Annotated in this window: 106 protein-coding genes and 1 tRNA gene (1 of these 107 running past the window's edge); 64 read left to right on the forward strand and 43 right to left on the reverse strand. The window is 64.1% G+C overall.

Translation table 11 applies throughout. From position 1 onward, the window contains the following. The 9 genes from A6V37_RS12315 to A6V37_RS12360 form a co-directional block, all read right to left on the reverse strand. Positions 1 to 1907: tetratricopeptide repeat protein (locus tag A6V37_RS12315; RefSeq protein WP_167361437.1), on the reverse strand; the 1907-nt coding region annotated here is incomplete at its 3' end. Beyond that, positions 1904 to 4066: a glycosyl transferase family protein gene (locus A6V37_RS12320; RefSeq protein WP_064286023.1), complete on the reverse strand. Its 2163-nt coding sequence runs from the start codon at positions 4064 to 4066 to the stop codon at positions 1904 to 1906. The genes A6V37_RS12320 and A6V37_RS12315, both read right to left, overlap by 4 nt. After that, positions 4063 to 6270 carry a cellulose biosynthesis cyclic di-GMP-binding regulatory protein BcsB gene (locus A6V37_RS12325; protein ID WP_082904854.1) on the reverse strand — a complete coding sequence of 736 codons (2208 nt, stop codon included), beginning with the start codon at positions 6268 to 6270 and terminating at the stop codon, positions 4063 to 4065. Before A6V37_RS12325 ends, A6V37_RS12320 begins: the two co-directional genes overlap by 4 nt. 276 nt (positions 6271 to 6546) lie before the next feature. Then, positions 6547 to 7770: a non-hydrolyzing UDP-N-acetylglucosamine 2-epimerase gene (wecB, locus tag A6V37_RS12330; RefSeq protein ID WP_082902617.1), complete on the reverse strand. Its 1224-nt coding sequence runs from the start codon at positions 7768 to 7770 to the stop codon at positions 6547 to 6549. A gap of 750 nt (positions 7771 to 8520) precedes the next feature. Beyond that, a complete protein-coding gene (locus A6V37_RS12340; protein WP_064266257.1) occupies positions 8521 to 9372 on the reverse strand; it encodes an ABC transporter ATP-binding protein in 852 nt (283 codons plus the stop codon). Next, entirely contained in the window at positions 9372 to 10115 is a 744-nt protein-coding gene (locus A6V37_RS12345; RefSeq protein ID WP_064286024.1) for an ABC transporter permease, read from the reverse strand. Before A6V37_RS12345 ends, A6V37_RS12340 begins: the two co-directional genes overlap by 1 nt. 12 nt (positions 10116 to 10127) lie before the next feature. Next, a complete protein-coding gene (locus A6V37_RS12350; RefSeq protein WP_064266259.1) occupies positions 10128 to 10724 on the reverse strand; it encodes a VOC family protein in 597 nt (198 codons plus the stop codon). Between the two features lie 130 nt (positions 10725 to 10854). Continuing rightward, positions 10855 to 11898 (reverse strand): ABC transporter substrate-binding protein, encoded by a 1044-nt coding sequence (locus A6V37_RS12355; RefSeq protein WP_064266260.1) that lies wholly within the window; start codon positions 11896 to 11898, stop codon positions 10855 to 10857. 56 nt (positions 11899 to 11954) lie between these two features. Then, on the reverse strand, positions 11955 to 12875 hold the full coding sequence (locus tag A6V37_RS12360; protein ID WP_064266261.1) for a fumarylacetoacetate hydrolase family protein: 921 nt from the start codon (positions 12873 to 12875) through the stop codon (positions 11955 to 11957). A 266-nt stretch (positions 12876 to 13141) separates the two neighbouring features. Here A6V37_RS12360 and A6V37_RS12365 point away from each other — a divergent pair, with 266 nt between their 5' ends. Beyond that, a complete protein-coding gene (locus A6V37_RS12365) occupies positions 13142 to 13801 on the forward strand; it encodes a GntR family transcriptional regulator (protein ID WP_064266262.1) in 660 nt (219 codons plus the stop codon). Positions 13802 to 13920: 119 nt separating this feature from the next. On the opposite strand, the gene A6V37_RS12370 is transcribed toward A6V37_RS12365, so the two are convergent. Then, positions 13921 to 14868, reverse strand: a complete 948-nt coding sequence (locus tag A6V37_RS12370) for a dihydrodipicolinate synthase family protein (RefSeq protein ID WP_064286025.1) — start codon at positions 14866 to 14868, stop codon at positions 13921 to 13923. A gap of 60 nt (positions 14869 to 14928) precedes the next feature. After that, positions 14929 to 15912 (reverse strand): alpha/beta hydrolase, encoded by a 984-nt coding sequence (locus tag A6V37_RS12375; RefSeq protein ID WP_082902618.1) that lies wholly within the window; start codon positions 15910 to 15912, stop codon positions 14929 to 14931. Between the two features lie 243 nt (positions 15913 to 16155). On the opposite strand from A6V37_RS12375, the gene A6V37_RS12380 reads away from it, so the two are divergent. From A6V37_RS12380 to A6V37_RS12400, 5 genes are all read left to right on the forward strand, one after another. Continuing rightward, positions 16156 to 16620 carry a VOC family protein gene (locus tag A6V37_RS12380; protein ID WP_064266264.1) on the forward strand — a complete coding sequence of 155 codons (465 nt, stop codon included), beginning with the start codon at positions 16156 to 16158 and terminating at the stop codon, positions 16618 to 16620. A gap of 8 nt (positions 16621 to 16628) precedes the next feature. Then, a complete protein-coding gene (locus tag A6V37_RS12385; protein WP_064286026.1) occupies positions 16629 to 17573 on the forward strand; it encodes a 2-hydroxyacid dehydrogenase in 945 nt (314 codons plus the stop codon). 82 nt (positions 17574 to 17655) lie between these two features. Further along, positions 17656 to 18681: a porin gene (locus tag A6V37_RS12390; protein WP_064286027.1), complete on the forward strand. Its 1026-nt coding sequence runs from the start codon at positions 17656 to 17658 to the stop codon at positions 18679 to 18681. A gap of 200 nt (positions 18682 to 18881) precedes the next feature. Beyond that, positions 18882 to 19922, forward strand: coding sequence for a porin (locus A6V37_RS12395; protein ID WP_064266267.1), 1041 nt, complete (start codon positions 18882 to 18884; stop codon positions 19920 to 19922). Positions 19923 to 19959: 37 nt separating this feature from the next. Next, positions 19960 to 21741, forward strand: a complete 1782-nt coding sequence (locus A6V37_RS12400; protein WP_242665753.1) for a beta-propeller domain-containing protein — start codon at positions 19960 to 19962, stop codon at positions 21739 to 21741. Positions 21742 to 21884: 143 nt separating this feature from the next. Here the strand turns inward: A6V37_RS12400 and A6V37_RS12405 are convergent, their stop codons facing one another. Together A6V37_RS12405 and A6V37_RS12410 are read right to left on the reverse strand one after the other, a co-directional pair. After that, complete coding sequence (locus A6V37_RS12405) at positions 21885 to 23000, reverse strand: asparaginase (RefSeq protein WP_064266269.1); 1116 nt, start codon at positions 22998 to 23000, stop codon at positions 21885 to 21887. A 79-nt stretch (positions 23001 to 23079) separates the two neighbouring features. Further along, positions 23080 to 23487, reverse strand: coding sequence for an HrpB1 family type III secretion system apparatus protein (locus tag A6V37_RS12410; protein ID WP_064266270.1), 408 nt, complete (start codon positions 23485 to 23487; stop codon positions 23080 to 23082). Positions 23488 to 23802: 315 nt separating this feature from the next. On the opposite strand from A6V37_RS12410, the gene A6V37_RS12415 reads away from it, so the two are divergent. Beyond that, the gene (locus A6V37_RS12415; protein WP_064266271.1) at positions 23803 to 24387 is read left to right on the forward strand and encodes a hypothetical protein; all 585 of its coding nucleotides are present in this window, start codon (positions 23803 to 23805) and stop codon (positions 24385 to 24387) included. A gap of 129 nt (positions 24388 to 24516) precedes the next feature. Continuing rightward, positions 24517 to 25722 carry a cytochrome P450 gene (locus A6V37_RS12420; protein WP_064286028.1) on the forward strand — a complete coding sequence of 402 codons (1206 nt, stop codon included), beginning with the start codon at positions 24517 to 24519 and terminating at the stop codon, positions 25720 to 25722. Here A6V37_RS12420 and A6V37_RS12425 read toward each other — a convergent pair. The 5 genes from A6V37_RS12425 to A6V37_RS12445 form a co-directional block, all read right to left on the reverse strand. Then, positions 25695 to 27953, reverse strand: coding sequence for a hypothetical protein (locus A6V37_RS12425; protein ID WP_064266273.1), 2259 nt, complete (start codon positions 27951 to 27953; stop codon positions 25695 to 25697). The genes A6V37_RS12420 and A6V37_RS12425 overlap by 28 nt on opposite strands. A 4-nt stretch (positions 27954 to 27957) precedes the next feature. Continuing rightward, positions 27958 to 28353, reverse strand: a complete 396-nt coding sequence (locus tag A6V37_RS12430) for a type III secretion system chaperone family protein (RefSeq protein WP_064266274.1) — start codon at positions 28351 to 28353, stop codon at positions 27958 to 27960. Between the two features lie 64 nt (positions 28354 to 28417). Beyond that, complete coding sequence (locus tag A6V37_RS12435; RefSeq protein WP_082902619.1) at positions 28418 to 30637, reverse strand: glutamate cyclase domain-containing protein; 2220 nt, start codon at positions 30635 to 30637, stop codon at positions 28418 to 28420. Between the two features lie 197 nt (positions 30638 to 30834). Continuing rightward, complete coding sequence (locus A6V37_RS12440; protein WP_064266276.1) at positions 30835 to 31647, reverse strand: hypothetical protein; 813 nt, start codon at positions 31645 to 31647, stop codon at positions 30835 to 30837. A gap of 180 nt (positions 31648 to 31827) precedes the next feature. Further along, positions 31828 to 32967, reverse strand: coding sequence for a cupin-like domain-containing protein (locus A6V37_RS12445; RefSeq protein ID WP_165614408.1), 1140 nt, complete (start codon positions 32965 to 32967; stop codon positions 31828 to 31830). Between the two features lie 371 nt (positions 32968 to 33338). On the opposite strand from A6V37_RS12445, the gene A6V37_RS12450 reads away from it, so the two are divergent. From A6V37_RS12450 to A6V37_RS12465, 4 genes are read left to right on the forward strand one after another with little or no spacing between them, the layout of a single operon-like run. Next, complete coding sequence (locus A6V37_RS12450) at positions 33339 to 34049, forward strand: DUF3455 domain-containing protein (RefSeq protein ID WP_244174033.1); 711 nt, start codon at positions 33339 to 33341, stop codon at positions 34047 to 34049. 31 nt (positions 34050 to 34080) lie between these two features. Beyond that, entirely contained in the window at positions 34081 to 37617 is a 3537-nt protein-coding gene (locus tag A6V37_RS12455) for a hypothetical protein (protein WP_064266278.1), read from the forward strand. A gap of 10 nt (positions 37618 to 37627) precedes the next feature. Further along, positions 37628 to 38527 carry a phosphotransferase family protein gene (locus A6V37_RS12460; protein WP_064266279.1) on the forward strand — a complete coding sequence of 300 codons (900 nt, stop codon included), beginning with the start codon at positions 37628 to 37630 and terminating at the stop codon, positions 38525 to 38527. 3 nt (positions 38528 to 38530) lie between these two features. Further along, on the forward strand, positions 38531 to 39310 hold the full coding sequence (locus A6V37_RS12465) for a class I SAM-dependent methyltransferase (RefSeq protein WP_064266280.1): 780 nt from the start codon (positions 38531 to 38533) through the stop codon (positions 39308 to 39310). Here the strand turns inward: A6V37_RS12465 and A6V37_RS12470 are convergent. Next, entirely contained in the window at positions 39286 to 40359 is a 1074-nt protein-coding gene (locus tag A6V37_RS12470) for an aromatic ring-hydroxylating dioxygenase subunit alpha (protein ID WP_064266281.1), read from the reverse strand. The genes A6V37_RS12465 and A6V37_RS12470 overlap by 25 nt on opposite strands. A gap of 638 nt (positions 40360 to 40997) precedes the next feature. Between A6V37_RS12470 and A6V37_RS12475 the strand changes: the two genes are divergently transcribed. After that, positions 40998 to 42035, forward strand: a complete 1038-nt coding sequence (locus A6V37_RS12475) for a response regulator transcription factor (protein WP_064286031.1) — start codon at positions 40998 to 41000, stop codon at positions 42033 to 42035. A gap of 106 nt (positions 42036 to 42141) precedes the next feature. On the opposite strand, the gene sctC is transcribed toward A6V37_RS12475, so the two are convergent. The 10 genes from sctC to A6V37_RS12525 form a co-directional block, all read right to left on the reverse strand. Further along, positions 42142 to 43989 (reverse strand): type III secretion system outer membrane ring subunit SctC, encoded by a 1848-nt coding sequence (gene sctC / locus A6V37_RS12480; protein WP_064266283.1) that lies wholly within the window; start codon positions 43987 to 43989, stop codon positions 42142 to 42144. A 126-nt stretch (positions 43990 to 44115) separates the two neighbouring features. Continuing rightward, positions 44116 to 45570: a helix-turn-helix transcriptional regulator gene (locus A6V37_RS12485; protein ID WP_064266284.1), complete on the reverse strand. Its 1455-nt coding sequence runs from the start codon at positions 45568 to 45570 to the stop codon at positions 44116 to 44118. Positions 45571 to 45859: 289 nt separating this feature from the next. Next, positions 45860 to 46675 carry a type III secretion system export apparatus subunit SctT gene (gene sctT / locus A6V37_RS12490; RefSeq protein ID WP_064266285.1) on the reverse strand — a complete coding sequence of 272 codons (816 nt, stop codon included), beginning with the start codon at positions 46673 to 46675 and terminating at the stop codon, positions 45860 to 45862. A 43-nt stretch (positions 46676 to 46718) separates the two neighbouring features. Then, positions 46719 to 47231 (reverse strand): hypothetical protein, encoded by a 513-nt coding sequence (locus A6V37_RS12495; protein ID WP_075643474.1) that lies wholly within the window; start codon positions 47229 to 47231, stop codon positions 46719 to 46721. Positions 47232 to 47256: 25 nt separating this feature from the next. Then, positions 47257 to 48636, reverse strand: a complete 1380-nt coding sequence (gene sctN / locus A6V37_RS12500) for a type III secretion system ATPase SctN (RefSeq protein ID WP_082902620.1) — start codon at positions 48634 to 48636, stop codon at positions 47257 to 47259. A 30-nt stretch (positions 48637 to 48666) separates the two neighbouring features. Next, positions 48667 to 49446, reverse strand: a complete 780-nt coding sequence (gene sctL, locus A6V37_RS12505) for a type III secretion system stator protein SctL (protein ID WP_082902621.1) — start codon at positions 49444 to 49446, stop codon at positions 48667 to 48669. Further along, positions 49431 to 50171, reverse strand: a complete 741-nt coding sequence (locus A6V37_RS12510; protein ID WP_064266287.1) for a type III secretion protein HrpB4 — start codon at positions 50169 to 50171, stop codon at positions 49431 to 49433. Before A6V37_RS12510 ends, sctL begins: the two co-directional genes overlap by 16 nt. Further along, positions 50171 to 50977: a type III secretion system inner membrane ring lipoprotein SctJ gene (sctJ, locus tag A6V37_RS12515; RefSeq protein WP_064266369.1), complete on the reverse strand. Its 807-nt coding sequence runs from the start codon at positions 50975 to 50977 to the stop codon at positions 50171 to 50173. Before sctJ ends, A6V37_RS12510 begins: the two co-directional genes overlap by 1 nt. Positions 50978 to 51013: 36 nt before the next feature. Beyond that, positions 51014 to 51403 carry a type III secretion protein HrpB2 gene (locus A6V37_RS12520; protein ID WP_064266288.1) on the reverse strand — a complete coding sequence of 130 codons (390 nt, stop codon included), beginning with the start codon at positions 51401 to 51403 and terminating at the stop codon, positions 51014 to 51016. Between the two features lie 33 nt (positions 51404 to 51436). Beyond that, positions 51437 to 52006: an HrpB1 family type III secretion system apparatus protein gene (locus A6V37_RS12525; protein ID WP_064266289.1), complete on the reverse strand. Its 570-nt coding sequence runs from the start codon at positions 52004 to 52006 to the stop codon at positions 51437 to 51439. A gap of 428 nt (positions 52007 to 52434) precedes the next feature. Between A6V37_RS12525 and sctU the strand changes: the two genes are divergently transcribed. The 11 genes from sctU to A6V37_RS12575 all read left to right on the forward strand — a co-directional run bounded on the left by sctU (position 52435) and on the right by A6V37_RS12575 (position 62131). Beyond that, complete coding sequence (sctU, locus tag A6V37_RS12530) at positions 52435 to 53523, forward strand: type III secretion system export apparatus subunit SctU (RefSeq protein WP_064286032.1); 1089 nt, start codon at positions 52435 to 52437, stop codon at positions 53521 to 53523. A gap of 26 nt (positions 53524 to 53549) precedes the next feature. Next, positions 53550 to 55634, forward strand: coding sequence for a type III secretion system export apparatus subunit SctV (sctV, locus tag A6V37_RS12535; RefSeq protein ID WP_064286033.1), 2085 nt, complete (start codon positions 53550 to 53552; stop codon positions 55632 to 55634). Between the two features lie 31 nt (positions 55635 to 55665). Then, positions 55666 to 56298, forward strand: coding sequence for a type III secretion system protein SctP (sctP, locus tag A6V37_RS12540; RefSeq protein WP_064266292.1), 633 nt, complete (start codon positions 55666 to 55668; stop codon positions 56296 to 56298). Between the two features lie 58 nt (positions 56299 to 56356). Next, on the forward strand, positions 56357 to 57652 hold the full coding sequence (gene sctQ, locus A6V37_RS12545) for a type III secretion system cytoplasmic ring protein SctQ (RefSeq protein WP_064266293.1): 1296 nt from the start codon (positions 56357 to 56359) through the stop codon (positions 57650 to 57652). Then, a complete protein-coding gene (sctR, locus tag A6V37_RS12550) occupies positions 57636 to 58286 on the forward strand; it encodes a type III secretion system export apparatus subunit SctR (RefSeq protein ID WP_064266294.1) in 651 nt (216 codons plus the stop codon). The genes sctQ and sctR overlap by 17 nt, the downstream gene beginning before the upstream one ends. 30 nt (positions 58287 to 58316) lie before the next feature. Then, the gene (gene sctS / locus A6V37_RS12555; protein ID WP_064286034.1) at positions 58317 to 58580 is read left to right on the forward strand and encodes a type III secretion system export apparatus subunit SctS; all 264 of its coding nucleotides are present in this window, start codon (positions 58317 to 58319) and stop codon (positions 58578 to 58580) included. Next, positions 58577 to 59512 carry a hypothetical protein gene (locus A6V37_RS12560; protein ID WP_064286035.1) on the forward strand — a complete coding sequence of 312 codons (936 nt, stop codon included), beginning with the start codon at positions 58577 to 58579 and terminating at the stop codon, positions 59510 to 59512. The genes sctS and A6V37_RS12560 overlap by 4 nt, the downstream gene beginning before the upstream one ends. Positions 59513 to 59716: 204 nt before the next feature. Further along, positions 59717 to 60958 (forward strand): hypothetical protein, encoded by a 1242-nt coding sequence (locus A6V37_RS12565; RefSeq protein WP_064266297.1) that lies wholly within the window; start codon positions 59717 to 59719, stop codon positions 60956 to 60958. A 19-nt stretch (positions 60959 to 60977) separates the two neighbouring features. Further along, entirely contained in the window at positions 60978 to 61220 is a 243-nt protein-coding gene (locus A6V37_RS12570; protein WP_064266298.1) for a hypothetical protein, read from the forward strand. 110 nt (positions 61221 to 61330) lie between these two features. Next, on the forward strand, positions 61331 to 61504 hold the full coding sequence (locus A6V37_RS41320) for a hypothetical protein (protein ID WP_165614409.1): 174 nt from the start codon (positions 61331 to 61333) through the stop codon (positions 61502 to 61504). A gap of 159 nt (positions 61505 to 61663) precedes the next feature. Continuing rightward, positions 61664 to 62131 (forward strand): CesT family type III secretion system chaperone, encoded by a 468-nt coding sequence (locus A6V37_RS12575; protein ID WP_064266299.1) that lies wholly within the window; start codon positions 61664 to 61666, stop codon positions 62129 to 62131. Positions 62132 to 62220: 89 nt separating this feature from the next. Here the strand turns inward: A6V37_RS12575 and A6V37_RS12580 are convergent, their stop codons facing one another. Beyond that, a complete protein-coding gene (locus A6V37_RS12580; protein WP_064266300.1) occupies positions 62221 to 62673 on the reverse strand; it encodes a hypothetical protein in 453 nt (150 codons plus the stop codon). A 310-nt stretch (positions 62674 to 62983) separates the two neighbouring features. Between A6V37_RS12580 and A6V37_RS12585 the strand changes: the two genes are divergently transcribed. The 4 genes from A6V37_RS12585 (at position 62984) to A6V37_RS12600 (ending at position 69881) form a co-directional block, all read left to right on the forward strand. Then, a complete protein-coding gene (locus A6V37_RS12585; protein ID WP_064266301.1) occupies positions 62984 to 63598 on the forward strand; it encodes a GNAT family N-acetyltransferase in 615 nt (204 codons plus the stop codon). A 223-nt stretch (positions 63599 to 63821) separates the two neighbouring features. Then, positions 63822 to 65936, forward strand: coding sequence for a winged helix-turn-helix domain-containing protein (locus A6V37_RS12590; protein WP_064286036.1), 2115 nt, complete (start codon positions 63822 to 63824; stop codon positions 65934 to 65936). Positions 65937 to 66046: 110 nt separating this feature from the next. Then, positions 66047 to 69361: a hypothetical protein gene (locus A6V37_RS12595; RefSeq protein WP_064286037.1), complete on the forward strand. Its 3315-nt coding sequence runs from the start codon at positions 66047 to 66049 to the stop codon at positions 69359 to 69361. Beyond that, positions 69345 to 69881 carry a hypothetical protein gene (locus A6V37_RS12600; RefSeq protein WP_064266304.1) on the forward strand — a complete coding sequence of 179 codons (537 nt, stop codon included), beginning with the start codon at positions 69345 to 69347 and terminating at the stop codon, positions 69879 to 69881. The genes A6V37_RS12595 and A6V37_RS12600 overlap by 17 nt, the downstream gene beginning before the upstream one ends. A 13-nt stretch (positions 69882 to 69894) precedes the next feature. Here the strand turns inward: A6V37_RS12600 and A6V37_RS12605 are convergent, their stop codons facing one another. Then, positions 69895 to 72273, reverse strand: a complete 2379-nt coding sequence (locus A6V37_RS12605; RefSeq protein WP_064286038.1) for a hypothetical protein — start codon at positions 72271 to 72273, stop codon at positions 69895 to 69897. Between the two features lie 815 nt (positions 72274 to 73088). Here A6V37_RS12605 and A6V37_RS12610 point away from each other — a divergent pair. The 9 genes from A6V37_RS12610 (at position 73089) to A6V37_RS12650 (ending at position 82710) form a co-directional block, all read left to right on the forward strand. Next, a complete protein-coding gene (locus A6V37_RS12610) occupies positions 73089 to 73547 on the forward strand; it encodes a YMGG-like glycine zipper-containing protein (protein WP_064266306.1) in 459 nt (152 codons plus the stop codon). A gap of 99 nt (positions 73548 to 73646) precedes the next feature. Continuing rightward, on the forward strand, positions 73647 to 76028 hold the full coding sequence (locus A6V37_RS12615; protein ID WP_064266307.1) for a hypothetical protein: 2382 nt from the start codon (positions 73647 to 73649) through the stop codon (positions 76026 to 76028). A 111-nt stretch (positions 76029 to 76139) separates the two neighbouring features. Beyond that, positions 76140 to 76958, forward strand: coding sequence for a DUF1295 domain-containing protein (locus A6V37_RS12620; RefSeq protein WP_064266308.1), 819 nt, complete (start codon positions 76140 to 76142; stop codon positions 76956 to 76958). Further along, complete coding sequence (locus A6V37_RS12625) at positions 76955 to 78055, forward strand: SAM-dependent methyltransferase (protein ID WP_064266309.1); 1101 nt, start codon at positions 76955 to 76957, stop codon at positions 78053 to 78055. The genes A6V37_RS12620 and A6V37_RS12625 overlap by 4 nt, the downstream gene beginning before the upstream one ends. Then, the gene (locus tag A6V37_RS12630) at positions 78052 to 78666 is read left to right on the forward strand and encodes a lipocalin family protein (protein WP_064266310.1); all 615 of its coding nucleotides are present in this window, start codon (positions 78052 to 78054) and stop codon (positions 78664 to 78666) included. Before A6V37_RS12625 ends, A6V37_RS12630 begins: the two co-directional genes overlap by 4 nt. A 109-nt stretch (positions 78667 to 78775) precedes the next feature. Further along, positions 78776 to 80083 carry an NAD(P)/FAD-dependent oxidoreductase gene (locus A6V37_RS12635; RefSeq protein WP_064266311.1) on the forward strand — a complete coding sequence of 436 codons (1308 nt, stop codon included), beginning with the start codon at positions 78776 to 78778 and terminating at the stop codon, positions 80081 to 80083. Continuing rightward, entirely contained in the window at positions 80080 to 80973 is an 894-nt protein-coding gene (locus A6V37_RS12640) for a DUF1365 domain-containing protein (RefSeq protein WP_082902623.1), read from the forward strand. The genes A6V37_RS12635 and A6V37_RS12640 overlap by 4 nt, the downstream gene beginning before the upstream one ends. Next, a complete protein-coding gene (locus A6V37_RS12645) occupies positions 80970 to 82184 on the forward strand; it encodes an SAM-dependent methyltransferase (protein ID WP_064266312.1) in 1215 nt (404 codons plus the stop codon). Before A6V37_RS12640 ends, A6V37_RS12645 begins: the two co-directional genes overlap by 4 nt. Next, entirely contained in the window at positions 82177 to 82710 is a 534-nt protein-coding gene (locus tag A6V37_RS12650) for a chalcone isomerase family protein (protein WP_064266313.1), read from the forward strand. The genes A6V37_RS12645 and A6V37_RS12650 overlap by 8 nt, the downstream gene beginning before the upstream one ends. Before the next feature lie 14 nt (positions 82711 to 82724). On the opposite strand, the gene A6V37_RS12655 is transcribed toward A6V37_RS12650, so the two are convergent. Continuing rightward, the gene (locus tag A6V37_RS12655) at positions 82725 to 84509 is read right to left on the reverse strand and encodes a hypothetical protein (protein ID WP_131799829.1); all 1785 of its coding nucleotides are present in this window, start codon (positions 84507 to 84509) and stop codon (positions 82725 to 82727) included. 199 nt (positions 84510 to 84708) lie between these two features. On the opposite strand from A6V37_RS12655, the gene A6V37_RS12660 reads away from it, so the two are divergent. From A6V37_RS12660 to A6V37_RS40655, 3 genes are all read left to right on the forward strand, one after another. Beyond that, on the forward strand, positions 84709 to 85062 hold the full coding sequence (locus A6V37_RS12660) for a helix-turn-helix domain-containing protein (RefSeq protein WP_064266315.1): 354 nt from the start codon (positions 84709 to 84711) through the stop codon (positions 85060 to 85062). Between the two features lie 95 nt (positions 85063 to 85157). Next, positions 85158 to 85391: a SymE family type I addiction module toxin gene (locus tag A6V37_RS12665; RefSeq protein WP_064266316.1), complete on the forward strand. Its 234-nt coding sequence runs from the start codon at positions 85158 to 85160 to the stop codon at positions 85389 to 85391. A gap of 205 nt (positions 85392 to 85596) precedes the next feature. After that, positions 85597 to 85923, forward strand: a complete 327-nt coding sequence (locus A6V37_RS40655) for an SOS response-associated peptidase family protein (RefSeq protein WP_075643475.1) — start codon at positions 85597 to 85599, stop codon at positions 85921 to 85923. Here A6V37_RS40655 and A6V37_RS12670 read toward each other — a convergent pair. Beyond that, positions 85907 to 86716, reverse strand: a complete 810-nt coding sequence (locus A6V37_RS12670) for an AbiJ-NTD4 domain-containing protein (RefSeq protein WP_064266317.1) — start codon at positions 86714 to 86716, stop codon at positions 85907 to 85909. The genes A6V37_RS40655 and A6V37_RS12670 overlap by 17 nt on opposite strands. Positions 86717 to 87004: 288 nt before the next feature. On the opposite strand from A6V37_RS12670, the gene A6V37_RS12675 reads away from it, so the two are divergent. The 10 genes from A6V37_RS12675 to A6V37_RS12715 all read left to right on the forward strand — a co-directional run bounded on the left by A6V37_RS12675 (position 87005) and on the right by A6V37_RS12715 (position 95431). Beyond that, positions 87005 to 88291, forward strand: a complete 1287-nt coding sequence (locus tag A6V37_RS12675; protein WP_064266370.1) for a tyrosine-type recombinase/integrase — start codon at positions 87005 to 87007, stop codon at positions 88289 to 88291. 3 nt (positions 88292 to 88294) lie between these two features. Then, positions 88295 to 88471 carry a hypothetical protein gene (locus A6V37_RS40660; RefSeq protein WP_157447870.1) on the forward strand — a complete coding sequence of 59 codons (177 nt, stop codon included), beginning with the start codon at positions 88295 to 88297 and terminating at the stop codon, positions 88469 to 88471. Between the two features lie 121 nt (positions 88472 to 88592). Beyond that, positions 88593 to 89237, forward strand: coding sequence for a hypothetical protein (locus A6V37_RS12680; protein ID WP_064266318.1), 645 nt, complete (start codon positions 88593 to 88595; stop codon positions 89235 to 89237). A gap of 76 nt (positions 89238 to 89313) precedes the next feature. Then, positions 89314 to 89523, forward strand: coding sequence for a helix-turn-helix transcriptional regulator (locus A6V37_RS12685; RefSeq protein ID WP_064266319.1), 210 nt, complete (start codon positions 89314 to 89316; stop codon positions 89521 to 89523). Between the two features lie 12 nt (positions 89524 to 89535). Beyond that, positions 89536 to 89865, forward strand: a complete 330-nt coding sequence (locus A6V37_RS12690) for a helix-turn-helix domain-containing protein (protein WP_082902624.1) — start codon at positions 89536 to 89538, stop codon at positions 89863 to 89865. A 3-nt stretch (positions 89866 to 89868) separates the two neighbouring features. Continuing rightward, a complete protein-coding gene (locus A6V37_RS12695) occupies positions 89869 to 90288 on the forward strand; it encodes a helix-turn-helix domain-containing protein (protein ID WP_064266320.1) in 420 nt (139 codons plus the stop codon). Positions 90289 to 90511: 223 nt separating this feature from the next. Beyond that, positions 90512 to 90802: a hypothetical protein gene (locus A6V37_RS12700; RefSeq protein WP_131799830.1), complete on the forward strand. Its 291-nt coding sequence runs from the start codon at positions 90512 to 90514 to the stop codon at positions 90800 to 90802. 55 nt (positions 90803 to 90857) lie between these two features. Continuing rightward, positions 90858 to 91637 carry a hypothetical protein gene (locus tag A6V37_RS12705; RefSeq protein ID WP_064266322.1) on the forward strand — a complete coding sequence of 260 codons (780 nt, stop codon included), beginning with the start codon at positions 90858 to 90860 and terminating at the stop codon, positions 91635 to 91637. A 117-nt stretch (positions 91638 to 91754) separates the two neighbouring features. Then, a complete protein-coding gene (locus tag A6V37_RS12710) occupies positions 91755 to 92435 on the forward strand; it encodes a hypothetical protein (protein WP_075643476.1) in 681 nt (226 codons plus the stop codon). A 1292-nt stretch (positions 92436 to 93727) separates the two neighbouring features. After that, entirely contained in the window at positions 93728 to 95431 is a 1704-nt protein-coding gene (locus tag A6V37_RS12715; protein ID WP_131799831.1) for a hypothetical protein, read from the forward strand. A gap of 511 nt (positions 95432 to 95942) precedes the next feature. Here A6V37_RS12715 and A6V37_RS12720 read toward each other — a convergent pair. Together A6V37_RS12720 and A6V37_RS12725 are read right to left on the reverse strand one after the other, a co-directional pair. Next, a complete protein-coding gene (locus A6V37_RS12720; protein WP_064266324.1) occupies positions 95943 to 96923 on the reverse strand; it encodes a hypothetical protein in 981 nt (326 codons plus the stop codon). 144 nt (positions 96924 to 97067) lie between these two features. Then, the gene (locus A6V37_RS12725; RefSeq protein ID WP_064266325.1) at positions 97068 to 97298 is read right to left on the reverse strand and encodes an Arc family DNA-binding protein; all 231 of its coding nucleotides are present in this window, start codon (positions 97296 to 97298) and stop codon (positions 97068 to 97070) included. Positions 97299 to 97398: 100 nt separating this feature from the next. On the opposite strand from A6V37_RS12725, the gene A6V37_RS41325 reads away from it, so the two are divergent. From A6V37_RS41325 to A6V37_RS12750, 5 genes are all read left to right on the forward strand, one after another. Further along, positions 97399 to 97722, forward strand: coding sequence for a hypothetical protein (locus A6V37_RS41325; RefSeq protein WP_064266326.1), 324 nt, complete (start codon positions 97399 to 97401; stop codon positions 97720 to 97722). Between the two features lie 98 nt (positions 97723 to 97820). Continuing rightward, positions 97821 to 98039 (forward strand): hypothetical protein, encoded by a 219-nt coding sequence (locus A6V37_RS12735; RefSeq protein WP_064266327.1) that lies wholly within the window; start codon positions 97821 to 97823, stop codon positions 98037 to 98039. After that, on the forward strand, positions 98032 to 98256 hold the full coding sequence (locus tag A6V37_RS12740; protein WP_064266328.1) for a hypothetical protein: 225 nt from the start codon (positions 98032 to 98034) through the stop codon (positions 98254 to 98256). The genes A6V37_RS12735 and A6V37_RS12740 overlap by 8 nt, the downstream gene beginning before the upstream one ends. Next, a complete protein-coding gene (locus A6V37_RS12745) occupies positions 98249 to 98686 on the forward strand; it encodes a hypothetical protein (RefSeq protein WP_064266329.1) in 438 nt (145 codons plus the stop codon). Before A6V37_RS12740 ends, A6V37_RS12745 begins: the two co-directional genes overlap by 8 nt. Before the next feature lie 11 nt (positions 98687 to 98697). Continuing rightward, positions 98698 to 99165 (forward strand): hypothetical protein, encoded by a 468-nt coding sequence (locus A6V37_RS12750; RefSeq protein WP_064266330.1) that lies wholly within the window; start codon positions 98698 to 98700, stop codon positions 99163 to 99165. A gap of 1510 nt (positions 99166 to 100675) precedes the next feature. Here A6V37_RS12750 and A6V37_RS12755 read toward each other — a convergent pair. From A6V37_RS12755 to A6V37_RS12780, 6 genes are all read right to left on the reverse strand, one after another. Beyond that, positions 100676 to 101029: a hypothetical protein gene (locus A6V37_RS12755; protein ID WP_064266331.1), complete on the reverse strand. Its 354-nt coding sequence runs from the start codon at positions 101027 to 101029 to the stop codon at positions 100676 to 100678. Between the two features lie 102 nt (positions 101030 to 101131). Next, positions 101132 to 101222 (reverse strand) — tRNA-Ser (locus A6V37_RS12760). 59 nt (positions 101223 to 101281) lie between these two features. Then, on the reverse strand, positions 101282 to 103300 hold the full coding sequence (locus tag A6V37_RS12765; RefSeq protein ID WP_064266332.1) for a sodium:solute symporter family protein: 2019 nt from the start codon (positions 103298 to 103300) through the stop codon (positions 101282 to 101284). Between the two features lie 4 nt (positions 103301 to 103304). Then, complete coding sequence (locus A6V37_RS12770) at positions 103305 to 103697, reverse strand: DUF4212 domain-containing protein (protein WP_064266333.1); 393 nt, start codon at positions 103695 to 103697, stop codon at positions 103305 to 103307. Positions 103698 to 103846: 149 nt separating this feature from the next. Then, a complete protein-coding gene (gene acs / locus A6V37_RS12775; RefSeq protein ID WP_064286043.1) occupies positions 103847 to 105829 on the reverse strand; it encodes an acetate--CoA ligase in 1983 nt (660 codons plus the stop codon). A gap of 331 nt (positions 105830 to 106160) precedes the next feature. Beyond that, positions 106161 to 106418, reverse strand: coding sequence for a hypothetical protein (locus A6V37_RS12780; protein ID WP_064266334.1), 258 nt, complete (start codon positions 106416 to 106418; stop codon positions 106161 to 106163). 68 nt (positions 106419 to 106486) lie between these two features. Here A6V37_RS12780 and A6V37_RS12785 point away from each other — a divergent pair, with 68 nt between their 5' ends. The 5 genes from A6V37_RS12785 to A6V37_RS12805 all read left to right on the forward strand — a co-directional run bounded on the left by A6V37_RS12785 (position 106487) and on the right by A6V37_RS12805 (position 110862). Continuing rightward, on the forward strand, positions 106487 to 107098 hold the full coding sequence (locus tag A6V37_RS12785) for a TIGR00645 family protein (RefSeq protein WP_075643479.1): 612 nt from the start codon (positions 106487 to 106489) through the stop codon (positions 107096 to 107098). Positions 107099 to 107152: 54 nt separating this feature from the next. After that, complete coding sequence (locus A6V37_RS12790; protein ID WP_064266336.1) at positions 107153 to 108676, forward strand: fumarate hydratase; 1524 nt, start codon at positions 107153 to 107155, stop codon at positions 108674 to 108676. A gap of 196 nt (positions 108677 to 108872) precedes the next feature. Further along, positions 108873 to 109352: a bacterioferritin gene (gene bfr, locus A6V37_RS12795; RefSeq protein WP_064266337.1), complete on the forward strand. Its 480-nt coding sequence runs from the start codon at positions 108873 to 108875 to the stop codon at positions 109350 to 109352. A gap of 133 nt (positions 109353 to 109485) precedes the next feature. Then, positions 109486 to 110382 (forward strand): glutamate racemase, encoded by an 897-nt coding sequence (gene murI / locus A6V37_RS12800; protein ID WP_064286039.1) that lies wholly within the window; start codon positions 109486 to 109488, stop codon positions 110380 to 110382. 243 nt (positions 110383 to 110625) lie between these two features. Then, the gene (locus tag A6V37_RS12805) at positions 110626 to 110862 is read left to right on the forward strand and encodes a (2Fe-2S)-binding protein (protein WP_064266338.1); all 237 of its coding nucleotides are present in this window, start codon (positions 110626 to 110628) and stop codon (positions 110860 to 110862) included. A 38-nt stretch (positions 110863 to 110900) separates the two neighbouring features. Here the strand turns inward: A6V37_RS12805 and A6V37_RS41330 are convergent, their stop codons facing one another. Beyond that, positions 110901 to 111224 (reverse strand): hypothetical protein, encoded by a 324-nt coding sequence (locus A6V37_RS41330; protein ID WP_165614407.1) that lies wholly within the window; start codon positions 111222 to 111224, stop codon positions 110901 to 110903. Here A6V37_RS41330 and A6V37_RS12810 point away from each other — a divergent pair. The 3 genes from A6V37_RS12810 to A6V37_RS12820 are packed head-to-tail and all read left to right on the forward strand — an operon-like array spanning position 111123 to position 113054. Next, on the forward strand, positions 111123 to 111863 hold the full coding sequence (locus A6V37_RS12810; protein WP_064286040.1) for an energy transducer TonB: 741 nt from the start codon (positions 111123 to 111125) through the stop codon (positions 111861 to 111863). The two genes, A6V37_RS41330 and A6V37_RS12810, sit on opposite strands and share 102 nt — an antisense overlap. Before the next feature lie 26 nt (positions 111864 to 111889). Then, entirely contained in the window at positions 111890 to 112618 is a 729-nt protein-coding gene (locus A6V37_RS12815; protein WP_064266340.1) for a MotA/TolQ/ExbB proton channel family protein, read from the forward strand. A gap of 16 nt (positions 112619 to 112634) precedes the next feature. Continuing rightward, entirely contained in the window at positions 112635 to 113054 is a 420-nt protein-coding gene (locus A6V37_RS12820; protein ID WP_064266341.1) for an ExbD/TolR family protein, read from the forward strand. A gap of 394 nt (positions 113055 to 113448) precedes the next feature. On the opposite strand, the gene A6V37_RS12830 is transcribed toward A6V37_RS12820, so the two are convergent. Next, positions 113449 to 114435 carry a LysR family transcriptional regulator gene (locus A6V37_RS12830; RefSeq protein ID WP_064266343.1) on the reverse strand — a complete coding sequence of 329 codons (987 nt, stop codon included), beginning with the start codon at positions 114433 to 114435 and terminating at the stop codon, positions 113449 to 113451. Between the two features lie 122 nt (positions 114436 to 114557). Between A6V37_RS12830 and A6V37_RS12835 the strand changes: the two genes are divergently transcribed. Then, a protein-coding gene (locus tag A6V37_RS12835; protein ID WP_064266344.1) for a pirin family protein crosses the window boundary here: on the forward strand, positions 114558 to 115343 show its 5' portion. The gene runs 93 nt beyond the window's last position; only the first 786 of its 879 coding nucleotides appear in the window; it begins with the start codon at positions 114558 to 114560; its stop codon lies beyond the right edge, outside the window.

The raw sequence follows: 115343 nt of genomic DNA on the forward strand, positions 1-115343 counted from the left end.
GCGGGCGGCGTGTCGTCGGCTGGCCTGGCGCTCGCGTCGATCGCGCGTTCGAAGTACTGCGCGGCTTCGCGATTGCGATGCGCGTCGACCGCCGCATAGCCCGCGTCGGCCAGCGCGCTCGACGGCATCGTGCCGGCCTTGTCGGCCATGCTGAAGCGCTGATAGGCGACGCGATTGTTGCCGGCGCGCTGCGCGATGTAGGCGGCTGTCATGTCCGGCATCGCATCGAGCATGCCGGCATCGATCAGGTTCTGCGCCTCGCGCGCCGCCGCGCGGTCGTCGCCCGCCGTGCTGAGCGCGTTGATCAGTTCCACGCGATGCTGCGGATCGTCCGGCGCGGCCTTCACCGCTTCACGCGCGAAGCCGACCGCGGCGGTTTTGTCGTTGGCGGCTGCGGCGGCCGCTGCCGCGCGCGCCGCCGCGAAACCTGCGTCGGCGGCGTACACGTCGCAGCTCGCGCCGAACTGGTCGACCACGCAGTCGATCACGGGGCGGCGCGACGGATCGAGCGGCGTCGAGGTGGTGCGTGATACGGCCGAGGCGGTGGTTGTCGCCACCGAGGTTCGAGCAGCCGGTCCATCGGTTGCAGCCGCTGCATGGGCCGCCGCATTGGCCGCAGCATCAGCCCCGTTCGCAGCATTCGCACCACCGGCCCCCTGCGCCAGCAACCGTCGCGCCTCCGCGCGGCGCAGCGCGATCGGCGGATCGGTGTCATCGCCAAGGGTCTTCAGCGGCGCGAGCAGATCGAGCGCGCGTTGCGGCTGGCCCCCGGCAATCCACACGTCCGCGATGATCACGCGGGAAATACGCTTGTTGCGCTCGGTGGCATCGTTCGCCTGCTGGGCTTTGGCGAAGTCCGCGTCGGCTTCGTCAGGCTTGCCTTGCGCGGCAAGCGTGTAGCCACGCAGCGCGAGCGGCATGATTTCGCTGTCGTCCACGGCGATGGCGTCGCTCGCGGCCGCTTGCACGCCGGGCAGATCGTTGGCGGCGAACAGCACGTCCATCAGCTGTATGCGGTACCCGACCTGATCCGGCGCATAGGCGACAGCCAGCCGCGCGAGCGTCGCAGCCTGCGCATAGTCACCCTGCTTGCGCGCCGCATACGACGCGCCGGACGCCTGCGGCGCCAGACGGCTGCCGATGAAGCTGCGGCGCAAACGCAGATCGTCGTTATCGCCGAAGCGTTTGACGGCGTCGAGATCGGCGTTCCACGCATCGGCGTCCTGACCCGCGGCGCTCGCCGCATCGATCAGCAACAGCCGCAAACGCAGCAGATCGGGACGCAGCGCAATCGCTTCATTCGCATACCTGACGGTGCCCGCGAATTCCTTCGCGGCATAAGCCTTATAGGCCTGCTGACCGGCGATCAGCGCGGGGCCGCTCACCGCATCGGGATCGCCCGGCTGCTGGCGGCCGGCGCGCGCGACTGCGCGCGTGGACCCGTTCAGCGCGTCGATCTGTTGGCGGCGCGCGACCAACGCGGAATCCCGGCCGACCTGCGCGATCGCGTCGGACAGCGAGCGGCTCGCTTCGCTATAGCGGCGTTGCGCGGCCAGCGAGTTCGCGAGCAGCACACGCAAGGACACCAAGTCGGGCCGCTGGCGAATCGCTTCACGCGCCCGCGAGACGGCTTCGGCATAATCGCCACGACCATACGCGGCATACGCTTGCTGCGCCACGCGATAAGCCGCGCCGCTCAATGGCAGCGAATTCACCGCAGGCGCGGCAGGCGCAGACACGCTTCCTGCGCCTGGCACGCTCTGCGCGTGCGCGGCGCCGCCCAGACACACCGCGCCGGCTATCAACGCCGCAGCAACGGTGCGCAACGCGAACGCCGGTGCAGGCGCCAATTCCCCCGAGGCAGCGCGCATCGTCCCCGCGCGCCATGTAAATACTGATTCGATCATTCGGATGCCGCCAGAGCGCCTTGCAGGCGGCGCTGTTGCTGGATTACGTTATCGAGCGCGGCGCGTGAGATCACGTCGCGCGCCACCATGTAGTCGCCAATCAGGCCATGGCGATCCGGACGGTAGTGCTGCATCGCCGCTTCGAAGTCCTCGCGCCGCACGTGGCCGTGCTCGATAAGCAGATCGCCGATCAACGGCACGCCGCGCGCCGGCACGGACTCGCCTCCGGCGCCGGCCGCGGGCGTCGCTATCGCGACGCCACGCAGCACGCGCAGCCCTTCCGCTATCTCGCCCTCGCGGACGATCTCCTGCGCAAGCGGCCCCGCAATCAGCGTGCTCAGCTCCGCGAGCACGGTCTCGGCAAGCGGACTGGCCGCCAGCAGAATCGTCCGGCCCTTTGCCGGATCGGCCTGCGGCAGCACGCGATGCCGCACGATCGCTTCGAGCGGCAGGCGCGCCGCGTCCTCACGCAGCCGTTCGGCATGCAGACGGCCGCGCGGCAGATCGGCCTGGAATGCGATCGCTTCGGCAAGCGTTTCCTCGTCGAGCCAGCCCTTCGCCATCAGCACCCGGCCAAGCGGCGCCTCGCGCGCATGACTCTCGCCGAGCGCCTGTTCGAGCTTGTCCGGATCGATGGCCTGCCAGGAGAGCAGCAGTTCGCCCAGACGCTGGCGTCGATTGTTGAAACCGTCCGCCGAGGGGAAATCGTGCATGGTCTTGTCCCATGCAAGCCGCTTGCCCGTCACGAGATGCGTGATGAACATCTTCCAGGCGCGCGACACCGCCATGAAGTTGATGAAGTTCCCCACCACCATGCGCGGCACGGACAGCACGCCGTGCTCCCAGCCGTACAGACGGGTCACGAAATAGATCCGCTGCACCACGCGCAGCAGCAGCGCGCAGCCGTTGGCCCACAGGAGCGCCTGCAGCCAGCCTGAATCGGCAAACGGCGAAGCGATCAGATCCGGCATCCAGCCGAGCAGGCCGGCGCCCGCGAACAGCAGGAACTGGATCACCAGCACGTAGGCAATAATGCCGACGAACGCGGTCACGATCCCCTTGCGGTCGCGAAACAACAGGTAGCGGTTCGCGAGCGAGCCGACCCAGCCGGTCTGCTTCCAGCCTTGCAGGCCGATGCCGAGCGTCCAGCGCGCGCGCTGACGGTAAGCGGTGCGAAACGTATCGGGAAAGAACTCGCGCACGCACAGCGGCATCGTCACGGTGATGTCGCGTTCCTTGCCGAGACCAAACCACGCCTTGCGGCGCGTGGCGAACTGCACCGGAAAGCGCGCGAAAATGGACTGCATGCCCATCTTGCCCAGGCGCGCCCCGACGTCGTAGTCCTCGGTGAGGCTCTCGGTATTGAACGGCTGATTGTCGGTTTCAGCGACGAGCGCGAGCAGCGCGCGCCGCGAAAAGCACGTGCCCACACCTGCTGAAGGCACCGAGCCCACCAGGCTCTCGCGCACCACCAGATCCTTCGCGTGCCATTCCGCGAATTCGTCCATGTACGTGCCGGCCACGAGTTCGAACCAGTTGCGTTCGAGCGAGGCCACCGGCAACTGGATCATGTCCTTGCGCGGCAGCAGGTAGTTGAAAAAGCGCAGCTCCACCGGATGCAGCACGTCTTCGCTATCGTGCAGCACCACGCCCGCGAATTCGATGCCGGATTCACGCTCGTGCCTGAAAATCGCCGCGATCACCCAGTTCAGGCAATCGGCCTTGCAGGTCGGGCCGTCGTGCGGCACTTCCACGCGGCGCAGCTGCTTGTAGCGGCGGCGCATGCGCTCCACTTCGGCGATGGTCTGCGGATCGTTCTGGTAAGTGCCGACGAACACCACATAGTTGCGGTAGTCCATCACCCGCACCAGGTCCTCGATCATCGCCGCGACCACGTCGTACTCGTGCCAGGCGGGCACCATGATCGCGATGGGCTGCTCCTCGCGCTGATAGAGCTGCGCGCTGGTGAGCGGCTTGTAGGTGCGCTGCACCGTCAAGCGGCGATAGATCGTGCGGGTCCAGTACCAGAGATCGATGAACAGGTCGTCGATACTGGAGAGCAGAATGACGAACGCCACCGCCGCCGCGACGTATTCGAGCCCGTGATAGTAGTGGGCCACGGCGTAGCCCGCGTACCACTTGATCAGCGCGAGGTTCACAGCTCGTCCCGCGGCTTGTCCTGATTCCTGCGGCGCGCCACATTGGCGACCAGCAGCAGCACGATCAGCAAGCTGACGAGACCGGCAGGTATCGCCCAACGCACCCAGCTCTGCATGAACCACGGGCCTTCGTCGCCGGCGTCGACCACTTCACCCGGATTACGGGTGTCGAACAGCCGCAGCGTGCCGCTGCCGTCCACGAGCGCCACGTTGCCGCGCGACAGTTGCAGCGTGGCCGGCAAAATCGCCGCGGTGTCGCCCACCGTGCGATACGCGATACCGGCCACCGTGCCCGCCTTGACCGCCTCGATCACGCCGACGCGGTTCAGACCGGACACGTCCGCGAGCATCTTGCCCGACGCGTCGGTGAGCGAGAGGCGGTCTTTCGACAGGCGCGCGAGATTCTGTTCATCGGCAAGCGTGACATCGGCGGCGAGGAACGCGCCCTTCGGACTCACGGCTTCGCCGTCGCGCGCCACACTGAAGGTCGCGCGCGTCGGCGCAATGCCGCTCGCGTTCGCGAGGCGCGCGACGCGCGGCAGCACCTGGGTGGCGTCGTTCAGATACGCGGCCGGCACGATCACGTTCGCGTCCGTTGCGAAGCGCGCCACCATGCCGGTGAAATCGTCGTCGATCTTCCCGCTGGTCAGCGTCAGATGGCTGCTCGGCAACACCGCCACCGGATGACCCTGGCCGCGCGGCTGGCAGCCGCCTTCCGGCTGACGCTGAAACACCACGCGAAGCAGGTTGTGCGCCGCCAGCGCGTAGTGCGGCACGCGCGCCGTGATGCGCTGCGGCTTGCCGTTGGCGGACAGCAGTTGCGAGCCGATCAGCACGTCGTTGAAATAGATCGAGGCGGTCTGCGCGGTATTGTTCAGCGTCGGCGCGGCGGCCACGTCGAGCACTACGGCGCCCGGCAGCTTGCCATTGCCCGATGCCGCACCGAGGTCGAAATTCGCGTCCCAGATGGCGCGGCCTTGCACGTCGAGCGTGCGCGGCTCGCCGCCGAGCAGCGACAGCGCGATTTCGTCGGCGCGGGTGTTCGGCGCGTCGTCGATCTGATGGACCACGAGGCGGCTCGTCACGTCGATCGGCCGCCACGTGCGTGCGAGCACCGCGACGCCGTCGTTGTCGCCCACCACGATGGCGGTCTGGCCGCCGAGGTGCGCGAGACGCACTTCGCCCGGGGCCAGCGGTTTCGCGATCGGATCGATGGCGCGGGCACGCCACGCGTCGAAAGCGTCGGCCGCGCCCGGCTGCACGCCGGCCACCTGCTCGCGCAGCGCGTCGAGCGAACTCTTCAGCGTGTTGCGCAACGTGTCGTCGGCGACGATCACATCGGGTGCGAAATCCGCAGGCGGCGTCAGCGCGATCAGTGCGCCCGCCTCCGCCGGATTCGCGAGCTTGTGCGAACCGCCCGCGGCCAGCGCAGCAAAGGCAGGGATCGCGCGCAGCGGCGCCGGTACGTCAATCGTGCTCAGATCCACGGTGTCGCCCGCCACCGGCCAGGCGCGCGTGGCCGGCGCGCGGCCCTCACGCTGCAGCAGCGCTTCGATGCGCCAGCCGGCGTCGAACGCGGGCGCGCCCAGCGTGCGCGCGCCGAGCATGACCACCGGCTTGTGCGGCAGCGCGCTCCATGCGCTGCGCAGATCGCCGATCGCGTCCGGGTCGTAGCGATAGGTCAGGCGCGAAGTCGGCGCGACGCGCCACACGTTGCCGATCGCGGTCTGATCGGCACAGATGTTCTCGTTGATCACCGACGACCAGTCGAGCCCCACGCGTACGAAGCCGCCCGGCCGCGCCGCGCCGTCCACGCCGAGCGTCGCCGATGCATCGCCCTGATCCTGCGTGGGGCTGCGCGAGAGCGCCGGCGAACCGTCGAGCGACACCAGCATGGTCGTGCGTCCGCCGTTGCCGCGCAGATAGCTGCCGTCGATCTGCAGCGTGGCGTCGGCGAGCGGCACCCCTGCCGGCACCGGCAGATACAGTTCCTGACGGCCGTCCGGCGCGTGCAGCACGAGCGGATCGCGGATGCCCAGTTCGGTCAGCGTGACCGTGCGCGTCGCCAGACGCCCGCTGCCGAGCTGCGCGAAGCTGCCGGCGAGGTCGGCAGCGAGTTTGGCCGGTTCCTGGGAATAGGCACTGCCCGCCAGCAGCAGCAGCGTGGCAAGCACGTTCAGGCGAGGGCGCGCAAGGCGGCGCATTGACGTATTGGGGATCACTTTTTTGTCTCTCAATTAGCGCGCAAGCGGCAAGACCGGATTGCACGGCATGAATCATCTGGAGCGGCCAGTCCGGCACCACGCCGGGTTCGATCGGATTGGCCAGTCGTCCAACCTGTGTGATCGGCGCGACGGGCAGTCACTAAGCCGGCTGCTCGCGCGGCACGGGGTGCGTCGGAAGTCGCGGCATGTGCCGGCAAAAGCAGGTGCAGTCGGAACTGCATAACGGCCCTGCCCTGCCGGACGGCGATGAACGCGCTAGTGGACGGTCGCGGCGAACCGCACGCGCGCAACGTCTGCTGCGTGCGGATGCCCGGCACCACTCGCGCCGCCGGTCGAGCCGCCACTCGCGAATTCCTCGACCGCGCGCCCGGTGAGCGCCGCGACGATCCGCCGTGACGCGTGGCCGTCGCCATAGGGGTTGACGCGATGCGCGAACTCGTCGCGCTGGCGCGCGTCCTCGATGAGCCCCAGCACCGCGCTCACGATCGAGTCGCACTGCGTGCCGACCAGACGCACCGTGCCCGCCGCGACCGCTTCCGGACGCTCGGTCACGTCGCGCATGACGAGCACTGGCTTGCCGAGCGCGGGGGCTTCTTCCTGAACGCCGCCGGAGTCAGTGAGGATGATCGACGCGCGCTGCATGAGACGCACGAAGCTGAGATAGTCGAGTGGATCGATCAGATGAACATTGCGCGCGTGACCGAGAGACTCCCGCACCGGGCCGCGCACATTCGGATTCAGGTGCACCGGATAGACAATCTGCACGGTGTTGGTGCTGGCCAGCTCGGCGAGCGCCGCGCAGATATTCGCGAAGCCCTCACCGAAGCTTTCGCGGCGGTGGCCCGTAACGAGCAGCACCGGCAGCGCGCCGTCGAGGAACGGGAGACGTGCATCGAGTTCGGCGCACAACGCCGCGTCGTTGTCGATACGCGCGGTGGTCAGGTTCAGCGCGTCGATCACCGTATTGCCGGTGACGATGATCTTGCCGTGCAGCGTTTCCTGCTCGAGGTTGGCACGCGAACTCGCGGTGGGCGCGAACATCAGGTCGCTCATCACGTCGACCACGCGGCGGTTCATTTCTTCCGGCCACGGCTGCATCAGATTGCCGGTGCGCAGGCCCGCTTCGACGTGGCCAATCGGAATACGGCGGTGGAACGCAGCGAGCGCGGCCGCCGACGCGGTGGTGGTGTCGCCGTGCACCAGCACGCGGTCGGGTTGAACCGTGGCGAGCACCTCGTCGAGCGAGGCGATGAGACGCGCGGCGAGCCCGTTGAGCGTCTGGTTGCCGGTCATCAGCGCGAGATTGTGGTGCGGTTTGATCTCGAACAGATCGAGCACCTGATCGAGCATCTGCTGATGCTGCCCCGTGACGCACACGACCGACTCGATCCCGCTGCTGGCTTCAAGCTGTTTGACAAGCGGTGCCATTTTGATGGCTTCCGGCCGCGTGCCGAAAATCGACAAAATCCTCGATGGCATAATTTCTGGTCTTTTTTTGATGTTTTATTGTCGGCGTGCAACGCAAAACGCGAATAAATACCGCGCCCCCGCATTTACCGATTCGAGTTGCCGCCGCCGATTTCGCCGAGTGTTCCCGTACACCATGAGCGATGGATCGGATGCAATATTTGCCGTTTGGATTGAAGCAGGCCGTGCTCAAACGGGCGGACTATCGTGCGTGAATCGCTGCGCATTCTAGCGCGATTTTCCGCCACTGCCGTGATGATTTCTGGCTATATAACGCTAATTGACAATTGGGTTCGGTGCTTTTCCGTGTCCACTATCCAGGCACACTGCGACAAAATCCCAATTGCAAACGTTTTACATCGAATTAATGAGGCAGGTAAATTTAACCTGATAACGGCAAAATCGCGGATTTCCGGGAGACGATTTAACACTTCAGGGGCGTCAATCAATTAACTGAATATAGCCGCTGAATAAGGCGCGCAAACGTTAAAGACGGTTTTAGTTTGCAACGCACAAATTACCGTTTCATCACCGATTGATATCGATGTTATCTGGCCGGATCGCATTCGATCGCGGCGGTCAAATCAGCGATTGGCGGCTCGGCGAAAATACAGACGCCGTGCTGTTGCGGCAGTGCGACAGTGGCGCCGGTTGCCGCGTGAGTTTGGCGGCTAAAGATAAGGTCGTGGATAAACGTGCCGCCGCGAGACAGGTGCCGGCGATGAAAGGCGCGGTGAGGACCGCGCCGCCGGCTGCATGGACCTAAAACACCCCCATCAGTCTGGACAGCTCCGCCACATAGTGCCCGTACAACGGGTCGCTCTTGACCTGATCGGGTTGCCGCGGCCGTGGCAGATCGATCCTGACGTCGTGAATCACGCGCCCCGGCCGCTCCGACATCACCAGCACCCGGTCCGACAAAAACACCGCCTCGTGGATGCTATGCGTGACCAGCAGCACGGTGAGCGTGCTCTGCTGCCAGATTCTCAGCAGCTCGACATTCAGGCGGTCGCGCGTGAGCGCATCCAGCGCGCCGAACGGTTCGTCCATCAGCATCACACGCGGCTCGAGCAACAGGATCTGTCCGATCGCGGCGCGCTGCCGCATGCCGCCCGACAATTCATGCGGATAGCGGTCGGCGAACGCCGTCAGGCCCAACGTGTCCAGCAAGGCGGGCAGCCGCTTCTCCACGTGTGCCCGCGGCAGGTTCCGCAACTTCGCGCCGAGGCGAATGTTGTCGCCGACAGTCAGCCACGGCAGCATATTGCTGGTCTGAAACACGACGCCGATATCCGGCACCGGCGCGGTAATTGGCTCCGCGCCGAGCAGAATGCGCCCGTCGTCGCACGGCACGAGACCCGCGACCATGCGCAGCAAGGTGCTCTTGCCGCAACCGCTTGGGCCCAGGATCGACACGAATTCGCCCTGGCGGATCTGCATCGAGACATCGTCCAGCGCGCTGAACGCCTCTGCCCCGCCGCGCGCGGCGAAACGCTTGCCCACCCGTTCGACGGCAATCAGCGCGGGCGCCGTATCGCCGCGCCGCATGGGCTGAACATTCTCGCCGGTTGCCGCGGCGCGCTGCACGATACGCAATTTGTCGACCAGTGCCATCAGACCGTTACTCCTCTCCACCACACGCCGCGCGAAACCAGCTCGACGGCCCAGTAAAACAGCATGGCCAGCACGGTCACCATCAGGATCGCCGCGAACGAGAGCGCCGTTTGCGCGTTCGACGTCGCGAATACGATCAGATGTCCGAGCCCCGCTTCCGCCCCGATAAACTCGCCGACGATCGCGCCGATCACCGCCGGCGGCATGGCGATCTTCAGGCCGTCGATCAGCGCGGGCAATGCGGCGGGCAAGCGCAGATGCCAGAACGTCTTCGCGGGCGATGCGCCGAGCGCGCGGAAATGTTCGTCCAGATTGCGCGGCACGCCGGCGAGGCCGCCCATGGTCGCGATCACGATCGGGAAGAAGGCAAACAGCACCGCCGCCGCCAGCTTCGACGCAAAGCCATAGCCGAACCACACGCTCAGCAACGGCGCGAGCGCGATTTTCGGCATGCTCTGCAATGCGGTAACGAGCGGCAGCAAGGTGCGCCGCGCGATGCTCGACATGCTGGCGAGCAGACCCACGGCCAAGCCGCCGGCAAGCGCCAGCGCGAACCCGGCGAACACCTCCCAGGCCGTGGCGAGCGTATCCGAGAACAATTGCCCGCGCATTTCCCAACCGGCGGCAAAGACCTGCGAGAGCGCCGGCAACACGTAGTCGCGCGTGCCTGTCCAGCGCACTCCGAATTCCCAGATCAGGCCGATCACGGCCCAGAACGAGACGGTTTCGATCAATCGCTTCATGAGGGTTCCGAATTATTTGCGCGCGGATGGATCGGTTTTCGTGGTTTCTTCAGGGGTGGCGGACTTATCGGCCTGCGCCGACTTCTGCGCGACCAGATGCGGTGGCGGCGGAACCACGAACCGTTCGAAGCGGTACTGATCGAATGACTCGATCGTGCGCTCCCACACCTGCGGCTCGTGCGGGTCGCGCTCGCCGATCTGCGTCATCTCGCAGTAGACCTCGACGTTGTTGCCGTCCGGGTCCTTGAACACCAGAAACAGATTGTTACCCGGACCATGCCGGCCGATGCCGCGCACAATCTCGACGCCGTGCTCCTGCAGGACCTTCACTGAGCGCTCCATCTCTTCGTAGCTGTCGATCAGATACGAGAAGTGCTCCAGACCTGGCCGCGAGTAGCGCGGCAGATCGTCGAAGTCGGCGGAATCTTTCGGCAGTTGCGCGAGCGCGAGATCGTGATGATCGGTGCCGGCGCGCAGAAACACCATCTGGTCGCCGATCCAGTCGGATACCTTCAGGCCCAGCACCTCGGTGTAAAACTTCGCGGACTTGTGGATGTCGCGCACCATCAGCACCATGTGCCCAAGCCGTTTCGGACGCAAACTATTCATTACTTGTCTCCTGTCGGCCGGAGTTGGCGCTTTAGCGCTTACTCCGGCCCCATGCAAAGCTGTCGACCCGAGTTAGCGCTTTAGCGCTTACTCGGGTCCCATGCGACGCATTACCCTATCCAATCGTCGCTTACTCGACAAACCGGTTCGTATATACATCCACCGCCTTCACCTTCGCCCCGGTGCCAAAGGCACGCGACACGAAAGCCGCGGTGGCATCCATCCGCGCCGGACGCAGCCACCCAATCCTGTGCCCCGCCGGATCATCCACAATCAGCCCGTTAGTCTCGACGATCTGTTGCAGCAGGATCGCCTTGTCGAGCACCGGATACTGCGCCGCGATCACATCCGCGGCTTGCTGGGGATGCTCCCGCATCAGCGCATAACCACGATACGTGGCGTCCAGAAAGCGCTTCACCACATCGGGGTGCTGGGCCACGAAGGTATCGGTGGTCACGATGCCGTTGCCCATCATGTCCAGGCCAAAATCGCGGTAGTACACGTGGCCCAGCTGCTGCCCCGCGCGTTTGGCGAGCGCGGCCTGCACCGGCAGACTCGCGCCCTCCCAGCACTCCGACAGGTCGATGCGCTTTTGCAGCAGCGCGGTATTGATCACGGCCGGATCGAGCCGCACGGTGCGGATCGCGTCGGGCGCCATGCCGTTCTGTTTCAGCCAGGCGGGCATGATGTTCTGCACCGGCGAAGCGCCGCCGCCGCCGAGCGTGAGACCCGCCAGATCTTTCAGCGAGTTCACCTTGAAGCCGGGCCGCTCGAGGTAGCACATCGCGCCCGGCCAGCGCGTGTTGATCGCGCCGACCATCACGGCGTGGCCGCCATGCGCGCGATTGAGCATCACGCTGAGCGGATCGCCGTAGCCGAACTCGAACAGCCCGCCATCCACTTCATTGACGGTGCGCTGGCCGCCGTAACCGCGCATCACGCTGACGTCGAGCCCGGCGTCACGGTAGTAACCTTTCGCCTGAGCGAGCAGAATGCCGCCCGTACTGCCCTGCGGCAGCCACGCCAGATTGACGCGCACGGTATCGGCCGCATGAACGCTCGTGAAAAGCGCCATGGCGGCCAGCGCGGCCGCGCCCAGCGCCGTCCCCCGCACCGTACCGCGCATCAGTCGCGACGCTTGCCGTGAAAGCGCGCGCCGTATCCGCTGCAACATATCGTGTCCCCGTTCATGAGTGGCGTGAGTGGATGGCGCGGCGAGCATGTTGACGCTCAGCCCGCGACCAGCGGATTCTCGATCGTGCCGATGCCGTCGATCGAGGCGACCATCACGTCGCCCGCTTTCAGATAAATGCCACGCCCCATGCCGACGCCGGTCGGCGTGCCCGTCGCGATCAGATCGCCGGGCTGCAGCGTGAGGATCGTCGACAGATATTCGATCTGCTCGGCAATGTTGAAAATCATCTCGGACGTGTTGCCGTCCTGCATCATCTCGCCGTTCACCGCGAGGCGCATGCGCAGATTCTGCGGCTCGGCGATGCAGGCGCGCGGCACGAACCACGGCCCAAGCGGACCAAAGGTATCGAAACTCTTGCCGCGAAACCAGTCGTGTTTGAACGGATAGTCGGTGCGGCGATTCAGATCGCGCGCGCTGACGTCGTTGAGAATCGTGTAGCCGGCCACGTAGTCGTAGGCATCGCGCTGGGCGATGTGGCGCCCCTGCCTGCCGATCACCACGGCCAGTTCCACTTCCCAGTCGACCCGCTCGGCGTGCGGCGGAATCACCACATTGGCGAGCGTCGGCACCACGCTCGTTTCGGCCTTGATGAACATGTACGGGGTGCTTTCTTCGCGCGGCGCAAGCTCCGTGCCCATCTCGCGTGCATGTTCGTAGTAGTTCGAGGCTGCCGCGAAGATGCGCCGCGGCTGGAACGGCACGCACAGCCGGTGTCCTTCCAGCGGCGCGAGGTCGAACGTGCCCGCCTCGATTGCGCGTGCCGCGCGTTCGAACTGGTCGACCGCGGCCGCGCCGTGCGTCGCCCAGCCGGCGATCAGCGCGCCGAGATCGGCAAGCGGCGCGTCGCCCGCGACACGCTTTAACGCCGCTTGCGCGTCGTACAGCCTGTCGCCGACCGCCAGTCCAGCGGCACGGCGGCCGTTCAATTCGTAGGTTGCGATACCAAACCAGGTCACGTGTTGCCTCGCTTTTCTTGTTTGCAGGGATGAGTTGACAGCTGTCGAGGGTTCAATCATTGGGGTTCATCTTTCGTATACATTCAGTCATTTGTGTATTTTTATTAAAATCCTCGTATACACTTATCGGGGCGTGAACACGATCGCGCGTACACTGCATGGGCCTGCAAAGGCCGGATATGCGCGGTGGCGATTGAGGCAGTCGGGCCGCTGGCGCATAATGAGGGCCGCTTGCCCACGGTTTCGCTCAACCCACGACCATCACGATGACCACGCTCTCTTCCAAGATTTACCGCCTGCTGTGCGACGAGATCATCGACGGCACGCTCGAACCGGGCCAGAAGCTCGAAGAAGCCGCGCTCGCCGAACGCTTCAACGCGTCGCGCACGCCGATCCGCGAAGCGCTGCGCGAACTCGCCGCGCGCGGCATGGTCGAGCTGACGCCGCGCAAGGGCGTGGTGGTCGCGCAGTTCAGCATCGACGAACTGGCCGACATGCTCGAGGCGATGTGCGAACTCGAAGCGCTGTGCTGCCGTTTGAGCGCGCAGCGCATGAGCCTCGTCGAGAAGAAACAGCTCGAGGAGCTCGAAACCGAAATGAACGCCGCGATCGCGCGCGGCGACGAGACGGAGTACTTTGCACTCAATCGCGAATTCCACGAACTGATCTGCAAGGGCGCGCAAAGCAAGTCGCTCGCGTCGATCATGGCGGTGCAGCGGCAGCGTCTGGCGGGTTTTCGCGCCGCGCAGCCGGCTTCGCCGTCGCGCTTCGAAGCGGCCACCGACGAGCATCGCGAGATCGTGTCGGCCATCCTCAACTCCGAGCCGGAGCGCGCGTACAACGCGATGCGCGATCACACGGCGCGCTTGTCCATCGTCGTGCTGGGGCGCCTGAAGCGTCAGCGCACGGAGCGCGCGAACGCCTGAAGCCTGGGCAGGGTTGGAGCCAGCGACGAGGCGCTCCGTCACCCCGTCACGTGCGCCTCGGCGAAGGCCCGCACCACGACGCGTGCTCGCCCCAAGGCTTGAGTCCACGCACCGCGCACTCATGCGGCCACCGCCGCAACCGTCGCCAGCGACGGCATCGAAAAATCCAGCGCCTCGAGCTGCCGCAGTAGCGCGCCCGCCTGGCCCGAATCCATCGCCGTCAGGGGCGGACGCACACGCGCCCACGCCGCGTCGTTCGCGAAATGCGCGACGATGTGCTTCAGCGCGGGGATCATCGGTTGCGCCTGCACGGCGAGCCGCACCGTGGCCACCTTGCCTTCCCACACCGCCCGCTCGTCCGGCGTGGCTGCGTTCAGCAGGCTCGCGATCGCATGCGGCTGAATATTCGCCGTCGCCGAAATGCAGCCGGCCGCGCCGAGCGGCAGCGCTTTGCCGAGCAACGCCTCGGACGCGGGAAACACCGCGAAACCCGGGAATTTCTCGAGCATCGCCGACGTGTTGGCCCAATCGCCGGAACTGTCCTTGATCCCGACGACCGTGCGCGGATACGCCGCGATCAACCGTTCGATCAGCGTGTGCGTGATCGGCACGCCGGTGAACTGCGGGATGTGATACAGCAGCACGCGAAACTGGTCCGAGCCAACCGCCTCGATCACGTCGGCGTAGTACGCGAAGAGGCCCTCGTCGCTCACACCCTGGTAGAAGAATGGCGGCAGCATCAGCGCGCCGGCACAACCGGCTTCGCATGCGTGACGCGTCAACGCGATGGCGTCGGGCAGCGCGCACGCGCCGGTTCCCGGCAACATCCGCGCGGGGTCGATGCCCGCTTCGATCACTTCGTCCAGCAGAGCGTGACGCTCGCTCAGACTCAGCGAGTTGGCCTCGCTATTGGTGCCGAACAACGCCAGCCCGGCGCCCTGCCCGACGAGCCAGCGGCAGAACGCGACGAAGCGCGGCGCGTCGATACCAAGCTCCGCGGTGAAGGGAGTGACGACCGGCGCGAACACGCGTGGTGTCGCGAAGGCGGGCGGCAGGCTGACAGACATGCAGTTCTCCTGAGTGTGCGGTACTGGCCAATGACAACGGGAACGGATCAACCCGAACCGTCACGCGCCGAAAAAATCGAGCATCGCGTCGCCTAGCAGCGTCTCGCCCGAATCGAAATGCGCCACCACCGACGTATGGTTGTGCCGCAGCATCTGCATGAAACGCGGCGCACGCTTCATAGCCGCATTCATAGCGGCAGCGCCCGCGCGTTGGCGGGCCTCCAGCACGCGGGCAAAGAACGCCGCGCCGTACGCATCGAGATAAGGGTTTTCGTATTCGGCGACCACCACCATGAGCGGCGTGTCGATCCGCGCGGCATGGGTCAGCGGCGAACGCGCGGCGTAGCGGGTTTCGTCGGCGCCGAAATAGGCCCGCACGCCGGCCGCGTTGGGATTGTCCGCATGCACATCCGCCATCAGCCGCGCGCTGATCAGCACGGCGCCCGCGACGCCCGGCGTGCTTTCACGCAGATCGGCAAAGAGCGGATCGCCAAGATAGGTGGCGACATGCGCGCCGCCCGCCGAATGGCCGACCAGAAAAATCCGCCGCGGATTGCCGCCGAATTCCGCGACATGCGCCTGCGCCCAGGCCACCGCGGCGGCCACATCGTCGGCGCCCGCGGGATAAGGCGCGCCAGGCGCCAGCCGGTATTCCACATTGAGCCCGACGCAACCCCGGCGCGCGAACCAGCGCGGCACGTTGTCGTAAATGAGTCCGTTAAAGCTCTTGCTGCCGCGCAAAAATGCGCCGCCGTGGACGAACAGCACCACGTCGGCATCGCCGTCACGGCGTGTCCGCCGCGCGGCGAATACATCCAGCCGCTGCCGCTCGTGGCTGCCGTACGCGATGTCGCGCGCCGCCTCGAACGACTCCTCGCCCGCGTCGCGCGCCGCGGCCACCAGCGGCGCATACGCATCGATCACCAGATCGCGGTGCGCATTGATATCGCGGCCCCACACCGGCCCGATCTGGGCGAAGCGCTGCCTGAGCGTGGCGGAGAGACTGCCTAACGGTTCCTGCGAGGGTTCCTGCGAGGTGTGCATCGGTGGTCCTCATATCTCATGGCAAATGCGCAGGGCAAATGCGCAGGGCAACTGAGCACAGCAAATCAGCGCGCCGGACACATCCAGCGTATGAAGACCATTCTGGTATATAAATTTAGTTTTGTGTATACATTACTTATACGTAGTATACCTGGTGAAGTTGCGGACACGCTTGATTCAAAGTCACGACACCTCACCCCTCGCCCGCGGGCGACTCACCTTCAGGACAACGCAAGGACACTCATGGACAAGCTTCGTCATATCGCGCTTTCGGTCGAAGACCCGGAAGCCGCTGCACAATTTTTCGAGCAGGCATTCGGCATGCGCCGCGCGGGCAACGCGATGCGCGGCATCTATATGACCGACGGCACGATGAACGTGGCGCTGCTCAACTTCAAGGACGAGACCGTGCCCGGCTATGCCGGCCTGAAGGACGTGCGCGGCGTGATCCACTTCGGCATGTGGGTGGACAGCGTGGAGGAAACCGCGGCGCGCGTGGTCGCCGCGGGCGGCACCTATCTGACGGGCCGCCACGAAAAAGATCCGAATGTCTTCTACGAGGTGAAGTACCGGATGCCCGACGGCACCGTGTTCGACATCACCGAGAACGGCTGGAAAGGCGCGGTGAAAGAAGTGGCGCCGGCCGCGCATTCAGCCGCGAATTCAGCCGCTAATTCAGCCGCGGTTTCAGCCGATCCTCAAGCATGAACGCGGGTATGAGCGGCATTTCCGTGCTCGCGCTGATCCCCCTGCCCGACGCGACGCTCGACGCGCTGCGGCGCGACTGCACGCTGCATCATTTTCCCGACGGCTGGCCAGGCGCGTGGCCGGCCGGCGCCGATCCACTGCGCGTGCGGGCGGTCGTGACCAACGGCTCGACCGGCCTGTCCGACGCGCAGATGGCCGCGCTGCCGGCGCTCGAAATCGTCAGCGCGTTCGGCGCGGGCTACGAGAATATCGACGTGGCCGCGGCCGCGCGACGCGCGATCGTGGTCACGCATGCGCCCGGCGCGAACGCGGCAACGGTCGCCGACCACGCCATGGGCCTGCTGCTCGCGCTCGCGCGCGGCTACGCGCCGCTGACTGCCGCGGTGCGCGACGGTCGCTGGCGCACCTCGCGCGGCGAGCGTCCCACGCTGACGGGCGCGCGGCTCGGAATCGTCGGCATGGGGCGCATCGGCAGGCTGATTGCGGCACGCGCGCTGGGCTTCGACATGACGCTCGGCTACCACGGCCGCGCCCCGCGCGCCGACGCGCCGGGCCTGTACTACGCCGATCCCGTCGAACTCGCGGCCGCCAGCGACTTTCTGGTGATTGCCTGCAACGGCGGCCCCGCGACCCGGCATCTGGTCAATCGCGACGTGCTGCATGCGCTCGGGCCTGACGGTTATGTAGTGAACGTCTCGCGCGGTTCGGTGCTCGACACGCGAGCGCTAATCGGCGCGCTGGCTGACGGCGCGATTGCCGGCGCCGGACTCGATGTGATCGACAGCGAGCCCGAGGTGCCGCAGGTGCTGCTCGATCATCCCGACGTGCTCGTCACTCCGCACATGGCCGGCCGCTCGCCCGCTTCGCTGTTGGCTCAGCGCGACGCGCTGCTTGCCAGTCTGTTTCAACACTTCACGCACGCTCCCGTCGACTTTGCGGTGCGCGCGGCATAACGCACGGCGGCGCATCACAGCGCCGCTGTGCCGCCTGAAGGGCTCGCTCTAGCCGCCGTTCCCACCCTCACAAGGACTCGCCATGAACGTTCGATCGTTGGGCGCGCTCGCGCTCGTTTGCACGGCCGCATGGGCCATGACGCCTCGCGCCGCGCAGGCGCAAACATCAGTCACGCTGTATGGACTCGTCGGGCTGGACATCGCCAGCAGCAAACGCAGCAACGGCCCGACGGCCGCGTTCGCCGAACAGAGCCCCGGCCTCACCGCGCCGTACTGGGGCATCCGTGTCAACGAGGAACTCGGCGCGGGTTATCGCGCGATCGCCGTGCTCGAGAGCTTCTTCCAGCCGACCAGCGGCGGCATCGGCCGCACCGCCGCCGACCCGTTCTGGGGACGCAATTCCTACGTCGGCATTGCCGGGCCGTTCGGGCGCGTCACGCTCGGGCGGCACACCAACCTGCTGTACCTCGCCGAGCAGGTCGCCAATCCGTTCCAGGCGTCGATCCTGTTCTCGCCGCTCGTCATGCAGACCTTTACCGCGCCGTATGGCGGCTCGATGCTGGGCGACAGCGTGTGGAACAACGGCATCCAGTACACCAGCCCGAATCTGAACGGACTCACGGCGACGGCCGTCTACGCGCCGGGCGGCTTCGCGGGCGCGAACGGGACGTACAACGCCGCTCTGTCCACGCTCTACGCCGGCGGTTCGCTCACCGCTGTCGCAACCGTACAACGCACACGCGTAGTTGCCGGTGTCGCGTCGCCGACACAGAACGCGTACCTCGTCGGCGGAGCGTACGATTTTTCGCTCTTCAAGGTGTATGGCGCGCTGCAAGGACTGCGCACGGATTCGACGGGCATCGGCGCGCACACCTATGAAGCCGGCCTCGCCGTGCCGCTCACGCCTGTGCTCACCGCCCTCGCCGAATGGGCCTACACGCGCCGCAGCGCGCCGCACAACGCCGCCACCGGCCGCAATACGGGCTCCGCGGGCCTCGACTACGTGCTGTCCAAACGCACCGATCTGTACCTGCTCACCGTCTGTGACCGGCTCTCCGGCCACGGCACCGCAATGACTTATGCAGGAGGAATCCGGCATCTGTTTTGACGCGCAATGCCATTCGGGTCAACCCGCTATAACCAAATCGCTGTTTTGTATAAAAAAATAAAGCTCGGAATCCAAATTTTTGCATGGGTATAATTTTTACCAGATTGTGTATACACGACGAGAAACGCCGTACCGTGGCTGTCGAGCGCGCCGACAGCTCTCACCCACACGAAAAGAACGACGATCTGTTTGGAGACTGAATGAAAAAGACCACACTCGTGTCAGGCGCCTTGATGCTCGCGTGCGCCGGGGCACATGCTCAGTCGAGCGTCTGGCTGTCAGGTTTTGTGGACCTGAACATCGAACATCTGATCTCTTCCGGCTCCGGCGGCAACGTGACGCGCATGTCGAGCGGCGGCCTGAACAACTCGCGCTTCAACCTGAGCGGCGTCGAGGACCTGGGCGGCGGCAACAAGGCGGTGTTCACCATCGAGCCGATGTTCTCCGCCAACACCGGCGTGCAGTCGGCGCAGTTTCGCCAGTCGTTCGTAGGCCTGAAGGGCAACTGGGGTGAAATCACAATGGGCCGCCAGTTCACGCCTTCATACTGGATCGCCGGCTACGCGGACCCGAGCTGGGCCGCCGACTTCAGCATGGTCAACAACATGGAGTTCTTCTATGCGTCGTATCGCGTGGACAACGCGATCCAGTACAAGACGCCGAACTTCTTCGGCTTTACCGGGCGGATCATGGCGACCACCGGCGTAGGCGACAGCACGCGCGCCGGACGATTCTTCAGCACCGCTATCGAATACCGGCACGGTCCGATCTTTGCGGGTGCGGTGAGCGAGTTGCAGTACACGCGGGATATCTTCAAGTCGTCGCAGATCCATTCCTCGCGCGACAACTATTTCTCGGCGGTGTACAGGTTCGGCGGTTTCGAGCCGACGGTGATCTATCACACGTACAACGGCTATTACGCGTATCCGCCCTACGTCGCGTTCAATTCGCAAGGCTGGGATGCGCAGATCGGCGCGCGCTGGAACATCGACGGATTCAATCGCGTGTATCTGAGCCTCGTGCATCGTCACGACGACAACAACGTGAAGATCTCCACCGCCAATGGCGGCGTGATCGGCTTCATTCATGCACTCTCGAAACGCACCGACCTGTATACGACTTTTGCGCACGTGCAGCATAAGCACGACGTGCCCATTCCCTATCCGGTGACGTTCCAGGTCTACCCGAACGGCGGACAGAACCCAAGCGGCTTCCAGTTCGGTATCCGTCACGCGTTCTAATATAAAAAGGAGGAAGCTGATGCTTCGCAAACGCAATTTGAAATCATCTCTCGCAATTGGCGCGGTGCTGGCGTTCATGTCGGCGGCGGCCTGCGCCAGCGGCGAAGCCGCATCTGAGGCGCCCGCTGCCGCCGTTGCCGCCGCGGCTTCGGGCGCGCAAATCACGCCCGGCACGCCGAACGTGAAGGACCCCTATCTCGCCGCGTGGCTGCGTCTCACGCCCGATCGCCGGCCTGCACCGCTGAAGCCCGGGGTCGATTACGGCATGGACCCGGCGACCGGCCAGTTCGTGTGGCCGAAGGCCACGCCCGAAGTGCATCAGGGCCAGCGTTTCCCCGGCGAGATGAGCACGTGGGACAAGAAGAGCTATGCCAAGGACGTGACGGTTCTGGCGTTCTATCCGCTCGTCGATTCGCCCTTTCACGCGTGGAACAACATTGCCGACTTCGACGGGCGCCGTTATCTCTACATTCACGACCGCGACTATCTGCGCATCATGGACGTCACCGACCCCGCCAACGGCAAGGTGGTGTTTTCGCAGGGCGGCACGTGGGGCCCCAAAGGACCGACCGAACACTTCGACCCGAACAACGTGCATGACTATCTGGGCGGCGCCACCATCGCCTGGAGCAGGAAGCTCGGCAAGCCGGTGCTGGTCGCCTCGTTCGAGATCGGCCGCTATGGCCTGATGACCGAGAAGATCGACCAGCCGGACAAGGTCGAGGCGCAACGCCACTACAACGAACTCAAGGGCTTCAAGGTCTTCGAAATGGACGGCCCGCTGCCGAGCCAGTGGAAGCTGATCGCCACGCGCACGACCGACTACAAACATCCCGATGCGCCGATCGGTCAGCAGCAAGGCTCCGGCTCGCTCGATGCGCCGGAATACTACGGCGGCAAGTACATGATCCTGTCGGCCGCGCCGGACGACAGCTATGGCTTGACCGAGTACCCGAACTATCTGTACTCGCCCGGCTATCAGGTCTGGGACATGTCGGACCCGGCCGATCCGAAGTTCGTCTCGCAGATCGCGGTGCCTGGACAGATTATCGGCAACGAGGCACATGAGCAGGCCTACCTGACCAATCCGCGCGCGGGCAACCGCACCTCGTGGATGGGCTCGCGCATTCCAATTTTCCTGCCGAAGCCGCTGGAGCAAGGCGGCAAGATCGGCTTCGGCGCGATGGGCGGCCTCGGCCTCTACTCGTTCGATCTGTCGAACCCGGCCAAGCCGAAGGTGCTCGGCAATGTGAATACCGCGCCGAGTTTCGCCGGCACCGAATACGACAATGCCGACGTGAGCCAGTACGAGCGCACCGGCTACGTGCTGACGAGCGGCTATCCGATGAACCGCGACTGCTACGAGCCGTATAAGGACATCTTTGTGGTCGACGCGCGCGATCCGTCGCATCTGCGGGTCGCGGCCAAACTGCCTCAGCCGACGCCGCCAGAAGGTGCGCCGTTCACGAGCTTCTGCCAGCGCGGCGGCAACTTCGGACCGAAGCGCTCGAACGCGATCGGCCAGCCGGGCGGCTCGCGCCAGGGCGTGATTCCTTATTCGTTCTACAACGCCGGCGTGCAGATTTTCGACGTGCGCAATCCGGAGAAGCCGACCATTGCCGGCTATTTCGTACCGGCGCTGGCGGACGAAAGCGAGCTGCCGAGCTACACGCTGGGCAAGGGCGTGCTCGCTATTTATACGGAGTACGACCGAAACATCATCTGGGCGTTTACGGAGAATGGCGCGTACGCACTGTCGACGCCATTGCTCGGCAAGCCGATGATGGGCGCGCCGGCCAAACCCTGGCCGCCGCGGTAAGTTTGTTTTGAGGTGGGTTGCTTGAGTGCTTTGGCCCGCCGGCGGTTTTCGCTGGCGGGATTTTTTTAGCACAGTTGCTTGGAGGCTTCTTCGCCTGCGCGGTGCCCTATCGCGCTAGCGCCCTGGCGCCCTTTCGGCCGGATCTATTGAGTACGTCCCGTCGCATCCTTCAGCGCGACGGAAAATGCCAGGCGGCCGATTTCCACGCCCATGGTGTTGAGCATTCGCGGCGCGTGAAACGACGCGAGCGCCGCGCGCTGCTCCGCCGTTCCAATGTCCAGCAGCCGCAGCAGTTCCGCTGCGACCGCATACAGTATGCCCACGTTGCCGTCCTCAACCTTCACGGCAATGCCAAGCGCGCCGTTCGCTCCGGCCTTCTCCGTCTGCCGTGACGCGCGCACACCGATCGCATAACTGCCGTCCGCGCCGACCTTGCCGATCAAGGCGCCGTCGAAGGCGCGCATCAGTTCCGTGCAGAACCGGCCCTCGCCGCCGACCAGTTCCGGATACGCAGCCATCGCGCGATAGATGCGCGCAAGCGCCGCCGTGCGCGGGGTAATGGACTGGGAGGGCTGGGACTGGGACTCCGATTGCTCCACCGCGTCCTGCGAGGCGGCCAGCTTCGCGAACAGGCGCGCGAGGCGGTCCAGAGGAAACGCCGGGGTCGGCAGATTGCAGCCGTCCGTGGCCCATTGCACAGCCTCGTCCGGCAGATCGCACACTTGCGCGACCGTGTGCTTCACACGCACCTGCAACGGATGCCCGGGCAGTTCATAGCCCTCGATTGCCGCGCCGATCGACCGTGCGCCGGCCAGCATGCCGGCGTGCTTGCCGGAACAGTTGCTGCACACGGCGCCTGGCTTGAAGTCGCGTTTCAGCCAGTCAACGTAGACGGCATCGGACAATGGCGGATGGCCGCCGCAGCGCAGATCCGCTTCACTCGCCTGCGCCTTGGCCAGCATCTGGCGCGTGCGCTCGATGTGACGCGGCTCGCTGCTGTGCGAAGCGCACATCAGTGCAAGGTCGGCCTCGTCGAAACCGAAACGCTCCAGCGCGCCGGTCTCCAGCACTGCCAACGCTTGCGCGGGTTTCGCGGCGGAACGCGCCAGCGTCATGCGCGACGGGTCGCCGAACGACGCCAGCAGACGGCCGCTTGCGTCGACAATGGCGACGTGCGCCAGATGGGTGTTCTCAATCGAATCGCCGCGGTAGACGGTCGCCGCGATGGGCGCGATGGGTGCGATTTCATGCAGGCTCATGCTGGTGTTCCCCGTGATCGCTCAATGGTTGCGAGCGCATTGAAGCACGCTCGCGGCGGCCAGCGTATCACAGCACCTATCACAGCACTTCGGCGATCCGTTCGGCGACCGACTCCCCGCTCACCTCCAGGAACCTGGCGGCAATCGCAATCCCGGTCGCATCGCCGCTGCGCAGAACCGCGGCGACGCAGCGGCGCCAGTCCTTGTCGCCCAGAACGTAGAGACACCAGCCCTGCAACGCGAGGATAGCCGGCGAGCCCGGATCGTGTTCTTCGATGTGAATCAGCAGGCGCAGCGCCTCGATCCACCTGCGCGAATTGACGTACAGGCGCACTTCGCAGATATCGACCGCCGCCTGCTTCGGGTGGAGCAGGCGCAATGCCAGCAGCAGTTCCTCGAGGTCGGCATGCGCCCCCACTCTGAGCCCCGCGCTAAAGATGGACAGCAGCACGCCGAGCACCTTCGGACCGCATTCAATGTTCGTCATGTTTCGTCCTCGCGAACGTGGCCTGGCCGCATCCGACCTTTCATTGTCCCAGCGACGCCGTGGCATCGCGAGGCCAATGCGAAAAACCCGTCACGCAGGCGAAGTCCCGGGCCCCGTCTTCCGTCACGCCGGACGAAACGACCGGCCCCGTTCGCGGCCTATCGACCGCTCACGCGCAAATTCGCAGCGCGGCACCTCACTTCGCATCCGTCGACGCATCCCAAACGCAATCCCATACCCTTTTCGCTGGGACGGCGCGCGCCATCGACTCCGCCGACTCCCCCGGCATCCGAAAGTCCAACTTGCGAGAGAACCATGGCCAACAACGCGATTACGTCACAGTTTCTGAACAACGACTCGTCGATGTACGACATGAACTTCAACGGCTCCCAGTCCACCGGCGGAGCGAACAGCGGAGAAGAACAGCAGCTCATCTCCGACATTGAAAAGCTCTTTTCCGAAATGAGCAGCAACAATGGCTCCGGTTCCCCCCAGAACAACAGCCCGTACGACCCGGCCACGTTCATGAACAAGGGCGGTAACCAGGGCGTGGGCGGCAATCAGAATTTCAACCTCGGCCAGAACGAAGGGCAAGGCCAGGGCGGCTTCCGCGACGTCAAGATCAACTCGGGCGCCGGCGGTGAAGCATTGCATCTGAAAGAAGGACCGGACGGCACGCTCTACAACGGTAGCGGCAATTCGGTGGGCGTGATCGGCGCGGACGGCAGCGTCACGCTCAATTCCGGCGCCACCAAGGAGATCAACCGTCTCCAGACCGGCGGCAATCCCCTCGGGCTGCCTCTGGTGCAAGGCAGCAAGGGCGATGGCGGCAACGTCACGTTCTCGTCCTCGCAAGTCAGTGTGGAAGACGGCGACCTGAATCAGCAGAACGACTTCTGATCGTGCCGGTCATGGCCGCACCCCGTCTAGTCCAAGGCAGGGTGCGGCTCGTGCGCCTCGCCCTCCCCGCGCTGTCCTGTGCCTGACGCCCAAGTCCTACCCACCCCGCTCCCACCAATTGAACCCGACATGACACTGGACACACTGGACCTGGAACTACGCAGCGTCTTGCCGTCGATCATGGGCAGCGGATTCGACGATCCGTATCCTGTCTATGCATACCTGCGCGAGAACTGTCCCGTGCATCGCGATGCGAGCGGCGTGTGGCTGCTCTCGTCGCACGCGCTGATCACACGCATGCTCGACGACCGCCATTTCTCCGCGCGCCCACCGGCGATGCAGCCGGGGGCCGGCGACCCGCTCGGCTACGCCGGCATGATCGTGTTCCAGCACGGCGACGACCACGAGCGCCTGCGGCGCTTGCTTGCACCGCTGTTCTCGCGCAAGTCGCTCGCGCGCCTGCAGGATTTTATCGATGCCGACATCGCCCGCCTGCTCGCGCCGTTGCAGCACGCGGGACGTTTCGATCTCGTCGCCGAAGTCGCCAGCGTGCTGCCGCTGCGCACGATCTGCCATCTGCTCGGCTTTCCGGAGTCGAACGCCGCGAACTATCTGCAAGCCTCGATGGGCGCGTGGCAACTGATCAGCGGCGCGCAGCTCACGGCCGGGCAACGCGCCCACGCGATGGCGCAGACCCAAGCCTTTCTCGACCATATCGACACGCTCGTGCGCGCAATCGATCCGGACCGCTCGCCCGATCATCCGGTCGCCTGGTTCCTGCAACTCGAACGAGAAGGCGAGTTCACGCGTCGTGAGATGCTGGTCAACATTCTGTTTCTGTTTATCGCGGGCTATGGCACGACCTTGCTGACTATCGGCAATAGCGTGGGCGCCGCATTGCGCGATACGCGCGCGTGGCGCACGTTGCTAGACGAGCCTGCGCTGGTTCCGCAAGCGGTGCGCGAGCTTTACCGCTACGATCCCGCGGTGCAGGGAATCTTTCGTTATGCCTGGCAAGACACCGAATTCGAAGGTCAACTGATCCGGCGCGGCGAACTGGCCGTGTTGCTACTAGGCGCGGCCAATCGCGATCCGGCCGAGTTCGCGTCGCCCAACGAAATCGACTTGGCGCGTGCCCAGGGCCGCTCATTGACCTTCGGCGCGGGACCGCATAGCTGCATGGGCCTCTCGCTCGCGCGGATGCAGCTCGAATCGCTGCTGCATGCGCTGCTGCAACGCATGCCCGATCTGCAACTGGCCGCCGCCGGATCGCGGCGTCTGCAGCGCGGCACGTTTCATGGCTTCGATCAGCTCTGGCTCGAACGGCCGTCCTGATCCTCGGGCGCCTGCTGCCGATCCACGTAGCGGTTCCAGCGCATGTCGAAGGTCCGCTTGTAGGCCCAGATGGAGGCCGCGCCGACAATCGTTTCATAGGACCCGGCAATCGCATACAGCACCGGCTGATGCAGAAAGTACGGCCCGAGCGCCGCGCCCATCAGCGGCGAGGTATAGGTGCCGATGGTCAACCCCAGCCGCGCCGGATTGATGCCCATCGCCTCGCGCGCGCCCGCGCCCCAGGCTTCGCGCCACCCGGCCGGCTTGCTCTCTTCGATGAGTGTGGCCGCCATCTCCGGCGCCTCCAGCTCACGCATGCGTGCGACCACCGCCTCGCGCTCGGCGGGTTCCGCGCCGCAAGTTTCCAGCGCGTCGTCGACGATCGCGATCATCCGGTCCTTCGAGAGGTCCATGGCGTTCAACTCATCGAGCCTGTCGTACAATTCCGGCGGCAGCCTGAGATGGCCCGGCAGCTTGCCCTCGCTTTCGAGCTGCCGATAGTGGCCGGCAAAATATTTGACCGACATGATGCCGGTCACCGCGGACAGCATCACCGCGCCAACCGAATACAACGCGCCGCCCGCCCGTTCACCGGCCTTGTGCGCGACGGTGTCGATCGAACTGGCCGCCGCGAGCGCCGCCGTCGCGAATGGTGCGAGAAACACGATGCGTTTGCGCATCTCCGCCTCGGTCATGCCGGCGCCGCGCAACGCCGACAGTTCGGCGGCTTCGGCCATGACATCGTCGCCCGATGCGGCGATGAATTTGGCTACCCCGCCCAGATGCAGCGCGCCCTCCACGACCTCCACCGTCGGCGCCATCACCGCCAGCGACTTGATGATCGCCTGAGCGCCTTCCGAGGTGCTGTTGGCGTCGTCGGCGGTCAGCAGACGATGGGCGTACTCGCGGCCGAAGGTATCGGCAAGCTTCGTGTTCAATGCTGCCAGCTCGCGCATCGAGGCGGCATCGCCAGCGTTTGCCGTGACGCACATCACGCTCCGGGAAAACGTCTGGATCAACGCGGTCGAGCGGTCAAGGTCCAGCTTGCCGGCCAGGTCTTCCGCGGACTGCCGCTCGAGCAGCTTGCCCCGGAAGCTCTCTTCATCCACTTTCGACAAGGGTTTGGCCCACTGCCTGGGGTGATTTTCGTTGATGCGATCGAGGTCCGCCTGCCGCACCGTTGGCGCGACGTCCGCCTTGACGAGCGGCGGCAGCCAGTTCGACACGAAGTTGTGCTGCGACTGGGTCGCCACGTGGCGGATCGCCTCCAGCACGGCATCGGGTGTCTGATTGCATTTGACGAATTGCAGCGTTGCGCCCTGCCGCTGGAGCTTGTGCAGCGTGTCCTTCACCTGCGGGTCGAGCTCGCAGAGCCGTTCGAGTTCGCGCGGCATGGCACGGTCGGCGCTCAAGGTCACGCACTCGAAATGATCGTCGATGAAAGCCGGTATCTGTGAGCCGCTTTCTATGCCCAACGCATGCCATGTTTCGCGGCGCGTATCGAGCCATGCACGCTGTTCGGTCGGTAACACGGCAAGCGCCTCGGGCGGCCACGCAAGCAGATGGCCCGCATCGAACGCGGCGCGCGCGGGTTCCTGCAGATCCAGCTGCGGGTCCAACTGTCGATGCAACATTAGCGGCTGCATCTTCAGCGGCCCGCCCGAGTCCGCGTGATGCAGATCGAAACTGGCTTGCGCTTGCGGACCGGACGAATCCAGCCATTCGATGAGGCGCCCTTGTTGCTCCCGCTCCTGCTGCTCGCCGATGGCACGCCGGTGCAGATGATCGACCACCTCCTGAAACCGGTCGCAACGGCTCTTCAGGCGCGGCAAGCGATGCTTCATCGCGTCGAGACGGCGCCCCATCACCGGCGCTCGCTCGTAGCCCAGCACGTAGGCGATATCTTTCGGCGAGAGCTTCACGTCGGCGCGATTGGCCACCTCGATCAGCGCGAACGCACGGCTGATGTCCTGCTCGTCGGCGCTGTTGTCCTGCGGCGCGGTCGGCTCCGGATTCGCCCTCGCACCGAGCGGCAACGCGCGCTTGCGGCGCGCCACGGACGCGGCGCGGCTCGACGCGTCAGGCTCATCCCGTGAGCGGGCATTCAGGCCGGGCAGCGGCGATTGACGCGCCGGGGCCGGGCCCTTCGGAGCGCTGCCTTGCGCGTCGCGCGGCTCACCGTCCTCGCCGTCAAACCCCGCGGCGCCGCTGCCGGATGTCACCTTGACCATCGCGTCACACCGTCGCCATGGCTTCGAGCCCCACGTCGCCAACAAAGCGGATCAGCGAATCGAGCAATGCCTGACCCGATGCGTTTTTATCCAGCCGGTATCTGAACGAGTAAAACAGGTGCTCGGTCTGCGGATGGACACTCAACGATCCCCGCTGGCTCGCGCTCAGGTTGAAATTGATCTTCAGGAACGTCTTGCAAGCCGCGGCCCGGTCGGCGGGAATCGGACCCAGATCGATATAGACCTGCAGCAGATCCGGGTCGAACGTCTCGTCGTAAATCAGCGCGACGAGATAGTCGTCAATTCTCAGGCGGCCGCCGTCGAACAGCGTCTTCGGCGAGTTGAAGCCGACGACCTTGCAGAGTTCCTCGACAACGCGCCGGTATTCGGAAGTGTTCATGGAAAGTTCGCTCGCGGAAAATGGTTGATGCGCGGCCCCATTCACTCAGGCCGCGCGAATGGGTTCAAGTCGACTTCTGTCCGGGCGGCTGGTCGCCTTGTTCCGGCGGCCGTGGCGAATGACGACGATGAGGCATGAGCCGCGAGGCCGCGCTCTTGTGAGCGGCGGCGGTGCGCAACGGCGCCACCAGGGCGATCGTGTGCTCTGTGCCGAGTTGCGTGTAGACCACCTCCGCATCATCGCGGCCCAGCAATTCCCTCGCCGACGTCTTGACCGCCCCGAGATCGGAACTGGTGGTCAACACCACCGGTGAGAGCGTAGGCATCCGGTCACTACGATCGAGAATGGCCTCCTCGTCCAGAAACTTGATGACCCTCTCCGCCTGAAACTCCATCGGGTCGATTACCGGTACGTGTCCCATGCCGTGCTCTCCCAGTCTCTTTTCGATGCGCTCCTTCAACGCCGGATAGTGCGTACAGCAGAGCCACACCGACGTAGCGTCCCGGGGCACCTTGTCGACATACTTCGCAACGGCTTCATCGACCTTGCGCGACGTTTCAGGATCGTCGCTCAGGTGATCGAGGTCGTTCACCAATTCGGCCCATCCCGGCGCGCCAACAGCGTAGCCGTCGCGCAGCCTCACGTCGCGATTCGCGTGATCGCCGACGCGCGCGGCATGCGCGATCTTGTCCGCGTACACGGGCGACTCGACCGTCGCTTGCGTAGCCAGGATGGCTGGCCTCGCGCCGCCGCGGCGCGGAATTTCCTCTGCCGTGTTGCCGATGAGATCTTCCACCGGCACATGAATGCCGTCCTGTGCCTCCGGAAAGGCCGTACAGGCCGTGTTGCACGCCATGGCGATGATGTCCACGCCGATGTCCTGGCCCGTTTTCAGCCCCTTGCCGACCAGCGAAACGAGTTCCCCGCGCTCCTTGCCGCCGTACGCACCGGCGCCATGATCGGTCACGATCACGAAGCGCGCCTTGCCGGGCGAGCGGTACTTGAGAAACCCGGCAACGTTGCGCGCGGCAATCAGCCCGCCGTTGCCCGAATCGAACAGGCCGATCAGGAAAGGCTTGTCATGGTCCGGCGAGCGCTGCGCGACGATGCCGCCCGGCGGCAGTTGCGCGACATTGGTCCGCAACAGTTCCAGCATGCCGCGGTGCACGTCGAGCGAGTGGCCGTCGACTCCCGTGAAGTTCCTGCCGTCCGGCGTGGGTTGATTGACCACGCTGCCGCGCGTGACGCCGTCCACCGCGCCGGCGCCGATCGCGGCGCGGATCGTCGCGTCCTGCTGTTCACCGGTGATGAGCTTGTCGAGCTTGCCGGCGCGCTGCAGCATGACCGCGCCGATCGCCGTCGCGCCGAAGTTCGAGTTCCATGCCGTGACGGGATGCTGGGCCGGCACCGCGGCGGCCATCGTGTCGCCGTTGAGCGCCTGGGGTATATTTTCCAGGCCGCCCATGCCTGCCTCGTTGCCGCCGTCTCCCACACCGACCGTCGTGACGCCCTCGCGCCTGTTCGCGTTGATCAGCAGTTGATCGACCGGCGCATTGAAGCCGTTGATGTTCTTGCCACGCATATTGAGGCGATCGCCGTTCTCGTTGCGGCTCGGCAGTTCGATCGCCACCACGGCGTCGGGCCGATGCTTGTCCAGCAACGCATCGGCCTGCTTCGACGCGGCGCGGCTTCCGTGCGGCGCATCCACCACGTCGAAGCGCGCATATCTCTCGGCCTCGGGGTTCAGCGCCTTCACCGCTGCTCTCAGAACCGGCTCGTTGGCCTTGTCCGTGACAAAGGTGACCACCTTGCCGAGTTCCCACAACGAATGAGCGAGCGCGGCGGCACCCGGCGGCCCGTCGGTTTCCGGCAGGCCAGGGCTGGTGGGATCGTCGGGATTGGTGTGATCGACGGAGAAGCCGGTCAGGATCATCACCCGGTCGGCTTGTTCGAGCGCTTTGGCCGCGTTCAGCGCACCGCCCTCGACGTGAAATCGGGAAACGTCGCGCAGATCGTTGGAGGTCAGCAAACGATCGAGCCTCGCGGAGACGCGCGCTTCCTGTCCATCGGCATCGTCCGGCCGCGCTGATTGCGCATCGGACGCCTTGCCTTTGCCGAACCTCGCCGCTAGTCCCTTCGCCTGGGCGGACAGCTTCGTCAATCCGGACGGCGTGTCAGGTCGCGCAGTCGGCTTGCGTTTGGCCGGCTGTTGCGCGGGGCCGCCCGCACTGCCTATGTTGTGTTCGGGATCGGGGGCACCTGCCCCGGTTATTTTTGAACTCATCTGGAAACCCCTTCCGTATCGTCATATCGCGGATACAGCAAGAGGCCACTCTACGAGCGCAAGAAAACTGTCACACGTGATGAGGCGATGTCATCGACGCGCGGGCGAACTTCTTAATCGACTTGTCATCGTTATGGATAGCGAAAGAATTTTCAGGCCGTGCGTGGTTGTGCGTGCTTGTGCGTGGTCGCCACCCGTCACTGCGACAGGAACTGCACGTCACCCTGATTGCCCGTCCAGTTATCGTACGAAACGACCTGGGGACCGGAGCCGCCGTCCGTATTGTTCGAACCGACCAGCGTAATGCGGCCGTTGTCATTGCTCGCGACGATCTCGACATGCTCGTCGCCGCCGACGATGCACACGTCACCCGGTTTGGCCTGGCTTCTGCTTTCGTTGTGCCAGCCGTCGCCCTTGAGCTCGCTCGCCAGGGTGCCGACGCTGTTCGTGTGTTGCGACTCCGGCAGCTCGCCGGCCTTGACGAGGCAGGCGGACGCGAAGTTCGCGCAGCACACGTCGGTGGGGATGCCCTTGTCCATCGGCACCTGCTGGTTCTGCATGATGCTCGAGGCCGAGTTATTCAGCAGTCCTTCGGCGATTCCCGCGGGGTTGCCGGAGCCGGCCCGCTTTACATTCAGATCGCCGTGCTGGCCGGTGCCGCCGCCGCTGCTTCCGCCTGAAGAACGGCCGGCATGGCTGAGCGGCGCGAAACTGCTGCCACCACCACCACCGCCGCCATACCCTCCGCCGCCCGATGAACTCGACTCGCTCATGATTTCCATCAGCGCGGTGAGGAGTTGCTGCAAGGCGTCATCCAGCGCGCTATTCGATGCGCTGCCGGCCGCGTCCCATTTCGAGCTTGAATGGTCGATCTTGTTCTGCCACGAAGTCCAGTAGGCGCTATCGTCGCCCTCCTGCGCGCCTGGCGCCCGCTGAAACGACGCGGCGTCGTAGGAGCTTGACAGCGACATGGACGGAAACGACAAGCCGGAAATGGCGTCATTCGACATGACAATTCCTCTCGCAAACTGAACCCGCGCGCGCGGCCGCGCCGCGGCGCGGCGCGCCCCGCGGCCGGCCGGCATCCGGGCCGGATACACGGCGGGGTATCCCAGACGTTATGACGAGCGCGCCGCGCCGTGGCGCCCGGTGCGCAGCAATGAACGAACAAACGAAAATCAGGATACGCGTCACGCATGCCGCGAACTGCACGCTTCGTCATTCAGGCGCTGCGCGACCTCGTCGCTCATGAAGCGGCTGACCGAGAGGACGTCGTCGAGCGCCCATGCGCAGTGATACCAGCCGGTCGGCACGATCAGCAGATCGCCTGGTTCGAGCAGCACATCGGCGTACTGCGCCTCGGCAAATCGCGGAAAGCGCTTCAGGTCCGGCGTATCGGCATTGACGCGGCACAGTTGATGTGAATTGAACGCGTCGAGCGCGTACAGCCGGTCGCGCTGCGCCGGCGCATACAGCCGCATTTTCTTGCGGCCGCGCACCTGGGCGAGAAACGAACTGGCAATGTCGCAATGCAGTCCCGTGACGGTGCTGCCGCGCTGGCGGCCGCTCCAGAGTTGCGCGGCGCTGAACGATGCGGCGGGCAGGCATGGCAGTGCGAACAATGGGGCGAGGCGGTCGGGAAGGCGGCATCCATCGGTGTACACAGGCACGTTGCGGCTCGGATCGGCATGCCGCGCTTCGGACGCTTCACGCAGCGGCAACATATCGCGCAGCAGCAGCGGCTGAACGCCATCCACCGCCGCGCGCACTACCGTGTCGCCATAGCGTGCGTCCCATTCGGCAGGATCCCATTGCAGCGCCGGCCAGTCGAGCACTCGCCGCAGATGCAACGGCATACTGCGAAGAACGGCGTCGAGCATCGACGCGCGATTGCAGACGGGGGTCACCTCCACCGCTGCGAGTGCCGCCGGCGCTATGGACCGCGCGCGTGCCAGCGCGGCGCGCGCCGCGGCATCCGGGCGCTTGAGCAATTGCAGCAGGTAATACGCGATGCGGTATTCACCCGTTATCTGAAAACGTCCCTGGCAGGCGGCCAGGAAAACCTCACTGCGCCAGTCGAAAAGTGTCGGCTCAGCGAGAGCCCATGCCAGTGCGTCACGTGTCAGCGTGATTGCCGCATCGGCAGGCGCTGTTTCGCGCGACAGGGTGAGCGTTTCTCCCAGCACAAAGCGGCAATCGAGTTCACGCGCGTCGGCCACTTCGAGCGCGACACTCACCTGTCGCGCAGTCGGCAGATAGTGCTCGGCCATGCGCTCGTACAACATCCGCGCGAGCAGCGCGGAAGAACTGACGCTTTCGTCGAGGCTCATGCGCATGACTGCGCACCCCGCCCGCCGCGCGCGAATCGGGTTTGCTTCCGCACGCACGGTCCGCATGGAATGGCTTTCAAAGCAAGGCTCGTCAAGGTCGGGGCAAGAGGATCCAGAATCGCGGCGAAGCCCTACTGTCCCCCATCACCCGCCCACACGTTTCGTCCCACGCGAAGCAGGATGCAATCCGGCGAATGCACGGCGACACTGCGCGTTGGTATGCGTTGGCGGGCGTCAGTGCGCCCCATCGGTCAGAAATTCGGGTTGCCCACTCCGGGCGAGCCAGGTTTCGGTTGTACTCCGGTACATTGCGCCCCGGTGAGCCCACTGTGCAGATGATTCTTTTCCCGACCTCCTTTTTGCCGCCGTCCGTGCTCCGCCTCATCACGCTCGCGCACGGCATGGTGGCCCCGCGCGGCAATCGTCGCGGCGGCAGCGCGATTCGCATCGTGCCGGTCGCGCTGCTCGCCAGTTCGCTGGCCGCCTGCGCGCTGCCGCCATCGCAGGCTCAGCAGATTCCGCCTGCCAACGCCACCCTGCCCGCGTCCCTGCGCGCGACGCCACAGGAAATTCTCCAGGACGTGCTGACCGCCGTCGGCGACACGACCTACAGTTGCCGCCGCGACGGCAACCGGTTGTCGTGGGTAGGAACGGGCTCTGAAGCGACCCTCGTCGACGCGGCCCGGCAGAGTGTCGGCACGGTCGCCCCGGGACGCTACTTCACCGCCTACGACGGCAGCTACATGATCGGCCGCGTAACGGGCGAGGAAATCGTCACGACACGCGCGCCGCCGTGGCAGCGACTCGCCGCGCGCTTCAATGCCGGCGGCGCACGGCAAGGCGAAGGACGCTTCGCGAGAAGCACGTCGGTACAACGGGTGCAGACGACAGGCGGCTTGCCGCCCGTTACCGCGTGCGACCAGGAAGGCACGTCGCTGTTCGTGCCGTACACCGCGACCTATCTGTTCTATCGGGCGGCCGAACCGGCCGCTGCTGACAGCGCCGTCGCGCCGGTCGCCACGCCCACCCTGGCGGTACTGCACGGCGAAACACCGGGTGCCGCACAGAATCAAGGACAGTGAGGCCGTACCGCCGAACGTTTCGGAGAACAGGATGAATTTTCGCCCCATGTCGTGGCTGAGCACACTGTTGCCGGGCAACGGCGCGCAGGCGTCGAACGCCACGGTCGCCCAGCCACCGGCAGCCAGGGCACCCGGCGGTCCCGCTCCCGACACACCGCTCGGCGGCCTCGCGAAGGTGGCGGACAAGGCCGCGCACAATCCCGCCACCCGCCTCTTTCGCACGAGCACGACCACGGTCACCAAGCTCGAATCGACGAAGACATCTTCTGGAGGCCTGAAGAATCCGCTCGCCGACGCCTCGCTGCCGCGCCCGCCCCGTCGGCAACCTGTCGCCGAACCCGCGCCGCCGACACGCGACGAGGTGCGCATGGGCGTTCAGGGCAGCCGCCTCGGCGGCGGCTCGGTGCAACGCGCGAGCGGGCATCTGGTGACAGGCGGCACGGCCAGCCGGAGCGCGCCGGTGCCCAAGTTCATGAGTCCGCGTGCGATCAGATCGTTTCTGAGCCGCACCCGGCAGCGCACGCTGCATGCCGAGGCTCGTTCGTGGGCCGACGACCTGGATCGGCACTTCGAAACGCCGACGCTCGCGGTTAGCGCGCTGTTCCCGGCCCCCGCGAGCAGCGACCCCAAGGTGGCCGCGGCCCATGGCGACGCGCTCAACGCGCTGCTCGACGGTTTGACCCAGCGCCGTCAACGCCCAGCGCAGGCCGATGCAGCGCTCCCCAAGATGGTCGAACGCCTGCCGCACGATTGCGTGATGCCGCTGGCGACCGCCCTCGCGCGAACCAGCGGAGGCGACGCGCGAACCGCCGCCCGCATCCTCGCCCGCCTGCAGGAGCCGCTCGACATCGACGACGCGCGCATCAGCGTGCCGGACGAGGCGACCGAGCAGCAAGCGTGGCAATGCGCGCAGGATCTCGCGCACACCCGTTGCGCGGCGCTCGACGGGCTGCTGCGCCTGCAATACGGCGCGGCGCAGGCCGATGCCGAGCGCGGCAACGGCAAGGCGGCGCGGCTCGTGGTCTATCTGCAGGCCGGCCACAAACTGCGCACATTGGAGAAGAATCTTGGCGCGACGCCGGCCGCGCTGAATCCGGACCGCACGCGCGACCGCCTGCTCGGCGACACGCGCGCGCGGCAAGCCGTGCTCGCGCTGAGCGCCGCCCGGCAGTTGCCCGGCGCGCCGGCAAACGCACATGACATCGGCACGTGTTCGCCGGAACAGGTCACCGCTTACCGCACATGGCAATGGGGCTTCGACGAAAGCGGCCGCGGTTCGCCGCTGGACAAGGCCTCGCGCACGCTCTACGAGAGCGGCACGACGTGGGTCGAACTGGGCGCAAAGCGGCAGGCGCTAAAAGATCGCGCGATGGGTTCGATCGACGGCGCCCCGCCCGCGCAACGCATGTCCCGCGCGAAGGCGCGAGTGGCGCTCGCCGCGCATGACGTGCCGCGCGCTTTCAGCAGGCAGCGCACCCCCTACCGCGCGATGCCGAACATGCTCGGCGCCGACGTGCCGTTCTTCGACACGCTGCGCGGCCAGTACGACACCGCGCTGATCGACGTGCGCACCAACCTGCTGGACTACAGCCGCCAGCAGATGCCACACGCGACGAACCCGGCCGCGTTGATGAACATGGCGCTCAACGCCGGCCGTCTCGAGACATGGAGCACCGCGCGCCCCGATGTCCCAACCGATGCCGCGCCGCGCGAATTGCAGAAGCGCCGCCCGGAATCGTTCAACATCGGCCGGCGCGAAGCGCAGCGGATGTGGCGCGACGCCCGCGATCAGGTTGCCGGCATGCGCACGCCCGCGAACGACGCACTCATCCAGCAGACCCTGGATCTGTTCGATAGCCGCGAGCGGCGCGACGCGTTCGTCAAGGAGATGACCCACGGCGCGCCCAGCGACGCCGCCAAATCCGGCTTCACGCTCGCCGCACTCGAACGCTGGACCACGGCGAGCGGCATGCTGCAGGACGATCCCGCGCTTGCCACGCAACTGCGCGAGAAGATCGACGCGGCGCGCAAGCTGACCACCCAACCCGGCATCGCGTCGCTCGAACGCATCTCGACGGAGAACCTGCGCGACCAGCAGCACGACCTGATGAAGCAGAACGTCCTCGGCACGATCTATACGTCGTACGACGGCGGCATGCTCGGCCTCGACATGAACCTGTGGGGCAATCTGCCCGCAAAAATCCGCCTGACCTCGGTGGGCCCGATCCTCGCGGCCATGGGCGGCCGCGACGCCGTCTATGCGGTCGGCACCGCGTATGACGGCGGCCAGATGCAGTTCGGCACGCGCAACCGGGTCAATACGTCGCTCGGGGCGCAAGGCTTTCTCGGCGTGGGCGGCGAGCTCGGCAAAGTGAAAGGCATCGCCGGCGCGGTGGCCTCGGCCTCGGTGAACGGCGCGGTATCGCGCGAAGACACCGTCGTGCTGCGCGCGCATCGCGCGTCAGCCACGCGCCTTGGCCACACGCCCGACGCCAACCAATGGCGCGACGACAGCGGCGAGATGATCGACGCCTATTGGGACGCCATCGAGCAATCCGCGTCGCCCGAGGGCTTCATGCAGAAGCTCGCGGAATTGACGGCGGATAATCCGCGCATCTCGCTCTCTTCGCAGTCCTACGGCGCCACGACCATCACGGCGACCCCGACCGCCGGCGTGGCGGTGCGCGCCAATGTGGACGACAGCCCGACCGCGCCAAACCGCGTTGGCCTCTACGTCAACGCGGGGCTGAACACCACCCTGTTCGCGGGCGGCAATCGCACCGAGTCGGGCGAATTCACCAATGTCGTCGACTCGACCGTTTTCCAGAACACGGTCACCGCAGGCGCCGGCGCGCAATTTGCGCCGCGGTTGATCCAGAACGGTGACGGTCATGGCGACGTCAAATCGGTCAGCGCACCCAGCAAGACGCTCGCCGCCGCGTCGACGGAATTCGCGCGCGCCGGCCGGTCCGGTTTCATCTATCTGACGCGCGACAGTCGAGGCTTCGTGCCCGAATTCATGCTGCGCGACGTGATGTACCGCAACGCGGACGACTGGCGTCACGCGATTCGCGGCAATCCTGCGTGGGTCGACGGCGTGGGAGCGCAGCGGCTCGAACAGGTGATCGAACAGGCACAGGACGAAGCGTCCGGCGAATTTGCCTTCGGCGAGCGCTGGATCATCAAGGAAGAGCGCGTGCCGAAACTCAACCACTATCTCACGCTCAGCAATCAGCTCAATGAGCAACGCGGCAACGCGCCGAGCCGTCGCGAGCGTGCCGCGATCGACGCTAAGCTGCTCGCGCTCGAAACCAAAATACACGACGAACTGAACGACCCGCATGCGTGGCGGCCGCTGGGTTTGTATGGCTTGCGCGAGACGACGCGCAGCAGCTCGCAGGGGTGGAAGTATGGCGTGCGTGCGTCGCATGAACAAACGCAGAGCGGTGTCGGACTGACGATGTGGGCGCCGGTTACGCCACGTCCTGCGGTGTCTACCGGCTCCAGTGCAACACCGGCGGCGCCACCGATTGCACCAGGAAGCCCCACGCCGGGCGCAATCGTATAAAGACGCCACGATGACCGAACTGCTCGCAAGGCCGCCTGATGCGTTCACACTGAATTCGGCGCCGCTCGGTGTGGGCCGCACTTCCGAAGTGTTCGTGTGGTCGCCGGGTTGGGTCGTGAAGCTCTTCCATGCGGGTTATCCGCTGCGGCAGATCGAACGGGAGGCGAGCATCGCCAGAAGCCTGAGCGATGCAAGCTGTTGTGACGCAACGGCGTTTCGTGTCCCGGCCACGGGCGGCATCGTCGCCGTTGCGGGACGTTACGGATTACTTTATCAGCATGCCGAAGGACACCCGCTCGTCGACGCGTTGCGTCGCACGGGATGTGCGTCGCCGCTCACGCGCAGCGGTGAACGGCTGGCAGAACTTCACCGCGCGGTGCATCGCGTCCACGCTGGCCCGCACGCGCGCTTGCAGCGCCTGCCTCATCAGCACGCGACGCTGCGCGAGTCGATCGAGGCGGCACCAGACTTGCCTCCTCGCTTGCGCGCTGCGGCGCTGCGGGCACTGGATGCGCTCGACTTACCCGAGGCAGACGAAACGCGCCTATGCCACGGTGATTTCCATCCGGCCAATGTTCTCCTGTGTGGCGAGGGAACCGTCTCACTGATCGACTGGATGGCGGCAGAACGCGGCCGCCCAACCGGCGACGTCGCCAGAACGTGCGTCCTGCTCAGATTCGGACGCACGTCCGCCGCCCACGTGATCACAGCGCGCGAGGAAGCGGCGCGTCGCGAAGTACATGACGCGTACCTGAAGCGTTATTTCGAGCTTGCCCTCTGGTCCGACGGCCCCGCCCGGCTGGGGCGCTGGATCCCGCTAGCGGCAGCGGCGCGTCTGAACGAAGGAATAGGCAACGCCGAGCGGGCGGCATTACTGCCGCTAGTGGAACAACTGATCTCCGAGGAGTAACCCGTGTCCGAGACCGACATGCGCGATCAACCGCGCCTTCAAACTATCGCCACGCCATCGGAGCGTGAAGGAAAGACGCACGCTGAGGACGACACCTCGACGCGCCACGCGGATCAACACGCGGTTGATCCACACGCCGCGTACTATGCGGCGCGCGCGCCGGAATACGACGTCTCCGTGGGCTACGGAACGCCTCTCGTGGAGAAGCATCTCGCGCCGTTGAAGGCTCAGCTTCAAAGCGCGCTCGACGGCCGCGATGCGCTCGAAATCGCCTGCGGAACCGGTTACTGGACGCACGCCGTGGCGGCCACGGCGCGTTCAGTACTGGCCACCGACCGGGACACCGCTTCGCTGGCGCTCGCGAGGACGAGAATGGCCCCGAGCGCGCACGTGCGCTGCCAGCTCGCCGACGCCTATACGCTCGAAGGCGTGTCGGGCCAGTTCGACGCTGCCTACGCGCTGTTCTGGTGGTCCCACATGCCCCGGTCGAAAATAGCGGCCTTCCTTCGCACGCTGCACGGCAAACTCGCGCCCGGCGCGCGGGTCGTTTTTGCCGACCAGTTGCCGTACGGCTGGCACGGCAAGCGGCGCCTCGACGATGAAGGCAACCTGCTCGAGGAACGCACCCTGATCGACGGCACGCCGTTTGAAATCGTCAAGAATTTTCCGACCGAGACCGAGATCGCAAGCCTGCTGGCAGGCATTGCGCAACAGCCGGTCTATTCGACCGGAGCCGGCGGCCGCTGGTGGATGATCAGTTACCGGACCACCTCGAAGGCCTGAATCCCGGCGGTATCGCCCAGCGCGGTCTCGTCGGCGATCAGGCGTTCCATGATGCGCCGGGCGCGCACGGCGCCGGCGTCGATGGGCAACATGGCCGGGCGCAGCGACCAGAAATCGCGCCCGCCGATGGCCCGCTGCTGCGCTTCGAGCATCGGCAGATCCTCGTCGCGAAACGGCTTCATCAACCCTTCGACCGAGTATTGCACCAGCGCGGCGCCCTCTTCACCCATCTCGCGCGGCAGGCCGAACGCGAAGAAATAGTGGGTACGGGTAGCCGTTTCCGGCGTCAGCCAATGCGCGGACATGCCCACGCGCGCCATTTCCGGCGGCGCGCCGGCTTCGCGCACGCTGACTGTGATCGTCAGCAAGCCAGGCGGTTGCCACCGCACGTCGAGTTCGCGATCCGCCGCCTTGCCGTCTGGCACCCCGAACGCCTGCCCGACAAACGGCCGGAGCATTTCGCCCTGCATGATGCGGCGCACCCGCACGGTGTCGCCCTCGCTGGCGGATTGCACGGTGCCGCGCGCCATCATGTCGCTGCCAAGCGTATCGGGATGCAGGTACTGAAAATGGCTGAGGTCGAGCAGGTTGTCGGCGCTCAACTGATAGTTCGCCTGCGTCAGGAGATACCCTTCGCTCGTGACATTGCGCTCCGGATCCAGAAAGTCGAAGTCGGGCAGCGGCACTCTGTCCGCCTGCTGCGCCTCCCCCATCCAGATCCAGATCGCGCCGTAACGTTCGCGCGTCGGATAGCACCGTGCGCGCGCGCCGGCGGGAACTCGTCCATCGCCGTGCGGATTCAGCACACAGGTGCCCGCCGCGCCAAAACGCAGGCCGTGATACGGACACTCGAGCGCGCCGTCGATCAGCCGTCCGCGCGACAGAGGCGCAAAGCGATGCGGGCAGCGGTCTTCGAGCGCGACGACCGTTCCGCCCGGCTCGCGATAGAACACGAGCGGCCGGTCGAGCAAGGTGCGCGCAAACGGCGCGTCGGCGACGACCTCGCGGCTGAATGCAGCGACATACCAGGCGCTGGATAGAAACGGCATTGGATGAACTCCGAGGCGAATAGCGGTGCGGCCCGATAAATGAGGTGCATATCTGACGCACCTGCGGGCCGCGTGCAGCTTCAATGCTAAGCAAGCCGTATCGCAATACGCTCAACAATCCTCACGCGCATCCGGATTCACGCCATTTCCCAAATAGAGCCAATCCAGGTGCAATAAACGACATACAGATCACCAATGCAATGCGGCCTGATGTTTTAAAAAGCGAACTTGTATCAACCGACTTCTATTCATACGTCCGACAAAAGCTCAATTAGCTTAATTTTTACTTTCAATTCTGAAAGGTTTCTTGCCACAGGCTTGATAGGACAGGCCTTTCACCGTGATCCGGTCGAATCGACTGAAAGATTCGGCAAGGATGAAAAAAATACCCAATCCGTATCAGCCTGCTAATTCACCGCTAAATGCCGATAAGTTGTTCGCAAAATGCGATCCACAATTTGCGCAAATGTAACCGACTATATTTTCCGTAAATCGATGCGATTTAAATGAAACAAACCGTTACACCCTTGATCCATCTGTCGCTCTACTGTTCGATCACTCGCAGCGAAATCCCACCGCCAGGCCGTGGTTCCCGTCGCGTACGAGTCTGTCGTGCGCCAGGACCACTCGGAGGAAAAATGAAACTTGCAGTAATGACCCGGAGCGGGACGCTTTTCAGGTTGATCTGTCAGTGTTTCGAAGCTGACGGAGCGATTTGCCGGCAGTTCGACGACGACGTTGCGCTCGCGCGCTCGGTATATCGAGAGGAATACAGCGCGATCCTGATCGATGCGGACACTGGAATGAATCCGCTGCGCCCGGTGCTGGCACGGCGCGCCTGTTACGCCGACCGCCGCGCTCCGCTGATCGTCGTGGGCGCCCGCGACGACCGCGCCGACATCGCCCATCTGTTCGATGCAGGCGCCGACGATGTCGTGCTGTCGCCGGTCGACTCGCGCGAACTGGTACTGCGTGTGCATCTGGCCTTGCGGCGCTTCCAGCCGGCGCCGGCCGCCGAAGCCGACGACCGGCTCGAGTGCGGCGCGTACCGGCTCGAGCGCCGCACCTGCGAAGTGCTCGTCGACGGCGAGCCGGTACGGCTGACCTCGCGCGAATTCGCTATTGCGTGGCTGCTGTTCTCGCGTTCCGGCGAATACGTGAGCCGCCGTCAGATTGCGGGCGCGGTATGGAGCAGTTCCGAGGATATTGTCGGACGCACGCTCGAACAGCACATCTACAAGCTGCGCAAGAAACTCGATCTGAACGGCGCTCATGGCGTGCATCTGCGGACCATGTATGCGCATGGCTACCGCATCGAAACGGTGACGGTGCCCGTCGAGCTCGCCAGACCCATGCTTGCGCCGGAGCCGTTGTCGGCAACGGCCGGCGCGGACACGGAGATCGCCCGCGTCGAAGCGGCGCCGACCTTTGCGATGTTGAGCGCCATGCCATCGCAAGCCGCGCCGGTCGCCAAACGCGAGCAGGCGCCGCGCTGTGCGTTGCGAGAGACGCCGCACGCCGAAATCCATCCGGCCGACAGCGAAACCGCGCTGAATGCGCCGTACTGGTCCAACCCGGCGACCGAGCCCGCCTTCCCTGCCTGCGGCTCCACTGCGCCGCAAGCCTTGGTCGCGTTGTGGGCGGCGGGACGTGTATCACGCGGCCGCGGCGGCTAGACGCAACACGGGCACTAGCGGCGAAATGCGCGCCGCCGATGGGTGCGGTGACCGAACGATCGCCGCACCACGGATGGCACGACGGGCGGCACGGCGCATCGCACGCTCAAAACTCGATGATGCGCGGCGACAGCAGGAACAGGCGCTCCATATGGCTGTGCTCGTCGTCGCGATAGCGGAATAGCGCGCCAATCAGCGGAATCTTCGACAAGCCGGGCACGCCGGTTTCGGCATTGGTCCGCTGGTCGACACGATAACCCGCGATCAGAAGACTCTCGCCCTGCCCGACGAACGACTCGGTATTGATCGTGCTGGTGGTGATGACCGGGATGTTGTCGACCTGCTGGCTGGTCACCGAGCCGTCTTCGATATGGACGTTGAGCTTGATCTGCGTCTGACCGTTCTCGTCGACCACGAGCGGCAGCACGCGCAACGACACGCCGGTGGAAACGCTGTACAGATCGGCCGAGGTGTAGCCCGACACGCGCACGAAGAAGCGCGTCTTCTGATCCATCACGGCTTCGACATTGTTCAGGGTCGCCACTTTCGGGCTCGCGTCGATCTTCGCGAGATTGGTCTCCTGCAGCGCATTGACGCGCGCCAGCAGATAGCGCCCGGCATTGCCGAGCACCGCGGTCAGCGACGCGCCCGCCGGCGTCGTATCGATGACCGTCGTGCCGTCGGCGAGCGTCGAGGTGCCGAAGATCGGATTGATGTTGCCGTTGTAGCTGTTCTGCTGCGTGTTGCCGTTACCGGTCTGGAAGTCGAGATGGCTGGAGTGCGCGCGCCAGTCCACGCCGATCTGCTTGAGGGCGTTGTCGTCGATCTCGATGATGTGCGCTTCGATCTCGATCAGCTTCGGTTTCACGTCGAGCCGGTCGATCAGCGACTGATACTGCGCGAGCCGTTGCGGCAGATCGCGGATCAGCACCGAGTTCGTGCGCGGATCGGCTTCGATCACCGGCAGCGACTGCGTGCCGCCGCCGGGTGCCCCGGCGAAGTCGCCGCCGCCCGAATTGCTCGAACTGCTCGCGCCGCCGCCGTAGCCTGGCAGCGAAGGCATGCCCGAGGCGGCGCCGCCGCCCGCGCCCATGCCCTGCAGCAAGCCGCCGAGGCTGGGCTGGGCCGACCCGCCGCTGCCCGTCATGCCAGGCGGCAGCGGTGGCGGCGTGACGCCGGCCGGATAACCGCCGCCGTTCGTGCCGCCGGTCACGTCCTGCATCGGCTGCAGACGGCGCATGGTCGGCACGACCGCATTGCGCTCGTCGTCGCCGCCGCCGTTGCGCGAACCGCTCTTGTCCTGCGGGTGATACATGCCGGCCAGCACGTTCGCGACGCCGGGCACCGAGACCGTCTTGCCGTCGATCTCGACGTTGTGATCGGCCGCCCACGCATGATGCAGCGAGAACACGCGCACCTCCGACCCGGTGCGCTGCCCGGCATTCTGATCGAGCCGGCGCGCGACCTCCGCGACGAGTTGCACGTAAGGCACCGGCCCGCTCACGAGCGCCGTGCCCTGGCTCGGGTCATACATGATCGGAAAGCGCGGATTGGCGACGTGCAACTGGTCGAGCGCGGCGCGCAGGTCCGCCGTGCTCGCATAGTCGAGCTTGACGACCTGACGCGTCACGCTGTTGACGTCGCTGATCGACAGCACGTTGCCGTCGTAGAACCAGACAAAGCCGAAGGTCGACGCGAGGGTGTCGAGAAAACGTTGCGGCGACATATCGAACTGCCCGGTCACGGTGCCATGCACGTCGTCCGAGATGGTGGCCGGCACCCCTTGGCCGGCCGTGAAATCACGCAAGACTTCCTTGAGGTCCTTGCCTTCGGCCGAGATATGAACCATCGAACCGCGCCAGTGTATCGTCGCCGCATCGGCAACGTGCCCGCCAGTCGCGAATGCCAGGGACGCTGCCGCCAGGGCAGCGCAGATGAGCCGTTTCTTCTTCATCAGGAAATCCACGAATAGGATAAGTTGATCGCGGCGGCCGGCGCCGCGCCACTAACACGACTGACCGTGCCGAGGGCGCAAGCAAGCGCGAGGCGCCGCGCAAAAGCGACGCGCCGGATGCCGTGCCTAGCGCCCCAGCGTTTCCGAGGGCGCTTCGTGAAACTGCTTGCGATAACTGCTGACGAGCGTCGAGCGGTTTTGCACGCCCCACTTGTTCGCCGCGCACAGCACGCTGCGATCGCTCGTGAACGAGTCCTGAAGCAGTTCGGCGCGGATGCGCTCCATGCGTTGCCGCCGGATCAGCTCGGTCGGCGACAGACCGAGGAAGTTCTTGAACGCGCTTTGCAGCGCGCGTTCCGTCACGCCCACTTCGGCCGCGACTTCACGCACCGACAGGTCGTGACGGTCGAGGTTTTCCTGCAGGTAGCGATAGGCGCGCCGGTATTTCGCGGGCAGCCGCGCGCCGACATCGTCGAGTTGCGCCGCGTGCCGCGCGGCCCGGTTGGAGAACGGCGCGATCGCCTGCGCGTCGTCGCGCAGGCATTGCGTCGTGATCAACGCATAGCGGCTGTACAGCTGGATCGACTCGCGCGTGCGGCCCTGCAACTGACGCACCTTGGCGACGCAGTACAGGTACTCGAGCTGACGGTGTCCGGTGGATGCCGCGGAATCGCTGCGATGCAGCGGTTCGAGCACCGTTTCCGCGAGTTGCGTGGCCTCCGAGGCGAGCGCCGCCAGCACGATCTCGAAGCGTGTCGTGCGCACGTAGTCATGCAGGCCGGCGTTCTGCGCCCAGCTCAGATGCGCGGTGATGTCGTTCATCGCATCACGCTCGCCCTTGAGCAGCGCACGCAGATGCCGCAGAAAGCCGATCCGCTCGCGCAACAGCGGCGCCTGCACGCGCGCCGCCTCGGCTTCGCAAAGATCCGCGGCTTCGGCGGCGTCGCCGCCGCCCGGCATGCGCTCGTCGGCCATGCCGGATTGCCAGTACACGTGATCGCCGAGCAGCGGCGAGGAGCGCAGTTCGCGCTGCACCGCGATGTCGAAGCGCAGTGTGGTGACCACATCGCGCCAGTGCGTCGAGCCGCCCTCGCTCGCCGACGCGGCCATGGCCGCGAGTTCGTCGACAGCATCGGAGGCGTCGCGCGATTGGCCCAACTCGTAGAGCGCGCAGGCAATGCCGAAACGCGCTTCGAGGCGTTGCACCGGCGCGATGCCGGTTTCGTCGACGACCCGCGCGAAGCACGACAGCGCGGTTGCGAAACGATGGCGAAACAGCGCTTGCCAGCCGACATTGCGGCACGACGCGGCGCGAATCGCCTCACGCGGGGTACGGATCGCCTTCTGCGCGCGGCGATATTGCTCCTCCGCTTCGTCGCCAATGCCCAGTGTCATTTGCATGTCTGCATAGAGTTGCAGAAGCCACGGCATATCGGCACTCTGGCCGGCCTCTTCAGCCCAGCGGTTGGCCTGTGCGCGGGCCGCATTGAGATTGCCTTCCTGCAGCTTGTCGAGAAATCCCTCCGGCAGCCTTGGCACGCTGAGTGCCGCGGCGAATGGGAAATAAAGCGTCAGAAACATCGTTCAACTCCTCGTTGATGCACGGCATTGGCCTGCGTGCATGACATGCGGCGCCGATGGTGGATCTATGTCCACGAATGCAGCGAGGTGAAGTGCGATGTGACCGGCGCCCGCGTTGCCCCAATGTATAGAAACGGGTGGCGCGAATTTTCAACAAATCTGATAGCGGAGCTTGATTTGAGAGCTATTGAGAATTGGACGGCCGTTTGCTTTTGCTCTCGCGGATTAACAACAAAATAAGCGGCAAATAAGGGATTGAGGTTCACGAAGACAGCGGTAAAAACGCCGCCTATTTTTTCATTGCATCGGAGATGGATCGCAATTGTTCGCCAAGACTGGTCAATATCAATTGGTCCTTCACCTGGTCGACGAAGATCCCCACGAATAGCGCAAGTATCAGCACGGTCAGCGCGCCTTTGACCGGTTGGCTCAAACTCACGAGATCGAGTTTTTGCGCGGATTTCGCGCCGAATCCAAAAGCGAGATCGACAAGCAGCAGCACGAACATCATCGGCGCGGCGAGTTTCGCCGTGGTCTGCATCAGCGTATCGGTCTGATTCAGCACGAAACTCTCCAGCACGCTGGAGGCCACCGGCGTACTCGAAGTCAACGGCCACCAGTGATACGACTCGTAGAGCACGCCGAGCAGAAACGTCATGCCGCCAAAGGTCCAGAACGCGACGCTCGCCACCTGGGCGAGCAGGACCGCGGTCGGCGTGGACTGGTCCTGACGCATCGGGTTCGTGATCTGCACGTTGTTGTAGCCGGTCAGATCGTCGACGTAAGTGCCCGCGGCTTCCGCCACCCAGAACACGGTCGATGCGGCGAACCCCAGCACCAGCCCGATAATGCCCTCGCGCAGGCCGATTTCGATCAGCGTCACACCCGTGAGCGACGTGATGAGCGAGGCCGGTTGCCCGTATGCGATGAACGAACTGAACAGCAGCACGATGCCGTTGCGCACTACGCCCTGGAGGATGCCGTCGGCCGTGGGCGGAAAAATGTAAAGCATCACGAAGAGCCGCACCGAACAGACCGCCAGCACCATCAGGTAGTCCATCAGCGAGGTGCCGAACTGCGGGAGTGTGGTTAGGGCTTCGTTCATCCGTGGCTTGTGCAGTGAGTGATGCGCCGGGTCATGGTCCGTCTCATACGACGGAGCGCGCGTTGATGCGCATGCGTGCGAGCGCGGCTTCTTCCGCCTCCTCATCGGCGGCGTCGCTCGCGGCGGCCTCAACCGATCGCCGGATCTCCGCGACGCGCGCTTTGCAGATGTCGATCCGGCCGCGATTGTTCGCGATCGCGCGCAACGTCGCCGCGACTTCGAGCGCCTTGGCCTCGACCGCCTGCTCCAGCATCGCGAGTTCGCCTTCGGCCACCCGCAGCCGGTCCGCGACGATCTCCGCGTGGCGCATGCTGGCGTTCATCTCGGCGAGAGCGAACGCTTTACTGCCACTCATCAGTTGAGCGATGCGTTCATGGCACGCCAGCAGCAGCTCGCGCTCGCTCTGCACAGCCGCGCTTTTGTCGTCGCGCTGCGCGGCGGCGTGCGCGTGCTGTTCGCGCTGGGCGGCGAGCGTGTTGCGCAAGCTGTCCTCGAGCCGCGTGCGGCGCTCGGCCGTGCGGCGCAACGCTGCGATACGCCGGTCGGCCGCGTTCATTCCCATACAGGCATCCCCATGCGCGTCAGCCGCCGGCGAGGTTGAAGAGCTGCGCCTCGGTATCCGCGGGGGCCGCGAACTGGTCGGTCGCCTGCGAGAAAAATGCCCGGATCGCGTCGATCTTGCCGATGGCCTCGTCGGCGAGCGGATTGCCGCCCGGTTTGTATTCGCCGATCTGCAGCAGCATCTCGACCTCGCGATGACTCGCCAGCAACTCGCGCACGCGCGCCGCGGCCTGCACGTAGTCGCGCGACATCACCTGCGGCATCACGCGCGAGAGGCTCGCGAGCACGTCGATGGCCGGGTACTGGTTCTTCGCCGCGATCTCGCGCGAGAGGATCATGTGACCGTCGAGAATGCCGCGCACTTCTTCGGCGATCGGATCGCTGCCCGAATCGTCTTCGGCCAGCACGGTGTAGAGCGCCGTGATCGAACCGGTGGCGCCCATCCCTGCGCGCTCCAGCAGACGCGGCAGCTCGGCGAAGATCGACGGTGGAAAGCCGCGCCGCGCGGGCGGCTCGCCGGCCGCGAGACCGATCTCGCGCTGCGCGCGGGCAAAACGGGTGAGCGAATCCATCATCAGCAGCACGCGGCGCCCCTGATCGCGGAAATGTTCGGCGATCGCGGTGGCCACGTACGCGGCCTTCGCGCGTTCGATCGACGAGCGGTCCGAGGTCGCGCACACCACGATCGAGCGCTCCATGCCCTCGGGTCCGAGTATCAGCTCGACGAACTCGCGCACTTCCCGGCCGCGTTCACCGATCAGCGCGATCACCGTCACGTCGCATTGCGCGCCGCGTGCGAACATGCCGAGCAAGGTGCTCTTGCCGACGCCGGCGGGCGCGAAGATACCCATGCGCTGCCCCTCGGCGAGCGTCATCATGCCGTCCACCACGCGCACGCCGGTCGCGAGCGGCGCTTCGATCATCTGGCGGCTCATCGGGTCGGGCGGACTGGCGAAGATCGGCCGTTCGTCCTCTGCTTCGATGGGACCGAGTCCGTCGATCGGCTGGCCGAGGCTGTCGATCACGCGGCCGAGCAGCGCATCGCCGACCGGCACGGACAGCGGCCGTCCGAGTCCGATCACCTGAGTCGAGCGCGAGATGTCGGCGAGCCGCGAGAACGGCGACAGCAACGCAACGTCACGCGTAAAGCCGATCACCTCGGCATGCTGCAGCAATGCGCCGTTGGCCGAACGCAACTCGCAGAGTTCGCCCAGCGTGACATCGAGTCCGGCAACTTTGACGAGCGTGCCGATGACTTCGAGCACCTTGCCGCTGCGGGCGATATTGCGAGTGGCGAGAATCTCCTGCTCGATGGCGTCAGTCAGCCGCTCGACATCGAAGAGCGGCCGCGGGCGGCTGCCGTCGGAGCGTTCATCGGCGAGTGGGCGAGAGGAAGTCATCGTGCGAGCGAAGTGCCGTGAGGGCGCCCTTTAAGTGCCGTCGGCGTCGGCGGGTTGATCGTCAAGCTCCGAGGCCTCCGGATCGCCGTAGCCCTCGCCCGCCGACTGCTTGAGCGCGCGCGCCACCGCGGAACGCATCGCGCGCAATTGCGTCGCGAGACTCGCATCGACCGCGCCGAAGTCCGATTCGCAGATGCAACTGCCCGCGTCGAGCCGCTTGTCGGCCACCACCGAGAGCGGGAACGGCCGGCCCAGTTCGCGCCAGCGGGCCGACAGCCGCTCGAAGGCGATGCAGGCTTTGTCGTAGTCCCCTGGACTGACGGCGACCCGCAGATAGGTCGCGCCTTCGACGATCCGGTCGACCGTGGTCAGCGCCCGTTCGAACAGCAGATTCGACTCCTGCACATTGACGATCTGCTCGACGGCCACCGTGACGATTTCCGCGAGGCGTTCGCGCATTTTCGTCTGCGTGCGCCGCTGCTCGGCTCCCGCATCCGCTAGCCTCTCGATCCAGTCGGCCAGTGCCTGTTGCTCGCCGTCGCGGTAACCCTGCTCGGCGGCCGCGTCGTAGTCGCGGCGCGCCGCGGCGAGAATCTCCCGCGCCTCGTGACGCGCGGCGTCGAGCACGGCTTGTGCTTCGTCGCGGGCCAGTGCGAGCGTCGTGTCGCGATCCGCGGCGAGTTGCGCGTAGGCCTCGTCGATCTCCAGCAACGCGCCGAAGGTGGCGCGCGGAATCACGTCCGCGTGAACGCCGACGCGCGCACTCGGGCTCTGCGCCAGCTCACGATCCGCTCTCAGCCAAATGACCATGCCGACTCCGGTAGCAGTTCCGGCAAGCGCGCGAGCAGCTGCGCGGTGCCGTCCGCATCGAGTTCGCGCCCGCCTGCGTCGAGCCACGGCGACGCGGGAAGCGTGCGTGGCAACGCAAGCCGCAGCAACGCGAATGGCGCGGCGATGCTGCGGCTGTCGCGCATTAGTAGCGCGTAGCCTTCGTACGCGAGCGTGTCGGCATCGAGGCGGTCGAGCGCGGGGAGCTTGCCGCGCGCGGTCAGGAGCGCGGTATCCGGTGCGTTCGCCGCGGCGGAGGTGCGGGTGGCACCCGTTGTACCTGCGGCGCCGCTCGTCAAACGGTCGAGCGGCACGCCGACCCATTCCGATAGCTGCGTGCGAGTGCGTTTATCGATCAGGCGCCGCACATCGGCGCGGCGCAATACGAGCGAGCGCATGCGCAGCACGCGCAGCCCCCACTCCGGCGGCAGCGCGTCGAGCATGGCGAGATTGGGTGCCTGCAGGGCGTCGAAGGGCGGCGCTTGTATGCCGAGCGCTCGCAGCAGCGCGAGCGAACAGGCCTCGCTTTGCTCACGTTTCGCGTTCGCCAGCGCGGCTCGCACGCCGTCGAGGCGCACGGGGTCGACACCGAGCGCGGCAGCCAGCCAGGACGAATGGACCCAGCGCGCAGCTTCACGGGCATTGCGTTCGTACGCGGCGAGCACCGCCGCCGCGCGCGCGAACGGGAACGCGGTGGATGCGCCCATCAGGCCGTCGACGTCGGTTTGGCGCGCCGCAACCGTGCAAGCAGCGCAGCCAATTTCGCACCCGGCCCGCTCGAAGCCAGCTTCGCCGGCATGCCGCGCTTCATCCAGATGAAGAGCGCGGCGGCGCAAACAAGAAACACGAGCGCCGCGCCGACGATCATCGGCAACGGCGATTGCGCCTGCGGCAAACGCGACAGGTCCACCGGGTCGGCCGGCACCGCGGTCACGCTGACGGCGTCATAAGTGAGCCCTTCGACGCTGTGCATGACGAGCGTCTTGATCTGCGGCACGAGCGTGCTGGCGTCCGAGTCCGGCCGATACTTGATGAAGACCGACGCCGACGAGGGCTTGATCTGCTGCGCGAGCGGGTCGTTATTCGGCAGCACGATCTGCACCCGCGCGACGATCACGCCGTCGATCTTCGAGAGCGTCGAGGACAGCTCCTGCGACAAGCCGTAGATAAAGCGCACGCGCTCTTCGGTCGGCGTCGACACGAGGCCGTCCTTCTTGAAGAGACCGCCGAGATCGTCATACTTGCTGTGCGGCAAGCCGCGCGCCCGCAGCACTTCCATCGCGCGAACCATCTGGTTCTGATCGACATCGAGCGCCCAGGTCTTGCCGTCGTCCGAAGTGGCTTTGGTCGCGTCGACGCCCTGCTCCAGCAGCGCGACCACCATCTCGTTGACGTCCTGCTCCGACAGATTGCCGTACAGCTCTTTCTGACACCCGGCGAGCGTCATGCATAGCGCGAGCGCTACGCACAGCGCGCCGCCGCGCGTCATCAGGCGCTTCAACGAGCACCCCATCGCGCCAGCCAGGTCGGGATTCGTGTCGCGCATGCGCTATTGATTCTTCATCAGGGTTTCGAGCGAGGATTTCGAAGAATCGACGACACTCATCTTCGCTTCCATGTCGAGCTGGGTGCTCGCCAGTTCGAGTGTCACCTTCATCGTCGCGGCCGTCATCTCCTGCATCGACATATCCGGCGCATGGTCCGACAGCGACACCACGTCGTTGACGGAGCGCTGCAACTCGGCGTCCTGCGACGCCACCAGCTTCGAGACGACGTTGCCGCCGTCGTTCGCGCCGTGCGACGGCGCCTCCATGCGCGGATGCTGCATCAGCGATTTGAACTTGTCGCCGAGCTGCTGCATGGATGGGTCCGCGGTGGACTGCGCCGCGCTCTTTTCAAGCGCGGCGGCAATCTGCTTCGACGTGACGGACACGCTCATGGCCGGTCTCCCGCAAAACGTTCGTGGCGTGGATCAGATGCGCAGATAGTTGTGCTGGCCGACCGTCTCAGCCGGCGTGGCGCTCACCGCAACGCCTTGTTCGCTCTCCTCTTCGCTCTCGTCGCCGAGCGCCGCAATCGACATCGGCACTTCAAACTTGCCGCCATTGCGATAGGTGCGCACCGCCGCACGCAGATCGTCGCGCGCCTCGAGCGCACGCACCAGCCGGCGGGTATTGCGGTCGGGATTTTCTTCCATCGCTTCGCCCGCGCTGCGGCGCCAGTTCGGATCGCCCTTGGCGGACAGGCAGAAGGCGAGCAGCGCCTTGGCATAGGCAAAACGCGGCGCGTCGGCGATCACCTGGTGGAACACCTGAATCGCGTCGTCCCAGTTGCCGCGCTGCATGTGCAGCACCGCGTCGACAGTTTCCAGTTCCGCCATCTTCGGGCGCAGCACGCGCAATGCATCGAGCACCAGTTCGATATCGTACGGATCGACTTCAAGGACCGGGAAGTTGTTGAGCAGCACCGCGGAGATCGTTTCGATCAGGCCGCTGACGATGTCCTGACTGCAATTCAGATAGTTCGTCGAAGTAACACTCATGATGCAGAGCTCCCGCTAGGTGGATGCCGACCGGCAAGAAGGGACAGCCGCAGCGCGTTCGAGCCTGGTCCGGCGCACGCCTGAGCTTCGATATGCGGAAGATACCCAGAGGGGTGCGCATCTCGCGCTGTGGACGCGAAGCCAGCGCAACTGGCGCGAAGCGCGCCCGTCATCTCGCGCCCATGGACCGCGCCGCCTCGCACAGTTCGTGCCTGAGCGCATTAACCACCGCGGCGTGACAGCGCGTCCGGAAACTGCTTCGCTGCACACGCGGCGGCTTCGTGTCGGGCGTGGGGAGCCCGGCCGGTGACCGCTACTATCAGTTGTCGCGGTGCGCCACGGATCGGCCATGGAACCTTGCCTGTACCTACGGCGCGCGCCCGCAGCTTGCCGCCCCACTTCCCTTCGCCCGTTCACGGGACCGCCCGATGAGTGATGAAAAGACCGAACAGCCCACCGAGAAGCGGCTTCGGGACGCACGCAAGGAAGGCCAGGTATCGAAGAGCACCGATCTGACCGACTCCGTCACGATGTCCGCCGTGATCGGCGTGCTGATTCTCGCCTCGGGCAGCTTCGCGGGCGCCTTTCGTGCGATCGTCGCGACCGCGCTCGACTTCGTTTCAGGCGATCACTCGCTCGCCAACCTGTTCGGCAAGATGACCAGCGTGGGCGGCCAGAGCTTGCTGGTCGTGGTGCCGTTCGTGCTGATCGGCGCGGTGGCGGCACTGGCGGCGCTGATCCCGCAGGTCGGCTTCAAGGTCGCCACCAAGCCGGTCGTGCCCAATCCGATGAACGCGAGCCCGATCAACGGCTTCAAGCGCATCTTCTCGTGGCGCACCGTTATCGAACTGGTCAAGATGATCATCAAGGCGGTCATCATCGGCTTCGTGATGTGGTTCACGATCAAATGGATGCTGCCGCTGATCGTCGGATCGCTGTATCAGCCGCTGCCTCAGCTGTCGAAAATGTTCTGGGACCTGCTGCTGAAACTGTGCTCGATCGCGGCGGGCGTGTTCGTGGTGATCGGCAGCGCCGACGTCAAGCTGCAGCACGCCATGTTCATCCGCAAGATGCGCATGTCCAAAGACGAGGTCAAGCGCGAACACAAGCAGCAGGAAGGCGATCCGAAGATCAAGGGGGAACGCCGGCGGCTCGCGCGCGAGTTCGCGAGTTCGGCCGGCACGCAGCAGCGGGTCGGCTTCGCCAATGCGCTGATCGTCAACCCGACGCACTACGCGGTGGCGATCCGCTATGCGCCCAGCGAGCATCCGCTGCCGCTGGTGACGGCCAAGGGCATGGACGAAAGCGCCGCGCAGCTGCGCGGCTTCGCGCAGCAGGCCAACGTGCCGATTATCGGCAATCCGCCCGTGGCCCGCGCGCTCTACAAGGTCGGCCTCGATGAGCCGATTCCGGAAGAACTTTTTGAAACCGTTGCCGCGATCCTGCGCTGGGTCGAGGCAATCGGCGCCAACCGGCAGTCCGCGTCGAGCGACGACGCGGCCGCTCCATTGCACTGACGTCCAGCCACACCACGAGGTTCGAGATGTTCAAGTCACTCAAGTTGCCGGCGGGCGGGGAAATCGGCATCGCGCTGCTCGTCGTGGCGATCATCTCGCTCATGATCCTGCCTTTGGCGCCGGCGCTGATCGATATTCTGCTGGCGATCAACATCACCATCAGCGTCACCTTGCTGATGATCACGATGTATGTGCCCAGCGTCGTATCGCTGTCGGTGTTTCCGTCGCTGCTGCTGTTCACCACGCTCTACCGGCTATCGCTGAACATCGCCTCCACCAAGTCGATTCTGCTGCATGCCGACGCCGGCCATATCATCGAAAGTTTCGGCGAGCTGGTGGTGGGCGGCAATCTGGTGGTCGGGCTGGTCGTGTTCGTGATCATTACCACCGTTCAGTTCATCGTGATCGCCAAGGGCTCGGAACGCGTCGCGGAGGTCGGTGCGCGCTTCACGCTCGATGCGTTGCCGGGCAAGCAGATGAGTATCGACGCCGACCTGCGCGCCAACATCATCTCGCCGGAAGAAGCGCGCCGCAAACGCGCCACGCTGGCAGTCGAAAGCCAGTTGCACGGCGGCATGGACGGTGCGATGAAGTTCGTCAAGGGCGACGCGATCGCGGGGCTGATCATCACGATGATCAATATCGTGGCGGGCATTGCCGTGGGCGTCGCGTATCACGACATGTCGGCGGGCGAGTCGGCCAACCGGTTCTCGGTGCTCTCGGTGGGCGACGCGATGGTGTCGCAGATTCCTTCCCTGCTGCTCTCCGTCGCGGCGGGCGTGATGATCACGCGCGTTGCCGACGAGCGCGACGCGAAGCCGCTGTCACTCGGCGACGAGATCGGCCGTCAACTCTCCACCAGCCACCGCGCGCTCTACTTCGCCAGCCTCCTGCTGCTTGGCTTCGCGGCGGTGCCCGGTTTTCCGACGGCGCTCTTCCTGTTGCTCTCCGGCACGCTGGCGTTCTGCGGCTATCGCCTGAGCAAGCGCGCGCCCGCGTCGAGCACGCATGCGAGCGAAGCGGTCAACGCCATGCAGCGTTCGGGCGCGAAGATCGACGTGCCCGCGATCCTGATGCGGCCGCCGCAGTTCGCGTGTCCGCTCGGCGTGCGAATCTCGCCGGACCTCGTGCCGCGCCTGTCGACCACGGCGCTCGACAAATCGTTCGAGACGGAACGCACGCGTTTGCAGGAGTATCTCGGCCTGCCGTTCCCGGGCATCACGATGTGGACGAGCGACGCACTGCCGCCCTCCAGTTGCGAACTGCTGATGCACGACGTGCCGTACTGCGCCATCGAGTTGCCGCCTGGCAAGGTGATGCTGCCGGATGCGTTGTCGCTCGGCAAGAACGACGCCATGCAGGCGGAACTCGCGGCACTGGCACGCCGCGGCGAGCAGCGCCGCGGGCTCGACGGCGGCCCCGGCCCCACCTGGTGGCTCGATGAAAAATCGCTGCCCGCCAAAATTCCCGCATGGCGCGCGGAACAGGTGATCGCTCACGCGTCCGTGGCGATGCTGCGCCGTCACGCGTCGCTCTTTCTCGGCATTCAGGAAGTGCAGTGGATCCTCGATCAGCAGAACGCGGAATATCCGGGCCTCGTCGCCGAGGTGCAAAAGGTGCTGCCGCCGCAGCGTATCGCCGACGTTCTGCGGCGTCTGCTCGAAGAACAGGTGCCGATCCGCAATCTGCGCAACATTCTGGAGAGCCTGATCGTCTGGGGTGCGAAGGAAAAAGACATGCTGATGCTGACCGAGTACGTGCGCGGCGATCTCGCGCGTTTTCTCGCGCATCGCGCGGCGGGCGGCGCACGGCAGTTGCCCGCCGTGCTGTTCGACCTGCCGGTCGAGCAGCACATCCGCCAGGCGATCAAGCAGACGCCGACCGGCAACTTCCTCGCCCTGCCGCCGGATGAGGCCAACTTCCTCGTCGACAAGATCCAGTCGTTTGTCGGCCAGGTGCCGCGCGAAGGCGTGGCGCTGGTCACGTCGATGGATATCCGCCGTTACGTGCGGCGGATGATCGAAGGGCGGCTCGGCTGGCTGTCGGTCTATTCGTATCAGGAACTGGGCGATCACGTCGAGTTGCAGCCGCTCGGCCGCGTCACCATCTGAACACCCGTGACCTGAACATCCGGCTACGCTCATGATCGAATCCCGCTCACTGCGCATCATTCCCGGCGACATCGCCGCCGAGCAGCAGGCCGACGAGGCGCGCAGCCGCGCGTTCGACTACGCGGGCCTCGCGCGGCGCGCGCGCCTGCAGCGTCTTGCCGTGCGTTCACAGATCGCCGGTAACGAACAGGTTAAGGACGAAAACAATGACCACGGCCGCCCCCGCCTGTTCGAGTCGCGCGATGACGAGGACAGCGATCAGTCCACCGAGGCCGGCGACCGGCTCACGGCCGGCCAGCGCGAAGCGGTGACGCAACGCGTCTCCGGAGCGACGTTGCCGGTCGTGGACGCGCTCTTTCGCACCCAGGGCCAGTTCCTCGAACTGGCGACCTCGCTCGCGACCGAGGTCACCGCCTTCTGCGCCAATCCGGCGATCGGCAACGCCGGCAACTGGGAGGTGCAGATCCCGCTCGACCCGGCCGTGCTGCCGGACACCACGCTGTATCTGTCGCTTTCGTGTTTCGTGCTTTCGCTTCGGTTCGATACGTCGAGCGCTGAAACAAAGCAGTTACTGTTGAATCACAGCGCCATGCTCGAACGTGAAATCGATTCGCTGTTGAAGGCATGGGGCGCGCCGCGCGAAATCGAATTGACGGTCTGGTAAGCCCGGCTGCTTCGACGTGTCCGCGCAAGCGCACCAATTCCACTTCTCACGCCACCGCATGGGTTATCCGATCGCTGAAATGCCGGGGAATGTCGAACGCGTCGACAGGCAGCCGGATACGTGCGCGCGGCAGGACGATGCACCCGCGCCACGCATCCCGGCTCACGCTGCGCCCTCGGGGCGCCTGCCGCTGCGCGCGATTTCGCCCGTCGCTGCGCGCACGTCACGGCTCGTCTGCGATGCGCGCACGGCCTGGGCCTTGCAACGCGTGCCGGGAATCGACGCATGGCAGGCGGCGCTGCGCGATGGGTCGACTGATGGGTCCACTGAAGGCTACGCCCCTTCTGGTGAGGCCTACCGTCAGCCAGGCATGCTCGAACTCGTGCATCCGGCAGGCTCCATCTACGTGACGTTCGATCTGGCCGAGCATCCTTCGCTCGAGATTGCCGCATGGCCCGCGGAAAGCAGCGTGCCCGCGTCGTCGGATGCACAACGCGCACTGCGCGCCGCCGTCGCCGGCCTGTTGCTCGAACCGCTGCTGCAACGGCTGGCAGCGCTCGGGCTCACCGGCCTGCGGCTTGCACGGCTGCTGCGCGGCTCGGGTCAACCCATCACCCGAGGCGACGCCGCGCCGTTCGCCCTGTCGTTCACGCTCGAAGGACGCCGCTACGCCGCCGACGTCACACTTGGCGCCACGGTGCTGAGCGCACTGGAAGACCGGCCCGCAGCGCAATCGGGCGAATTCGTTCGCGCCGCTCTGCTACATGCAGCCTCCGCTGTTGCCGTTGCCACGGACGCACGCCTGCCGGACTGCCTGATTCCAGGGCGCGCGATCCTCGGCGCACGGCGGCTGCCGGTTCAAACACTGCGCGCGCTCATGCCCGGCGACGTGTTGCTGCGCTCGCTCGCGAGCAGCAGCCTGCCGCTTGCCGACGGCGCAGCGCAGTCCACCGCGGTCGCCGCGTGGGGCACGCCTGGCCTCATCCGATTGCACGCGCCCGTGGCAATCGAAGGGCAGATGCTTACCATCACCAAGGAGCCGACCATGACCGATGAACTGGACCCAGTTCGCCTCGACGATTCGCTCGCCCCCGATCAACCGGAGAATCCGATCGATATCGGCGAACTGGATCTGCCGGTTCAGTTCGAAGTCGATACGGTGGCGTTACCCTTATCGCAACTCTATGCGCTGCGGCCCGGCTACGTGCTGGAACTCCCAACGCCGGTGGCCGACGCGCAGCTGAAGCTCGTCACGCATGGCCAGACAATCGGCTATGGCGAACTAGTGACGGTCGGCGAACATCTCGGCGTACGAATCCTGCGAATGGCGCACGGCGATGGTCCAGTTCAGTGACGTAACCGGCTTACTGCTCGTCGTCATCGCGATCAGCCTCGTGCCGTTCGTCGCGATGGTCGTGACCTCGTACGCGAAAATCGTGGTCGTGCTCGGCTTGCTGCGCAATGCGCTCGGCGTGCAGCAGGTGCCGCCCAACATGGTGCTGAACGGCATCGCCATTCTGGTGTCGCTGTACGTGATGGCGCCGGTCGGCATGCGCGCCGCGCAATCGCTGCAAGGCCAGCCTATTGCCGGCCAGCCGACCCAGGCGCTGATTCAGGTGTTCGGTGCGGCACGCGAGCCGTTCCGCGAATTCCTAGAGAAGCACGCGAACGAGCGTGAAAAGCGCTTCTTTATCCGCTCGGCTAATGTCGTGTGGCCGAAGGAAGCGGCCAACAACCTGCATGAAAACGACCTGATCGTGCTGGCGCCCGCCTTCACGCTGAGCGAGCTCACCGACGCGTTCAAGATCGGCTTCCTGCTGTATATCGCGTTTATCGTGATCGATCTGATCATCGCCAACGTGCTGCTTGCGATGGGCCTGAATCAGGTGACGCCGACCAACGTCGCAATACCGTTCAAGCTGCTGCTGTTTGTCGTGATGGACGGCTGGTCGACGCTGATCCACGGTCTCGTCATGACCTACCGGTAGCGGCCGGCACGACACGCGAGGATTGAGTTCATGGATATCGACACACTGGTTCGTTTCACCACGCAGGGCATGCTGCTGTGCATGTTCGTTTCGCTGCCGATCGTGATCGTCGCCGCCGTGGTGGGGCTCGCGGTCTCGTTCCTGCAGGCGATCACCTCGATGCAGGACCAGACGCTGTCGCACGGCGTCAAGCTGATTTCCGTGACGGTGGCGATCGTGATCGCCGCACCGTTTTCGGCGGCGGCGATCCTTCACTTCGCCAACGAAGTCATGCAGGCCGCGGTGCCGCAATGACCCGCATCTCGCAACCGTCGCAAGCGGAAACGGCGCACCTCGACCGGTCGCATGAGGCCGGGCGATCCGGCAACGAGAGCGAAATCGCGCGGCACGCCGCGCTCTATCGCAGCACGACCCGCTTTGCGTATGCGGCCAAGCCGCAGGGTAACCAGCGCGGGTCGCTGCGCACCCGCAAGCTCGCACAGTTGCAGGCGAAACGGCGGCGTGCGGCTGCTTTGCGCCGCAGCCGGATGAGCGGCAGCGGCGGCGTGGACGACGACGGCGACGACGAAGGCGGCGCACACGAAGAGAGCCGTCGCGTCACCCGCGACGGTGGCGGTGGAGGTGGTGGCGGTGGCGATCACGGCGGCCAATCGCACGACGGACAGCACGACGGCGAAGGCGCTGTGCCGCCCGCCATCCGGATGCGGCCAGGCGAGCCCGCGCCGCCGCTTGAACCGGGCGCCTTGCAGACACTCGCGGCCACCTGTTCGAACGATGCGGAGAAAACGGCCGCGGTACGCGGCGGCTTGTGCGACGGACTGCTGGACGTGCGTGACGGGATGGCGGCCCATCCGGACGCCGCGTTCGACGCGCGCCTCTATGAACTGTCGGCCGACGCGCGTGCCGCCCTGCGTCACGGCACGCCGAAATCCGTCAATCCTGCCGAATTGCGCGAGTTGATGATCGCCAGCAGTCGCCGCCGGGGTGGCTCCGAAAACGCGGCGCGCGGAACGGCGGGTACGCCGCCCTCCTCTGCGCACGCGAGCAACGCCGACGCGGGCACGGCTCAACCGCAGTTAAGCCGCGTGCAGCGCCTCAATCTTCTCGGGTACCTGTTCCTGTTGAACGCGCAAAGCCCATTGCCGCCGTCGCAGCGCGACCGCTCGATCAATACGCTGAGTTCGCTGCGAGCCGGCGCGCTCGCGCGCGGCAAGCGGCCTCGCTGAGCACGCCCGCGTCAGCGCTGCATCAGGTTGCCTGGGCGACGTTGCATGAGTGCGCCGGATCTGACCCTCGCCGCACAAATTCGCATGGATGCTATCGGCTTCGCATTGTGCGCGGGCTTGCCGCATCGACCGTCTAGAGTGAGCGCGTGAAGGCATGCGCGGCATGACCGTGCACCGCAGCCGTTCGACCAACCCAACCGCCACATGACGAAACTGCTTCGAATTCTGACTGGCGTGCATGCAGGCGCGGAATTGCGTCTGAGTGCGGGTGCGCATCGGATCGGCGCGGACGACGACGCCGACATCCGCATCTCCGACTGGCGCGGCCCCGACCTGACGCTGACGGTGGACGACAGCGGCGTGGTCAGCGCGCGGTCAGTCACGCCGGAACCGGCGACGGTGGCGGCCGAAGAGCTTGCGCCTGCGTTGAGCGCGGACGGCGGCGCGGCGGCGGGCACGCCGTCACCGGACACGGACACGCCTGCCGCGGCGGATGCATCGGCGGCACCCGACACCAGCACCGTGCTGCTCGTCGACTACGTGCCGATGCAGTTCGGCGACACGGTGATCTGCATCGGCTGGCCGGATACCGCATGGCCGAGCGACCTCGACCTGCTGTCGACGCTGCTCATCAAGCCCGCCCAGGCGCGCCGCGAAGCGGAACGCACGCGGCAGCGCAAGCTGGTCGGCATCGTGCTCGGCTGCGCGATGCTAGGGGCGGTGATCGTGATCGGCTCGGTGCTGATGACGACCATGGTCAGCCGCGCGGCGCTGCCGCACGATGCGGGCGCGCTCGCGCAAAAGGTCAACACCGCGCTCGCCGCGGCGCATATGAACGAATTGCACGCGCAGGCGCTCGGCTCGAGCGTCACCGTGACCGGCATGGTCGCCACGCCCGACGACGACGCGACCGTGCGCAAGCTGCTCGCGCGCGTGTCGTCGGTGTCGATCCTGCGTCACTACGATATCGCGCAGAACGATACGCGCAACATCGAGGATTCGCTCGGCATGCAGGGCGTGCATGTGGTGTACACGGGCCACGGCGCGTTCGACGTGACGGGCAAAACCGCCAGACCGGCCGACGTCGAAGCGGCGCTCACGCGCCTGCGCCGCGACCTCAGCGACAACGTCAAAGCGCTGCGCATGCGGGTCGTGCAATCGGAGGAAGGCGCGCCGCTGCCACCTTCATTCTCGGAACTGATGTCCTCGGACGACGTGCGTTATGCGGAAACCCCGGACGGCGTGAAGCATATCTACGTCACGCCGGAAACGCCCGCCTCCGCGGCGGCCGACGCCGCCGGCGGCGACACCCTGGCGAGCGCCGACCCGGCCGCCGCGCAACAGAGCGCCACTGTCAAATCAGGCGCCGCGACCGGCGTCATGCAGCCGGCCGATGGCCCCGCCCCTGCTTCCGCCGCGGCATTCGTGCCGTTGCCGGCGAAGTGAAACCCTGAAGAGGATGGAAATGTACGAACCACTCGAAACCTGTGCCGCCGATTTCAACGATCTGCAAAAGACGCTCGCCGATCCGGCGGGCGGTCCGCGCCTCGCCGCCATTCGCACGGCACTCGAGGCCACCGCGAAGAACCTCAGCGAAGCGTCCGGCGCGACCGAAGTCGACCGCAACAATCTGGCGAAGCTGTATCGCGGCATGCTCGCCGCCAGCCGGATCGTGGCGCATCTGCAGGACAAGGGCGGCGCGGCCTGAACGCGCTCGCCACCGGCACGCTTGCCGGGTACCGAGCTGGTTTTGCACGCCGTGGCGTTCGCGCCGATGTGCAGGACGGCAAACTTTTTATCTGAACCGAGGAGGTTTATATGGCTTTGAGCGGAGCAGCAATGGGTGCGATGGACGGCATGACGGCCCAGGGGATTGCAACCACCCTGGACGCGGCCAAGGATCAGCAGCAACTGTCCGAGGCCGGTGCGGTCGGCAACATCATGAAGACGCTGGGCAGCAACCTGAGCTCGGCGTCCCAGCACCAGGGCTGACGGCGTACACGCGCCATCTCGCGGCAGGCCGCGCGGCGATTTGCGCCGATGTGTGCCTGCCGCCCTTCGCAATACCGGACGGTGTGCCCGTTTCGCGCATACCGTCCGCTCTTTTTTCTTCGGGTGGCCCTCGCGGCCTGATTCTTCTGGACACCGCCGTTGGACACCACCGACAGTTCCGAGCGCTATGTGCAACTGGTGCGCGATCTCTGCAACACGGTCGGGCTCGCCGATGCCGAGCACGTGTTGCACACGCGCTCGATCGAAGTCGAAGGCTTCGACGTTCAGCTCGAACACTTCGACAACGATCTGGAGGCGCTCTACGCGAACTTCCACTACGGCACAGTGACCGCCGGCCGCACGCTGACCGTGTTCCGGCTGATGCTCGAAGCGAATCTGCTGATCTACGCGCAGGACCAGGCACAGCTCGGTCTGGACACCGATACGGGCGGCATCGTGCTGGTGCTGCGCGTGCCGATGACCTACGACGTGGACGGCGAAGTGCTCGCCGATCTGCTCGCGCATTACGCGGAGCATGGACGGTACTGGCGGCAGAACATCATCGAATCGACCGATGAGATGTTCGAGGGCGTCGCCGCGGGCGACTATGTGTGGCTACGCGCGTGAAGCGGCACGACACGCGGCGCGCCTCGTGAGAACAGCCGGCAGCCGCTGCGCGTTGCGCGGCGGCTCGTGCATCGAGGTTTCCGCGCGGATCAGACCTTGCGCGACGCCTCCTCCGTAGCTTCGGCGGCCTTGCTCATGACTTTGGCGAAATTTTCCGCGCTCTTTTCCAACAGGTTCATCGCGCCGTTATTCACTTCCTGGAGCGCTCCCATGAACCGCTGACGCTGCATTTGCCGTTGCAACGGGTCAGCGCCCGGCCCTTGAAATTGCGGTCCTGGCGGCACGTTATCCGCACGGGGGCCGTTCGACATACCGGGTTTCTGGCCGGAGCCGGACAGCACCTGAGCACCCTGCGTAAGCAGCGCCTTGGCGGACGTGCGGAATGAACTGGCGGTGCGCGGCTTCTGCACGTCCTGCAGCGCGTCCAGCGCGCCGCCTTTGGCCAGTTTCGAAGGCTTGACGCCCGCGACTCCCGCACCGGCCGCCGGCGTCTCGCCGCTTGTCGATGTACCACCGACCAACGGGCCGTTGATCTTCGTCATTGCGCTAACCTCTCGATTGGAAACCGCTCCGTCGGCGCAAAGCCCACTGCTCGCGCCCCGGTGCGTCATTTATAGCGAAGCGCCGTCACTCGCGCCGCCCTGCACGCGAAGCAGGAGCGCGCCAGCCGAAGGTCATTGGCCCGCATCCGATGGTGCATTGCGCCATAAGCCGCGCGCCGCCCCTCATCCGCCATGCAGGCCGCGCCCGCAGCCGTACATTCGCCGCTACGCATGCCGCTTCGCCAAACAGCGCGGGAACACGCGGAACGTCCCACACAATCGTCGCCATTACCGCGTGCGGAGTCGTTCGATGTCCCTGTTCCGTCCTCCTGAATTGATCGAGTCCAGCGAACTGCTTCTGCGGCCGCCCGAGCCACGCGACGCGCAAGCGCTCTTCGACGAAATGCTCGGCGATATCGAGACGACCCGCTATCTGGGCTTTCGCTGCCACGCCACGCCGGACGAGACACTGACCTTCATCGAGGACGCACAACGGGGCTGGCAGGACGGCACGCTGATCCGCTGGGTCCTGGAAGACAAGGCCAGCGGCCGCCTTACCGCACTGATCGAATTACGCCCGCGGCCGCCGCGCGCCGAACTGGGTGTCGTGATCAGCCGACGCGGCGGCGCACGCCGGCGGCGCGCGGGACTCTACGCGCTGCGCAAACTGCTCAAATGGCTGCTGGCGCAGCCGCCGATCTTTCGCATCTACGCGTACTGCGCCGTGGACGGCGACGCGCACAGCAGCATGGAGCGGCTCGGCTTCACGCTCGAAGCGAAGCTGATCAATCACGAATGCCGCCCGAACCTCGGGCTGCTCGCCGGCGACAGCTATCTGTACGCGATGACGCGCCCATTGGTCCCGCAGCCCGTGACCGCGGCGGCCGCGTGGCTGACCGAGCACGTCGACTGGGAGCCGGCCTGACCCGGCGAGTGCGGGCGAGGTGCGAGGCCCAGCGTGAGGTTTTGACAAAAGCTTCCTTGCTCATCCGCGCGACACGCCATAAGCTTTCGGCAATTCATCGCACGGCCCTCGCGCCGCGGCGGCGAACCCGCCCATGTCGAAGCCCCGGCCGGCGTGACGCGACCGCGTCCTGTGCGGGCGCCGCTCGTCGTACCGATCCGCCCATCCCTGCTGGAGACCCACGATGTCGCTAACGCGACCTACGGAGCCGGTCATTGCCTTCGGCCGTTACCGCCTGTCGCAGAACCCGCCGCGCCTCACCGCCGACGGCGTGCCTGTCGAAATCAGCGCACGCGCCCTTGAGCTGCTGTTCGCGCTCGTCGAAGCCGAGGGGCGGCCGGTGCCGCTCGCCGAACTCGGCCAGCGCGCATGGCCGCGTGTGAACGTCGAAGCCAATACGGTGCAGGCCCAGGTCTCCACGCTGCGGCGCGCACTGGGTAACGACCGCGATCTGGTGACGACCGTGCCGGGCTACGGTTACCGCTTCGCCGGACGCGCACACCTGCTCGATGCTGAAGACGCCGCGTCCGGTGCAAGCGGGCTGCCGCCCACCGGCGCGCTCGCTTCGGCACACGCACTGCCCGAGCCGGCCGCGCTGCGCATTCCGGTACGTCTTACCTCGTTCATTGGTCGGCACGCCGAACTATCGGAACTGCTTGGACTGCTTTCCACCTCCCGCGTCGTGACACTCACTGGCGCGCCGGGGCTCGGCAAGACTCGCCTTGCGCATGAAGCCGCGCGGCGGCTGGCCGCGCATGTGCCGGACGGCGTCGTCGCGATTGCCCTGCCGCCGCACATGCAGGCGGACAGCCTGATCGATGCCTGCGCGCTCGCCCTGCGCATCGCGCCGGAGCACGGCACCGACGTGTTCGAGCGCCTGCTCGAAGCGATCGGCACGCGCCGCATGCTGCTGATCGTCGATTGCAGCGAGCCGCTCAGGGAGCCCGCGGCTCATCTGCTCAACACGCTCATTGCCGCCGCGCCGGGGTTGCGGGTGATCGTCACGGGCACCGCCCCGCTGCTCATCGCCAGCGAATATCTCGTGGCGCTTGGACCGCTACGCATACCTGATCATGTCAAGGTCAGCGCCCACGAAGCACGCGAATACGACGCGCTGCGCCTGCTGTTCGCTCGTCTCACGCTGCTGCTCACCGGGCAGGAGCAACGCGCGGCGCGCCCGCGCACGCCGCTGGCCGTGCGGCCGCTCGCCGATTTCGACGCCGGACACCTCACGCCGAATACGCTGACGATGGCCGCGCTGATCGCGCGGCGGCTCGACGGTGTGCCGCTCGCGCTCGAACTGGCGGCCGCGGCAATCGACCGGCGCATGCGCACGGTCATGTCGCTCGATGCGGTGTTGTTCTCGTTCGCACGCGAGCTCGACGACCTGATGGCACGGGGCGGCGGCACGCCCAATCAGCCGCTGTCACGGCTCGCGCCGGTCAGCGAGGGGCTTCAGTTGCACACGGCCGGCGTGCCCGAGGCGACGCGCGCGCTGCTCTGGCGCCTGGGCATTTTCAGCGGCGAATTTACCCGCTGCTCGGCAGTCCGCATGCTGGCCGAACTCGCCCCGCGGCAGGAAGGCGGCGACGCGAACGCCTCGCAAACCGACCTCGGCTTCGAGGCGTCGCTCGACGATCTGCTCGACGCCGGGCTCGTCGAGCAGATCGAAGGCGACGGTGTCGTCACGCTGCGGCTGCCGCGCGCGGTGCAGCTGGCCGCGCGCGAGATGCTCATGCAAAGCGGCGAGTGGGACCCGGCCGCCGCCGCGCTGGCGCAGTCGCTCGCGCCGCGGCTCGCCGCGCGCCGCACTCAGGGGGACCGGCGGCCCGGCAACGTGCTGGATCGCATCGATATCGACGATCTGCGCGCGGCACTCGACTGGTCGTTGCACAACGACCGCTTCGAGACGGCGATTGCGCTGCTCGAATCTTCCATCACGCTGTGGCGGGCGCTGTCGCTCACCCGCGACTATTTGCGCACGATCCGCGCCGCGCTGGAGCGCGTGGAGCTCAGCACGCCGCGCCGCATTCGCGACGACATGCGCCCGCGCGTCGCGCTCGCGCATGCGCTGCCCCTGACCCAGGCGCCGCTCGACGAGGTGACGCACGCGTGGCAGGCCGCCTATGAGCTCGCCAATGCCTGCGCCGACAACACGTACCGTCAGCACGCGCTGATCGGTCTGATCGTGTGTTCAGTAAAGGCCGGTGAACTCGAACGCGCGATGGACCTGCAAGCCTCCTACGACCGCATCGCCCAAGCCAACTGGACAGCCTCGCAGCGCGCCGGCACATCGTAGCGTGCGGCTTCGCGTTTCAGGCCATGGGTTCGCCTGCGGCCGCTTCCCTCCAACTCGCCTGTCACATTCGACGGACATAGTGCAAGCCGGTCCCACGCTGCCGCGCTGCCATGTCCGATCGCAACCGGATCAACCTCCCTGCCTCGCCGGGCTTCGTCGAAGGCGCGCCCGACGCGCATAATGCCGCGCAGCCACCCGGCACGGCGCCCGCGCATCATGTGAATGCGCCGCAGCCGGCGGTGCCCCATGGGGTGCTGGCGCGGCTCAAGTCGTCGCTGTCGCGCTCGGCCGATACGTTCCGCGCGCGCCGCTTCGATCGCAGCACGCTCGCCAATCAGCACAGTTCGCACGGCCGAACCTCAGGGCCGGAGAACTACAGGAGCGGCAGCAAGCGCTATGCGCCGGAGGAGCCGGCGAGGCAAGCGCGCGTCGCCGGGGCGGCGCTCGAGATGACGGAGCGGATGGTGTCCGAGGCCATCGGACGAACCGTCGCGCCCGTGCCGGCGGCGGCCCACGCTTCGCCGGCTGTGCAAGCCCAGCCGGCCCAGTCCGCGCCACTCGATTCAGTCACCACCCGCGAGGCGCTGCTCACCTATGTGCAGCGGGAATTCAGTTGTCCGCAGGACCGCCTGCTCGACGTCAGCACGTTCGCGTCGCGGCTCTACCATCTCACGCCGCCCGACGCCAACACGCACGCGGCAGCAGCCACTGCCGCCACGCGCGGCGCGCTGCTGGCGCAGGCCATCCGGCAGACAGGCATCACGGACGTGCAACACGCGCACATGGCGCTGGAACGCGTCGGCATGCTCGACTTCAACGCGCCGCACACCGCCCATAGCGCGAGCGACCCCGACCGTGAGGCGTGGCAGGTCGCGCGGCTGCTGTCGCGTTCGAGCGAGGGCTTCCAGACGCTCGACGCGCTGCGCACATCCGTGATGCAGCCGTTCACCGGCGACAGTCACCGGCTCGCCGTCAAGGTCCTGCTGGAGAGCGCCGATGCGCTCGACCCGACGCCGCCGGGCATGCCGCATCCGCCGGGACAGGATCGCGCGCCCGGCACGATCGCGCAGCAGGCGGGGCTCGGCAACGGTCCGCTGACGGCGGATGAGCCCGGGCCGAACGCGCTGGCGAGGCGCGCGTTCGATGCCGCCGCCACGCTCCTCGAACACGGCCGCGATGCGCTGACGCCGGACCAGCGCGGCGCGTTTTTTGCGTGGCGCCAGTCGTTTGCCGAAGACGGCCGGCATAGCGACCTGTCGCAGGCCCGCGAGCGTTTGAACAAGTTCTCCGCGAAGACCATCGGCCGGGTCGGCGAAAACCGCTTCAGGACGCTGTTGCCGCGCATGTTTCGCGGCAAGCACAAATCGCCGCTGTCTGCGCTGCGCTTCGGCACCCAAGGCGTGCCGCGCAAGACGGTCGCTGAAGAACGCGCGGCGCTGCAAAAAGGCCTGCGCGACGCGCGCGCAACGTTCGAGCAGAGTCCCGCGCTGCAACCCGCGGCGGCACTCGAACATGCGCGGCCGGAACGATCGCTGGTCGAGCTTGCCGCGCTGCATACGTGGCTCGAACGCGGCGGCTTTCCGAACGAGCGGATGGACGAGGACGCGATTGTCGCGACCGCGCAGCGCGCGCAGCAGATGTGCGCGGGGCTGCGGGACGGCGACGTGTCTTCGCCGCAAACCCTCGCCCGCGTGCAGCAGGCCACCGCGCGCTGGAGTGCGATGACGCCGCAGCAGCTCGCGAAGACCAAGCCGTTCAGCGCGATCGCCAAACGGCCGTTCACGGTCGAGCGCCTCGCGCTGTGGGGCAAGGTCGCACGCGTGCCCGACGATGCCCCCTTCTGGGACTCCATCAGCGCGCTGCGCCCGCTTGCTCAACCCGCCGCGCCGGCGCACGCCGCCGACAACCCCGACGACGTGCGCGGGACGCTGAAGGAAGTGATCGAGGATCTGCCGTCGGGCGCGCGCTTGCGGCTCACGGATGGCAGCCGCCAGGGCATCAGCACGCGCGGCCTGAATGCGACGCTGATGCAGGCTCACGGCATTCCGGTTTCGCCGCGCCTCGATCTGCGCGCCTCGCGCACGCGTGAGGCCGTGGTCGAGGTGAGCCGTGCCACGCATGGCGTCGAGATGTTCGTCGGCACAGCGGAGAGCTCGCTGCATCACGTGGGTGCGGGGCTGATGGTCGGCTACGACATCGAAGCCGGGATCACCAACGTGCGCGCGGGGCTCGTCACCAATGTGATTCTGCATTCGCGCGAACTGACCAGGCCGCGTGGCGTGTCGTTGCGCGTCGCACGCCGCGTCAAGGCCGACGGTTCCGGCTACGACGACAAGGCGATGCGCGCGAAGCTCAACGAGATCGTCGACCACGTATTCGACGAAGCCACCGCGGCCCATGGCGACGGCTCGAACGGCGTGTGGAACCGTCTCGCGGAGCGATTCTTCGACGACCCCGATGTGTCGATCAGCTGGACCGACGGGCAAAGCAGCAACACACGCCGCGGTGTGACGGTAGATGCAACCGCGACGGTCAAGGTGCCGGGCCTCAGCAGCAAGACCCACGGCGGGTTGTCGGCGCGAGTGGGTCCCGCGCTCGGCGTGGGATGGGAAAAATCGCGCCAGACAGTCGATTCCGCCGAGCGCACCGGCCGCGTCCAGGTCGAACAGCATCGTGTGGGGTTCGGCAACCTCTGGCAGTTGCGCGGCGGCATCGCGCCCGGGTTCTCGCACGCGCTCGATTCGGCCGGCTCAAAGAGCGTGGGCCTCTTTTCGGTCGACACGCCGGCCGCCACCATGACGCTCAAGGACCGCAACCGCTCCGCCAAGCTGCAGCTGGTCCGCGAAGACGGCAAGCTGAACTACCGCGCCTGCGTGCTCGACGTCGAGTTTCTCGATGCACGGATGTACACGCGCGCCGTCGATGCGGCGCGCCCCGAACTGATCGACCTGTTCGCGGCCAAGGTCATCGCACAGCGCGAGCGAGAGAGTGCGCAGACCAATGCGGGAGGCGCGCCGCCCGCGCCGCTGGAGGATCCGCGGGTGCTCGCCGGCCAGCGCATCGACCAGCATCTGGCGACAGTGCGCAAGAACCGGCGGCCCAATCTGACCTACATGTACCGCTACCGCCTGCATCGCGACGCGGCGCTGCGGCTCGACGCCAATGCGGCCCTGCTCGCGCAATCGGGCAACGATCCGCACGTGAAGGAAACGGTCGAGGCGCGCAATGCGGAGATACTCGGCGCGCCCTCTTCCTGGATGCCGATCGAGCTGAAGGTCAAGGAACGCAACACCGTGACGCGCAGCTTCGGGCCGAACATGATGGTTCAGTTCAGCACGCGAACCAGCGCGACGGGCGACCGCGAAATCGTGACAGAGAGCGTGCCGTTCGACGTGCTCGAGGAACTGGATGAACGCGGGGCCTAGCGTGCGGGCGTGCCGTTTGCTAGCGGCTCGTTATGCGAGCGATGCGGTGCGATATCTGTCGACGCCTACGCGAACCTGTCCGCCGGTTCACGAAGTTTTCCGTTTGCCAAGCGCCGTGCGGATTGCCTACTATCAGACGGTCGATCACTCCCAGCCGGTACTCACAGTGCAGCGAAAGTCGATCAGAACCGCTTCCCTCAGCTTCAGCTACGTGCTCGCCGTCGCCGCGTCAGCGGCGCCCGCACCCGACTATGCGGACATGGCCTGCCAGGGCGAGGCCCAATCCGCCCAGGCCATTGCTCAAGACCGCGACGCAGGTGTGTCGAAGGAAAACGAGTTGCGCAAAATCCTGCTGCAGAGCCAGCAGATGCCCTACGAAACAGGCATGCGCGCGCGGGCCGAGTTGCCGCGCTTCGTCGAAGGACTCTACGGCAAGTACGCGAACGTGCCGGCCGCGCAGGTCTATCCGAAGTATCTCGCCTACTGTCGCCAGCAGGTGGCCAAGGGGCGCGTGCAGTAGCGCCGTCGCGAGGCTACCGGCGCGCCATCACTTCTTTCATGGCGGCTACATCGTCGCGATCAGGATCGCCTGATTGCGTCTCGGCTGCTTTCTTCTTCATGGCGGCCGTGGCGCTGCCGGCAGGCTTGGCGGGATCGGTCGCCAGGCGGGTCTCGATCTTGCGCACGACGACGTTCTGAATCGCCGCCGTCGCTTCGCTGCGCCGCATGCCGAGATCGCGCAACAGGTCGTACGCGGTGCGCAGATCAGGGTCGCCTTTGATCGAGGCCGACAACGCCTTCTCCTTGTCGCGCAACGAGGCCCCCGGCCGATGCACCGTGCGATGCAATTCTTCGAGGTTGTTCAAGCCGCGCGCGGCGAACTGGTCCACGTGATAGTCGACCACGTTCAGCGCATGCGCCGCGACCTGATCGCCGAGCTCACCCTTCTTTTCCAGCGACTTCTGCTCGTTGATGATGCTGCCCGGGAAAATCTTGCCGAACACTTTGGCGCCGGCGTCGACTCTTGCGTTGTCCCGCATGGAGGCATGGATGCCGTCCAGCGCTTCGTCGGGTATGTCGTCAGGTATGTCGCCGGGCTGCAGATTCAGGCGGCGCCGCAGAAAATCGTTGTTGATCTCCTGCTGCTTGCTGTCGCGGATACGCTGCTTGACGCCGCGCACGCCCTTACCGACATCCAGCGCGTTCGCCATGCCGATGCCGAGTCCGGCCTGCTTGGTCGCAATCGCCGGGGCGCTGGCCGCGGCCGCGGCGAGACCATGCGTACCGGCCACCAGCAGCGCGGCCGACGTCACGCCCAAGGTGTTGCGCCCCAGTTCATACAGGGCGCGGTTGTGACGCTTGCCCGCCACTTCGTCCTTGATGTAGGCGGTCAGCAGGACATTTTTCGCGTGGGCGATTTCGTCCGCGTACTTGGGGTTGTCGCTCGCCGCGAGCTTCGCGACCTTGGGGAGATCGTAGGTCAGTTGCCCCTTCTTGTCTCGCGTGAGAATCAGCGTTTCCTGATTCGGATTGTCCTTGAAGCGCTGCACATCCTGCGCCAGCATGGACGAAAGCTGCCTCCCGTAGCGCTCGCGCTTCCTTCCCGACGCAAACAATGCGTGCCCGTTGAATCCGCCCGCCACCACTTCGTGCGCGCCGCCTACCGAGATTCCGGTGATCGCCAGATCGGTGGCCTGGTCGCCGTGCGAGCTTGCGGCGAATGCATTGAACAGGTTGCCGTACGGCCGGATACCGTTGACTTCTACCGCGGTGAAACCTGGTTTGCTCCGATCGAACGCCTGGCCCGGCTGAGACTTCGTCGATGGGACGATGAAACCTGGGCCGTTGCTGACCTTGGGCGTTTTGGCGGCCTGCGCTAGCGATGCGTGGTCGATGTGGGGAACGTCCTTGAACAGGTCGTCGTGATTGTCCGGCGTGAACGACAGCGGTGCGAACGCGGCGCTCTTCGACGAGGCGGACGAAGGCGGCTGTCGTGTTCCGGATGACAGTCGCCTCGCGCCGAGCGGAAGAAATCTGCTGAGGGGGTTGCCGGAGCCGCCGCCCGCTTTCGCCGTGCTCGTCGATGCGGTGGTTTTGGTACCGCTGATGGAAGCTGACGCCTGCTTCTTCGTGTCCGGCGTGAACTTCACCTGCGGCTTGACGGATGGCTTCGCACTGGCAGGCGTCGTGACGCCAAAGCGGCTCCCGGTTTGCGGCAACGGCTTGATCGCTTCGAAGTGCCCACCCTGGTCCCACACCACCACACGATGACTCGGCACGCTGCCCGGCGCTCTGGAACCGTTGCCCTCATACACGCCAAGTTGCGTGGCCGGATGTGCGGCTTCGATGCCGGCCTGAACCACGCCCACCGCCATGTCCACGTTGTGCCGTTGATTGACCATTGAGATCAGTTCGGCGGCGTGGCCGCCGTGCTCGCCGTCGAGCAGCAGCATATTGCCCTTCTCGTCGGGATGGTTCTGGTTGAACTGCTGGCGGATTTCATTCACTTCGCGGTCGAGGGCCGGACCTTTCAATGAGGGCGCCGCATGCTGCACCAGTGCATAGATGGCGCAGTTGTTGCCACGGCCGGGATTGGGCACGACCTGCAGCCCGTGGCCCGTCAGGAAGCCGCGGAATTGTGCGTTGGGTTCGGCGAACGCCGCGTATTGCTGCATGCGATTGCCGGAGGACACCTGGGCGATGTGGCCGGTCTGGCCTGTGCCGGATGCGTTCGTGGTCGCGGCGGTTGTCGATGACGATGTGCCCTGGTTGGCGCCCTGGTTTGTCCCGTGAGTGGGCAGTGTGAAGCCCAGCACGTCGAATGCGTGCTTTTGCGACGACGCTGTGGTGTTTCCGTTGCCGCTTACCGGTGGTGTCCCGGAGCCGTTGGCGTCGCGCTTGAGATCGTTCAACGGGATACTGGACGTACTTTTCAGCGCGGTTGGCTTGTGCTTTCCGATGGAATCCTTATTACCTTCGTTCGGATCTGACGTGTTGGAGGTGGAATTTCGGAGGACGGTGGAGATTCTTGAAAACATCGAACGACTCCGGAAGTGCGAGGTGCCGGTTGACGTGCCAAGCCAAGGCTTGCGGATCGTTCAGGGTAGCCGCGTGGGAATTGGGGCGATATGGTGGGGCGAAGTGATTGCCTGAATGGCGAAGCTGTCCGGTAATCGGATGCAGAAAATCAAGCGGCAAAATTTAGTGCGCCGATGCCAATCGGTCAAAATTTAATTCACTCGTAAGGAGGGTGAAATTACCGGGAAAGTTTGCTACTCTTTTAGGACTTTAATAAACCCGTGCATTTTCTCGCCATGCACAAAAACCATCGTCGAGCCGCTGATTTAGCCGCGAAGAAACAACAATCACGGCGCGTTATGCAAAACGAATTGCATTGAAAAAGAACGATGCCCGTCAGGCTTCAGAGTCCGGTTCCACTCCAACTTAATGTGCCACATGAATAGGCCAATCCTTTTCGGCATGTTTCGATGAACTGAGTGGTGAACGCGAACCATGAGATCGAAACACAGCTGACGCGCCGCACAATGACATTTGCAATCCTTATTACTTTTGGTCCGTGATCCGCAATCAGGCGCGAACGCCATCGAGCGGCACACACTGACGAAGCACACCTACTGGTGTTGAGCCTGGAGCGCCGCACTGCCGCGGTCTTCCGTCTATGCCGGGTGCAGACCCGGCTGAAAGCCAACCAATCGAGGAACATCTTATGAAACAACTGTCAGTCCTGTTGCTGCTCGGAGCCAGCGCCTTCGCACTCGCGCAGCAAAGACCGGTCGTGTATCCGGCGAAGGGCCAGAGCCCGCAGCAGCAACAACAAGACGAAGGCTCCTGCTACAGCTGGGCCAAGCAAAACACCGGCATCGATCCGGCGGCCGTCGCCAATGCGCCGCCGCCTGCGCAGGCGCAAAACGGTCAACGTGTCCGGGGCGCGGCCGGTGGTGCGGCGATGGGTGCCGCAGCCGGCGCGATTGGCGGCGACGCCGGTAAAGGCGCGGCAATCGGTGCGGTTGCCGGCACCATGGCCGGTGGCGTCGCTCACCGCCAGCAGGAGCGCGCGGCGGCGGCGCAGAATTCTCAGGTTCAAGCCAGCCAGCAGCAGGCGCTCGCCACGTACAACCGGGCGTGGAGCGCCTGCATGACCGGGCGTGGTTATACGGTGCAGTGATCCGAAGCGTTTCTGCCGGAATACGGCCTCGAGTTCGGTGCGATTGCCGCGCTCGAGGTCTACGCACGTACACAAACAACCTTCTCACGGAGTCAGACGATGCCGTTTCAGCCGAAGCGTACAGCAGCACTGGTAGCCGCCGCATGGCTTGCGCTGCTGCCACCTGTTCTTGAAGCGGCGGTACCCGCTTCCACGCATTCGGCGACTTCATTGACCTGGCCTCGCAATTTCGATGCAGTGAGCCAGCACGTCGAGCTGTACCAGCCCGAAATCGAGAAGTGGGAAGGCAATCGCATCGAGGGGCGCAGCGCGGTGGCGATCGGCGCGAAAGACAGCACGCCGACCTATGGCGTCGTGCATTTTTCCGCCGTCGCCGATATCGACAAGCCGTCCGGATTGGTCCAGCTGAGTCAGATCACTTTCGACAGCGTGGACGTGCCGACGAAACCCGCGGCCGCGGACCAGGTTCGCGCCGCGCTCATCGCGCGCGTGCCGGCCAATGGTCTGACCGTGCCGCTCGACGAGTTACAGGCCAGCTACGCCGTGTCGCAGCAATTGGCGAAGTCCATGCAGGTGGAAGTGAAGAACGACGTGCCGCAGATTCTCTTTGCGAGCACGCCAAGCCTGCTCGTGCTCGTGGACGGCGAACCCGTCTGGCACGAAGTCGGCAACGCCGGCTATGAGCGCGCGCTCAACACACGGGCGTTACTGCTGCGCGCGCACGACGGTCCGCTCTATTTGCAAGCGGCCGGCTACTGGTACCAGGCGGACGCATCGGGCGCGAACTGGAAGGTGCTGGCTACGCCACCGCAGGCACTGCTTGACGCCGCGAAGAAAGCAGCTGCCAGCGGCAAACCGGATCCGATGTTGCCCGGCAATGGGAAGAAGGCGGCACAGGCACCCGCCATCGTCCTCGCGACCCGGCCGACCGAATTGATTGTGACGAGCGGGAACCCGCAGATGGTGCCGGTGGGAGGCAGCAGCCTGCTATCGGTGTCGAATGCGGATCACGCCGTGTTCGTCGATCCGGCCTCCAATACCTATTACGTGCTGCTCTCCGGGCGCTGGTTCAGCGCGACGCAATTGACCGGGCCATGGCAATACGTGCCGGCCGCGAGCCTGCCGGCCGACTTCGCAAAGATCTCGCCTCAGGACCCCAAGGCCAACGTGCTGGTCTCGGTGCCGGGCACGGCGCAGGCCAAGGAAGCCGCGATTGCCGCGACCATCCCGCAGACCGCGGCCGTGTCGCGCGCCAAGGCAACGCTCAGTGTCACCTATGACGGCGCGCCACGCTTTACTCCGGTCACGGGCACGTCGCTCCAGTACGCGGTCAATACCGGCACGCCGGTGATCGAAGTCGACAGCAGCCACTACTACGCCGTGGGCAACGGGGTCTGGTTCACGGCATCGTCGCCAGGCGGTGTCTGGCACGTCGCCACTGAAGTACCCGGCGTGATCTACACGATTCCGGCCAGTTCGCCGATCTACTACGTGACCTACGTGCGCGTCTATTCCGTCACGCCGGACACCGTGGTGGTCGGCTACACGCCAGGCTATATGGGCGTGATGGTGAGTCCGGACGGCACGGTCGTGTATGGCACAGGTTATGTCTACCCGGCTTATGTGGGCACGGAATACTACGGTTATCCCGCGACCTATGGATATGGCGCGGGCTTCGCGATGAGCGCTGAAGAAGGCTTCGCGTTCGGCTTCGCGATGGGTGCGTTCTGGGGCGCGGCCACGCCGTACTGGGGGCCGTACTGGTGGGGCGGGCCGTATAACTGGAACTACGTCAACGTCAATCAGGCCAACTTCTACGGACGATGGGGCCAGGGCACCGTGACGCACGCCTCTGGCTGGAACGCGTGGACGGGCACACAGTGGAGCGGCACGGCCGCGTCGGGATTCAACCCGGCCACGGGTGCGCACTATCAGGGCAGCCGCGGCGCGGCGTTCAACCCGTACTCAGGCAACTATGCGGCGGGTCGTCAGGGATCCTTCTCGAATCCGTCGACGGGAAGCGCCGGCGCGGCGCGAGGCGGCATCGCCGGCAATCAGTACAACGGCAATTATGCGGCGGGACGTCAGGTGGCCGGCTACAACGCGCAGACTGGCCGCGTCGGATTTGCCGAAGCCGGTGTTGCGGGCAATACGCAGACGGGACAGGCTACCGGAGGCAGCAAGGGCATCGTGACCAATCGCAGCCAGGGTAATGCGGTGGCCTGGAATAACGGCGATGTATATGTCGGTCATGACGGCAACGTGTACCAGCATGACCAGGGTGGCGGCTGGCAGCAGCACACGTCCAATGGCTGGCAGCCGGTGCAGCCGAACAACAACATCGGCGGTCAGCTCGATCAGCAGCGCGAGGCCCGGTCGGTTGGACAGCAACGGTTCAACCAGACGGCGCAGCAGTGGCAAGGCAGAGGCGCGGGCGGTTTCCGTGCGGGCGGTGGTGGATTCCATGGATTCCGGCGCTGAGGCTGGTCGACCATCTTCTAATCGACAACTTTTCCTGTCCGCCCCGCCGCACCCTGCATCCGTTTCCCCCAGTGCTCCGTATATAGCGTCAAAGCACGCTACGGAGCCGGCATGCCCTTCCCTGCCGCCATTGCTATCGCCTTTGCAGCGCTGATTGCGTCCTTCGCCGCAGTCTGGCTGGTCCAGTTGCGCACGCGCAATGCCGGGATGATCGATCCCGTCTGGGCGGCGACGCTGGGCACCGTCGCGGTCTTTGCCGCGGCCGTAGCGGCCGGCGATCCGGTCAATCGCCTCTTCGTCGCCGCGTGCGGCGGGCTCTGGGGATGGCGGCTCGGCCTGCATCTCTGGCGCCGCAACGCCGGCCATGACGAGGATTACCGTTACCGCGCGCTGCGCGATCAATGGGGCGCAGCGGCGCCGCAGCGGATGCTCGGCTTCTTCCTGCTACAGGCGGCGGTCTCGGTGCTGCTGTCGCTGGCGTTCTTCGTCCCGGCCTACCAGGCCGCGCCGCCCACCCGGATCGCCATCGCTCTCGCGCTCGTGATCTGGCTCGCCTCGGTGACGGGCGAGGCCGCCGCCGACCGTCAATTGCGCCGCTTCCTCGCCAGGCCCGAACGGACCGGCCGCGTATGCGACGAGGGCTGGTGGCGCTACTCACGCCATCCCAACTATTTCTTCGAGTGCCTGCATTGGTGCGCCTATGCCGCCTGGTCGCTCGGGCGTCCGTGGGGCTGGGTCACGCTGGCGCCGCCGCTGCTGATGGGCTGGCTGCTGCTGCGCGTCTCCGGCATTCCGCTGCTCGAAGCCCATTTGCTGGAGAGCCGTGCCGGCTATCGGGACTACATGAGCCGCACCAGCGCGCTGATTCCATGGCCGCCGCGGCGGCCGCCAGCCAACCCGACCATCGATTCGAGGGAGCCCGGTCCATGACTGTCGCCACCACCCAACCGCCTGCCGCACAGGGCGAGATCGAGCAGGACGGCTTCGCCCTGCGCTGCGCCGAGCACGGCTGGCTGCCGGACCCGCTGATTCGTGCCGGCATGCGGACGCTGCTGCGGCAACGGCTGCGCGACGAGCACGCGGATGACGGCGCCCGCCGCGCCGAAGCGTTCGAGACCATGCTCGCCGATCTGCGCGCCAGCCCCATCGCGATCGAAACGCAAGCGGCCAACGCACAGCACTACGAGCTGCCCGACGCGTTCTTCGCGGCCCACCTCGGACCGCGGCTCAAGTATTCGTGCTGCTACTACCCGCAAGGCGACGAAACGCTCGCCGCCGCCGAAGACGCGATGCTTGAGCTATATGCGCATCGCGCAGGTCTTGCCGATGGTCAGCGCATCCTCGATCTCGGCTGCGGCTGGGGCTCGCTGTCGCTATGGCTGGCCGCGCGCTATCCGCGCGCCAGCATCGTCGGCCTGTCGAATTCGCGTGGGCAGCGCGCGTTCATCGAACGGTGCGCTGCGCAGCGCGGCCTGACGAATCTGCGCATCGTGACCGGCAACGTCGTCGATTACGAGTTTCCTTCCGACATCGCCCCGTTCGATCGCGTGCTGTCCATCGAGATGTTCGAGCACATGAAGCACTACGGCTTGCTGCTCGCGAAGATTTCGCGCTGGCTGCACGACGACGGCCGGCTCTTCGTGCATCTGTTCGCGCACCGGCTGCTCGCGTATCACTTCACGGTGCGCGACGGCAGCGACTGGATGTCCCGCTATTTCTTCACGGGCGGCACGATGCCCTCGGCCGATCTGCTGCTGCGCTTTCAGGACGATCTGCGGGTCGTGCGCCAGTGGTGGGTCGACGGGACGCATTACGCGCGCACCGCCGATCAGTGGCTTGCGTCGCTCGACGCGGCGCGCGGCCGCGTCATGCCGGTTCTCGCCGAGACGTACGGTCCGCAGGCGCGCGTCTGGTTTCAGCGCTGGCGGATGTTCTACATGGCGGTGGCCGAACTGTTCGGCTACGCCGGCGGCCAGGAATGGGGCGTTGCGCATTACCTGTTCGACAAACGGTCGGAGCGCGCATGAGGACCACGCTGCCCGCGCGCGCCGTTACCCGCGTCGCCCTTTCGCTGACGCTGGCGGGCACCTTGTTGGTCGCGGGCTGCGGCAATGACGTCCCAAATCCCAATCCACGCGCCGCCGCGCCGCTGGTCACCGTGCCAGTCGACCTGCCGCGCTATATGGGCCGCTGGTACGTGATTGCCAACATCCCGTACTTCGCCGAGCGCGACTTCGTCGGCAGCCGGGCCGAATGGTCGCTGCGTGCCGATGGACGGATCGACGATGCGTTCGTCGGCCGCAAGGGCGGCTTCGACCAGCCGGAGCGCCGCTATGGCTTCGTCGACACGGTCGTGTCCGGCAGCGGCGGCGGCACCTGGCGGGTCCGGCTCTTCTGGCCGGTGTATGTGACGCAGCTGACGCTCTATGTCGATCCCGATTACCGCTACACGCTGCTCGGCTATCCCGGCAAGACGCTCGGCTGGGTCTTCTCGCGCGAACCGGTAATGGACGACGCGACCTACCGTTCGCTGCTGGCCCGCCTCGATGAGATGGGCTACGACACGAGCCGGTTTCGCCGCGTGCCGCAACGGCCTGATGAAATCGGTCTTCCCGGCTTCGCGTCTCCAGGCCGTTAGCCATGACGCCCCGCTCTCCCTGCATCCATTCGCACGCGGCGCGCGTATCGGTGTTTATGCGGTTTTTTATCAATAAGCAGGCGCAATCCAGACCTGGAGACCGACGGCGATGATCACCCCCATTGCTCCCATGCTGCCCGGCCAACGCGTGGCCGTCATCGGCGCCGGCATTGCCGGGCTCGCGAGCGCCTATCTGCTGGGCCGCCGGCATCGCGTGACGCTGTTCGAAGCCGCCGATTACCTCGGCGGCCATACCCACACCGTGGACGTCGAGCTCGACGGAGCGCGGTGTCCCGTCGACACCGGCTTTCTCGTCTTCAACGACCGCACCTATCCGAATCTCGTCGCGCTCTTCGGCGAGCTCGGCGTGCACGCCCACGCGACCGATATGTCGTTCTCCGTGTCGGTCGACGGCGGCCGGCTCGAATGGGCGGGCACGAACCTGAACACCGTCTTCGCGCAACGGCGCAACCTGTTTTCGCCGACGTTTCTCGGCATGCTGCGCGACATCGTGCGCTTTAACGCGTCGGCCGAGTTGCATCTCGAAGCTGCCCGCCAGCAGCGGCTGTCGGTCGGCGAACTGCTCGTGGCAGGCGGCTACGGCGCACCGTTTCAGCGGCACTATCTGCTGCCGATGGCCGCCGCGATCTGGTCGAGCGCCGCCAACGACATCCTGCGCTTTCCGGCAGCGACGTTCCTGCGCTTTTGCCTCAATCACGCGCTGCTCCAGGTCAACCGCCGGCCGCAATGGAAGACGGTGGCCGGCGGCGCCCGTCAATACGTGGAGCGGATGGCCGCCACCCTGCCCGACATCCGCGTAGGCACGCCGGTGCGCGCCGTGCGCCGCGACGGCGCCGGCGCCGGCGTCACGGTGTCGACCGACGCCGCCGGCGCCGAACGGTTCGACGCGGTGGTGCTCGCGTGCCACGCGCCGACCAGCCTGCGCCTTCTCGCGGACGCGGCGCCGGAAGAGCGCGACGTGCTCGGCGCGGTCCGCTATCAGCGCAACGTTGCGTTGCTGCACACCGACACGGGGCTGCTGCCGCGGCGCCGCCGCGTCTGGTCGGCGTGGAACTATCTGAGCCGCCGTCACGACGAGGACGATGCGCGGGCGGTCTGCGTCAGCTATCTGCTCAATCAGCTTCAGCCGTTGCCGTTCCGCACGCCGGTGGTCGTGACGCTGAATCCGCCTGACGAACCCGCCCCACACACGCAACTGGGCCGCTACGAATACGAGCATCCGCTCCTCGACCTCGCCGCGATCGACGCACAGCAGCGTCTGCCCCACCTGCAGGGACAGCGGCGCACGTGGTTCGCGGGCGCGTGGACCGGTTACGGTTTTCACGAGGACGGCCTCAAGTCGGCATTGCGCATTGCGCGCGCCTTCGATGTCTCACCCGGGTGGGCCCAGCTATGAACACCCGCAACGCGTCCTTGCGACTGCTCGTCGGCTGTGTCGCTCATGAACGGCTGCGGCCCGCACATCATGCATTCCGCTACTCGCTGTTGCAGGTCGCGTGCAACGTCGACCGGTTCGAGACGTTACCGTCCGTGTGGTTCGGCGTCGATCGCTGGCGGCCGCTCGGTGTCGCGACGCGCGACTACGGCCCCTGCGACGGCAGCCCGCTCGCGCCCTGGATGCGCGCGCGGCTGGCCGAAGCCGGCATTCCCGCTGACGGCGAGATCTGGCTTCAGACGATTCCTCGCGTATGCGGCTATGCCTTCAACCCTGTGAGCTTCTGGTATTGCCATGATCGCGAGGGCCGGTTGCGCGCGCTCTACGCCGACGTGCGCAACACCTTCGGCGGGAGGCACGGCTATCTGCTGAGCGCGCCGGGCCACGCGCCGATCGACGGCACGACGATCCTGACGTGCCGCAAGACGTTCCACGTGTCGCCGTTCTGCGTGGTCGACGGCGAGTACCTGTTTCGTGTGATGCGGGATCGCGAGCGCTGGAGCGTCGCGATCGACTACCGCGACGCAGACGGCCTGCTGCTGCGCACGACAATCGCGATGCGCGAACTGCACGAGCCGCATGCGTGGTGGCGCTTCGCGCGGCATCCGTTCGACGCGGTCGGCACCCTGTGGCGCATCCATTGGCAAGCCTTCGGCCTCGCGCGCAAGCGCGTGCCGTTCCATGGCCGGACGCCACCGCCGCTTGTGCCGCGCGCGCCTAGTGTGCCGCATGCAGCTGGTGCGCCTGGTGCGTCACATGCACCGCTTGCCGCCGTGCCGGACGACGGCACCCACGATACACGCGGCGTCGATACGCCGTCCCCGACCACCCCTTACGACGCCCGCTCATGAACCTGCTGCGCGCCCGATCCGTTTCCGCTCCGATGCAACCGCTTGCCGCGAAGGTGTTCGTGGCGCTGCTGAACCGCATCCGGCATGGCCACTTGACGCTCGCCACGCCGGAAGGCGCCCAGCTGGTCTATGGCGACCCGTGCGAGCGGCCCGCCGCGGCGCTGCAGATTCGCGACTGGCGAGCCTGCAGCGTGATCCTGCGCAGCGGCGACATCGGCCTCGCGGACGCCTACCGCGCCGGATGGATCGATACCCCCGACCTGATTGCGCTGGTGCGGCTCGCGCTGCGCAACCAGGAGACGGTCGCCACGACCATCGACGGCGGCAAGCTCGCGCAGTTGTGGTACGCGCTGCGCCACCGGCTGCGCGCGAACTCGCGCGCGGGCAGCCGCCGCAACATCCATGCGCATTACGACATCGGCAATGCGTTCTACGCGCTCTGGCTCGATCGGACGTGGACGTACTCGAGCGCGTGCTTCGACGGCAACCCGGCGCGCTCGCTGGAAGACGCGCAAGCCGCGAAATACCAGCGCATCGTCGATACGCTGGGTCTGCGCGCAGGGATGCACGTGCTCGAAATCGGCTGCGGCTGGGGCGGTTTCGCGGAACACGCGGCCCGGCTCGGCATCCATGTCGAGGCGCTGACGATCTCGCAGGAACAGTACGCGTTCGCCATGCGGAGAATCTCGCAAGCCGGCCTCGCGGATCGCGCGCATATCCTGTTGCGCGACTATCGCGACACGGCCGGCCGTTACGATGCAATCGTTTCGATCGAGATGTTCGAGGCCGTCGGGGAAACATTCTGGCCAACGTATTTTCGTACCATCGAGCGCTGCCTGAAGCCCAACGCGCGTGCGCTGATCCAGTCGATTACGATCGACGACGCGCGTTTTGATGCCTATCGCGCGTCGAGCGACTTCATACGCGAGACGATTTTTCCGGGCGGCATGCTGCCGAGCCCCACGCGTTTCATTGCGGCAGCCCGCCGCGTCGGACTTGCCGCGCAACCGGTGTTTGCTTTCGGCCAGGACTACGCCCGCACGCTTCGTGCATGGAGCGAAGCGTTCGAATCCCAACTCGAAGCGGTACGCGGCCAGGGATTCGACGAAACGTTCATCCGCACGTGGCGGCTCTATCTGGCTTATTGCGAAGCGGCGTTTCTGGAGAGACGCACCGACGTCGTTCACTTCGTCGTGGCGCGCGATGCGTAACGGGGTCGCGACATTGAGCGGATGGTGCGCGGCGGCTCTCCTGCTCGCCGTGGATGCGAACGCGGGCTGCTCGGACGAACTGGCGAACGCCCATGTTATGGGCGCGGGGGACTACTGCGTGCTCGGCATCTGCCTGTACGACGCGCGTTTGTTCGCCGGAGGCTCGCCGGTCGGATTCGATGCGCCGTTCGCACTCGAACTCACTTATCGTCACGGGTTTTCGGGGAGACAACTCGTGAGGGCCGGCATGCACGAGATCGACAGGCTCGCGGTCGAACCGTTGCCGGACGATGTGCACGCCGCATGGCTGGCGGATATGACTCGCGCGCTGGGTGACGTCGAGCCGGGCGACACGCTGTGCGGCGTGTATCTCCCCGCGTACGGCGCCCGCTTCTACAAGAACGGGCAACGAACCGAGGAGATCGCCGATCCGGCGTTCGCGCGCGCGTTCTTTTCTATCTGGCTCGATCCACGGACGCGGGCGGCGGCGTTGCGCGGGAAACTGCTTGGTGGTGTGCAGCAGTAAATAGATTGGTCCGTTCAAGACTCATTTTTCGGCGGCGTCTCGCCGCGCTGCGCGATGCTAAGGCGCGTCTCCGCTTCGACGGTATCGAGGAGCGCGTCGACGCCGCGTCCGCTGCCATGCACGCCTGTCAAACTGGCAAGCCCGGTGTCGCGCAATACGGCAGCACCGTCGTGGCGGATGCCTATCTGCGCGTCGACCAATTCATTGCCGCTCTCCGCGGCAAGCGTGCGGATGTACCGGATATGCGCGAGCGTTTGCTCGTCGAGGGTTGAGCTTTGCATCGAACCCTCGGGATAGTTCGACTTCGAATCGAATATCACGGCCTGTGCTTCGGCAATCCAGGCGGGGCGTCCGAAGATATCGTCAGCACGTCTGATTCGTTCCACCGGATAACCGAGTGCCTGAATCTGGCGCTTGGCTTCGATGATCTGATTCGGAGAACGGACAAACGAGGACCCGTTCGGCGTGCGCTGAATGGTCACGACCACAGGCTCGCCCCACAGCGAATCGACGGCCGCGCCCTTGAACGCGACCTTCTCCTTGCCGAAATTTTCCAGCACGCCCAGGCCGTTCGTAGACGGGCGACGTAAATCCGGCTTCGGCGTGATCGATCGAGCGTAGCTGTCGGCTACCACCTCGAATGCCGCGCCGGGCGGCCCGGGTGACCGCTGCGCGCGCGCATCGCGGATGTGTGTCAGTGGAACCTGAGCAACGTCGGCGATATCTTCCGCAAGCCGGTCGATATGCTCCTGGGTGAGGCTGCCGCGAGGCTCGGCGTAAAACGCAAGCTCTTGCCCATGCCGGTAGTCGCCGGAAGAGACGACCCGATAGAGAATCTCGTGCGCGCTCATCACGTGTCCGTCCGCATGAGTCGCTCCGCGGACGAAGTACGTATCCCGCGGCACATGAAACTCGTCGCCTGCCTGCCCCTTGGGCAGATGCTCATGCGCCACGAACAGAATATCGGGCGGCTTTTTCCAGAGCATCTGGTCGCCATGCCTGACCGTGCGCGGCTTGTTCGCGGTATGTGCCGTATCGGGCGCGGACGGTGCGGCGCCTTTCACGTGCAGGCCGTCGGTCTCGTCATGTGTGATGGGGTGAGGTATTCGAACTGCACTCGTGCGGAGGTCGCGATAACCGAGCGATGCAAGTGCGTCGTTCACGGCGTTTTTTAGAGCGCCTGGTTTTTCTGAAATCGATGAGTTGCCGTTGATGAGCGCAATTCCGTTGCCTGGATGCAGGCCGTACGCGTTGACTGCGTCGACGATTACTTTGCTTAACTGCGCAGGTTGCGCTTTGTAGGCGCCTTGGCTGCGGACTTCGATCACTGCGCACTCGTCGAATCGGCTTGATGTGTCGTGATAAAGGGCGATATCGATGTTCGAGCTGTCGAGGCTCTGCGCGATCACGGCGTTCGAGCGGGCCGAGTAGCTTACGGGGATGAAGGCGGACTCTGGGGATTGTGTGGCGCGAAACACGGCGCGGCGGGCGTTGGTGGTGGTGTCGCTTTCGGAGGATGGTGGTTTTCTTCGTAGGGCATCCAGCGGCGAGGCGGGGTGCGTCGATGGCGTGGGTGTCGCGGTTACGGCGTCGGGAAGGCGATTGCGTCCCGACGGGTCGTCCGAAGGTGACGGTGCGCTACTTCCACCTATTCGATTGCTCACGGTTGCGACCTGACGTTGATGCTCGAGCGTCTCATAGTAGGTTTGCTTGTCAACTTTAGCTGCTTGGACTCGCGAAAAGTTGACCGCATTTGCGAAAACGCCGGCATCGGGCGCGAGCGAGTTGACCGTCGCCATATTGTTTTGGCGCGCTTCAATCTGTTCAGTGTGGCTTCCGGAACAGGAGTCATCCGATCATGCTTAAACCAAACCCCTGTCGATAGGTTGGAAGCCAAATGACTCCATTTTTTGATATAGAAAATGGCGTAAAGTAAGCACTACTTTTGGAATCGCGAGAGTTACCTTCTCGACCGAATCAATCGCATTTCACTCCAACATGAACACCAAAGACAAACAGTTTTTCAGGGACTTGGGTGAGCGAATCGCCAACGCCAGGAAGGCCCACGGTCTCACCCAGCAGCAACTAGCCGACACCTTGGGCATCGCTCAGCAAACCATGGCCCACTACGAAGGGGGACGCTCCAAGCTGCCGGTTTCCATGTTGCCAGTGCTCTCGCAGTTACTGACGCTGTCGTTTGATGAATTGATGGGCAAACCCATTGCTCAGCGGGGCAGTAAGCACGGTCGAATGTCTCGCCTGCAACAGCAACTCATCGCCATTGAACGGTTACCCAGGACCAAGCAGCAATTCATTTCAAAAATGCTCGATACCGTACTGGGCCAGAGATAGCAGTAGGCAGTACGTTGAAGTAAACGAAGCGCGGGCGATGAGTGCGCCAACACCCACCGCCCGCTAACCACAACCAACTCAACAGGGAGTTGACCATGGCTGACGCCAATCTTAAACCATTGCTCACTCATCCCGAGCGCAGCGTCACGATCCAAGAGTCCTGGCGTTATCAACAGATCACGCCGGGGCGCATCCGCAAAGACCCACCTCTTTATCCATGGATGAAGCTATCTGGCCGGTGGATCGAACGCGCCGGGTTCCTTGCCGGCCAGCGCGTGCGGATCGTCGTCGAGCATCACAGAATTATCATTACGCCGTTCCCGGAGTAAATCCCAGCCAGTAGTGCGCTGCGTCGGTCACAGCAAATGTGCGCGGCGCGCGAAAGCTTTCAATTATATTTCATGGAGGTGGCACGCGACCTGAGAAATGCAGTTTCAGCGGTGCCTGGAAGAAGCTGCAGCTTTGCCTGATCGCGTGCCCAAGTTTCTATGAGCCGAACGGGAGACCGGGAAAGCGGTTCGCTGGCGTGTCGGCGTGAACGATCGACCAGCACTCGCAATCGCTGGCCCGTGGCGCGCGTGGGAAGCGCCAAGCGGCGTGTCGCTCTCGTTCACTATGCTGACGGTCAACGCAGACGAGCATACGCTCATGAAACGTTTCCACCGGCCCGGCGCCGAAAAGCGACCAGTCGTGATCGTGAGACCCGAGGAATACGACGACTGGCTACCCGCTCGCGCAACCGACGAGGCGTGGTCGTTTATGAACCTGTTTGCGGCTGAGGAAATGGTGGCAGAGCCGCGATCATCGCCACCGCGCAAATCGAGAACTAATGACGCTGGCGACGCTACGCCATTGTTTTGAGATAGTTGACGAACGACGTGCAGGCTAGCAGGAAGAACTTGGCGTCGTCGGCGTTAAGGTCCGTCTTGTCTTGCAAGGCATGCCTAATCCCGTCTGAGTCATTTGTGTACTCGTATAGCGAAGAGTAGCCCTTCTTAAGGCACGGATGGAGCTTGCCATTCTTTTCCAGAACCTGGAGCGCCTTGTTTAGCGTGGCGCTGCCATCTCCACTAACCACTCTCGCCATCGCCTCGACCGCAGAGATCGACTCCTTTATGGAGTTGCGGAAGTCCGGACTTGTGCGATTCGAAAGGAGCGAAAGAGACGTTGCCAGATGTTCGCTTGCAGAGGCGAACTTGCCCTTGTCGGATATGGCTTCTTGCAATGCAGCCATCTCTTGGCCGTCAGTCACCTGGACAAATTGCCGATTAACGACACGGTACGCAGCCAGTTCCAAGCGAAGAATGCTATCGATGGCGGTCGAAAACTTGCGCGCCGGATCGAAATTCTCCATCACCATTTCCAGGAAGTCATAGACGTAGTGCCATTGACCAATGAAAAAGGCGTTGCGCACCTCACCCCAAGCTCGTTTGTAGTAAACGCCGTTTGGGCCAAAATCGACCGGCATCGAATCACCCGTCTTTTTCCAAAACGCCTGCCAGACTGTGAGCAGGAATGTCTTTTCATTTTGTCGAAGGTCTTTCCGCCAGATGTCGAAGACGTTCCAAAGGGAGTTACGAAGTTCCGGAGGCATATCCTCAGGTGCCAACGATTCTGGCAGTTTCGTGTAACCAAGGCGCTGACTGAATCGCATCGATTGCCTCCATGGGACCGGTTGTTCAATGACCTTCCCGGCCTTTTGAATAACCGAACTCCGTTTCAAATACCCAAAACAAAAAGGCCCCCAAGCTGGGAGCCTTATCTGTCGGGTGGCGGAGAGAGGGTCCGCCATAAATAGACATTCATAGATCAAACGAGACTAGCCTAAACCCCTTTATTAAAAGGACTCTCCGAGATTTATTGTCTTTCATCGTACCTGATGATATCGTTCAATCTTGAACTTTATGGCGGGTACGATGGTGGGTTTACCGGGGAGCCGAACGTGCCAAAAGTAGCGAAAGAATTGGGCGCACTTGCCGTGTCGAGACTGAAAGATCCGGGTATGCATCCGGTCGGCAAGGTGGCGGGGCTATATCTGCAGGTAATCAGCCCTACTTCGCGTTCCTGGATCTTGCGAGTCAAGATTGGCGACAAGCGGCGTGAGATCGGTCTCGGCGCCTATCCTGCTATCTCCCTCAAGGACGCGCATACGAAGGCTCAGATCGAGCGCGACAAGATCAGGGCTGGCGTGGACCCTATCCTCGAGCGCAAAGCTGCAGAGAGTGCCTTGCGCCTCGCGCAGGCGTCTGAGATCACTTTCACCGAAGCCGCGAAGCAGTACATCAATTCGCACGCTCACGAATGGAAAAACGCCAAGCATGGCGATCAATGGCGCAATACGATCGCAGAATACGCCGAGCCAGTGCTTGGCAAGATGCTGGTACGGCACATTACGCGTGCGCACGTGCTACAGGTGCTTGAGCCGATCTGGGCGGTAAAGACTGAGACCGCTTCTCGCGTCCGCGGTCGCATAGAGAACATCCTGGACTGGGCCCGCGTAAAGGGCTACCGCTCCGGCGAGAACCCTGCCCTATGGCGCGGCAATCTTAGTCATCTTCTCGCCAAACCATCAAAGATTACGACCGTGCGCCACCACCCGGCGCTGCCATATCAGGAGGCCGGCGGATTTGTCGAAAGCCTCCGCGAGACTAATGCCACTGGCGCTAAGTGCCTGGAGTTTGCGATCCTGACTTGCTCGCGCTCAATCGAAGTGCGCGGCGCCCGTTGGTCCGAGTTTGACCTCGATGTCGGCATCTGGTGCGTGCCGGCCGAACGCATGAAGCTCAAGAAGGAACATCGGGTACCGTTGTCGCAGGCGGCCATCGATTTGATGCGCAGACTTCCGCAACCCGAAAAAACAGACAGGAACAGCCTTGTATTCCCCAGCCCCCGCGGCAAAGTGCTGAGTGATATGACGCTACTGGCCATTGTCAGGCGGATGAACGGCGACAGCACCCCGCCGACGTGGCGCGACCCGAAGCAAGATGACGCATCCGTCGTGCCGCATGGTTTCAGGTCGACGTTCAAAGACTGGGCCACTGAGATGACGAACCATCCGCGGGAGTTGATCGAGGTCGCGCTCGCTCACATCCCAGGCGACTCCAGTGAGATGGCTTATTGGCGTAGCGAAGCGCTCGAGCGCCGACGTCGGATAATGGATGACTGGGCGCAATTCATCTCGCAACCCTTCAAAAGCGGGTCCGTCGTTCCGCTCCAGCGGCAGGCCTGAACGATGAACGAACTGGACATCGATTTGCTGCGCATGAGGCTTGGGTCTGCGCTGATACACATATTCAAGGCTACGGCGAGATATCGTCAGGACGATGATCTGACGCGCGCCAAGGCTGCGATCGAGCAAGCCAACGCGATCCTTGGGCCGATTCGCGCCGATACCGATCACCTGCAATAATCGATCAAGCCGCGCCTAGGCTAGCTACCAAACGTCGGGTCCCTCCCCGGCTGGCGCGGCTCCCCAATGAGGGCTATTGCGTGAGGGCGCAGTGAATAGAAACATTCGTCGAGGGCGCCGCTTGGGCGCCTTGGAAGCCGCACGGCTTTGCCTCGTTTTTGAAGACCTCTTGCCAACTATCGAAGATGCAATCTCTGGTCAGCCCACCATCGATGCCACACCGAATATCGGAGCATGGATGACAACGCTTTCTAGCGGTCTCGTTTCGTCTCACATTTCACTTGTTGAGACCGGCAAACGCCTTGCCGAACGCGCGGCGCGAACCAATCCGCTGGTCGAGCCGGCCAAGAATTTTGATCTGGCGGCCGTCGATGCGATTCTGCAGCGGGATGAATACAAGGCTCTATTGGCTGAACCAAATGGACTGGCATTTCTGTTATGCCGAGTGGCGAGTCACGTCGAGATCACCAAGGATCTGGCTTACAGGAAAAAGCTAAGTGAAATCAAGGATGTCGCGAGTAAGATAATCGCCGAGCTGGCCGAGCCGCTGAGGAAACGTCGCAAGACTGCCGAGGTAGGAGGCAAGAAGTCAGGCGAGACGCGCAAGCGTTCTAGTAAAGAGGCTCTAGTGATTCGCGAGTACGCCAAGCTTGCGGCTGCCGGCCGGCCGAAGCGAGACCGGGCCGCGCTCATCGCCGATAGAGTCGGCATCACCGCTGAGCGTGTGAGGCAGATCATTCGAGAAAACAAAACGGAAACCAACTAAGTTCGCTTTCGCCCCCATCAATAACCTGCTGACAAGTCGCACAAGATGCGACGAAACCTTAATAGACGAGGTTTAAATGTCAGCAGTGAATCAAGCATCGTCCCGCGCCCTGCGCCCCGCAAAGGCGGCCGAGAAACTTGGCATCGGGCTTTCCACCTTGTGGGCCAAAGCCAAGAATCAAGCCGACTTTCCCAAGCCGGTGAAAACTGGGCCGCGCACAACCATCTTCCTCGAGCAGGAATTGGACGCCTACCTCGCCATGTGCGCAGCTGCCCGCAAGGCATAAGGAGCGGCGCCCATGACCACCACCAATGAAAAGGGCCGCGACTCCGGCAAGAGCGCGACCCAGAAGACCACCAAGGCCAATGATAGAGATATGTCGGCCGCGGCGCAATGCAAGCGCGTGCTCGAATATCTCAAGGCCGATGGGCAGACCACGTACAGCTTGCGCGGCAAGGGCATCAGCCACCCCGCGCAGCGCGTGAAAGAGCTTATTCAACTCGGCTACCGCATCTACGCCCACCGAGTTACGGCGGTCGATAGCGACGGCTTCTTGCACGCCAACGTCGCGCGATACAGCCTCATCGATCGCGAGCCCGACCTCGTCGACATGATGGAGGTCGCGTGATGTATGGCCAAATCGAAGCGACACAGCGCCTCCAGCCGCGATGCCGGAGGCTTCGTGCCGATCCCATGGATGGTGCTCGACAGCAATGCATACATTGCGCTGTCGCATCCGGCGAAGGCTCTGCTGCTGGAGTTAGCGCGCCAGTTTCATGGGGACGACAACGGGCGAATGATCGTCACGCTGGCGCACCTGAAGCCGCGGGGTTGGACGTCCTACGACACGATCCAGCGGGCCAAAAAGGAGCTTCTGAATGCCGGCCTCATTCACGAGACGGTGAAGGGGCACAGACCGCACAAGGCGAGCTGGTACGCGCTGACGTGGCTAAGTCTGGACAAGTTGGATGGGTTCGACCAGGGGGCCTCAGCGGGGTTTGTCCGCAGTGCGTATCTGAAAACGCAACCCTTACTCCGCGAGACGGTGTAGAGACCGCACCTATTGCACCGGGAGACGGTGTAGAGACCCTTTCCACTACACCGGGAGACGGTGCAATAGAGTACGTTTTCTGGCCTCTCTCTACACCGCCAGACGGTGACCCTCTAGAGAGGCCATCTGCTACTGACTTTCAGGTGTGCGCTTCTGGAGATGGAAGTACGCGCGGCCCGTAATCCGATTACACCTTGCCGGCGGGTGGCCGGCGCTTCTGACAATGGAAACTGATATGACGAAAACTGAACTGATCGCAGCACGGGAAGCGGCCGGCGCCGCATACGCAGCAGCCGCAAAGGCATACGTAGACGCCTATATCGAACTGCACGCCTATGACCTGACGTGTGGAAATGGCAATGTGGTCGCGCTGACGCATGTGCTGGGCTTTGGTGAGATTGCGCAAGTTCTCCAACACGGCGAATTTCTGCGTGATGTCACGACCATCAACGGGCGCGCAGCAGAACGCGCCAACGATAAGCACGTCGCCATCCTCGCGACGATCGCCGACTAACGGAGCGCCGCACGGAGCGGAAAAACTCAACCTCAGACAATAGGACTACTAAAAAGTGAACTTCTACGAAAACTTTACGGCAGACCAACGTGTGCAGATCGGCACTGGTCACACATTCGACATTCCGGCCTTTCCGGACACGACCGGATCGAGCAACGAGGCTCAGGTCGTCGCGTCGGCTCTCTGGTCCCATGTGAGCGATTACGTGCCGCAGGTCAACGCGATCAAGGCGGACCGGCGATTTAGTGATTACGGTCGCGCCGAGCACATTGACCCGATTGCGGAAACAGCCCACCTTCGACTCGTGGGCGGCTGGCACAACCTGAGCAGCTTTGAGAAGTCCGTCGACATGCGCGAAAAGGCGCTTGTAGGCGTGCCGACGGTTGATCCGGCGAACTTCATGGTTCAGCTCGAGGACCGCGAGATTCGGGAATGGTGGAGTCGCCAGGACGTTCCCACACGTGCCGAGCAGATGCGCCTGATGGCTCAAGGCGGTGAGGCTGAGCGGATCGCCCTAGCGGTGCTTCGCAGCCCCATTCCGCAAGGGGACGTCGAAAAGACAACGTTCCGAGCCATGTGGGAGGACTCCCGCCGTGCTGCAAATCCTATCGAGGCCGAGCGCATCGCGTTGGGTCGCAAGTCGATCGAGTGGGCGGAGCGCAATCTGCAATACGCCAGCACCGTCATCAAGTCGGTTTCGGGCTGGGACAAAGAACGCATTCTGAAACATGCCCTGACGGCTCAAGGCGGCACGTTCAAACCATACGCGGCGAAGCTCGGCTTCTCGAAACAAGACATCGCGCAAGCGGAGTTGCGAATGACTAACCGCCGGTAACGAATCTGCTGAGGTGGGTGAGCGGACAAGTCGACGAGTGTCCGAAACAACCACGACAGCCGGCGGGGCCTAATCCAGTTCGCGGCCGGCACCAATCACAGCGCAGAGGGAGTGAGCATGGCGAAAGAAAAACAGATTGAAGGTAAGAGTAAAACGGTCGCTGCAAAGCCCAGTCCGGATCGCGCGCCGAACGCACTTCAGATCTACGCAGAGGGCGAAGAGTGCCCAATCGAGAGCGTTGTCAGGGTAGCGGCTGCCCCGATCGCCCGAGGTGCGTGGACGGCCCGTCAGTATGTCTCGCACCTCTTTGGCGAGCCCGACATTACGGCCTACGTGGAACGGTTGACTGCTCAGTCACAGGCTGTGGTCGACGGCGATCTTTCCGCGCTCGAGCGGATGCTGGTTACCCAGGCCGGGACGCTGGACGCGATGTTTAATCACATGGCGACCAAGGCCTACAGTGCGGCTCATCCGCCGCAGCAGGAGGCATTCATGCGCCAGGCACTGAAGGCGCAGCAGCAGTGCGCGAATACAGTCAAGGTGCTGGGCGAGCTCAAAAGCCCGCGTCAGGTGGCGTTCATCAAGCAGCAGAACAACGCCGCCGGACATCAGCAGGTGAACAATGGCGTCGCACCATCGACCGTTCCGCGCGCGCACGAAGAAAAACCTATCGAATCGAACGAACTATTAGTGAACGACAATGGCACGCAGACACTGGACACCGGAGCAGAGAGCGGCACAGGCCGCGGCAATCAAGCGTTGGAAGCCGTGGGAGCAGTCCACAGGGCCGCAGAGTGACGAGGGTAAGGCTGCGGCATCACAGAACGCCCTGAAGCACGGTTTACGGTCGGCGGAATGGCTCGAAGACCTGAAGCGCGTCAATGACTTGCTGCGCGCGTGCCGGGAGCGTCTGAAGCGCGTTTGACGATCCCCGCGCCGTGCGGGGTTTCCTGTCTATATCGCCATGCAAAGCGAGTAGAGCATCAGCCCGCAGAGCGCTAGCAGTGGGATGGCGACGAGCAGGCAGACGGTCGCCAGTGCTAGCGCTCTCATCGCAATCACGAAGTCCGAAAAGCGGAACTCTTGGACTGGCACGACCCGTTGCCGGGTTGCTCGCGTTTGAAACGCGGTTCGGGGGTTAAGGCGAGGGCGTGGATATTGAAGGCCGGAATGGTCAGCGAGCCATTCGCGGAAATGGAGCCTAGACATGTCAGTCTCCCCGTGGTGATATCTGCGCATCAAGAGCAGTATGCACGGGAAGGCAACGCGGAGGACTTATGCGCCCCCTGTTCCATGTCCACGAATGGCTAGCCGACCGTATCGACTGGTTGCAATGTCCCAAACTGAGGGTCCGGAGCCTGAGCGGGCATCCTCACGGCTGGCGGGCACGGTGGCAGGCTCGGCCGCCGATGAATCGCGTGCTGGCGCTCTGCCTGCCTACGGCGTGTCTTTTCGTGCCGTACGTCGGGGTCTATCTGGCGATCGCCGCGGTCATCTTCCTGTTTGCTTACTTCCGCAGGAACTGAGCGCGCTTTCCAACAGAGTAGTTAGAACCTACTCTGTCTTTGAACTCGCGAAGGTCGTCGCCGGCCAGGCGGATCATCCATCCGCCTCAGTAGTCCTTCGGGCAATGGATGGGTGTACGCCGTCAGCGCGCACCCGCCATACAACCCACCGAAAAATCTTCTCAAGTCAATAAAACGAAAGCCAACTGACTTCGCTTTCGCCTTGAGCGATTCAATCTAAATCAAGCTGAGTTCATCGAAATCCATTGCAGCAAAGCGCCAACGTAGCACCTCAGCCCGCGCGATGCTGGATTGGGATGGCTAATTGAGTGACACGGAAAGCGCTGACAACCAGATCAGCACAAACGAATTGGCGGCATTACTGCACGTCAAACCACCCTCGATCTACAAGCGGTTGTGTCTCACCAGCACTTACTGGGGACTTACGCCCACGAAACTGCCGAATGGTCGCCTTCTGTGGCCCGCCGATGCCGTTAGCCGGTTAGCCGGAAAGGTGTCTGCATGAACGCAATCGGCAAACAACTAAAGAACTTCCCCGGCGCCGGGCAGATTCAAAGCGCGGACGTGTTCTATCTGTCGCAAAACGGCGTTGAAGTCGCCGCCACGGCGACACAGGTTCAGGCCGCCATGGCGGTCAACAATGCGCGCGAAACGTTCACCGCAGGTCCGCTATTCACCGCATCGATAAGCGGAACGGTGATGACGGTCACCGCAGTCGCGTCAGGCACGCTGGCCGCTGGCCAGACGGTCTTCGGTGCGAGTGTTGCCGGCAGCCCTGCGATCATCCCTGGCGGCACGGGTACCGGCGGCACAGGTACCTACAATCTCAGCGTTTCCCAGTCGACCATCGGCAGCGAGTCGATGGGTGCGGCGAGCGCCACGCAGTTCGCGCCCGGATTCAGTTCGAGCATCACGCTCGCTGGCACGTATGGATCGATCAACAACATCGACCTTTATTTCGATGCAACTCCGCAGCTCGATAGTACGCTCGCCGGCCAGGTCCTGAGTTTCAATCCGACTGTTCCGGCTGGTGTGCAACAGATCGTCATTATTGGCGGCACAGCGCGCGCTATTGCTGCACCTAGTTCGAACTCCGTCATCGACGCGTCCGTGGCGACCGGAACGCGCCTCTACAACCGCATCTATGACATTCCGAGCCTGCGCGACCCCGCATTCGGCGGCAAATGCGATGGCTCGACCGACGACACTGCTGCGTTTCAGGCCGCAGTGAATTCCGTCCCCAATGGCAAGACTCTGGAGATCTTCGTTCCAGCATCGGCCGTCGTGAATGGCACGGTGACCGCTGGCGCCGGGACCGTCGCATGGCGCTTTGCCCAGGGGGCGACGCTACTTGGAACTGGATCTCTCCCGTTTCATGCGTCGTCGATGTCTTTTATCACTACGGCGAATGTCGGAAAGAGGTCCTCGATCTGGCACGGCACAAACGCTAACCCCACGACCGATGGAACGACCGCGACCATCTACAACCAACGTGTGGATAAGTCGACGGCAGGAGATAGCCCAGCGAATCTGATCTTCCTTCAGTACAACGCTCTCAAGAGACAGGCTGGTGGAACAGGCTGGCTAACGACCAACTATAACTACCTCGAGGATGCATCGACCACCGGGGCGGCGCAGTCGGTTGCAGTCTCAGGTTCAGCGCACGCGACGGGAAATGCTGCGGTATGGGCGCTGTATGGCGAGGCGGTATCGTCCAATTCGGCGTCAACAATCACAGCGCTTGAAGTCGACGCGCAGAACTTCTCCGGGGTCAACTACGCATACAACGATACTTACCCGGTCACCTACCCGTTTTCGTGCGGAATTTGGGCTGCTTCAGTCGGTAACGCAAAAAACTCGTTCGCGATGGGCATCGGTCTCGCGGGCAGCGTTGCCAACAACTGGCATGTCGGCCTGTACATGCAGACGTTCTCCATCGATCACATCGGCATTGATATTCAAGCGCAGCCGCCGACCTTGATCAACTTCAAATATGGCGCGTCAACGGACGGAACGGGTATTACGCCGGGCGGCATCGGGCTCGACGTCGGCAAGGCGGTGGTGGCGGCCTACGGCACCGGGGATGACAACTGCGCGGTGCACTTGCGCGACCAGCGCTTGGGTTTTGGCGACACGACCGCGCACTACTGCTACATGACGTACAACGCGGCATCGAACCAGTTGGAAATCTGGGCGAAGGTGGCGGGCACGCAGACGCGCATCTGTCACCTGCCGCTCGGCACCACCGGCAACTGGGTCGCGGCCTAATGTCGCCTGATGCGAGCCGCCTTCGGGCGGCTATAGCGGACGATCTGTCCGCCTGTCATCGTTAGCAGACGCCGCCTTTGAGCGGCGTTTTTCTTATACCCGCCAATCTACCCACCGTCGGGCTTCTATCCGCGGCCCTTCGCCCGTCCGCGAGGCTGGATATGAGCCTCAACCGATCCAGCAAGTTTCTGGGTCTCTTTTTTAGTAATGCTGGCAGGCTTCTTCAAGGCCTCTCCAGCGATGTGCTTTACCGTCTTGCTGGTCTTGGTCGATTTGGTTGCCATGATAGGTCCCCCGTAGCTGTGGATTCATCATAGGTAAACGTTTCCGACAAGCCAAGCACGGCCGGAACTTGATTCCGCCGTAGCGCTATTCAGGTCAAGGCCCCAAGCGTCCGGCGTGGATTCATCCACAATCGGCCCCGATCGCTGCAGAGGCTACCGGGGCCTTCCCTTCGTCAACCAACTTCCGCGGTTTGGGTATAACACCCTTCAGACGGTGCCCCTGTTGATCAAAGAACAATCCCCTCTGGAATTGCACAAAACACGTGGCTATAGCATTGATAGACGACGTTTCGATTGAAGCCTTTTAGCAGCGGCTCATTGTCAGTGAAGTGCATCAACTGCACGTCGTGAGTTTGCTGGCGATACATTTCGACTAAATGGCGCGGTGCCGCGGGCGGTACTACGCCATCGGTTTCAATGAAGAGGTATCGTATGAACGCCCGCGAGCTGAGATTGAAGTCAAATCCGTTGGCGTCAGGTCGATCAATGTTTGTGCTGAACGACCGATCAGACAGTAGGCAGCCCGGCTTGCTGTAACGCGAGATCAATACGGCAGCGTGGTGACCTTTGCGCTCGAAGATGCTCCGGGCTGTCATGTCCAGCATTGACTCTCCAGACGGCGTGCCTTCCATGAACAACATGAACAACATTTTCAGCCATTTGACGTAGTCCGTATCGGAGAGTCCCAGTTGGGCACAGAGCCAAGCCTGCTGAGGCTTCCGGCCCTCAACGATTCGGTCAAACAGGCGCTGCTTTTTGGGATCGGTCGGGCGGTAGTCGGCCAGAACGCCAAAAGTATTGAGAACCTTGGTAACTGAATACGGATTGCGCGAAAAATTTAGCAGCTTTGCGGCGAACAGGTCGACGACCTCGTCTGTATTGTCACGCTGGCCGGTTTCCATCTTTTGAAGTAGTGAGTTAGTCAGGGACGCTACTTGGTTTTCATATTGCCGAAACAGAGACTCGAAATTCATTCGCTCGGACGTGTCGAACGACGTGTCGAACGTGAAGAGATCCAGGAAGGAGAGATTATTTGCGATCGACCGCCCGCGCTTGGACTCTAGCTGCATGGTCAGCGCTTCCCGGTCGATGACCTTGAACGCATAGATTCGTTGCTTGCTAGCCGGCGCATCAGGATTGTGCGCGTTGAGCCGCTGCTCGACCTGCGGCAGGAAATGCTGGTTTCGCGTTTCGTTCGTCAGGTCCATGGACACGCCAAGGCTCAAGAAACAGATTGTGGACGTTGCTAAGCTCGGATCGGGCGGAGCCCTCCTCCGCCTCACAATATCCAGCAGCAGGCTAATGCGGCCCCTACTTCCATATACCCGCCATTAACCCGCCATATAGCCGGGTCAGCTTTTCCTTTTCTTCTTTTCCCGCTCGTCCAGCACCTGCCCCACCTTCTCGGCGAAGAGGTCGAGGGTATGTTCGTCGATTGGCGCAGCACCGCCCGTAAAGCTCTCTTCGAGCCGCGCGACGACCTCGGCGTTCATCGATCGATTGCTGGCGTCAGCCGCCTGCTTCAGCCGCTCTTTCAGGTCTGCGGGCAATCTGAGGTTGGTCTGGATGTCTTCGCTGGTCATGATTTGATTATGACATAGCAAAGTGCTTGCTATCAACGTAGCACTTTGCTACATTGAAAGCGGGAATCCAAATCAATGCAATTCCATCAAGGGAGTCGCCATGAAGAACGCCATAGCGGAGCGCTGCTGGGTAGTTGGCAGCACCGTCACCCTAGGGAGTGAGCAATTCACCGTCAGGGCTGCGGTAATCGATGCCGATGACTTCGCGCCAAATTCTTTCGTGCTTGCCGCGCGCCGCGATAGCACGCTCTATCGCTTTTTCCCGCACAAGGGCATCGATAAAGGCCTTGTACGGATCTTCCCAGTCTATGCAGACCCAACACCCCTAGCTCGGGCGCGAAAGACATTCCCGACGCCTCGCCGAGGGGCGCGCCTGTACGAGCGTCGCACGTCGAGGCGGTCATCGCTATCGGTGGCCGGTTAAGGCGTACTGTAGGCATTGCGCCGATATTGGCGCTTTACTACCTAATAGGAGTCCACATCATGTCTCATTTAACTGCCGTACCGTCCGCAATATCGTCGGTGGAACTTGCCAAGCGCGCCCAGCAGGAATTGAGCTACGCCGCGAAGGCGCTCCAGCAAGCCGGCGCCTTGTTTGCTGCGATCGAAAAGGCGTTTCTCGAAGGCGACAAGGATTTGCCGTTCTTACTTGCACAGATTGGCGTCGAAACGACCGGGTACCAGTCCGAACGTGCGGAATCGGAATGCGACTTCTTCGGTGATGAGGTGAACCATGTCTGACCTCCACCGCCAAGATCGTATAGACGAGCTCGTTCAGAAATTGAGCGCGATGCTCACCGTGACTTGCGGCGAATGCGGCGAACCGTTCCGCAGGATGTCCGACAATATTCAAGACAACTACATGTGGGCCTGCGCCGACATGGCCCGCAAACTCCAAGATCTTATTTTGGGCACGAGCAAAGCAAATCGCACAACCGCGGAGAACGACCATGCATAACGATGCCAAGAACTTTGCGGAGCAAAAAGCCCCGGCTGAAACCGAAGATCGTCCACGCCAAACTCATGACGTTGGGGGCCTTCTCCAGTTCCTCTGGAACCGTATGGACATCCACGAAACGAGCGAAAAAGAACTGGAATGGCTCTCTTACACTTGCGACAGCACCGAGTTAATGGCCTTGAATTTGCGCAAAACACTTATAGGAGTCGCTGCGCTGGTCGCGGATGAGATGGATAGAGAGGGACTAAGAAGCGGCGCGTTCCAACCCATCGGCATGCCCGAACTCCTATACGGCGCCGCCGACACTTTGAGCGCCATTGAGGAGATGAATGCCATTGGAAGAGACGCTAATTTCGAACTCCTGGAGCGCTATAGGAAGCTAGCCGAGCAGACCAGTCGCCCGCTGTCGCAAGCGCCTAGCACTGACTAGAGAACCACGTCATGCAAGAAGAACAACATCTCATCCGCGACCGTGCCTATGGTGTCTGGCACCGGTCGCGATCGATTAGTCGCTTCCTCGGCCGTCGGCAGGCGCAGTCTCTGACGATGGCCGACCTCGATAGCGTTTTGTTCGTCGAGTATGGCTACTCCGGAAAACTGCCGCTGGCGCTCGTCGAGGTCGCGCAGGACATCGGCCAGGAGAAGCCTACTGGCGTTATCCGCGAGCTTGCGAAGATGGCGAATCTGCCGGCGTTCGTTGCTTTGTACACGCCCGCGTCTCGAGCCAATCCGGTTAGCCCGGCATGGCATGACATCGACGGCTTTCGCGTGAAGCGGGTATGGCCGAAGCCTGAGCGCTTCTGGCGCAATCTGTCGCCGAGCGAGTGGGCTAACGCCCTTGTGCAGATCCGGGACTGGCAGCTAAGGCGATTTTCGTCGATGCCGGCGGCGAACGACGAAACGTACTAAAGCGGTTCGCCGGAGGGTGCGTCCGCCTGTAAGTGCTCGTGGGTAAGGCCCAGAGGGTGCAAGATCTGATATACCCGCCAAGCCACCCACCCTACCAACGGTAGCTCGCAAACGATTGCCTTGACTTCAGAAAAAATCGTTGGCATTTCGAATCATCCAAGTTGCAAACGCATCCTTCTTCCCATAATATTGGGACGTCTGGTCTGGCAACTAGACGCCCGAAGAAGCGATGTTGCACGACCGAACCCCGAGAGCGTTTTGCTGGGGCTTGTTATGGCAGCTTTGATCTATTGGTCACTTCGCACCATTCGGGGATCATAGTTGCCTGGCTCGCCAAGCCCTTGCCCCAGCAAAGCTTTCTTGGGGTTTTTTTATGCCTTGGCTCAGACCGTGCCGGTCGCGTCAGCAATGAGCCGCATGTGGGGCTGCTACCGAGAAAACCGCTTAACCCTAGACGTTGCCGAAGTCTGAGCCGGTGCAAATCCGCGTCTAGGTAGGCTGGCAGTGGATTGGCCTACAGGGCATGTGGGAGGGACAGAAAGGCGCTCTGCGTCGTTGGACGGCCCCATGTAAAAATCCGCGACCCATCGGGTGCTGAAATCTCCGCTCCAGCCCAAGCACTTCTGCTAGGGGTAGGGGGCAACGTCGGCTGAAAATCCATGCTGGCGAAGCCTGGAAATCTTGCCGATTTAAGAGGTTTAGAGGGCGCGGGCGCAAAATTGGCCAAAAATTTCGCAAAAATTGGCCCAAAAACTCGCGCAAAAAAACCCGCGGGCCGCAGTGGTCAAGCCTTTCCCGCAGGCGCAAATAATCCGCGAAATCGCCGCAGCGTTACCAATCCAGTAACCGTTCCTGATTCGGTAACCCCCCCCTTGCCGCACTCCGATATCCCCCGTTGCTGATCTGGCAACGGTTGTCGTTTTGACAACTGGGGTTGTTGATTCGACAACCCCTTCGAAGCCCCTTGCATGCCCCTTCTTGAAACCCGACGGTTACCCGTGGGTTCACGGTGGGTTTCCGGAGCGTCACCGTTCGTCACGTGACAGTAACGCTACGGTAACGGTGCAGGCGTTTCCAGTGACAGAGTCTGTCGACGCTCTGTGACAGAACTTGTCCCCAAGGACCCAAGCGCTTTGTCCCAAGGATGTCCCGCGGACGTCCGGCGGACAGTCCTAAATCGGGACTTCAACGGTACCAAAAACGGAACCCTCCCAAATTCGGGACCATTGCAACGAACGGCAACGCAGCGCAACGCGATGCAACGAGGATGCTCGAAGCAATGCTTGTGGGATGCTACAAGGAGGTGAATTGCCCGATTTGGTCCCGCTTCTGGACACCAGAACCACTGTCTGTGGCTCTGTCCTTGAAGGCCCCGGGTGTAATCGGATTACACCTTGATATCAAGCCGACATCAAACCGCAAGCGTCTGCTTAGCAAGTGCTCACGCGCGCCCTCACCAAAGGTGGGCTTCGGTGCGTCCTTTGGTGAGGGCGCGGGCCGCACTACTTCACTAAGCGTCGGGATCTTTGGTGACTGCTTCGAGTTGATGCCCGCGAATATTATCGCCACCAGTGACGAGGACGCTGAAGCGTTTCTCCGAAGTGGCAATCGTGGCTGCCGCCTTCGCTTTGCCCATTGCCGCCGTGCGGGCTGCCACGCCATCATCTGCATCAAGGTCGATGGTGTATTCGCCTGGCGGTAACTTGAGCTTTTCCTTGTCCTTATTGACGTAGAACCGGCGATACCCGCGAGAGTGCATCTCAGCGTGGAGCGTATCGTATTCCTTTGCGTCTGTGGGATGTGGCTGTTTGCGCGCGTCGTCCTTGTGCAGAACAACCCGTGTGGTGAGCGTGAAGCTTGGCATTTCGTGCCTCCCGTGGCAGAAATACGACGTTTTTGATTAAGGCGGGTTCTTTGGCGGGTAGAAATGAAAAACGGGCTGAGAAGCCCGTATTCATTGATGTCCTGGCGGAGAGAGGGGGATTCGAACCCCCGATAGGCTATTAACCTATACACGCTTTCCAGGCGTGCGACTTAAACCGCTCATCCATCTCTCCGGCGGGAGTCGAATTATAGCAAACTTCGGGCCTTGCGCCACACCTTCGCGCAAACGCACCTACGGATGCCGGATGTAGTCCACCAACGCCCTCGTATAAGCATCCGGTTTCCGGTCGATCAGACTCACGCCGATCGCCACCAGAAACCCCGCCGGCACGCCAAAAACGCCTGAACTGATCGGCTCGATGCCGAACCATCGCGCGCCCGCGAAGCCCGTCATCTGCGTGAAGAAGGGATACGTCGAGACGATGTAGTAGATGCACACCACCAGCCCCGCCACCATGCCCGCCACCGCCCCGAGCCGCGTGGTGCGTTTCCAGAACACGCCAAGCACCAGCACCGGAAACAGACTCGACGCCGCCAGAGAAAACGCCGCGCCCACCAGAAACAGAATATTCCCCGTATTCAACGATGCCACATACGACGCAAACAGCGCCACCCCCAGCAGCAGAATCTTCGAGATCGTCACACGCCGCTGGCTCGATGCATTGGGATCGACCATGTGGTAGTACACATCGTGCGACAAGGCGTTGGCAATCGTGAGCAGCAAGCCGTCCGCCGTCGAGAGCGCCGCGGCCAGCGCCCCTGCCGCAATCAATCCCGACATCACATACGGCAGCCCCGCGATCTCAGGCGCGGCCAGCACGACCATATCCGGCTGCATCTGAATCTCGCTCCAGCGCACAATGCCGTCGCCATTCGTATCGGCGAGACTGATCAGGCTCGGCTCCACCCTGCGCCATTGCGTGAGCCACTGCGGCAAATCCGCAAATGGATGGCCGACCAGGTTGGTCAGGATGTCGTACTTGATCAACACCGCCAGCACCGGCACCGTCAGATAGAACAGCGCGACAAAAAACAGCGTCCAGCCGACGGAGCGCCGCGCCGAGGCCACCGAAGTCGTCGTGTTATAGCGCGTCAGAATATGCGGCAGGCTCGCGGTGCCGAGCGACAGACACAGCAACAGCGAAAGAAAATTGCGCTCATGAGTGCGCCGGTCTTCATCGGCCACGGCGGGGAACGGCTCGTGCATCGGCACCGGCGCGGCGGCGCGCATCAACATTTCGTCGCGACGCTGGCTCCAGACGATCTGCGCCGCGGCGGCGTCGCGTGGAAACTGTTCGAGCGCCTTCTCGCGCTCCTTGATCTCGCGCAGCGGGCCGTTATGGCGGCGCAGGTCGGCGACCTCCTGCGTCAGCCGCTGCTTCTCGTCGACGAACGATTGCGGCAGCGTGTCGAGCCGCGTCTGCATCAGCGCGGCACGGCGCCGGTAATCGTCGCGCACGGTCTGCTCCAGCGGCGCGTCGCGCACCTGGTTCTCGAGACCCTCGACACGCTCCATCAGGCGGCCGTAGTTGAATTGCGGAACCCAGCCGAGGCCGTCCTTATGCGCGATCATCGCGACGGGAATCAGAATCGCCGCGATCAGGATGATGTATTGCGCGACCTGCGTCCACGTCACGGCGCGCATCCCGCCGAGAAACGAACACACCAGAATGCCCGCGAGTCCGCAGAAAATGCCAATGGCGAAATCCACACCGATAAAGCGCGTGGCAATCAGGCCGACACCCTGGATCTGCGCCACCAGATACACGAACGAACACAGGATCGCCGCCAACGCCGCAAGGCCGCGCACCGCGTTGCTCGAAAAACGCGTGCCGAGAAAATCGGGAATCGTGTAGCGCGCGAGCTTGCGCACATAGGGCGCCAGCAGGAACGCGACGAGACAATAGCCGCCGGTCCAGCCCATCAGATAAGCGAGTCCGTCGTATCCGGTCGTATAGATCGACCCGGCGAGACCGATGAACGATGCCGCCGACAACCAGTCGGCGGCCGTCGCCATGCCGTTGAAGGCGGACGGCACGCGCCGCCCCGCCACGTAGTATTCGACGAGATCGGAGGTGCGCGACAGCACGCCGATCACCGCATACACCGCGATCGGCACGAACAGGAACACGTAGCCGATCCACACGCCGGGACCGGTGGTGCGCTCGATGCGCCACATCACGTAAACGAACAACAGGAAACCGAGCGTATAGAGGGCGTAGGAGCGGATCAGCCGGTTCGTCAGCTTCATCGGCTCAGTTTCCGCGCGCGGCGGCGACGCCGGTATCGGTGTCGATGCCGGTGCCGGCACCAGCAAGCGCGTCCGCATCGAAGGCGCGTTGCAGCCGGCGGTCGGCGCGCTGCATCAGCACGATATACACGACGATGAGCGCCACGTAGATCAGAATCGCGCCCTGTGCGCCGAAGTAAAACGGCAGCCTGAAGCCACCGATGCGCACTTGCGCGAGAGCCGGCGCCATCAGCGGCAAAACGAACGAGACGATGAAGCCCACCGCCATCAACGCGGCAATCAGCTTGAGGTTGAAGCGCCAGTACTTCTGATGCGCGCGCGCCATCGCTGCCGAGACCGCGGGCGGTTCGGGCGCGGGATTGAGCGTAGCGTGGGAGGTGTGGTGCGGCGCGGCCATGCGCCTATGTATCAAAAAGCCACCGGGCAGGCAATCGGGATTGTCCGCGCGGTGGCTTCTGCAGGGTGACTTCAGTGGCCAATCTCTACAGCAGGACAAGGGCGCATCGGTCGACGCGCCCTTGCAGCTAGCCGAGGCTCAAGGCAACCTCAGAGCGATTCGCCGAGCTGATCGAGAATCGCCGGGTTCTCCAGCGTGGACACGTCCTGCGTGATTTCCTCGCCCTTCGCCAGCGAGCGCAACAGACGGCGCATGATCTTGCCCGAGCGCGTCTTCGGCAGGTTCTCGCCGAAGCGGATGTCCTTCGGCTTGGCGATCGGACCGATCTCCTTGCCCACCCATGCACGCAGTTCGTTGGCGAGCTTCACCGCTTCCTCGCCTTCCGGACGCGCGCGCTTGAGTACGACGAAGGCGCATACGGCTTCACCGGTCGTATCGTCGGGGCGGCCCACCACGGCTGCCTCGGCCACGAGCGGGTTCGACACCAGCGCCGACTCGATCTCCATCGTGCCGAGACGGTGGCCGGAAACGTTCAGCACGTCGTCAATACGGCCCATGATCGTGAAGTAGCCGGTTTCCTTGTCGCGCACCGCACCGTCGCCGGCGAGGTACAGCTTGCCGCCGAGTTCTTCAGGGAAGTAGCTCTTTTTGTAACGGTCCGGATCGCCCCACACGTTGCGCAGCATGGCCGGCCACGGGCGCTTCACGACCAGAATGCCGCCCTGCCCGTTCGGCACGTCCTGGCCGGTTTCATCGACGACCGCGGCCATGATGCCCGGCAGCGGCAGCGTGCACGAACCCGGCACGAGCGGCGTGGCACCCGGCAGCGGCGTGATCATGTGGCCGCCCGTTTCGGTTTGCCACCACGTATCGACGATTGGGCAACGGCCGCCGCCGACGTTCTCGTGATACCACACCCAGGCTTCCGGATTGATCGGCTCGCCGACCGTGCCGATGATGCGCAGCGTGGACAGGTCGTAGCTCTTCGGGTGCACTTTCGGGTCAGCGTCGGCGGCCTTGATCAGCGAACGGATCGCGGTCGGCGCGGTATAGAACAGCGACACCTTGTGCTTGGCGATCATGTCCCAGAAGCGCCCGGCGTTCGGATAAGTCGGCACGCCTTCGAACACCACCTGGGTGCCGCCGAGCGTCAACGGACCGTACGCAATGTAGCTATGCCCCGTGATCCAGCCGATGTCGGCCGTACACCAGAAGACATCCGTGGGCTTCCAGTCGAAGGTCCACTTCATGGTCTGCGCGGCCCACAGCAGATAGCCGCCGGTGCTGTGCTGCACGCCCTTCGGCTTGCCCGTCGAACCCGACGTGTAGAGGATGAACAAAGGATGCTCAGCGCCGACCCACTCGGGCGCGCATTGATCCGATTCCGCCTGCGTGAGTTCGTGCATCCACAGATCGCGGCCTTCGTTCCAGGCGATCTTGCCGCCGGTGCGCTGGTACACGATCACGCTCTTGACCGCTTCGCAGCCGCCCATGGCGAGGGCTTCGTCGGCGATGTTCTTCAGCGGCAGCGCCTTGCCGCCGCGCATCTGTTCGTCGGAGGTGACGAGCGCGACCGCGCCCACGTCCACCAGCCGTTCATTCAGCGACTTCGACGAGAAGCCGCCGAACACCACCGAATGCGTGGCGCCGATCCGCGCGCAAGCCTGCATGGCGACGATGCCTTCGATCGACATCGGCATATAGATCACCACGCGGTCGCCCTTCTTCACGCCGCGCTTTTTCAGCGCGTTCGCAAAGCGCGAGACACGTTGCAGCAGATCCTGATAGGTGACGTTGGTGACGGTGCCGTCGTCGGCTTCGAAAATAATCGCGACACGGGCGCCGTTGCCGGCTTCGACGTGACGGTCGAGGCTGTTATACGACGCGTTCAGCTGGCCGTCTTCGAACCACGTATAGAACGGCGCTTTCGATTCGTCGAGCACCTTGGTGAAAGGCGTTTTCCAGCTTAGCGTCTCGCGTGCGAGGCGCCCCCAGAACCCTTCGTAATCGCGTTCCGCTTCGGCGGCCAGCGTCCGGTACGCATCCATACCGGAGATCGAGGCACCCGCCGCTGCTGCAGCGGAGGGCGGGAAAACACGGCGTTCGTGAAGAACCGATTCAATCGCAGACATCGACAACCCCTTGGTGAAGATGAAACGTAAAACCTGTGCCGGCGCACCGTGGCGCGCCTTGTCTTGTTGACGCCGCAACGAGCGGCGTGCTGTCTCCAACCCTCGCGCCCCGATCATTGATCGTTGCGCCGCGGCCCGCGCGCCTGCACCGTTCGTTCATGTGGCACTGCACCATGAACGGGTGCGAGGCGGCATTCCGCTCTCAAGCTCAAACATAAGCGCTGCAACTTACCGGCCACTTACGCGCGCGGCCTTCTCCGCAGCTTCTCTTAACATGCTAACTGAACTAGCCGTCTGGATTCCAGTTTGAAGCGTGTCTTACGGCTGCTCATCACTTCAAAGAGCGTCCGACCGGTCGGGCACTCACCTCGATCGCGCTCGTCCGCATGGTCACGGGCACCGGCCTCGCGAGCCCGAAGCTCAGGCGGATCCGGCCGATGGCGCCGTCAGCCTGCCCTCCGCAACGCAGCAAATTTAGCCGACGCTGTACAATAACGCGCCCGCCGCGAACTTTTCCGGTCTCCGCGGGCGCGTGTACCGCGCCGTCCGCGCCCGGATAGCGTGCCTGATCCCTGAGCGTATCGAGCATGCAATCCGCGCACCCGGCCGCGCGTTTAGTCCGTGTCCCGTCACCTGCGTTTCATCTGACTCTTGCCTATGTCCGCTTCGCGACTCGACTCCGCTCCTCAGCGCCGCCCCATGCGCCCGCTGCCGGTCATCATCTTCATGAGCCGCTGGCTGCAGGTGCCGCTCTATCTGGGCCTGATCGTGGCCCAGGCCGTCTACGTCGTTCTGTTCCTCAAGGAAGTCTGGCATCTCGTCACAGCGTCCATGACGCTCGACGAAACCAACATCATGCTGGTCGTGCTCGGCCTGATCGACGTGGTCATGATCTCGAACCTGCTGATCATGGTGATCATCGGCGGGTATGAAACGTTTGTTTCGCGCCTTGGCGTTGAGGGTCATCCGGACGAACCGGAGTGGCTCGATCACGTGAACGCCGGCGTGCTGAAGGTCAAGCTGTCCATGGCGCTGATCAGCATTTCGTCGATCCACCTGCTGAAGACCTTCATCAGCCCCGAACAGAATTCGACGCATACGATCATGTGGCAGGTCATCATCCACGTCGCCTTCCTCGTGTCGGCGCTCGTGATGGCAGCAGTCGACCGCCTGACCACGCATACGCATCCCAAGCATTTCGAAGAACCCACCGTGCTGCACGCGGTGGGTTCCGCAAAAGGTTCCATTCCCCTGAAGGCGCACGACTGACCGCACTGCCCTGCGTGTCCGACAACAAGCGCCACCGTCCCCACTGAGCTAGCCATGACCGTCATCAAACAGGAAGATCTGATTCAGAGCATTGCTGATTCGCTTCAGTACATCAGCTATTACCATCCGCTCGACTACATCCAGGCCTTGGGCCGCGCTTACGAGCTCGAAGAGAGCCCGGCGGCGAAAGATGCCATCGCGCAGATTCTCACCAACAGCCGCATGTGCGCCGAAGGCAAGCGCCCGATCTGCCAGGACACCGGCATCGTCACGGTGTTCGTGAAGGTCGGCATGGACGTGCGTTGGGATGGCGCGACCATGGGCGTCACGGACATGATCAACGAAGGCGTGCGTCGCGGTTATCTGAACCCGGACAACGTGCTGCGCGCGTCGATCGTGAGCCCGCCGGAAGGTGGCCGCAAGAACACCAAGGACAACACGCCGGCCGTGATCCACTACGAGATCGTGCCGGGCAATACGGTCGACGTGCAGGTGGCGGCCAAGGGCGGCGGCTCGGAAAACAAGTCGAAGTTCGCGATGCTGAATCCGTCGGATTCGATCGTCGACTGGATCCTGAAGACCGTGCCGACCATGGGCGCGGGCTGGTGCCCGCCGGGCATGCTCGGCATCGGCATCGGCGGCACGGCTGAAAAAGCGATGGTCATGGCGAAGGAATCGCTCATGGACCCGATCGACATTCAGGACGTGATCGCACGCGGCCCGAAGGACTGGATCGAAGAATTGCGCGTCGAACTGCATGAGAAGGTCAACGCGCTCGGCATCGGCGCGCAAGGTCTCGGCGGCCTCGCCACCGTGCTCGACGTGAAGATCATGGCCGCGCCCACTCACGCCGCGAGCAAGCCGATCGCGATCATCCCGAACTGCGCCGCCACGCGCCACGCGCACTTCACGCTGGACGGCTCGGGCGTCGCCAAGCTCGAAGCGCCGTCGCTCGACGCATGGCCGAAGGTGCAGTGGGAGCCGGACACCGAGAAGAGCCAGCGCGTCGATCTGAACACGCTCACGCCGGAACAAGTCGCCTCGTGGACGCCGGGCCAGACGCTGCTGCTGTCGGGCAAGATGCTCACGGGCCGGGACGCCGCGCACAAGCGCATCGCCGACATGCTGGCAAAGGGCGAAAAGCTGCCGGTCGACTTCACGAACCGCGTAATCTACTATGTCGGCCCGGTCGATCCGGTGCGCGACGAAGCCGTCGGCCCCGCCGGCCCCACCACCGCCACGCGCATGGACAAATTCACCGAGACGATGCTGGCGCAAACCGGCCTCATCTCCATGATCGGCAAGGCCGAGCGCGGCCCGGTCGCGATCGAGGCGATCAAGAAGCACAAGGCCGCTTACCTGATGGCCGTGGGCGGCGCGGCGTACCTGGTGTCGAAGGCGATTCGCAGCGCCAAGGTGCTGGCGTTCGAAGACCTCGGCATGGAAGCGATCTACGAATTCGACGTGCAGGACATGCCGGTGACGGTGGCCGTCGATTCGAACGGTACGTCGGTCCACCAGACCGGACCGAAGGAATGGCAAGCCAAGATCGGCAAGATTCCGGTCGCGACGGCCTGATGCGCCGCTAACGCCTGTCACGTGTCTCAGGAAGCCGGGGCTGCGGTCCCGGCTTTTTTTATTGCCGCGCGCGGCGCGAGACGGGCGACCTGACCTGATGCAGAAAACAACGTCAAAAGTTGCTTCTGTTTTCTTGGCTTTTTCAGGTCAGGCGTTTATTGTTGTTGGAAATTCAAAGTCCCTATAAGGAAATATCATGCAAGGCGACAAGAAGGTTATCGAGTATCTGAACTCGCAATTGAAGAACGAGCTGACTGCCATCAACCAGTACTTCCTGCACGCGCGGATGTATAAGCACTGGGGCCTCGAGAAACTCGGCAAGCATGAATATGACGAATCGATCGGCGAAATGAAGCACGCCGACTGGCTTATCGAACGCATTTTCATGCTCGACGGCCTGCCCAATCTGCAAGACCTGCACAAGCTGCTGATCGGCGAGGAAACCAAAGAGATCCTCGAATGCGACCTGAAGCTCGAACAGATTTCGCAGAGCACCTGTAAAGAAGCCATCGTGTATTGCGAGTCGGTTCGCGATTTCATCTCGCGTGAGATCTTCGTGAAGATTCTCGACGACACGGAAGAACACATCGACTGGCTCGAAACCCAGCTCGACCTGATCGACAAGGTCGGCATCCAGAACTACCAGCAATCCGCCATGGGCTCGGTCGAGTCCTGATCGAACCGCGCCACGCCCGCCCGCACCCGCTCATGGACCTGGCATTTTGCGATGGCCCATGCCGCGCGGGCGATATACTTGCGCACTTCCCGAGTTTTCCTTGACCGCCGTGCCACGCGCGTCCATCTCGCCTATGCCCGCAGAATCGCCGTCTACCAACGCACGCATCTCGACTGCCGGCGCCGGTTCGCGCGCGCCGGTCGGCATTTTCGATTCGGGGCTGGGCGGCTTGTCGGTGCTGCGGGCGGTTCGGGCGCAACTGCCTGACGAAACGATCCTGTATGCCGCCGACTCGCTCTACGCCCCTTACGGCGAGCGCGACGACGACTTCATTACCGACCGCACGCTCGCGATCGGCGAATGGCTGGTCAGGCAGGGCGCGAAGGCGCTGGTCGTGGCCTGCAACACGGCAACCGCCCAGTCGATCGCGCTGGTTCGTGAAAAGCTGCCCATTCCGCTGGTGGGCGTCGAACCCGGCATCAAACCCGCCGCGCTGCAGTCGAAAACCCGCGTCGCCGGCGTGCTGGCCACTCAGGTGACCCTACGCAGCGCCCGCTTCCAGGGGCTGCTCGAGCGCTACGCCGCCGATTGCCGCTTTCTCTGCCAGCCGGGCCACGGGCTCGTGCAGGCCGTGGAACGCTGCGACATCGGCTCGGCTGAACTCCGCGCGCTGCTGCGCGGCTACCTGCAGCCCATGCTCGACGCCGGCGCCGATACGCTGGTGCTCGGCTGCACGCACTACCCGTTTCTCGACGCGGCCATCCGCGACATCGTCGGCGACCGGCTGACGCTGATCGACACCAGCGTGGCGATTGCGCGGCAACTGGAACGGGTGCTCGACCAGCATGGCTTGCGCGCCGCCGCTGATCATGATGACTCCAGCGCCGCCGTTCCGCCCCGCTTTTATTCGACCGGCGACGGCTCGCATCAGCAGCAACTGGCGGCCACGCTGCTGCACATCGACGCGACGGTCGAACAGGTGCTGATCCCCTCGCGCCGTACCGCTACGCCGGATTCCCAGGCTGCATAACTTCTCGCGCGGAATTTCCCCCGCATAACGCGTCATTGACGCGCCGTTTTTGCCCCGCCACGCATCATTTCGCACAATTTTTAGGCGTTTTCACGTGCCGCGGCCGCTCGCGCCGGATGCCGCCCAATCACTGAAACCCTTCTAAGAGTCTGGTTTTGTTACAAAAAATCCCGCAGGACGCTTGCCAAACCGCTCAAACAAAATGATAATAATTCGCATTAACGTTAGCTATCACGCCCTGCCATGATTGTCTGTGTCTGCAAGTCTGTTTCTGACCGAAAGATCCGTGCTTCGATCGCGGAAGGCGTCGACTCGTTCGACGAGTTGCAGTTCGAGCTCGGTGTCGCGTCCTGCTGCGGCAAGTGCGCAGACACCGTGCGCGACGTCATGATGCAAAGCGGCGTGTGCGCGAGCCGTTGCGGCTTCGAACATCACCCGCAAGCCGTGCCGCTGACGTTTTACGAACGCAAGGCAGCCTGACACCAGGCTGCAACACGCGGCTCGCGCCGCGCGGGCGCTCAGCGCCCACTGCCGTTCGCGCTCTTCTCTTCAAGCGCTATCCCACTGCCGTCAGCAAGCCAGTATTCATACCAGCCAGCTAACCCGCTCACCTCTTCAAGGAGTTCGAGATGGAATTGCTGATTGGTTTCGTGACTACTTTGTTCATATCGCTGCTGATATTCCGAACATGACAATGTCTTGTCTGACGCGCTGCCTCGCCAGCGCGCCGCCACGCTAATATGCCGGCTTTGCGTATTGCTTCCACCGGCACCATGCCTGCTTCGTCCGTCCGTCTGAATTCCCGCGCCTTGACCGCAACCGCCGTGGTTGCGGCGATTCACGTCGCACTGCTTGCCGTGGTGATGACGCTGCGTCACGAACCGGTGCAGCCCGCACTCGAATCTCACGTGATGACCGCGCATCTGCTGCCGCCGGCACCGGTTGCCGCGCCCGTCGCGATGCAATCCGTGGCGCCTCCTCCGCCGACGCCAACGCCGCCGGTTCACAGCAAGCCCAAAGTCCAGCCGAAGCCGGTTCCGACGCCCAAGCCAACGCCGCTGCCGGTGGCCGCCGCGCCGTCGCCGACGCCCGTCGCGGCGCCCGAGCCTGCGCCGGCCGCGCCCGCGGCACCGGTCGCTCCGGTTGCGCCGCCGGCTCCTGCCGCACCCGCAATCTGCCGTCAGACGATGGAAATCAGCGCGCCGAAGAACGTCTCGCACCTCGACTGCAATATCGCCAAACCCGAGTATCCGTCGCTCTCGAAGCGTCGCGGCGAAACCGGCACCGCGTATGTGAAGTTCGTGGTCGGCCTGACCGGCCAGATCGAAAACATCGAACTGAAGAAGAGCAGCGGCTTCAGCCGCCTCGACGACGCCGCGCTCGCCGCCGTGCGCGCAAGCGCCTGCAAGCCCTATCTCGAGAACGGCCAGCCGGTTCGGGCCGCTTACACCCAGCCTTACGACTTCAATCTGAACGATTGAAGCAGATCTCAAAAAGAGGAAACACAATGCAAAACTACGGATTGGCGCACGTGTGGGCGCAAGGGGATATCGTGACGCGCGGCATCGCGCTCGCGCTGTTGATCATGTCGGTGATGTCGTGGAGCGTGATCGTCGTCAAGAGCTGGAACGTGGTGCGCCTGAAGCGTCTCACGAAGAATGCCGAGCAGGCGTTCTGGCATTCGGACGACCTTGCCGACGGTGTGAAAAAGCTCGGCGCCGGTTCATCGACGCCGCACGACAATCCGTTCCTCGCGCTCGCGCTGTCGGGCCAGGAAGCGGCCGACCATCACCATCAGACGCAGCCGCATCTGCACGACCGCATGGACGTGTCGGACTGGGTCACGCGTTGCCTGAAGGACACGATGGATGAGAGCGTCGCTCGAATGCAAAGCGGTCTCGCGATTCTCGCGTCGATCGGCAGCACGGCGCCGTTCGTCGGCCTGTTCGGCACGGTGTGGGGCATCTATCACGCGCTGCTGGCGATCGGCGCGAGCGGCCAGTCGTCGATCGACCAGGTGGCCGGTCCGGTTGGCGAAGCGTTGATCATGACCGCGTTCGGCCTGTTCGTCGCGATTCCGGCCGTGCTCGGCTACAACGCCCTGACGCGCGCCAACAAGGCCGTGGTCGCCAAACTGAGCCGTTTCGCGCATGGCCTGCACGCGTTCTTCGTGACGGGCGCACGTCTGTCGTCGTCCAAGCGCGACGGTCTGCGCCTCGCGACCCGCGCCAACTGATCGACGAGGCACTCCGATGGCAATGAGCCCCTTCGCCGGCGACGATGACGACGGCCTGATGAACGAAATCAACATGACGCCGCTCGTCGACGTGATGTTGGTTCTACTGATCGTCTTCATGGTGACGATTCCGGTGATTCGTCACGCGGTCAAAATCGATCTGCCGCACGCGAACAGTCAGAAGGAAGACACCAAGCCCGCGCAAGTGAACGTCGCGGTCGACGCCAACGGCAACGTCACGTGGGACGACAGACAAGTCGACGACGCGGCACTGCGCGCGAAGATTGCCGAGGCCGCGCAGGCGAACCCGCAACCGGAGCTGCATCTGGATGCGGACCGCAAGGTTCCGTACGAGAAAGTGGCGCAAGTGATGTCGGCGGCGCAGGCCGGCGGCCTCACGAAAATCGGCTTCGTTACGCAGCCCAACGCCAAATGACCTGCTGGTTGGCGCGCGCCTGTGTTAAGCAGCGCCTGCCGAAAAATGCAGAAAAGCCCCTGAAACAGGGGCCCAAAAGTAAAAGGCCCTCATCGTCAGATGAAGGCCTTTTTTTTTGCGCACTCGGCGCCTTCGGGCTGCGGGATCACTTACCATCGCTCGAAGATTGATAGCTCGAATCACCGCATGCGACAGCCGTGGTCGACACGGACAGCGCGGTTAGCCCTATCAGGCCGACTATCATAGCGGCCATGAGTTTCCGCATAAGAGACTCCTTAGCGAAGGACTCCACTATAGGCCTGAGCTCGCGTGCATTCAAGCAAACTGTCATTGAAAGTACTCATGACAAACCGCGCTTAAATGCTAAAAGCGATGCCGCAACGCGCAGGACGTGCTACGACGCGATGGCCAACGCGGGCTGAGCCATACCAGCTTCGTCGCGTACGGGACACTCGCCCATGATGTGCTTGCCCTCGTCCGGATCGAGCATCTCGACCAGATAATCGACAAACGCGCGCACGGCCGGCACCATTCCCTGCCGCGACACGAATACAGCGTACAACTGCGGCGTCGGGAGCGTCCAGCCCGGCATGACCGGCGACAATTGTCCGGCGCGCAACGCGGCGCCGTACATCATCTCGGGCAAGGCGGCGATACCCACGCCGGCGTGCACCGCCTCAAGAATCGTCATCAGATCGGCGGTCACGAGACGTGGTTCATGTTCATGCACGTGACGCGTTCCGTCGGGCGCGATCAGGTTGAAGACGTGGCGGCCGTCGCCGGTCGGCACGTCGAGCGTTTCGAAGCGGACCAGATCGGCCGGCTGCAACGGCGGCGCATTCTGCTGCAGCAGGCTCGGCGCGCCCACCAGCATCTGCTGCGTGCGCCACAGCGGGCGGACCACGATGTTGGCGTTTTCCGGCGGATCGGAGCGCACGCGCAGCGCGACGTCGATCGAATCCTCGAACAGATCGATCACGCGGTTCGTTACCCGCATGGAAACGCGCACCTCGGGATAGCGGTGCAGAAATTCGGGCAGGATCTGCGACATGATGGTCTGCGAGATGGTGACCGGCACACTGACGCGCACCGTGCCACGCGGCGACGAGCGCAGTTGCTGCACGACGTTGACGGCCGCCTGTGCCTCGCTCAGCATCGCCTGGCAATGCTGGTAGAACAGATGTCCTGCTTCGGTCAGCGCCAGCTTGCGCGTGGAGCGCTGCAGGAGCCGCACGCCAAGGGACGCCTCCAGCTCGGTCAAACGGCGCGACAGGCGCGACTTGGAGATCCCCAGCACGCGTTCCGCGGCGGAAAAGCCACCATGTTCGACGACCTGCGAAAAGTACATCAGGTCATTCAGATTGTGTGAATCGATCTTCATCTCATCGTTCCAGTAATAGAACAATCCATTGCTTGAGGGTGGCTGGCGCCCTGTAAAACGGTCCCTATAATAGCTCCATGTTTCAAAAATAATGCTATTCCCCATTTTTTGAGGTGACTTTGATGAGCACGACCCGCACGATCGAACGCGTCGTTCCCGCCGTTCGCACGACCGAGGGTGGCGGATTTATTGTCCACCGCCCGTTTCCGACCCGTCTGTTGATGGATTTCGACCCGTTCCTGCTGCTCGACGAAATGGGACCGGTCGACTACGCACCCGGCGAGGCCGTGGGTGCGCCGGATCATCCGCATCGCGGCTTCGAAACCGTCACCTATGCACTCGAGGGCCAGTTCGGCCATAAGGACTCGGCGGGCCATTCCGGCACGCTGCACCCCGGCGACGTGCAATGGATGACCGCGGGCGCGGGCGTCGTGCACAGTGAAATGCCAGACCCGTCGTTCTTGCGCAGCGGCGGACGCGTGCATGGCTTGCAGCTGTGGGTGAATCTGCCGCGCCGCGACAAGATGATCGCGCCGCGCTACCAGGAAATTCCGTCGTCGCGCATTCCCGTGGCGACTTCCGCGGATGGGCAAGTGCGCGTCAAGGTGATCGCGGGCGAGGCGCTCGGCGTCAAGGCCGTCATCGAAACACGCACGCCGATTCTCTATCAGCATTTTTCGCTGCAGCCGGGCGCGACGATCCAGCAGCCGGTGCCGGCCGACTATCGCGTGTTCGCTTATAGCCTGTCGGGCAAGGGCTTCTACGGCGAGGGCGACGCACGCCAGGAAATCGACGCGCAGAAGATGGTGATTTTTCAGAACGATGGCGACTCGGTCACGCTCACCGCCGGTGCCGAGCCGCTCGAGGTGCTGCTGCTCGGCGGCGTGCCGCTGAAAGAACCGGTGGTG

Origin of the sequence: Paraburkholderia ginsengiterrae (genome assembly GCF_001645125.1) — a bacterium.
Classification (GTDB): Bacteria; Pseudomonadota; Gammaproteobacteria; order Burkholderiales; family Burkholderiaceae; genus Paraburkholderia; species Paraburkholderia ginsengiterrae.

Coding starts and splice junctions, on each gene's coding strand:
- A6V37_RS12355 (WP_064266260.1), bottom strand. CDS start 11,898: ATGTTGCAGCGGATACGGCGCGCGCTTTCACGGCAAGCGTCGCGACTG.
- sctP (WP_064266292.1), top strand. CDS start 55,666: ATGATCGAATCCCGCTCACTGCGCATCATTCCCGGCGACATCGCCGCC.
- A6V37_RS12345 (WP_064286024.1), bottom strand. CDS start 10,115: ATGAAGCGATTGATCGAAACCGTCTCGTTCTGGGCCGTGATCGGCCTG.
- A6V37_RS12620 (WP_064266308.1), top strand. CDS start 76,140: ATGCCCTTCCCTGCCGCCATTGCTATCGCCTTTGCAGCGCTGATTGCG.
- A6V37_RS12445 (WP_165614408.1), bottom strand. CDS start 32,967: ATGAGCCTCGACGAAAGCGTCAGTTCTTCCGCGCTGCTCGCGCGGATG.
- sctT (WP_064266285.1), bottom strand. CDS start 46,675: ATGAACGAAGCCCTAACCACACTCCCGCAGTTCGGCACCTCGCTGATG.
- sctR (WP_064266294.1), top strand. CDS start 57,636: ATGGTCCAGTTCAGTGACGTAACCGGCTTACTGCTCGTCGTCATCGCG.
- A6V37_RS12580 (WP_064266300.1), bottom strand. CDS start 62,673: ATGACGAAGATCAACGGCCCGTTGGTCGGTGGTACATCGACAAGCGGC.
- A6V37_RS12625 (WP_064266309.1), top strand. CDS start 76,955: ATGACTGTCGCCACCACCCAACCGCCTGCCGCACAGGGCGAGATCGAG.
- A6V37_RS12790 (WP_064266336.1), top strand. CDS start 107,153: ATGACCGTCATCAAACAGGAAGATCTGATTCAGAGCATTGCTGATTCG.
- A6V37_RS12660 (WP_064266315.1), top strand. CDS start 84,709: ATGAACACCAAAGACAAACAGTTTTTCAGGGACTTGGGTGAGCGAATC.
- A6V37_RS12350 (WP_064266259.1), bottom strand. CDS start 10,724: ATGAATAGTTTGCGTCCGAAACGGCTTGGGCACATGGTGCTGATGGTG.
- A6V37_RS12440 (WP_064266276.1), bottom strand. CDS start 31,647: ATGTCGAATGACGCCATTTCCGGCTTGTCGTTTCCGTCCATGTCGCTG.
- A6V37_RS12420 (WP_064286028.1), top strand. CDS start 24,517: ATGACACTGGACACACTGGACCTGGAACTACGCAGCGTCTTGCCGTCG.
- A6V37_RS12510 (WP_064266287.1), bottom strand. CDS start 50,171: ATGGGCGCATCCACCGCGTTCCCGTTCGCGCGCGCGGCGGCGGTGCTC.
- A6V37_RS12685 (WP_064266319.1), top strand. CDS start 89,314: ATGTCAGCAGTGAATCAAGCATCGTCCCGCGCCCTGCGCCCCGCAAAG.
- A6V37_RS12565 (WP_064266297.1), top strand. CDS start 59,717: ATGACGAAACTGCTTCGAATTCTGACTGGCGTGCATGCAGGCGCGGAA.
- A6V37_RS12650 (WP_064266313.1), top strand. CDS start 82,177: ATGCGTAACGGGGTCGCGACATTGAGCGGATGGTGCGCGGCGGCTCTC.
- A6V37_RS12375 (WP_082902618.1), bottom strand. CDS start 15,912: ATGCACACCTCGCAGGAACCCTCGCAGGAACCGTTAGGCAGTCTCTCC.
- sctV (WP_064286033.1), top strand. CDS start 53,550: ATGTTCAAGTCACTCAAGTTGCCGGCGGGCGGGGAAATCGGCATCGCG.
- A6V37_RS12390 (WP_064286027.1), top strand. CDS start 17,656: ATGAACGTTCGATCGTTGGGCGCGCTCGCGCTCGTTTGCACGGCCGCA.
- A6V37_RS12365 (WP_064266262.1), top strand. CDS start 13,142: ATGACCACGCTCTCTTCCAAGATTTACCGCCTGCTGTGCGACGAGATC.
- A6V37_RS12435 (WP_082902619.1), bottom strand. CDS start 30,637: ATGAGTTCAAAAATAACCGGGGCAGGTGCCCCCGATCCCGAACACAAC.
- A6V37_RS12805 (WP_064266338.1), top strand. CDS start 110,626: ATGATTGTCTGTGTCTGCAAGTCTGTTTCTGACCGAAAGATCCGTGCT.
- A6V37_RS12610 (WP_064266306.1), top strand. CDS start 73,089: ATGAAACAACTGTCAGTCCTGTTGCTGCTCGGAGCCAGCGCCTTCGCA.
- A6V37_RS12815 (WP_064266340.1), top strand. CDS start 111,890: ATGCAAAACTACGGATTGGCGCACGTGTGGGCGCAAGGGGATATCGTG.
- A6V37_RS41320 (WP_165614409.1), top strand. CDS start 61,331: ATGGCTTTGAGCGGAGCAGCAATGGGTGCGATGGACGGCATGACGGCC.
- A6V37_RS12820 (WP_064266341.1), top strand. CDS start 112,635: ATGGCAATGAGCCCCTTCGCCGGCGACGATGACGACGGCCTGATGAAC.
- A6V37_RS12615 (WP_064266307.1), top strand. CDS start 73,647: ATGCCGTTTCAGCCGAAGCGTACAGCAGCACTGGTAGCCGCCGCATGG.
- sctJ (WP_064266369.1), bottom strand. CDS start 50,977: ATGGGGTGCTCGTTGAAGCGCCTGATGACGCGCGGCGGCGCGCTGTGC.
- A6V37_RS40660 (WP_157447870.1), top strand. CDS start 88,295: ATGAACGAACTGGACATCGATTTGCTGCGCATGAGGCTTGGGTCTGCG.
- A6V37_RS12395 (WP_064266267.1), top strand. CDS start 18,882: ATGAAAAAGACCACACTCGTGTCAGGCGCCTTGATGCTCGCGTGCGCC.
- A6V37_RS41325 (WP_064266326.1), top strand. CDS start 97,399: ATGAAGAACGCCATAGCGGAGCGCTGCTGGGTAGTTGGCAGCACCGTC.
- A6V37_RS12560 (WP_064286035.1), top strand. CDS start 58,577: ATGACCCGCATCTCGCAACCGTCGCAAGCGGAAACGGCGCACCTCGAC.
- A6V37_RS12525 (WP_064266289.1), bottom strand. CDS start 52,006: ATGAGTGTTACTTCGACGAACTATCTGAATTGCAGTCAGGACATCGTC.
- A6V37_RS12415 (WP_064266271.1), top strand. CDS start 23,803: ATGGCCAACAACGCGATTACGTCACAGTTTCTGAACAACGACTCGTCG.
- A6V37_RS12645 (WP_064266312.1), top strand. CDS start 80,970: ATGAACCTGCTGCGCGCCCGATCCGTTTCCGCTCCGATGCAACCGCTT.
- A6V37_RS12665 (WP_064266316.1), top strand. CDS start 85,158: ATGGCTGACGCCAATCTTAAACCATTGCTCACTCATCCCGAGCGCAGC.
- sctC (WP_064266283.1), bottom strand. CDS start 43,989: ATGAAGAAGAAACGGCTCATCTGCGCTGCCCTGGCGGCAGCGTCCCTG.
- A6V37_RS12410 (WP_064266270.1), bottom strand. CDS start 23,487: ATGACGAACATTGAATGCGGTCCGAAGGTGCTCGGCGTGCTGCTGTCC.
- A6V37_RS12780 (WP_064266334.1), bottom strand. CDS start 106,418: ATGCTCGATACGCTCAGGGATCAGGCACGCTATCCGGGCGCGGACGGC.
- A6V37_RS12630 (WP_064266310.1), top strand. CDS start 78,052: ATGAGGACCACGCTGCCCGCGCGCGCCGTTACCCGCGTCGCCCTTTCG.
- A6V37_RS12750 (WP_064266330.1), top strand. CDS start 98,698: ATGCAAGAAGAACAACATCTCATCCGCGACCGTGCCTATGGTGTCTGG.
- A6V37_RS12655 (WP_131799829.1), bottom strand. CDS start 84,509: ATGGCGACGGTCAACTCGCTCGCGCCCGATGCCGGCGTTTTCGCAAAT.
- A6V37_RS12770 (WP_064266333.1), bottom strand. CDS start 103,697: ATGGCCGCGCCGCACCACACCTCCCACGCTACGCTCAATCCCGCGCCC.
- A6V37_RS12830 (WP_064266343.1), bottom strand. CDS start 114,435: ATGAAGATCGATTCACACAATCTGAATGACCTGATGTACTTTTCGCAG.
- A6V37_RS12765 (WP_064266332.1), bottom strand. CDS start 103,300: ATGAAGCTGACGAACCGGCTGATCCGCTCCTACGCCCTCTATACGCTC.
- A6V37_RS12380 (WP_064266264.1), top strand. CDS start 16,156: ATGGACAAGCTTCGTCATATCGCGCTTTCGGTCGAAGACCCGGAAGCC.
- A6V37_RS12785 (WP_075643479.1), top strand. CDS start 106,487: ATGTCCGCTTCGCGACTCGACTCCGCTCCTCAGCGCCGCCCCATGCGC.
- A6V37_RS12670 (WP_064266317.1), bottom strand. CDS start 86,716: ATGCGATTCAGTCAGCGCCTTGGTTACACGAAACTGCCAGAATCGTTG.
- A6V37_RS12340 (WP_064266257.1), bottom strand. CDS start 9,372: ATGGCACTGGTCGACAAATTGCGTATCGTGCAGCGCGCCGCGGCAACC.
- A6V37_RS12745 (WP_064266329.1), top strand. CDS start 98,249: ATGCATAACGATGCCAAGAACTTTGCGGAGCAAAAAGCCCCGGCTGAA.
- A6V37_RS12640 (WP_082902623.1), top strand. CDS start 80,080: ATGAACACCCGCAACGCGTCCTTGCGACTGCTCGTCGGCTGTGTCGCT.
- A6V37_RS12405 (WP_064266269.1), bottom strand. CDS start 23,000: ATGAGCCTGCATGAAATCGCACCCATCGCGCCCATCGCGGCGACCGTC.
- A6V37_RS12455 (WP_064266278.1), top strand. CDS start 34,081: ATGAATTTTCGCCCCATGTCGTGGCTGAGCACACTGTTGCCGGGCAAC.
- sctS (WP_064286034.1), top strand. CDS start 58,317: ATGGATATCGACACACTGGTTCGTTTCACCACGCAGGGCATGCTGCTG.
- sctU (WP_064286032.1), top strand. CDS start 52,435: ATGAGTGATGAAAAGACCGAACAGCCCACCGAGAAGCGGCTTCGGGAC.
- A6V37_RS12590 (WP_064286036.1), top strand. CDS start 63,822: ATGTCGCTAACGCGACCTACGGAGCCGGTCATTGCCTTCGGCCGTTAC.
- A6V37_RS12700 (WP_131799830.1), top strand. CDS start 90,512: ATGGAAACTGATATGACGAAAACTGAACTGATCGCAGCACGGGAAGCG.
- A6V37_RS12425 (WP_064266273.1), bottom strand. CDS start 27,953: ATGGTCAAGGTGACATCCGGCAGCGGCGCCGCGGGGTTTGACGGCGAG.
- A6V37_RS12475 (WP_064286031.1), top strand. CDS start 40,998: ATGAAACTTGCAGTAATGACCCGGAGCGGGACGCTTTTCAGGTTGATC.
- A6V37_RS12710 (WP_075643476.1), top strand. CDS start 91,755: ATGGCGAAAGAAAAACAGATTGAAGGTAAGAGTAAAACGGTCGCTGCA.
- sctL (WP_082902621.1), bottom strand. CDS start 49,446: ATGGTCATTTGGCTGAGAGCGGATCGTGAGCTGGCGCAGAGCCCGAGT.
- A6V37_RS12470 (WP_064266281.1), bottom strand. CDS start 40,359: ATGCCGTTTCTATCCAGCGCCTGGTATGTCGCTGCATTCAGCCGCGAG.
- A6V37_RS12740 (WP_064266328.1), top strand. CDS start 98,032: ATGTCTGACCTCCACCGCCAAGATCGTATAGACGAGCTCGTTCAGAAA.
- A6V37_RS12595 (WP_064286037.1), top strand. CDS start 66,047: ATGTCCGATCGCAACCGGATCAACCTCCCTGCCTCGCCGGGCTTCGTC.
- sctQ (WP_064266293.1), top strand. CDS start 56,357: ATGGGTTATCCGATCGCTGAAATGCCGGGGAATGTCGAACGCGTCGAC.
- wecB (WP_082902617.1), bottom strand. CDS start 7,770: ATGCCATCGAGGATTTTGTCGATTTTCGGCACGCGGCCGGAAGCCATC.
- A6V37_RS12600 (WP_064266304.1), top strand. CDS start 69,345: ATGAACGCGGGGCCTAGCGTGCGGGCGTGCCGTTTGCTAGCGGCTCGT.
- A6V37_RS12570 (WP_064266298.1), top strand. CDS start 60,978: ATGTACGAACCACTCGAAACCTGTGCCGCCGATTTCAACGATCTGCAA.
- sctN (WP_082902620.1), bottom strand. CDS start 48,636: ATGACTTCCTCTCGCCCACTCGCCGATGAACGCTCCGACGGCAGCCGC.
- A6V37_RS12370 (WP_064286025.1), bottom strand. CDS start 14,868: ATGTCTGTCAGCCTGCCGCCCGCCTTCGCGACACCACGCGTGTTCGCG.
- A6V37_RS12755 (WP_064266331.1), bottom strand. CDS start 101,029: ATGCCAAGCTTCACGCTCACCACACGGGTTGTTCTGCACAAGGACGAC.
- A6V37_RS12430 (WP_064266274.1), bottom strand. CDS start 28,353: ATGAACACTTCCGAATACCGGCGCGTTGTCGAGGAACTCTGCAAGGTC.
- acs (WP_064286043.1), bottom strand. CDS start 105,829: ATGTCTGCGATTGAATCGGTTCTTCACGAACGCCGTGTTTTCCCGCCC.
- A6V37_RS12385 (WP_064286026.1), top strand. CDS start 16,629: ATGAGCGGCATTTCCGTGCTCGCGCTGATCCCCCTGCCCGACGCGACG.
- A6V37_RS12585 (WP_064266301.1), top strand. CDS start 62,984: ATGTCCCTGTTCCGTCCTCCTGAATTGATCGAGTCCAGCGAACTGCTT.
- A6V37_RS12720 (WP_064266324.1), bottom strand. CDS start 96,923: ATGGACCTGACGAACGAAACGCGAAACCAGCATTTCCTGCCGCAGGTC.
- A6V37_RS12725 (WP_064266325.1), bottom strand. CDS start 97,298: ATGACCAGCGAAGACATCCAGACCAACCTCAGATTGCCCGCAGACCTG.
- murI (WP_064286039.1), top strand. CDS start 109,486: ATGCCCGCAGAATCGCCGTCTACCAACGCACGCATCTCGACTGCCGGC.
- A6V37_RS12460 (WP_064266279.1), top strand. CDS start 37,628: ATGACCGAACTGCTCGCAAGGCCGCCTGATGCGTTCACACTGAATTCG.
- A6V37_RS12695 (WP_064266320.1), top strand. CDS start 89,869: ATGGCCAAATCGAAGCGACACAGCGCCTCCAGCCGCGATGCCGGAGGC.
- A6V37_RS12635 (WP_064266311.1), top strand. CDS start 78,776: ATGATCACCCCCATTGCTCCCATGCTGCCCGGCCAACGCGTGGCCGTC.
- A6V37_RS12520 (WP_064266288.1), bottom strand. CDS start 51,403: ATGAGCGTGTCCGTCACGTCGAAGCAGATTGCCGCCGCGCTTGAAAAG.
- A6V37_RS12495 (WP_075643474.1), bottom strand. CDS start 47,231: ATGAACGCGGCCGACCGGCGTATCGCAGCGTTGCGCCGCACGGCCGAG.
- bfr (WP_064266337.1), top strand. CDS start 108,873: ATGCAAGGCGACAAGAAGGTTATCGAGTATCTGAACTCGCAATTGAAG.
- A6V37_RS12690 (WP_082902624.1), top strand. CDS start 89,536: ATGACCACCACCAATGAAAAGGGCCGCGACTCCGGCAAGAGCGCGACC.
- A6V37_RS12810 (WP_064286040.1), top strand. CDS start 111,123: ATGCCGGCTTTGCGTATTGCTTCCACCGGCACCATGCCTGCTTCGTCC.
- A6V37_RS12485 (WP_064266284.1), bottom strand. CDS start 45,570: ATGTTTCTGACGCTTTATTTCCCATTCGCCGCGGCACTCAGCGTGCCA.
- A6V37_RS12325 (WP_082904854.1), bottom strand. CDS start 6,270: ATGCGCCGCCTTGCGCGCCCTCGCCTGAACGTGCTTGCCACGCTGCTG.